Source organism: Streptomyces akebiae, assembly GCF_019599145.1.
GTDB lineage: Bacteria > Actinomycetota > Actinomycetes > Streptomycetales > Streptomycetaceae > Streptomyces > Streptomyces akebiae.
Genome location: NZ_CP080648.1, coordinates 1 through 115,343, shown reverse-complemented (window position 1 = coordinate 115,343; position 115,343 = coordinate 1). Strand labels below are relative to the sequence as shown.

Annotated in this window: 77 protein-coding genes and 15 pseudogenes (1 of these 92 running past the window's edge); 27 read left to right on the top strand and 65 right to left on the bottom strand. The window is 71.0% G+C overall.

What is annotated here, in order from left to right; genetic code table 11:
• The 6 genes from K1J60_RS44955 to K1J60_RS44880 form a co-directional block, all read right to left on the bottom strand.
• On the bottom strand, positions 1-629 hold the 5' end (the start) of the coding sequence (locus tag K1J60_RS44955; protein WP_220652062.1) for a hypothetical protein. 1,231 nt of this gene lie to the left of the window's left edge; only the first 629 of its 1,860 coding nucleotides appear in the window; it begins with the start codon at positions 627-629; its stop codon lies off the left edge, out of view.
• Positions 614-1,405, bottom strand: coding sequence for an ABC transporter ATP-binding protein (locus tag K1J60_RS44950; protein ID WP_220652089.1), 792 nt, complete (start codon positions 1,403-1,405; stop codon positions 614-616). Before K1J60_RS44950 ends, K1J60_RS44955 begins: the two co-directional genes overlap by 16 nt.
• A gap of 320 nt (positions 1,406-1,725) precedes the next feature.
• Entirely contained in the window at positions 1,726-12,498 is a 10,773-nt protein-coding gene (locus K1J60_RS44945) for a type I polyketide synthase (RefSeq protein WP_220652061.1), read from the bottom strand.
• Between the two features lie 2 nt (positions 12,499-12,500).
• Entirely contained in the window at positions 12,501-17,213 is a 4,713-nt protein-coding gene (locus tag K1J60_RS47010; protein WP_220652060.1) for a type I polyketide synthase, read from the bottom strand.
• A 20-nt stretch (positions 17,214-17,233) separates the two neighbouring features.
• Positions 17,234-33,571 carry a type I polyketide synthase gene (locus tag K1J60_RS46690; protein ID WP_450167386.1) on the bottom strand — a complete coding sequence of 5,446 codons (16,338 nt, stop codon included), beginning with the start codon at positions 33,569-33,571 and terminating at the stop codon, positions 17,234-17,236.
• Positions 33,572-33,711: 140 nt separating this feature from the next.
• The gene (locus tag K1J60_RS44880) at positions 33,712-34,956 is read right to left on the bottom strand and encodes a cytochrome P450 (protein WP_220652059.1); all 1,245 of its coding nucleotides are present in this window, start codon (positions 34,954-34,956) and stop codon (positions 33,712-33,714) included.
• A gap of 328 nt (positions 34,957-35,284) precedes the next feature.
• Between K1J60_RS44880 and K1J60_RS44875 the strand changes: the two genes are divergently transcribed.
• Both K1J60_RS44875 and rfbB read left to right on the top strand, forming a co-directional pair.
• A complete protein-coding gene (locus tag K1J60_RS44875) occupies positions 35,285-36,352 on the top strand; it encodes a glucose-1-phosphate thymidylyltransferase (RefSeq protein ID WP_220652058.1) in 1,068 nt (355 codons plus the stop codon).
• Positions 36,349-37,326: a dTDP-glucose 4,6-dehydratase gene (gene rfbB / locus K1J60_RS44870; protein ID WP_220652057.1), complete on the top strand. Its 978-nt coding sequence runs from the start codon at positions 36,349-36,351 to the stop codon at positions 37,324-37,326. Before K1J60_RS44875 ends, rfbB begins: the two co-directional genes overlap by 4 nt.
• Before the next feature lie 81 nt (positions 37,327-37,407).
• Here the strand turns inward: rfbB and K1J60_RS44865 are convergent.
• The 5 genes and pseudogenes from K1J60_RS44865 to K1J60_RS44845 form a co-directional block, all read right to left on the bottom strand.
• Positions 37,408-37,593: pseudogene (locus K1J60_RS44865) on the bottom strand (fic family toxin-antitoxin system, toxin component); the annotation flags it as partial.
• Positions 37,594-37,632: 39 nt separating this feature from the next.
• Positions 37,633-37,770, bottom strand: a complete 138-nt coding sequence (locus tag K1J60_RS46685; protein ID WP_259408405.1) for a hypothetical protein — start codon at positions 37,768-37,770, stop codon at positions 37,633-37,635.
• 219 nt (positions 37,771-37,989) lie between these two features.
• Positions 37,990-39,048: a tetratricopeptide repeat protein gene (locus K1J60_RS44855; RefSeq protein WP_220652056.1), complete on the bottom strand. Its 1,059-nt coding sequence runs from the start codon at positions 39,046-39,048 to the stop codon at positions 37,990-37,992.
• Between the two features lie 171 nt (positions 39,049-39,219).
• Positions 39,220-39,687, bottom strand: a complete 468-nt coding sequence (locus K1J60_RS44850; protein ID WP_259408404.1) for a phospholipase — start codon at positions 39,685-39,687, stop codon at positions 39,220-39,222.
• An 875-nt stretch (positions 39,688-40,562) separates the two neighbouring features.
• Positions 40,563-40,955: a hypothetical protein gene (locus tag K1J60_RS44845; RefSeq protein WP_220652054.1), complete on the bottom strand. Its 393-nt coding sequence runs from the start codon at positions 40,953-40,955 to the stop codon at positions 40,563-40,565.
• 715 nt (positions 40,956-41,670) lie between these two features.
• On the opposite strand from K1J60_RS44845, the gene K1J60_RS47375 reads away from it, so the two are divergent.
• Complete coding sequence (locus tag K1J60_RS47375; RefSeq protein WP_220652053.1) at positions 41,671-42,231, top strand: helix-turn-helix domain-containing protein; 561 nt, start codon at positions 41,671-41,673, stop codon at positions 42,229-42,231.
• Between the two features lie 204 nt (positions 42,232-42,435).
• On the opposite strand, the gene K1J60_RS44835 is transcribed toward K1J60_RS47375, so the two are convergent.
• The 12 genes and pseudogenes from K1J60_RS44835 to K1J60_RS44785 all read right to left on the bottom strand — a co-directional run bounded on the left by K1J60_RS44835 (position 42,436) and on the right by K1J60_RS44785 (position 56,914).
• Positions 42,436-43,257 (bottom strand): AfsR/SARP family transcriptional regulator, encoded by an 822-nt coding sequence (locus tag K1J60_RS44835; RefSeq protein ID WP_220652052.1) that lies wholly within the window; start codon positions 43,255-43,257, stop codon positions 42,436-42,438.
• Between the two features lie 555 nt (positions 43,258-43,812).
• Positions 43,813-47,109 carry a condensation domain-containing protein gene (locus tag K1J60_RS44830; protein WP_220652051.1) on the bottom strand — a complete coding sequence of 1,099 codons (3,297 nt, stop codon included), beginning with the start codon at positions 47,107-47,109 and terminating at the stop codon, positions 43,813-43,815.
• 252 nt (positions 47,110-47,361) lie between these two features.
• Positions 47,362-48,075 (bottom strand): 4'-phosphopantetheinyl transferase family protein, encoded by a 714-nt coding sequence (locus tag K1J60_RS44825; protein ID WP_398684420.1) that lies wholly within the window; start codon positions 48,073-48,075, stop codon positions 47,362-47,364.
• Positions 48,076-49,011: 936 nt separating this feature from the next.
• On the bottom strand, positions 49,012-49,827 hold the full coding sequence (locus K1J60_RS44820) for a 4'-phosphopantetheinyl transferase family protein (protein ID WP_220652049.1): 816 nt from the start codon (positions 49,825-49,827) through the stop codon (positions 49,012-49,014).
• Positions 49,824-51,602, bottom strand: coding sequence for a beta-ketoacyl [acyl carrier protein] synthase domain-containing protein (locus K1J60_RS44815; RefSeq protein WP_220652048.1), 1,779 nt, complete (start codon positions 51,600-51,602; stop codon positions 49,824-49,826). The genes K1J60_RS44820 and K1J60_RS44815 overlap by 4 nt, the downstream gene beginning before the upstream one ends.
• Positions 51,603-51,623: 21 nt before the next feature.
• A complete protein-coding gene (locus K1J60_RS46670) occupies positions 51,624-51,947 on the bottom strand; it encodes an acyl carrier protein (RefSeq protein ID WP_259408403.1) in 324 nt (107 codons plus the stop codon).
• Between the two features lie 142 nt (positions 51,948-52,089).
• A pseudogene (locus K1J60_RS46665) lies at positions 52,090-52,341 on the bottom strand (acyl carrier protein); the annotation flags it as partial.
• 129 nt (positions 52,342-52,470) lie between these two features.
• On the bottom strand, positions 52,471-52,836 hold the full coding sequence (locus tag K1J60_RS44805; protein ID WP_220652047.1) for a hypothetical protein: 366 nt from the start codon (positions 52,834-52,836) through the stop codon (positions 52,471-52,473).
• A gap of 349 nt (positions 52,837-53,185) precedes the next feature.
• Positions 53,186-54,022, bottom strand: coding sequence for an AfsR/SARP family transcriptional regulator (locus tag K1J60_RS44800; RefSeq protein ID WP_220652046.1), 837 nt, complete (start codon positions 54,020-54,022; stop codon positions 53,186-53,188).
• A gap of 347 nt (positions 54,023-54,369) precedes the next feature.
• Positions 54,370-54,954: a ScbR family autoregulator-binding transcription factor gene (locus tag K1J60_RS44795; RefSeq protein ID WP_259408402.1), complete on the bottom strand. Its 585-nt coding sequence runs from the start codon at positions 54,952-54,954 to the stop codon at positions 54,370-54,372.
• A gap of 70 nt (positions 54,955-55,024) precedes the next feature.
• Complete coding sequence (locus K1J60_RS44790) at positions 55,025-56,611, bottom strand: acyl-CoA carboxylase subunit beta (protein ID WP_259408401.1); 1,587 nt, start codon at positions 56,609-56,611, stop codon at positions 55,025-55,027.
• Positions 56,612-56,725: 114 nt separating this feature from the next.
• Complete coding sequence (locus K1J60_RS44785; RefSeq protein ID WP_220652045.1) at positions 56,726-56,914, bottom strand: acyl-CoA carboxylase epsilon subunit; 189 nt, start codon at positions 56,912-56,914, stop codon at positions 56,726-56,728.
• 463 nt (positions 56,915-57,377) lie between these two features.
• On the opposite strand from K1J60_RS44785, the gene K1J60_RS44780 reads away from it, so the two are divergent.
• Positions 57,378-58,265 (top strand): ScbA/BarX family gamma-butyrolactone biosynthesis protein, encoded by an 888-nt coding sequence (locus tag K1J60_RS44780; RefSeq protein WP_259408400.1) that lies wholly within the window; start codon positions 57,378-57,380, stop codon positions 58,263-58,265.
• A gap of 326 nt (positions 58,266-58,591) precedes the next feature.
• On the opposite strand, the gene K1J60_RS44775 is transcribed toward K1J60_RS44780, so the two are convergent.
• Positions 58,592-59,239 carry a ScbR family autoregulator-binding transcription factor gene (locus K1J60_RS44775; RefSeq protein ID WP_220652043.1) on the bottom strand — a complete coding sequence of 216 codons (648 nt, stop codon included), beginning with the start codon at positions 59,237-59,239 and terminating at the stop codon, positions 58,592-58,594.
• Positions 59,240-59,548: 309 nt separating this feature from the next.
• Positions 59,549-60,220, bottom strand: coding sequence for an HAD family hydrolase (locus K1J60_RS44770; RefSeq protein ID WP_259408399.1), 672 nt, complete (start codon positions 60,218-60,220; stop codon positions 59,549-59,551).
• A 215-nt stretch (positions 60,221-60,435) separates the two neighbouring features.
• On the opposite strand from K1J60_RS44770, the gene K1J60_RS44765 reads away from it, so the two are divergent.
• Positions 60,436-61,200 carry an SDR family oxidoreductase gene (locus K1J60_RS44765; protein ID WP_220652042.1) on the top strand — a complete coding sequence of 255 codons (765 nt, stop codon included), beginning with the start codon at positions 60,436-60,438 and terminating at the stop codon, positions 61,198-61,200.
• A 270-nt stretch (positions 61,201-61,470) separates the two neighbouring features.
• On the opposite strand, the gene K1J60_RS44760 is transcribed toward K1J60_RS44765, so the two are convergent.
• The 5 genes from K1J60_RS44760 to tap form a co-directional block, all read right to left on the bottom strand.
• Positions 61,471-61,872: a DUF6009 family protein gene (locus K1J60_RS44760; RefSeq protein ID WP_220652041.1), complete on the bottom strand. Its 402-nt coding sequence runs from the start codon at positions 61,870-61,872 to the stop codon at positions 61,471-61,473.
• The gene (locus tag K1J60_RS44755; protein ID WP_220652040.1) at positions 61,869-63,383 is read right to left on the bottom strand and encodes a DNA primase family protein; all 1,515 of its coding nucleotides are present in this window, start codon (positions 63,381-63,383) and stop codon (positions 61,869-61,871) included. The genes K1J60_RS44760 and K1J60_RS44755 overlap by 4 nt, the downstream gene beginning before the upstream one ends.
• Positions 63,380-64,495 (bottom strand): bifunctional DNA primase/polymerase, encoded by a 1,116-nt coding sequence (locus K1J60_RS44750; RefSeq protein ID WP_220652039.1) that lies wholly within the window; start codon positions 64,493-64,495, stop codon positions 63,380-63,382. The genes K1J60_RS44755 and K1J60_RS44750 overlap by 4 nt, the downstream gene beginning before the upstream one ends.
• Positions 64,496-65,111: 616 nt before the next feature.
• Positions 65,112-65,669, bottom strand: a complete 558-nt coding sequence (gene tpg, locus K1J60_RS44745; RefSeq protein WP_220652038.1) for a telomere-protecting terminal protein Tpg — start codon at positions 65,667-65,669, stop codon at positions 65,112-65,114.
• A gap of 12 nt (positions 65,670-65,681) precedes the next feature.
• Positions 65,682-67,979, bottom strand: coding sequence for a telomere-associated protein Tap (gene tap, locus K1J60_RS44740; protein ID WP_220652037.1), 2,298 nt, complete (start codon positions 67,977-67,979; stop codon positions 65,682-65,684).
• A 190-nt stretch (positions 67,980-68,169) separates the two neighbouring features.
• Between tap and K1J60_RS44735 the strand changes: the two genes are divergently transcribed.
• Together K1J60_RS44735 and K1J60_RS44730 are read left to right on the top strand one after the other, a co-directional pair.
• Positions 68,170-68,421, top strand: a complete 252-nt coding sequence (locus K1J60_RS44735; RefSeq protein ID WP_220652036.1) for a ribbon-helix-helix protein, CopG family — start codon at positions 68,170-68,172, stop codon at positions 68,419-68,421.
• Between the two features lie 2 nt (positions 68,422-68,423).
• Positions 68,424-68,795, top strand: coding sequence for a toxin Doc (locus K1J60_RS44730; RefSeq protein WP_398684405.1), 372 nt, complete (start codon positions 68,424-68,426; stop codon positions 68,793-68,795).
• Between the two features lie 43 nt (positions 68,796-68,838).
• Here K1J60_RS44730 and K1J60_RS44725 read toward each other — a convergent pair whose 3' ends face one another.
• The 6 genes from K1J60_RS44725 to K1J60_RS44700 all read right to left on the bottom strand — a co-directional run bounded on the left by K1J60_RS44725 (position 68,839) and on the right by K1J60_RS44700 (position 74,391).
• Positions 68,839-69,222: a DUF6009 family protein gene (locus tag K1J60_RS44725; RefSeq protein WP_220652035.1), complete on the bottom strand. Its 384-nt coding sequence runs from the start codon at positions 69,220-69,222 to the stop codon at positions 68,839-68,841.
• 202 nt (positions 69,223-69,424) lie between these two features.
• Positions 69,425-70,954: a DNA primase family protein gene (locus K1J60_RS44720; protein ID WP_220652034.1), complete on the bottom strand. Its 1,530-nt coding sequence runs from the start codon at positions 70,952-70,954 to the stop codon at positions 69,425-69,427.
• Entirely contained in the window at positions 70,951-71,991 is a 1,041-nt protein-coding gene (locus tag K1J60_RS44715; RefSeq protein ID WP_220652033.1) for a bifunctional DNA primase/polymerase, read from the bottom strand. The genes K1J60_RS44720 and K1J60_RS44715 overlap by 4 nt, the downstream gene beginning before the upstream one ends.
• 1,025 nt (positions 71,992-73,016) lie before the next feature.
• Entirely contained in the window at positions 73,017-73,361 is a 345-nt protein-coding gene (locus tag K1J60_RS44710) for a hypothetical protein (RefSeq protein WP_220652032.1), read from the bottom strand.
• Positions 73,362-73,630: 269 nt separating this feature from the next.
• Entirely contained in the window at positions 73,631-73,942 is a 312-nt protein-coding gene (locus K1J60_RS44705) for a replication initiation protein, RepL2 (RefSeq protein WP_220652031.1), read from the bottom strand.
• A complete protein-coding gene (locus K1J60_RS44700) occupies positions 73,939-74,391 on the bottom strand; it encodes a MarR family transcriptional regulator (RefSeq protein ID WP_220652030.1) in 453 nt (150 codons plus the stop codon). Before K1J60_RS44700 ends, K1J60_RS44705 begins: the two co-directional genes overlap by 4 nt.
• A 786-nt stretch (positions 74,392-75,177) precedes the next feature.
• Here K1J60_RS44700 and K1J60_RS44695 point away from each other — a divergent pair.
• The 3 genes and pseudogenes from K1J60_RS44695 (at position 75,178) to K1J60_RS44685 (ending at position 77,166) form a co-directional block, all read left to right on the top strand.
• Positions 75,178-75,855 (top strand): annotated as a pseudogene (locus K1J60_RS44695) (IS5 family transposase).
• Positions 75,856-75,909: 54 nt separating this feature from the next.
• Positions 75,910-76,410: a hypothetical protein gene (locus K1J60_RS44690; protein ID WP_220652029.1), complete on the top strand. Its 501-nt coding sequence runs from the start codon at positions 75,910-75,912 to the stop codon at positions 76,408-76,410.
• 279 nt (positions 76,411-76,689) lie between these two features.
• Positions 76,690-77,166 (top strand): GNAT family N-acetyltransferase, encoded by a 477-nt coding sequence (locus K1J60_RS44685; protein ID WP_220652028.1) that lies wholly within the window; start codon positions 76,690-76,692, stop codon positions 77,164-77,166.
• A 9-nt stretch (positions 77,167-77,175) separates the two neighbouring features.
• On the opposite strand, the gene K1J60_RS44680 is transcribed toward K1J60_RS44685, so the two are convergent.
• From K1J60_RS44680 to K1J60_RS44665, 4 genes and pseudogenes are all read right to left on the bottom strand, one after another.
• Positions 77,176-77,391 (bottom strand): hypothetical protein, encoded by a 216-nt coding sequence (locus tag K1J60_RS44680; protein WP_220652027.1) that lies wholly within the window; start codon positions 77,389-77,391, stop codon positions 77,176-77,178.
• A 194-nt stretch (positions 77,392-77,585) separates the two neighbouring features.
• Positions 77,586-78,579: pseudogene (locus tag K1J60_RS44675) on the bottom strand (SpoIIE family protein phosphatase); the annotation flags it as partial.
• 38 nt (positions 78,580-78,617) lie between these two features.
• The gene (locus tag K1J60_RS44670) at positions 78,618-79,316 is read right to left on the bottom strand and encodes a Clp protease N-terminal domain-containing protein (protein ID WP_259408398.1); all 699 of its coding nucleotides are present in this window, start codon (positions 79,314-79,316) and stop codon (positions 78,618-78,620) included.
• A 158-nt stretch (positions 79,317-79,474) separates the two neighbouring features.
• Positions 79,475-80,441, bottom strand: a pseudogene (locus K1J60_RS44665) (IS481 family transposase).
• Positions 80,442-80,560: 119 nt separating this feature from the next.
• On the opposite strand from K1J60_RS44665, the gene K1J60_RS44660 reads away from it, so the two are divergent.
• The gene (locus K1J60_RS44660; protein ID WP_220652026.1) at positions 80,561-81,214 is read left to right on the top strand and encodes a class I SAM-dependent methyltransferase; all 654 of its coding nucleotides are present in this window, start codon (positions 80,561-80,563) and stop codon (positions 81,212-81,214) included.
• 159 nt (positions 81,215-81,373) lie between these two features.
• Here the strand turns inward: K1J60_RS44660 and K1J60_RS44655 are convergent, their stop codons facing one another.
• From K1J60_RS44655 to K1J60_RS46660, 3 genes are all read right to left on the bottom strand, one after another.
• Positions 81,374-82,516: a ParB/RepB/Spo0J family partition protein gene (locus K1J60_RS44655; protein ID WP_220652025.1), complete on the bottom strand. Its 1,143-nt coding sequence runs from the start codon at positions 82,514-82,516 to the stop codon at positions 81,374-81,376.
• Positions 82,513-83,775, bottom strand: a complete 1,263-nt coding sequence (locus K1J60_RS44650; protein ID WP_220652024.1) for a ParA family protein — start codon at positions 83,773-83,775, stop codon at positions 82,513-82,515. Before K1J60_RS44650 ends, K1J60_RS44655 begins: the two co-directional genes overlap by 4 nt.
• A gap of 302 nt (positions 83,776-84,077) precedes the next feature.
• Positions 84,078-84,524: a hypothetical protein gene (locus tag K1J60_RS46660; protein ID WP_259408397.1), complete on the bottom strand. Its 447-nt coding sequence runs from the start codon at positions 84,522-84,524 to the stop codon at positions 84,078-84,080.
• A 133-nt stretch (positions 84,525-84,657) separates the two neighbouring features.
• On the opposite strand from K1J60_RS46660, the gene K1J60_RS46655 reads away from it, so the two are divergent.
• On the top strand, positions 84,658-84,936 hold the full coding sequence (locus tag K1J60_RS46655) for a hypothetical protein (RefSeq protein WP_259408396.1): 279 nt from the start codon (positions 84,658-84,660) through the stop codon (positions 84,934-84,936).
• A gap of 79 nt (positions 84,937-85,015) precedes the next feature.
• Here the strand turns inward: K1J60_RS46655 and K1J60_RS47370 are convergent.
• The 4 genes and pseudogenes from K1J60_RS47370 to K1J60_RS44625 all read right to left on the bottom strand — a co-directional run.
• Positions 85,016-85,141: pseudogene (locus K1J60_RS47370) on the bottom strand (RapZ C-terminal domain-containing protein); the annotation flags it as partial.
• Between the two features lie 670 nt (positions 85,142-85,811).
• Positions 85,812-86,000 carry a hypothetical protein gene (locus tag K1J60_RS44635; RefSeq protein ID WP_220652022.1) on the bottom strand — a complete coding sequence of 63 codons (189 nt, stop codon included), beginning with the start codon at positions 85,998-86,000 and terminating at the stop codon, positions 85,812-85,814.
• Between the two features lie 418 nt (positions 86,001-86,418).
• On the bottom strand, positions 86,419-87,075 hold the full coding sequence (locus tag K1J60_RS44630; RefSeq protein ID WP_220652021.1) for a hypothetical protein: 657 nt from the start codon (positions 87,073-87,075) through the stop codon (positions 86,419-86,421).
• A gap of 370 nt (positions 87,076-87,445) precedes the next feature.
• Positions 87,446-87,745: pseudogene (locus K1J60_RS44625) on the bottom strand (transposase); the annotation flags it as partial.
• A 95-nt stretch (positions 87,746-87,840) separates the two neighbouring features.
• On the opposite strand from K1J60_RS44625, the gene K1J60_RS44620 reads away from it, so the two are divergent.
• Complete coding sequence (locus tag K1J60_RS44620; protein ID WP_220652020.1) at positions 87,841-88,551, top strand: ThuA domain-containing protein; 711 nt, start codon at positions 87,841-87,843, stop codon at positions 88,549-88,551.
• Complete coding sequence (locus tag K1J60_RS44615) at positions 88,521-89,636, top strand: Gfo/Idh/MocA family protein (protein WP_220652019.1); 1,116 nt, start codon at positions 88,521-88,523, stop codon at positions 89,634-89,636. Before K1J60_RS44620 ends, K1J60_RS44615 begins: the two co-directional genes overlap by 31 nt.
• Before the next feature lie 137 nt (positions 89,637-89,773).
• Here K1J60_RS44615 and K1J60_RS44610 read toward each other — a convergent pair whose 3' ends face one another.
• Together K1J60_RS44610 and K1J60_RS46650 are read right to left on the bottom strand one after the other, a co-directional pair.
• Positions 89,774-89,890 (bottom strand): MOSC N-terminal beta barrel domain-containing protein, encoded by a 117-nt coding sequence (locus tag K1J60_RS44610; RefSeq protein ID WP_220652018.1) that lies wholly within the window; start codon positions 89,888-89,890, stop codon positions 89,774-89,776.
• A 456-nt stretch (positions 89,891-90,346) separates the two neighbouring features.
• Positions 90,347-90,550, bottom strand: a complete 204-nt coding sequence (locus K1J60_RS46650) for a hypothetical protein (RefSeq protein ID WP_259408395.1) — start codon at positions 90,548-90,550, stop codon at positions 90,347-90,349.
• Positions 90,551-90,663: 113 nt separating this feature from the next.
• Here K1J60_RS46650 and K1J60_RS44600 point away from each other — a divergent pair.
• A pseudogene (locus K1J60_RS44600) lies at positions 90,664-90,816 on the top strand (12-oxophytodienoate reductase); the annotation flags it as partial.
• Positions 90,817-90,828: 12 nt separating this feature from the next.
• Here the strand turns inward: K1J60_RS44600 and K1J60_RS44595 are convergent.
• The 4 genes and pseudogenes from K1J60_RS44595 to K1J60_RS46645 form a co-directional block, all read right to left on the bottom strand.
• The gene (locus K1J60_RS44595; RefSeq protein WP_220652017.1) at positions 90,829-91,173 is read right to left on the bottom strand and encodes a PIN domain-containing protein; all 345 of its coding nucleotides are present in this window, start codon (positions 91,171-91,173) and stop codon (positions 90,829-90,831) included.
• 62 nt (positions 91,174-91,235) lie between these two features.
• Positions 91,236-91,502: a hypothetical protein gene (locus K1J60_RS44590; RefSeq protein ID WP_220652016.1), complete on the bottom strand. Its 267-nt coding sequence runs from the start codon at positions 91,500-91,502 to the stop codon at positions 91,236-91,238.
• A gap of 24 nt (positions 91,503-91,526) precedes the next feature.
• Positions 91,527-92,894 (bottom strand): S8 family peptidase, encoded by a 1,368-nt coding sequence (locus K1J60_RS44585; RefSeq protein WP_220652015.1) that lies wholly within the window; start codon positions 92,892-92,894, stop codon positions 91,527-91,529.
• Positions 92,895-93,821: 927 nt separating this feature from the next.
• Positions 93,822-94,334, bottom strand: a pseudogene (locus K1J60_RS46645) (transposase); the annotation flags it as partial.
• A gap of 96 nt (positions 94,335-94,430) precedes the next feature.
• Between K1J60_RS46645 and K1J60_RS44580 the strand changes: the two are divergent.
• Positions 94,431-94,817, top strand: a complete 387-nt coding sequence (locus tag K1J60_RS44580) for a hypothetical protein (protein WP_259408394.1) — start codon at positions 94,431-94,433, stop codon at positions 94,815-94,817.
• 21 nt (positions 94,818-94,838) lie between these two features.
• Here K1J60_RS44580 and istB read toward each other — a convergent pair whose 3' ends face one another.
• Together istB and K1J60_RS44570 are read right to left on the bottom strand one after the other, a co-directional pair.
• Entirely contained in the window at positions 94,839-95,609 is a 771-nt protein-coding gene (gene istB / locus K1J60_RS44575) for an IS21-like element helper ATPase IstB (RefSeq protein ID WP_220652014.1), read from the bottom strand.
• Positions 95,606-96,181 (bottom strand): Mu transposase domain-containing protein, encoded by a 576-nt coding sequence (locus K1J60_RS44570; RefSeq protein ID WP_317619762.1) that lies wholly within the window; start codon positions 96,179-96,181, stop codon positions 95,606-95,608. Before K1J60_RS44570 ends, istB begins: the two co-directional genes overlap by 4 nt.
• Before the next feature lie 42 nt (positions 96,182-96,223).
• Between K1J60_RS44570 and K1J60_RS44565 the strand changes: the two are divergent.
• From K1J60_RS44565 to K1J60_RS44555, 3 genes and pseudogenes are all read left to right on the top strand, one after another.
• Positions 96,224-96,439, top strand: a pseudogene (locus K1J60_RS44565) (YciI family protein); the annotation flags it as partial.
• A 73-nt stretch (positions 96,440-96,512) separates the two neighbouring features.
• On the top strand, positions 96,513-97,652 hold the full coding sequence (locus K1J60_RS44560; protein ID WP_220652081.1) for a GDSL-type esterase/lipase family protein: 1,140 nt from the start codon (positions 96,513-96,515) through the stop codon (positions 97,650-97,652).
• A gap of 602 nt (positions 97,653-98,254) precedes the next feature.
• Positions 98,255-99,076, top strand: a complete 822-nt coding sequence (locus K1J60_RS44555; RefSeq protein WP_220652013.1) for an IS5 family transposase — start codon at positions 98,255-98,257, stop codon at positions 99,074-99,076.
• Here K1J60_RS44555 and K1J60_RS44550 read toward each other — a convergent pair.
• The gene (locus K1J60_RS44550; protein ID WP_220649035.1) at positions 99,006-99,554 is read right to left on the bottom strand and encodes a hypothetical protein; all 549 of its coding nucleotides are present in this window, start codon (positions 99,552-99,554) and stop codon (positions 99,006-99,008) included. The two genes, K1J60_RS44555 and K1J60_RS44550, sit on opposite strands and share 71 nt — an antisense overlap.
• 714 nt (positions 99,555-100,268) lie before the next feature.
• On the opposite strand from K1J60_RS44550, the pseudogene K1J60_RS44545 reads away from it, so the two are divergent.
• Positions 100,269-100,715, top strand: a pseudogene (locus K1J60_RS44545) (IS6 family transposase); the annotation flags it as partial.
• 78 nt (positions 100,716-100,793) lie between these two features.
• Here K1J60_RS44545 and K1J60_RS44540 read toward each other — a convergent pair.
• Positions 100,794-101,111, bottom strand: a pseudogene (locus K1J60_RS44540) (IS6 family transposase); the annotation flags it as partial.
• A 152-nt stretch (positions 101,112-101,263) separates the two neighbouring features.
• Entirely contained in the window at positions 101,264-101,767 is a 504-nt protein-coding gene (locus K1J60_RS44535; protein WP_220652012.1) for a hypothetical protein, read from the bottom strand.
• 108 nt (positions 101,768-101,875) lie between these two features.
• On the opposite strand from K1J60_RS44535, the gene K1J60_RS44530 reads away from it, so the two are divergent.
• The 4 genes and pseudogenes from K1J60_RS44530 to K1J60_RS46630 all read left to right on the top strand — a co-directional run bounded on the left by K1J60_RS44530 (position 101,876) and on the right by K1J60_RS46630 (position 107,649).
• Complete coding sequence (locus tag K1J60_RS44530; protein ID WP_220652011.1) at positions 101,876-102,526, top strand: hypothetical protein; 651 nt, start codon at positions 101,876-101,878, stop codon at positions 102,524-102,526.
• 396 nt (positions 102,527-102,922) lie between these two features.
• Positions 102,923-104,098, top strand: coding sequence for an ATP-binding protein (locus tag K1J60_RS44525; protein ID WP_220644298.1), 1,176 nt, complete (start codon positions 102,923-102,925; stop codon positions 104,096-104,098).
• 98 nt (positions 104,099-104,196) lie between these two features.
• A pseudogene (locus K1J60_RS47365) lies at positions 104,197-105,787 on the top strand (transposase).
• On the top strand, positions 105,784-107,649 hold the full coding sequence (locus K1J60_RS46630) for an ATP-binding protein (protein WP_259408391.1): 1,866 nt from the start codon (positions 105,784-105,786) through the stop codon (positions 107,647-107,649). Before K1J60_RS47365 ends, K1J60_RS46630 begins: the two are co-directional and overlap by 4 nt.
• Before the next feature lie 19 nt (positions 107,650-107,668).
• Here K1J60_RS46630 and tpg (K1J60_RS47360) read toward each other — a convergent pair whose 3' ends face one another.
• Positions 107,669-108,223, bottom strand: a complete 555-nt coding sequence (gene tpg, locus K1J60_RS47360; RefSeq protein WP_220644296.1) for a telomere-protecting terminal protein Tpg — start codon at positions 108,221-108,223, stop codon at positions 107,669-107,671.
• Between the two features lie 273 nt (positions 108,224-108,496).
• Between tpg (K1J60_RS47360) and K1J60_RS44500 the strand changes: the two genes are divergently transcribed.
• The 3 genes and pseudogenes from K1J60_RS44500 to K1J60_RS46620 all read left to right on the top strand — a co-directional run bounded on the left by K1J60_RS44500 (position 108,497) and on the right by K1J60_RS46620 (position 110,129).
• Positions 108,497-108,853, top strand: coding sequence for a hypothetical protein (locus K1J60_RS44500; protein WP_220644295.1), 357 nt, complete (start codon positions 108,497-108,499; stop codon positions 108,851-108,853).
• Between the two features lie 35 nt (positions 108,854-108,888).
• Positions 108,889-109,872: pseudogene (locus K1J60_RS44495) on the top strand (telomere-associated protein Tap); the annotation flags it as partial.
• A 128-nt stretch (positions 109,873-110,000) separates the two neighbouring features.
• Positions 110,001-110,129 (top strand): hypothetical protein, encoded by a 129-nt coding sequence (locus K1J60_RS46620; RefSeq protein ID WP_259407470.1) that lies wholly within the window; start codon positions 110,001-110,003, stop codon positions 110,127-110,129.
• 65 nt (positions 110,130-110,194) lie between these two features.
• On the opposite strand, the gene K1J60_RS44490 is transcribed toward K1J60_RS46620, so the two are convergent.
• From K1J60_RS44490 to K1J60_RS44465, 6 genes and pseudogenes are all read right to left on the bottom strand, one after another.
• Entirely contained in the window at positions 110,195-110,680 is a 486-nt protein-coding gene (locus K1J60_RS44490) for a hypothetical protein (RefSeq protein WP_220644294.1), read from the bottom strand.
• A gap of 155 nt (positions 110,681-110,835) precedes the next feature.
• A complete protein-coding gene (locus K1J60_RS44485; protein WP_220644293.1) occupies positions 110,836-111,150 on the bottom strand; it encodes a hypothetical protein in 315 nt (104 codons plus the stop codon).
• Between the two features lie 78 nt (positions 111,151-111,228).
• Positions 111,229-111,759, bottom strand: a complete 531-nt coding sequence (locus K1J60_RS44480; protein ID WP_220644292.1) for an RNA polymerase sigma factor — start codon at positions 111,757-111,759, stop codon at positions 111,229-111,231.
• A gap of 315 nt (positions 111,760-112,074) precedes the next feature.
• Positions 112,075-112,281: a hypothetical protein gene (locus K1J60_RS44475; protein WP_220644291.1), complete on the bottom strand. Its 207-nt coding sequence runs from the start codon at positions 112,279-112,281 to the stop codon at positions 112,075-112,077.
• Positions 112,278-113,123, bottom strand: coding sequence for an RNA polymerase sigma factor (locus K1J60_RS44470; protein WP_220644290.1), 846 nt, complete (start codon positions 113,121-113,123; stop codon positions 112,278-112,280). Before K1J60_RS44470 ends, K1J60_RS44475 begins: the two co-directional genes overlap by 4 nt.
• Positions 113,124-113,413: 290 nt before the next feature.
• Positions 113,414-115,343, bottom strand: a pseudogene (locus K1J60_RS44465) (Helicase associated domain protein); the annotation flags it as partial.

Below are 115,343 nucleotides of genomic sequence, written 5' to 3'. Positions count from 1 at the left end.
GGCAGTGCCCGCACCACGGTGGAGAAGGTGGGCGGGAAGCCGTACTCGAGCAGCAGGTAGATCCCGATCATCAGGACCCAGGAGAAGGAGCACAGTGAGACGATCGCGGCGGTGACGGTCGCGGTGATGGCACCGCCGATACGGGAGCGGGCCAGTGCGCGGAAGAGCAGGGTGACCACCCGGGACAGCAGCACCACGAGCAGCAGGAGCAGGACCACCGCGGGGACCGACACCACGACGGCCTGCCAGCTCAGCCGGGCGGCGAAGGCGATCATGGCGCCGAACGCCAGCACGGTGATCGCGGTGGTGACGGCGACCAGCGCGGCGGCGAGCAGGCCCATGGCCAGGGTGCGGCGCGGGATCGGCTGGCGGTGGAAGTGCTCGCCGTTGAGGGGTGGTTCGCCCGCGAAGATCGGGCCGACGATCCAGCCCAGCGCCCACAGCGCGAAGGTGACCGCGAGGACGTCCATCAGCATCCGCGGCTGGGAGAAGTCGAGGAACGCCAGGATGACGGTGGTGACGGCGAGGCAGATCCCGGCGGCCCAGCCGAGTCCGCTCAGGGCCATCTTGGAGTCGGACGTGCTGTGGCGCAGCACGGCCAGTTTCATACGGATCAGGACGCCAACCACGACAGTCCCTCCCCGCCGCCGATCGTCACGCCGACCAGGTCGACGAAGGTCTCCTCGAGCGTGCGGCCGCCGCGCACGTCGTCCAGCGGCCCCTCCGCGACGACGCGGCCCCGGGCCATCACGCCGACGGTGTCGCACAGCTCTTCGACGAGTGCCATGACGTGGCTGGAGATCAGCACCGAACCGCCGCGGTCGACGAACCGCCGCAGGATCTGCTTGATGGTGGCGGCGGAGACCGGGTCGACCGCCTCGAAGGGCTCGTCGAGCACCAGCATCCGGGGGGCGTGCAGCAGGGCCGTGGCCAGTCCGACCTTCTTGCGCATACCGGTGGAGTAGTCCACCACCAGGGTGCGTTCGGCGGAACCGTCGAGCTCCATGACAGCGAGCAGCTCGTCGGCGCGGCGGTCCACCTCGCCGGCGTCGAGTCCGTGTAACTGGCCGAGGTAGGTGAGCAGTTCACGGCCGGTGAGCCGCTCGGGCATGGCCAGCCCGTCGGGCAGGACACCCAGCAAGCGGCGCGCCTTCAGCGGCTCCTCCCAGATGTCGACGCCGTGGACCTTGGCCGTGCCCGCGTCGGGCCGGAGGAGGCCGACGGCCATCGAGAGGGTGGTGGTCTTGCCCGCTCCGTTCGGTCCGACAAGTCCGTAGAAGGAGCCGGGCCGCACGGTGAGATCCACGTGATCCGCCGCCGTGTAGTCCCCGAACACCTTGTGCAGGCCCTCGAGGCGGAACGCGGGTTCCTCTCTCGCCGAGTCCCTACCGGTCGTGTCCGTCATGGTCGTGTGCTGAGTTACGTCGTCCACCGCGTTCCTTCTACGTGAGACACAGGGCGGCCCAGCGGAGTGCGGGGCCTCTCGGTCCTGCTGGCCATCCTGCCAACGATCCTGTCCCGCTCGCGAGTTGGCTCACAGGACAGGCCGGAATGCGGCGGTCTGACGTCCGCGCGCGTACCGAGTGGGGGGTGCTGAGGGGGCTCAGCTCGGCCGGCTCCTCCGATGGTCCCCGCAGCGGTCCACGGTCAACACCCCCTAATTCCTCGAACGCGCCCCTATAGGGGTGTCGTTCCGATCGCAAGTGCGATCTCTTCGCCTGAGCGTCACGGGATCTCCAGTTCGTTGTCGATGAGGGCGAAGATCTCCTCCTCGGTGGCGGCCCGCAGATCGGCGTCCTGGCCCTCGTCCTCGTCCGGGGCCTGGCCGCCGCCCTGATCGTCCGACCACCGCGCGAGGAGCGCGCTCAGCCGGACCCGCAGCCGGGACCGGTCGCCCGCGGACAGCTCGTGGGGCGATGCCTCCAGCTCGTCGAGGCCGGCCATCAGCGTGTCTGCCGCTCCCGGCGCGGGTGGCACCAGTTCGGTGCCGAGCCGCTCGGCGAGCGCCTCGGGGGTGGGGTGGTCGAAGACCAGGGTGGCGGGCAACCGGACACCGGTGACCGCACCGAGCCGGTTGCGCAGTTCCACCGCGGTGAGCGAGTCGAAACCGAGCTCCTTGAAGGGGCGGTCCCGCTCCACGGCCTCTGCCGCGGCGAACCCGAGCACGGCGGCCGCCTCCGCCCGCACCCGCTCCAGCAGCACCCGTGCCTGCTCGTCCGCCGGCAGGGCGCGCAGCCGGTCGGCGAAGCCGGTCTCCCCGGCCGGGGAGACCGCGGTACGCCGCGGACCCCGCACCAGGCCGCGCAGCAGGTGCGGCACCTCCGTCCGGCCGGTGAACCCGGCGATGTCCACGGCGCCCGGCAGCACGGCGGGGTCGGCCCCGGACAGCGCCGCGTCGAGCAGGGCCGTTCCGTCCTCGGCCGTGGTCAACGGGAGACCGGAACGAGCGGCGCGCTCCCGGTCGCCGTCGGTGAGGGTGCCGGTCATGCCGGCACCCACGTCCCACGGCCCCCAGGCGAGGGAGAGCGCGGGCAGTCCACGGACGTGCCGGTGGCGGGCGAGCGCGTCCAGGTAGGCGTTGGCCGCGGCGTAGTTGCCCTGCCCGGGGGTGCCCAGCGCCGCGGACACGGACGAGTAGAGAACGAACTCCTCGGCGTCAGGGAGCAGTTCGTGCAGATGGCGGGCCGCGGTGACCTTGGCCGCGAGCACGGGGGCGACGCGGTCGGGGGTGAGGGCGGTGGCCACGCCGTCGTCCAGGACGCCTGCGACGTGGAACACGGAGGAGATCTGCCGGCCACGCACCGCGTCGGCCAGGGCCACGGGGTCGGTGATGTCGCAGGCCACGATCTCGGCGTCGGCTCCGGCCGCCCGCAGGTCCGTCAGCAGCTCGGCGGCGCCGGGGGCGCCGGGACCGCTGCGGCTCAGCAGAAGGAGCGAACGGCTGCCGCGTGCGGCCAGGTGGCGGGCGGTGAGTGCGCCCAGCGCCCCCGTGCCACCCGTGACCAGGACCGTACCCGCCGGATCCCACTCCCGCGCCACCGACAGCACGACCTTGCCCACATGACGCGCCTGACCCACGAAACGGAACGCATCCGCAGCCCGCCGCACATCGAACACCCGCACCGGCGGCAACACGAACACACCCTCGGCGAACAACCGCAAAACCTCACGCAGGATCTCCCCGATCCGCTCCGGCCCCGCCTCACCCAGATCGAACGCCCGATAAACACACCCACCCATGGACCCCGGATCACGCACATCCGCCTTGCCCATCTCCACAAACCGCCCACCCGGAACCAACAACCGGGCCGACGCATCCACGAACTCACCAGCCAACGCGTTGAGAACCACATCCACCCCACGCCCACCGGTCCGCTCCCGGAACACCCCCTCGAACGACACATCCCGCGACGACGCCAGACACTCCGCCCCCAGACCCGTCACCCACCACTTGCCAGGCGAAGCCGTCCCGAACACCTCCGCCCCCAGATGACGAGCAACCTGCACCGCCGCCATCCCCACACCACCGGCAACCGCATGCACCAACACCCGCTCACCAGCACACAACCCCGCCAGATCCACCAACGCGTAATACGCCGTCGCAAAAGCGATCGGCACCGCCGCCGCCTCCACAAACGACCAACCCGCCGGAACCGGAGCCACCAACCGCTCATCCGTCACCGCCAACGGACCCATCGCCCCACCGAAGAACCCCAACACCCGGTCCCCCACCACACACCGGGAAACCCCCGGCCCCACCTCCACCACCACACCAGCGGCCTCACCACCCACCGCCACCTCACCCGGATACATCCCCAGCACATTCAGCACATCACGGAAATTCACCCCCGCCGCACGCACCGCAACCCGCACCTCACCCACACCCAACGGCTCCACCACATCCGGCGCCGCCACCAAAGCCACGTTCTCCACCGCACCCCGCACCGACACCCCCACCCGCCACGCCCCTTCAGGAGCCTGGAGGGTGCGGTCGGTGACAGGTGCCAGGCGTGCCGCGTACAACCGGCCGCCGCGCACGGCGAGTTCCGGTTCGTCCGCGCCGGGCACGGCCGCAAGCGCCGTCCACGGGTCGGCATCGACGTCCACCAGCAGCACGCGCCCGGGGTGCTCCGACTGCACGCTGCGCAGCAGCCCTCGTACGGCGGCACCCGACACGTCGGGCAGGTCGTCGCCCGGCTCGGCCGCGACGGCTCCCCGGGTGAGCAGTACGAGGGTGGCGTCGACGTCGGCGCGGGCCAGGAACTCCTGGACGGTGGCGAGCGTCGCGCACACCCGCGCGTCGGTGTCGTCCAGGCCGCCGGCCCCGTCGGCGGGCGCCGAGGTGACCAGGAGCACGTCGGCCGAGGCCGACGTGGTGTCGGCAGCCCGTACGCAGTCGGTCCCGAGAGCGGTGAGCGCGTCGGCCGCGCCGTACGGGTCGGGTCCCACGACGGCCCAGGTGGCCCGGGCGGGCGCCGGTTCGGGGAGCGGGACCCAGTCCACGCGGTGCACCGGCCGGGCCACCGCGGCGCCCGCCGGTGCGTCCGCGGCGAGGGGCCGCAGCACGACACTCCCGACGGAGAGGACCGTCCGGCCTCCGGGGTCGAGGGCCAGCAGCTGCACCGCGTCGTCGCCGCGCGGCGAGAGCCGCACGCGGAGCGTGGTGGCGCCGGAGGCCGCCAGGGTGACCTGCGACCAGGAGAACGGGAGTCCGGGCGGTCCCGCGGGCCCGTCCGCCTCGACCACACGGACGGCGAGCGCGTGCAGCGCCGCGTCGAGCAGGGCCGGGTGCAGCCCGAAGCGGCCGGCGTCCCTGTGCGCCTGTTCCGGCAGGACGACCTCGGCCCAGAGGTCCTCGCCCGCGCGCCAGACCCCGCGCAGCCCCTGGAACACCGGGCCGTACTCCAGCCCGGCACCGGCCAGCGCCGGGTACAGCTCGTCGAGCGTCACGGCGTGGCCGCCGTCCGGGGGCCAGGACGACGCCGAGGCGGCCACGGGGGCCGCGGTACGCAGGGTGCCGGAGGCGTGCCGCGTCCATGGCTGCCCGTACCAGCCGGTGCCGTCGGAGAGGCGCGAGTGGACGGTGAGCTCACGCGCCCCGTCCTCGTCCGGAGCACCGACCAGGACCTGGAGCTGGACGGACTCCTCCTCCGTGAGCACCAGGGGGGTGTGCAGGACCAGCTCGTCCAGGACGTCGCAGCCCGCCTGGTCGCCGGCGCGCACCGCGAGATCGACGAACGCCGTGCCGGGAACCACGATCCGGCCGTGCACCCGGTGCTGGGCGAGCCAGGGGTGCGTGCGGACGGAGAGCCGCCCGGCGAACACCAGGCCTCCGTCGTCGGCGAGTTCCACACCTGCGGCGAGGACGGGATGCCCGGTCTCCCCCAGTCCGGCGGACACCATGTCGCCGGGGAGCGCAGAGACCGACGGCCAATAACGCTCGGGCGCGAAGGCATAGGTGGGCAGCTCGACCCGCCGGCCGCCGGCTGGCGCGAGCAGAGCGACCCAGTCCACGGGCACCCCGTGCACGTGCAGGCCGGCCAGGGCGCGCAGCAGGGCCGCATCCTCGCCGTGCCCCGAGCGCAGGGCGGGCACGGTGGTCGCGTCCTCGCGGATGTGCGGGACGAGGGCGGAGAGGGTGCCGTCGGGCCCGAGTTCGAGGAAGACCCGCACGTCGGTGAGGGAGGCGATCGCGTCGGCGAAGCGGACGGGCTCGCGGATCTGGCCGACCCAGTAGTCCGGCGTCGCCAGGTCTCCGGGCGCCGTGGTGACGACGGAGATCGTCGGGGGGTTGTACGTCAACGATTCCGCGACGGCGGCGAACTCGGCCTGCATCGGCTCCATCAGACGCGAGTGGAACGCGTGCGAGACGGTCAGCCGCTTCACCCGTACGTTCTCAGCCCGGAGCCGCTCCTCCAGCACCGCGATCGCATCGACGTCACCGGAAACGGTCACCGACATGGGCCCGTTCACGGCCGCCAGATCCACCCCTTCGGGCAGCTCCAGCCCGTCCTCGGCCACCTCCACGGCCAGCATCGCACCGCCCGACGGCAACGCGTCCATCAGCCGACCACGCGCCGAGACCAGGACACACGCGTCGTCCAGCGACAGCACCCCGGCCACATGCGCGGCGGCCAGCTCACCGATCGAATGACCCACCAGCACATCCGGGGTCACACCCCAGGACTCCACCAGCCGGAACAACGCCACCTCGACCGCGAACAGCGCAGGCTGCGCATACACCGTCCGGGCCAGCAGCTCCGCATCCTCCCCGAACACCACCTCACGCAAAGGCAGTTCGAGATCCACCCGCGCACACACCGCGTCGAACGCGTCCGCGAACACCGGGAAGGCGTCGTACAGCTCACGCCCCATACCGACCCGCTGCGCACCCTGACCCGAGAACAGCAACGCCAGGCGCGGTACGTCGGGTGCGGCCCGTCCGGCCACGGCGTTGCCGAGGTCCCGCAGCGCGGTCGTCGCGCTCCCGCCGTCCGCCGCGAGGACCACCGCGCGGTGCTCCAGCATGCCCCTGGTGGTCGCCAGTGAGTACGCGACGTCGGCGAGCCGCTTCCCGGCCAGGGCTTCGCGCAGCCGCTCGGCCTGCGCGGGCAGCGCATCCGCCGTACGGGCGGAGAGCAGCAGCGGCAGCAGCGGCGCATCCTCCGGCGGCGTTCCGTCCGTCGCCTCCGGCTCCGCCGGCTCGTCGGCCGGCGCCGCCTCCAGGACGACGTGGGCGTTGGTGCCGCTCACCCCGAACGAGGAGACACCGGCCCGGCGCGGCCGGCCCGTCTCCGGCCAGGGACGCGCCTCGGTCAACAGCTCGACCGCACCCGCAGACCAGTCGGCCTCGGGGGTCGGCGCGTCGACGTGCAGGGTCGCGGGCAGCGTGCCGTGCCGCATCGCCTGCACCATCTTGATCACCCCGGCGACGCCCGAAGCCGCCTGCGTGTGCCCGATGTTGGACTTCAGCGAGCCCAGCCACAGCGGTTCCGCACGGTCCTGGCCGTACGTGGCGAGCAGCGCCTGCGCCTCGATCGGGTCGCCGAGCTTCGTGCCCGTACCGTGCGCCTCCACCGCGTCCACATCCGACGGCCTCAGGTCGGCGTCGGCGAGCGCCCGGCGGATCACACGTCGCTGCGCGGGTCCGCTGGGGGCGCTCAGGCCGTTGGACGCGCCGTCCTGGTTGACGGCCGAGCCGCGCACCACGGCCAGCACCTGGTGCCCGTTGCGACGGGCGTCGGACAGCCGCTCCACCAGCAGTACGCCGACACCCTCGCCCCAGCCCGTGCCGTCGGCCGCGGCGGCGAAGGACTTGCAGCGGCCGTCGGCGGCCAGCCCGAGCTGCCGGCTGAACTCCACGAAGGCGGTCGGCGTGGACATGACGGTCACGCCGCCGGCGAGGGCCATCGAGCATTCCCCGGCCCGCAGCGCCCGCACCGCCAGGTGGAGCGCCACCAGCGACGACGAGCACGCGGTGTCCACCGTGAGGGTGGGACCCTCGAAGCCGAAGCTGTAGGCCACCCGGCCGGAGAGCACGGCCGCGGCGTTGCCGGCGCCCTGGTGTCCCTCGCTGACCTCGGGGTCGCCGGCGAGCAGCACCGGATAGTCCTGGCCGTTGGTGCCCGCGAACACCCCGGTGTCGGTGCCGCGCAGCGCCTCCGGGTCGATGCCCGCCTGCTCGAACACCTCCCACGCGGTCTGGAGCATGAGCCGCTGTTGCGGATCCATGGCGAGCGCCTCGCGCGGCGAGAGGCCGAAGAAGCGGGCGTCGAACTCGGCGACGTCGCGGAGGAATCCGCCCTCGCGGACGTACGAGGCACCCGCGCCGCCCTCGGGGTCGTACAGCCGCTCGGTGTCCCAGCCCCGGTCGCCGGGGAACCCGGAGATGCCGTCGCGGCCCTCGGCGACCAGGCGCCACAGCCCGTCCGGCGAGCTGATGTCACCGGGGAAGCGACAGGCCATGCCGACGATCGCGATGGGCTCGGCGTCGGAGACCGCGGCCCTGGTCGCCGTGTCGGCCTCGTCGCCGTCGGTACCTCGCACGAGGTCGTCGAGGTGGCCGGCCAGCGCGTCCGGGGTGGGGTGGTCGAAGACGACGGTGGCGGGCAGGACGAGGCCGGTGGCCTCGGCCAGCCGGTCGCGCAGCTCGACGGCTGTCAGGGAGTCGAACCCCAGGTCGGTGAAGGCCCGGCGGGGACCGACGGCTTCGGTGTCGCGGTGGCCGAGCACGGCGGCGACGTGCCCGCGGACCAGTTCGGCCAGCTCGCGCCGCCGCTCCTTGGGGGCGAGTGCGGCGAGGCGGGCCACCGTCGCGGAAACCGCACCGGGGTTCCGCTCGGTCGCCGGTCCGGCCGCTTCACCCCGCGGCAGGGTGACGGTGAGGCGGTCGAAGAGCCGCTGGGGCCGTACGGAGGTGACGGCCGGCACGAAGCGGGCCCAGTCCATGTCGGCCACGGCCACGCACACGTCCCCGCCGTCCACGGCCGCGCCCAGCGCTTCGAGCGCCTGCGCCGGGTCCATGGCGCGCAGGCCGCGCCGCCGCAGGTAGTCGGCGGTGTCCGCGGCACCCGCCATGCCGCTGCCGGCCCACGGTCCCCACGCCACCGAGGTGGCGGGCAGTCCGCCTGCGGCGCGCCGCAGGGCGATCGCGTCCAGGGCGGCGTTCGCCGCCGCGTAGGCTCCCTGGCCGCCGCTGCCCCAGACGCCGGAGACCGAGGAGAACAGGACGAAGGCGTCGAGGTCGGCGGTCCGCAGCGCGTCGTCGAGGTGCAGGGCGCCGGTGACCTTGGCGGCCAGCACCTGGGCGATGTCCTTCTCCGAGACGTCGGAGAGCGTGCCGAACTCGCCGCTTCCGGCGGCGTGCACCACGGCGTTCGGCGGGTGCTCGGCCAGCAGGGCGTCGAGAGCGGCACGGTCGCCGACGTCGCAGGCGGCGACGGTGACCTCGGTCCCGGCCGCGGTGAGTTCGGCGGTCAGTTCGGCCATGCCCGGCGCTTCGGCGCCGCGCCGGCCGGCCAGTACCAGGTGCGGTGCGCCGCGGCCCGCGAGCCAGCGGGCGACGTGTGCGCCGAGCGCCCCGGTGCCGCCGGTGACGAGCACGGTGCCCCGTGGCCGCCAGGGCGTGGCGGGGCGCGGGAGCGCCGGCGCGAGCCGTCGGGCGAGGGCGCCGCTCGCTCGCACGGCCACCTGGTCCTCGCCCCGGTGCGTGCCGGCGAGCACGGCGGCCATGTGGTGCGCGGCGTCCTCGCCGGGGTCCTCCGGCAGATCGAGCGCGCCGCCCCAGCGGTGCGGCCGTTCCAGCGCGGCCACCCGGCCCATCGCCCACAGCTGTGCCGCGCCCGGGTCGGCGGGCTCGCCGTCGCCGGCCGCCACCGCCCCCTGGGTGAGCGCCCAGACGGGGGCGCCGTCCCCGCGTACCACGCCGGGCAGCGCGGCCAGCCCCCGCGACAGCTCCGGGTGCACGGGATGCGGGCGGGGGTCGTACGGGAGGACCAGACCGTCGGCGGACGGATCGGGTACGGCGCCGAAGGTGACGGTCGCCCCGTGTGCGCGCAGTGCCTCGGCGCACCAGGTGACCAGTCGGCGGAAGGCCGCGTCGGCGCCGGGCCCGTCACCGGCGTCGGGCCCGTCACCGGCGTCGGCTTCGACGTCCGCTGCGACGTCGGCCAGGATCTGCCAAGTGCCGTGCAGCGCGGGCGTCTCGGCCTCCGGCAGCGGCTCCCAGGTGTCGGCGTACCGCCAGCTCGCCGGACCACCGGTCTCGGGGGCGGGCGGCACGGACCAGTAGTGCTCGCGCCGGAAGGCGTACGTCGGCAGGTCGACGACCCGGCCGCCCCAGTCTGCTGTGATCGCCTGCCAGTCGAGCGCCGCCCCCGCGGCGTGTGCGGCGGCGATGCCGCGCCACCACGCGCCGACCGGCTCGCGACCGGCGCGCTGCAGGGCGATGCATGTCACGTCGTCGTCCGCGTCCGGGCAGGAGCGGGCCGCGGCGGTGAGCACCCCGTCCGGGCCCACCTCCACGAAGCGGGTGACTCCCTTGTCCCGCAGCGTCCGTACGGCGTCGGCGAACCGGACGGGCTCACGGATCTGTCCGACCCAGTACTCCGGCGTCGCCAGATCGCCCGGCGCCGTGGCGACGACCGGGATCGTCGGGGCGTTGTACGTCAACGACTTCGCGACGGCGGCGAACTCGTCGAGCATCGGCTCCATCAGGTGCGAGTGGAACGCGTGCGAGACGGCCAGCCGCTTCACCCGTACGCCCTCGGAGCGCAGCCGCTCCTCCAGCACCGCGATCGCCTCCGCGTCACCGGAAACCGTCACCGAGGTGGGCCCGTTCACGGCCGCGAGGTCCACGCCCTCGGGCAGCTCCAGCTCACCCTCGGCCGCCTCCACGGCCAGCATCGCGCCGCCCGACGGCAGCGCGTCCATCAACCGCGCCCGCGCGGCGACGAGTGTGCCGGCGTCCTCCAGCGACAACACGCCGGCGCAGTGCGCGGCGGCAAGCTCGCCGACGGAGTGCCCGACCAGGTGACGTGGTATCAGACCCCAGGACTCGGCGAGCCGGAACAGCGCCACTTCCAGCGCGAACAGCGCGCGCTGGGTGGTACCGGTCCGTTCCAGCGCCGGACCGTCGCTGAACGCCCCGGAATCAAGACCTGCCGCACGGCATGCCGCCGCGAAGGCGTCCGCGAAGACCGGGAAGGTGTCCAGTCCCCGCCCCATTCCGGCCCATTGGGAGCCCTGCCCCGAGAAGAGGAAGGCCGTTCGGCCCGCTCGCGCAGTGTCCGTGACGGCCTGGGGCGCGGTTCCGGAGGCGGCCAGCGCGTGCAGCCCGTCCAGCAGCTCACCGCGGTCGGCACCGAGGACGACGGCGCGGTGGTCCAGGGCGGACCGGGTGGTGGCGAGCGAGACGGCGAGATCGGCGGCGGCGAGTTCGGGCCGGGCGGCGACGTGGGCGTGCAGCCGCTCCGCCTGGGCGCGCAGCGAATCCGCGTCGCGCCCGGAAAGCACCCAGGGCACGACGGACGGCACAGCGGCCGGCACGACGGACGGCACGGCGCCCCGCTCCTGCCCCGGGCCGGTCTCCGCCTCCGCCGCCTCCTCCTCGGCCGGCGCGCCCTCCAGGATCACGTGCGCGTTGGTGCCGCTCACCCCGAACGAGGAGACGCCCGCCCTCGGCGGCCGCCCGGTGTCGGGCCACGGCCGGTTCTCGGTGAGCAGTTCCACCGCACCCGCCGACCAGTCCACGTGCGGACTGGGCGCGTCCACGTGCAGCGTGCGGGGCAGCACGCCGTGCCGCATCGCCTGCACCATCTTGATGACCCCGGCGACGCCGGAAGCGGCCTGCGTGTGCCCGATGTTGGACTTCAGCGAGCCCAGCCACAGGGGCTCTTCGCGGTCGCGGTCCTTGCCGTACGTGGCCAGCAGCGCCTTGGCCTCGATCGGGTCGCCGAGGGTGGTGCCGGTGCCGTGGCCCTCCACCGCGTCCACCTCGGCGGCCGAGAGGCGGGCGGCGGCCAGCGCGTCCAGGACGACGCGTCGCTGAGCAGGGCCGTTGGGGGCGGTGAGACCGTTGGAGGCACCGTCCGAGTTGACCGCCGAGCCGCGCAGCACGGCCAGCACCCGGTGGCCGGCGCGGCGCGCGTCGGACAGCTTCTCCAGCAGCACCATTCCGGCGCCCTCGCTCCAGCCGGTGCCGTCCGCCGCGGCCGCGAACGCCTTGCAACGGCCGTCGCGGGCCAGCCCGCGCTGCCTGCTGAACTCGACGAACGCGGCCGGGGTCGCGATCACGGTCACCCCGCCCGCGAGCGCCATGGTGCATTCGCCCCGGCGCAGCGCCTGCATCGCCAGGTGCAGCGCCACCAGGGACGACGAGCACGCGGTGTCCACCGTGACCGCGGGCCCTTCCAGGCCGAGGCTGTAGGCGATCCGGCCGGACAGCACGCTGGTCGCCGTACCGGTCAGCGCATAGCCCGCCGCCTCCTCGGCGACGGGCACACCGGTGCCGTAGCCGGAGGACGCGGCCCCGACGTACACGCCGACCGGCGTGCCCCTGACCCCCTGGGGGGCGATCCCGGCCCGCTCGATGGCCTCCCAGGAGGCCTCCAGGACCAGGCGCTGCTGCGGGTCCATCGCCTGGGCCTCGCGCGGGGAGATGCCGAAGAAGTCCGCGTCGAAGCAGCCCGCGTCGTGGACGAAGCCGCCCTGGCGGGAGTAGGAGGTACCTTCTCCGCGCGAGTCCGGGTCGTAGAGGGCGCCCAGGTCCCAGCCGCGGTCGGCGGGGAAGTCGCTGATCCCGTCACCGCCCGCGGACACCAGGTCCCACAGCGCCTCGGGCGAGTCGATGCCGCCGGGGAGGCGGCAGGCCATCCCGACGATGGCGACCGGTTCGTGCCCGGCGACGGCCAGTTCGCGGTTGCGGGTCTTGAGCCGGTCGTTCTCCTTGACCAGCGTGCGCAGGGCTTCGACGTAGCGTCCGTCGGCGGGCGCGGTCATGGTCAGTACTCCCCGTCGTCGGCGGCGACGAGACTCAGCAGGGCCTCGCCGTCCAGTTCGTCCACCGGATGCGCTGTCGCTGTGCTCGCGTCGTCCGGTTCCTCCCCCGCCATGCGCAGCAGGGGTTCGAGCAGCCCGGCCTCCCGGAGCCGGGACAGCGGCACCCGGGCCAGCGCGGCGCGGATGCGCTGCTCGGCGGAGCCCGTGTCCGTGCCCTCCGTACCGGCCGTGTCCGTGCCGGAGTCCGATGCCATGCCGCACTCCTCCAGGAGATGTGCGGCGAGTTCGGCGGGCGTCGGGTAGTCGAAGACCACGGTGGCGGTCAGCGGCAGGCCGGTGGCGGCGTTGAGGCGGTTGCGCATCTCCACCGCGGTGAGCGAGTCGAAGCCGAGGTCCCGGAAGGCCCGGCCTGGTTCCACCTCCCCGCTGTCCGCGTGGCCCAGCACGAGTGCGGCCTGCGCCCGTACGAGGTCCACGGCGGTGTCGAGCCTGTCGTACGACGGCAGAGCCAGCAGCCTCTCCCGCAGGTCGCCGGCCTCCTCGGGCGTCTCGGTCCCGGCGGAGTCGTCGCCGCCCGCCAGGCCGGCCAGCAGGGGGCTGGGCCGGGCGGAGGAGAAGGCCCGGGCGAAGGCGGGCCAGTCGACGCCGGCCACGGTCACGGTGGGCGCGGTGTCCGCCACCGCATCGGCGAGAGCGTGCAGCGCCACGTCCGGGTCCATGGCGAGGACGCCCCGGCGCGCGAGTTCGCTCTCCGCTCCCCCGGCCATGCCCGCTCCGCGCCAGGCGCCCCAGGCGACACAGGTCGCGGACGCGCCCCGGGCGGCCCGCCGCAGCGCCAGCGCGTCGAGGCGGGCGTTGGCGGCGGCGTAGGCGGCCTGTCCGGCACCGCCCCAGGTGGCGGCCACCGAGCCGAAGAGCACGAAGGCGTCGAGGTCGCCGCAGAGCTCGTCCAGGTGCTCGGCGCCATCGGCCTTGCCCGCCCGTGCCGCCGTCAGGTCGTCCTCGGTCAGCTCCGGCAGTACGCCCAGTCCTCCGACGCCCGCGGCGTGCACGACCGCGTTCGGCGGGTGCTCGGCCAACAGCGCGGCGACCGCGTCCCGGTCGGCGAGATCGCAGGCGACCACGGAGGTCGGCGCCCCCAGTTCCGCCAGCTCAGCGACGAGTTCAGAGGCGCCGGGCGCGTCGGGTCCGCGCCGGCCGGCCAGGACCAGCCGCTCGGCGCCGTTGCGCGCCGCCCACCGGGCGACGTGCGCCCCGAGCGCGCCGGTCCCGCCGGTGATGAGCACGGTGCCCCTCGGGCGCCAGGGTGCGGCGGTGACCGGGGGCGCGGGGGCCAGCCGCCGCACGAGCGGGGTGTCCCGGAGGGCGACCTGGTCCTCACCCGTGATCCCGGTGAGAACGGCGGCCAGCGCGGTCCCCGACACTCCGGCCGGGGGCAGGTCGATCAGGCCGCCCCACAGCGGCGAGTGTTCCAGCGCGGCCACCCGGCCCAGCGCCCACAGCGCGTGGCCGCCCGGGCCCGGGGGCTCCTCGCCGGGGAGCGCGGCGGCGCCACGGGTGACACACCACAGCCGCGTCCCGGTGCCGGAAAGCGCCTGGACGAGGGCGAGTCCGTCGGCCACAGCGGTCTCGTCGTCCAGGCCGAGCAGCGACAGCACACCCGTCCAGGGCTGTTCGGCCTCGGCCGCCTCACGCAGACCCGCCGCCGTATCGGCCGGGTCGAGCACCTTCAGATGCGGAGTACCGCCGCAGCGCCGGATCGCCTCGGCGCACTCGGCCGCGGTCTCCTCGTGCCCGGGGCGGGCCAGCACCAGCCAGCCGCCCAGCAGGACCGGGTCGGCGGGGACGGCGATGGGGCACCACTCCGCGCGGTACCGCAGGTCCCGGGCGCGCGACCGGCCGTGCCAGCCCGCGAGCACCGGCAGTACATCGCCGAGCCGCTCGCGGTCCTCGTCGCCGTCGACGCCGAGGAGCCCGGCCAGGGCTTCCGCGTCACCGCGACGGACGGTGGACCAGAAGGCGTCGTCGACGACCGCCTCGCCGGTCCCGCCCCACCCGCCCGGTGCGGGCAGCGGCCAGTACTTCTGGTGCTGGAAGGCGTACGTCGGCAGGTCCACGGCACGCCCGCCGAGGCAGCCGAAGACGGCCCGCCAGTCGACGTCCGCTCCATGCGCGTGCGCCCCGGCAACGGCGGCGAGCAGCGCCCGTACGCCGTCACTCCCCGCACGCTGTGCGGGGAGGGTGGTCGCGTCCTCGACGACGTGCGGGACGAGGGCGGACAGGGTGCCGTCCGGGCCGAGTTCGAGGAAGGCCCGCACATCGGCGAGCGAGGACACCGCGTCGGCGAAGCGGACGGGCTCGCGGATCTGGGCGACCCAGTAGTCCGGGGTCGTCATGTCGCCGGGCGCCGTGGCGAGGACCGGGATGGTCGGGGGGTTGTACGTCAGCGACTTCGCGACGGTGGCGAACTCGTCGAGCATCGGCTCCATCAGGTGCGAGTGGAACGCGTGCGAGACGGTCAGCCGCTTGACCCGTACGCCCTGTGCCCGGAGCCGCTCCTCCAGCACCGCGATCGCATCGGCGTCACCGGAAACGGTCACCGACATGGGCCCGTTCACGGCCGCCAGGTCCACCCCTTCGGGCAGCTCCAGCCCGTCCTCGGCCGCCTCCACGGCCAGCATCGCACCGCCCGACGGCAACGCGTCCATCAGCCGGCCACGCGCGGAGACGAGAGCACACGCGTCGTCCAGGGACAGCACCCCGGCGCAGTGCGCGGCAGCCAGCTCACCGATCGAATGACCCACCAGCACATCCGGGGTCACACCCCAGGACTCCACCAGCCGGAACAACGCCACCTCGACCGCGAACAGCGCAGGCTGCGCATACACCGTCCGGGCCAGCAGCTCCGCATCCTCCCCGAACACCACCTCCCGCAAAGGCCGTTCGAGATCCACCCGCGCACACACCGCGTCGAACGCGTCCGCGAACACCGGGAACGCCTCGTACAGCTCACGCCCCATCCCCACCCGCTGCGCACCCTGACCCGAGAACAGGAAAGCCGTCTTCCCACCGCGCACCACTCCGGAGACGACCTGCGCAGAGGACTCCCCCGCAGCCAGCGCACGCAGTCCGGCCAGCAGCTCCTCACGGTCGCCACCCACGACGACCGCCCGATGCTCCAACGCCGCCCGCCCCGTCGCCAGCGAGTAGGCCAGGTCCGCCGGTTCGTGTACGCCTGCCGGTTCGAGCAGGCGGGCGGCCTGCGCGCACAGCGCGGCGGCCGAACGGCCCGACAGCAGGAAGGGCCGGGCCCCGGGCAGGACGGGCGGCGGTTCCGTCGGCTCGTCGGCCGGCGCCGCCTCCAGGACGACGTGGGCGTTGGTGCCGCTCACCCCGAACGAGGAGACACCGGCCCGGCGCGGCCGGCCCGTCTCCGGCCAGGGACGCGCCTCGGTCAACAGCTCGACCGCACCCGCAGACCAGTCCACCTGCCGGGTCGGCTCGTCCACGTGCAGCGTCACCGGGAGCACTCCCCGGCGGATCGCCTGCACCATCTTGATGACTCCGGCGACACCGGCGGCGGCCTGGGAGTGCCCGATGTTGGACTTCACCGACCCGAGCCACAGTGGCCGTTCCGGGTCCCGGTCCTGGCCGTACGTGGCGAGCAGCGCCTGCGCCTCGATCGGGTCGCCCAGTGTCGTGCCCGTACCGTGCGCCTCGACCACGTCCACGTCGGAGGGCGTCAGCCCGGCCGACGCCAGCGCGGCCCGGATCACCCGCTGCTGCGCGGGACCGTTCGGCGCGGTCAAGCCGCTGGACGCACCGTCCTGGTTGACGGCCGAGCCGCGCACCACGGCCAGCACCTGGTGCCCGTTGCGACGGGCGTCGGACAGCCGCTCCACCAGCAGTACGCCGACACCCTCGCCCCAGCCCGTGCCGTCGGCCGCGGCGGCGAAGGACTTGCAGCGGCCGTCGGCGGCACTGCCCTCCTCGAAGCCGAAGCCCGAGAACATCGTGGGCGCGGACATCACGGTGACCCCGCCGGCCAGGGCGAGGTCGCACTCGCCGGCGCGTAGTGCCTGTGCCGCCAGGTGCAGGGCGACCAGCGACGACGAGCACGCGGTGTCGACCGTGACCGCCGGGCCCTGCAGCCCGAAGGTGTAGGAGACGCGGCCGGAGAGGACGCTGCCGGCGTTGGCCGTACCCATGTAGCCCTCGAGCGCCGCGGGGTCGATCACCGACGGATAGTCGTGGTACATCGTGCCGGCGAAGACGCCGGTCCGTCCGCCGCGCAGGGTGCGGATGTCGATGCCGGCCCGTTCGACCGCCTCCCACGAGGCCTCCAGGAGCAGCCGCTGCTGCGGGTCGGTGGCGGCGGCCTCCCGGGGGCTGATGCCGAACAGGGCGGCGTCGAACTCGCCCGCGTCGTAGACGAATCCGCCGCGTGACGCGGCGGCGGACGCCTCCGGCGTGCCCCAGCCGCGGTCCGTGGGCAGCGGGCCGAGTGCGTCCGTGCCGGACGCGACGAGCTCCCAGAGGTCTTCCGGGGAGCGCACGCCGCCGGGGTACCGGCAGGCCATGCCGATCACCGCGACCGGCTCGGCCGCGCGCTCCTCCAGGTCGCGCACGCGGCGATTCGCGTCGCGCAGCTCCGCCGTGGCGCGCTTCAGGTAGGCCAGCAGCTTCTCCTGCTGGTCCGGGTTCGTGTCGGCCATGATCTGCTGTCCGCGTCCTCTCACGACGTCTCGAACTCGTTGTCCAGCAACGCGAAGACCTCGTCCGCCGAGGCGGCGTCCAGGTCCTTCTCCTGTTCGTCCCGGGCGTCCTGCCCGCCGCTCCACCGGCCGGCCAGCGCCCGCAGCCGGGCCGCCACCCGGGCCCGGTCCTCGTCGTCGGCCTCGACCTGTTCCAGCCCTGCCTCCAGGCGGGCGAGTTCGGCCAGCAGGCCGTCCACCGCCCGCCCCGGTTCGGGAGCCAGCTCGGTGCGGAGGTGGCGGGCGACGTCGGCGGCCGTCGGGTGGTCGAAGACCAGCGTGGCGGGCAGCCGAAGCCCGGTGGCGGCGGAGAGCCTGTTGCGCAGCTCGACCCCGGTGAGGGAGTCCAGGCCCATCTCCAGGAAGCCCCGGTCGGCGTCCACGGCGCCCGGCGAGGCGAAGCCGAGGGCGGCGGCCAGCTGGCCGCGTACCAGGTCGAGCAGGATGCGCCGCTGTTCGGCCTCCGGGGCTCCGGAGAGCCGGGTCCGCAGCGCGGCCGGGTCGCCGGACCCTGCGGCGGCCCGCTGCTCCTGGCGAGGCGCCAGGACACGCAGCAGCGGGTGCACCGGGGTGCGACCACGCAGCGCCGCGGGCTGGAGCGCCACCGGCACCACCAGTGCCCGGCCGGCCGCGCAGCCCGCCGAGAAGGCGGCCATGCCGTCCTCCGTCGTGAGGGCGCCCATGCCGGATCGCGCGACCCGGCGTACGTCGGCCTCGGTGAGCGTCTCGGTCAGTCCGGTGCGTTCGGCCCACGGCCCCCAGGACAGCGACACGGCGGGCAGCCCGAGCCGGCGGCGGTGCGCGGCGAAGGCGTCGAGGAAGACGTTGGCCGCCGCGTAGTTGCCCTGCCCCGCGCCGCCCAGCACACCTGCGGCGGAGGAGAAGAGCGCGAACGCCGAGAGCTCGCTGTCCAGGGTGAGTTCGTGGAGGTTGACGGCGCCCCGCACCTTGGGCGCGAGCACGCGGGCGACGCTCTCCTCCGTCATGGCGGTGAGCACACCGTCGTCCAGGACGGCGGCGGTGTGCACCACGGCGGTCAGCGGGTGCGCGTCGGGGATCTCCGCGAGGATGCGGGCCAGTGCCTCGCGGTCTGCGATGTCGCAGGCGGCCACGGTGGCCTCGGCGCCCAGCTCCGACAGTTCGGCGACCAGTTCACCCGCCCCGGGCGCGTCCGGACCGCTCCGGCTGAGCAGCAGCAGGTGGCGTACGCCGTGGTGCTGGGCCAGGTGCCGGGCGAGGGCGCGGCCGAGGGTGCCGGTGGCGCCGGTGACGAGCACCGTGCCGTCGGGCGTGTCCAGGCCGGTGGGTTCCGTCGCTTCGGGGACGGGCATCCGGACCAGCCGGGGCGCGAGGACCCGGCCGTCCCGTACGGCGACCTCGGTCTCGCCCCCGTCCCGTGCGGCGGTGACGGCGGCGCGCAGCACGGCGGGGTCGGTGCCGGCCTCGGGCCCGGCGGCCGGGTCCAGGTCGACGAGCAGGAACCGGCCGGGATGCTCGGCCTGGGCGGAGCGGATCAGGCCCCGTACGGGTGCGTTGACCAGGTCCGTGAGGTCGTCGTCGCCGGTGGCGACGGCTCCGCGGGTGACCACGGCCAGGGGCTGTGCGGCGTGCTGCTCGTCGGCCAGCCGGTCGCGGACCAGGGCGAGGGCCCGGGTGACGGCCGCTTCGACCGCGGCGGCCGGGTCCGCGCCCGGGACACCGTCGGTGAACGAGGCGACGGCATACCCGTCGTCGCCGGTCGCGGCGGCCGGGAGGGCGAGCTCGGTCGCCCACTCCACCTGGAACAGGGTGGTGGCCAGGCCGCGCCGGGCGGCGGACAGTTCTGTGCCGACCGGGCGGGCCACCAGGGCGCCCACGCCGCCGGCCGGTGCGCCGGTGTCGTCGTGGAGCGCGAGGCCGACGCCGTCGCCGGACTCGGTGAGACGCACCCTGAGCACCCTGGAGGCGGTGGCGGGCAGGGACACCTCGCGCCACATGAAGGGGAGTTCGGCGGGTCGGTCGGTCCTGTCCCCGTCCCCTTCGCGCATGCCTCGCAGCAGCCCGATGCCGTGCAGGGCGGCGTCGAGCAGTGCCGGGTGGAGCGCGAAGCCGTCGGAGGACACGCCGTCGGGGAGCTGTACCTCGGCGAAGAGTTCGCCGTCGCGGTGCCAGGCTCCGGTCAGTCCCCGGAAGGCGGGGCCGTAGCTGTATCCGGCATCGGCGATTCCCTCGTAGAACCCGTCGAGCGCGAGCGGCTCGGCGCCCGGCGGGGGCCAGGCGGAGAGTGCGGTGGCGGGCCGCGCGGTCTGCGCGGCGGGTGCCAGGGTGCCGCTGGCGTGCCGGACCCACGGGGCGTCCGGCAGGTCGGCGTCGCGTGCGTGGACGGACACCTCGCGGCGGCCTGCCTCGCCGGGGGCGCCGACCGTGAGCTGCACCGCGACGGAGTCGTGCTCGCCGAGCACCAGCGGTGCGCCCAGGGCCAGTTCCTCCAGCACCGGGCAGCCGGCCTGCGCGCCGGCGTGGAGGGCCATCTCCACGAACGCGGTGCCCGGCAGCAGCACGGTGCCGAGGACGGCGTGGTCGGCCAGCCAGGGGTGGGTACGCAGCGAGAGCCGGCCGGTGAACACGGTGCTCGCGCCGTCGGCGAGTGTCAGTGCGGCGGTCAGCAGCGGGTGTCCCGTACTGCCCAGGCCCGCCGCGCCGAGATCGCCGGTGCCTGCGGGCGCGGGCTCCAGCCAGTAGCGCTCGCGCTGGAAGGGGTACGGCGGCAGGGCGACGGTCCGTACCGGCAGCCCGGCGAGCGGCGCGGTGAGGTCGGCGGCGCCGCCGTGCACGTGGAGTTCGGCGACGGACAGGAGGAAGCGCTCCATGCCGCCCTCGTCGCGGCGCAGGGTGCCGAGCACGGTGACCTCGCCCGGGTCGAGGCCGGGGATGTCGTCGAGGATCTCGCCGAGCGCGGGGGCGAGGACCGGGTGCGGGCCGACCTCCACGAGGAACCGGGCGCCCTGCTCCACCAGTCCGCGCACGCCCCGGTCCAGGTCGACGGGGGTGGCGAGGTTGCGCTGCCAGTAGGTGGCGTCGAGGAGCGTGCCGTCGGTCCGTTCCCCGGTGACGGTGGAGTGGAACGGCACGGTGCCCGTGCGGGGTTCGAGGTCGGCGACGAGGCGTGCCAGCTCCTCGGCCATCGGCTCCACCTGGGCGCAGTGCGAGCTGAAGTCCACACGGACCCGTCGGACCCGGACGCCGTCCCTCTGGCAGGCCTCGAGGAAGTCGTCGAGCGCCTGGCGTTCCCCGGCGACGACGGACGACGCGGGGCCGTTGATCCCGGCGAGGGAGAGCCGTGCGCCCCACGGTTCCAGCAGCTCGCGGGTCCTGTCGGGGGACAGGGCCACGGATGCCATGCCGCCCAGGCCGGCCACCGGGAGAAGTACGGTGCCGCGCAGGGCGACGATCCGGGCCGCCTCCGCGCGGGTGAGCGCGCCGGAGACGTAGGCGGCGGCGATCTCGCCCTGCGAGTGGCCGAGAACCATGTCGGGTTCGACGCCGTGCGCCCGCCAGAGGGCGACGAGCGCCGCCGTCACGGCGAACAGCACGGCCGGTGTCACGTCGACCCGGTCGAGCGGCGGGGCGCCCGCGGCGCCGCGCAGTACGTCGATCGGCGACCAGTCCACGTGGCGGGCGAGTTCCTCGGCGCACGCGTACAGCTCGGCGGCGAAGACCTCGGAGCTGTCCATCAGTTCGGCCGCCATGCCCGCCCACTGGCCACCCTGCCCGGGGAAGACGAAGGCGACCTTTCCGGGCCGTGCGGCGCCGCGGACCAGATGCGGAGCGGCCTCGCCGCGGGCCAGGGCGGCCAGCGCGGCGCGACGGTCGGTGTCGTCGGTCGCGACGATGGCGGCTCGGTGTTCGAGCAGGGCGCGTCCCGCGGTCAGCGAGTGGGCGAGGTCGGCGGGATGGGCGGGGGCGGTGTCCAGGTGCTCCAGGAGCCGGCGGGCCTGGGCGCGCAGTGCCTCCGCGCCGCGGGCGGACAGGATCCAGGGCGCCACCACGTCGTCGAGTTCGGGGACGACGCCGGCCACGGACGTGCCGCCGGCCAGGGGGGCGCCCTCGGACGCCGGGGCGTCCACGGATGCCGGGGCGTCCACGGATGCCGGGTCGCTGCCGGGCTCGCTGACGCGCTCCGGGTCCTGGCCGGCCGCGGGCTCCGCCACGTACTGCTCAAGGACCAGGTGGGCGTTGGTACCGCTGCCGCCGAAGGAGGACACGGCGGCCCGCCGGGGGCGGCCGCCGGTGTCCGGCCAGGGGGTGGTCTCCGTCAGCAGCTCGACCGCGCCCGTGGACCACTCGACGTGCGGGGTCGGCTCGTCGATGTGCAGCGTCTTGGGCAGGATGCCCTCGCGCAGCGACATGACCGTCTTGATGACGCCCCCGACGCCTGCGGCCGACTGGGTGTGCCCGATGTTGGACTTCACCGAGCCGAGCCACAGCGGCCGGTCCTCGGGACGGTTCACGCCGTACGTCGCCAGGATCGACTGCGCCTCGATGGGGTCCCCGAGGGTGGTGCCCGTGCCGTGCGCCTCGACGGTGTCGATGTCGTCGGTGTCCAGGCCGGCGTTGGCCAGCGCCTGGCGGATGACCTTCTGCTGGGCGCGACCGCTGGGGGCGGTCAGGCCGTTGGACGCGCCGTCCTGGTTGACGGCGGTGCCACGGATCAGCGCGAGGACCGGGTGCCCCTTGCGCAGCGCGTCCGAGAGGCGTTCGACCAGGATCACGCCGACCCCCTCACCCCAGCCGGTGCCGTCGGCCGCGGCGGCGAACGGCTTGCACCGTCCGTCGGGCGCGAGGCCGCGCTGGCGGCTGAACTCCGTGAAGGAGGCGGGGGTGGCCAGGACGGCTGCGCCACCCGCGACCGCCATGTCGCACTCGTTCTGCCGCAGTGCCTGGCAGGCGAGGTGGATGGCCACGGCGGAGGACGAGCAGGCCGTGTCGACGGTGGCGGCGGGTCCTTCGAGGCCGAAGGTGTAGGAGATGCGGCCGGACGCGGCGGCGGTGCCGGTACCGGCGAGGAAGAAGCCCTCGGCCTCGCTGCCCGCCTGCTGGGCCCCGATGCCGTAGCCGACGAACGACGTGCCGACGAAGACGCCGGTCGCGCTGCCCCGCAGGGACGACGGGTCGATCGTGGCGCGTTCCATCGCCTCCCAGGTCGCCTCGAGGAGCAGCCGCTGCTGCGGGTCGGTGGCGACGGCCTCGCGGGGGCTGATGCCGAAGAGGGCCGCGTCGAAGTGGGAGGCGTCCGTGAGGAATCCGCCCTCCTTTACGTAGGAGGTGCCGGGGCGGTCCGGATCGGGGTCGTAGAGGTTGTCCAGGTCCCAGCCGCGGTCCTGCGGGAAGGGCCCGACGGCGTCGACGCCGTCCAGCACCAGCCGCCACAGGTCCTCGGGCGAGTCGGCGCCGGCGTAGCGGCAGCTCATTCCGATCACGGCCAGCGGCTCGTCCTCGGCGGTGCCGGTGGCGCGGGCCGCGGTGACCTCGGCCGACGCCTGCTCGCCGAGCACCTCGGCAAGGAGGTGGGCGGCCAGGTCGGTGGGGGTGGGGTGGTCGAACACCAGGGTGGGCGGCAGCTTGCGGCCGGTGGCGGTCTGCAGGCGGTTGCGCACGTCGACGGCCATCAGCGAGTCGAAGCCCAGGTCACGGAAGGCGCGGTCGGCCTCGATCTTGGCGGAGTCGGTGTAGCCGAGCGCGGCGGCGGCGTGCCCGCGTACGAGATCCAGCAGGTGCTGGGTCCGCTGCGGCCCGCTCAGTGCGAGGAGCGCGTCGCGCAGGGCGTCGACCTCGCCGGGTCCGTCGGCCTGGCCGGCGGGCGCCGCGAGCGCCGCCTCGGCCTCCGGGATGTCCATGATCAGCGGCCGGGCGCGGGCCGCCGTGTAGCCGGGCGTGAAGCGTGCCCAGTCGATGTCGGCGACGGTCAGGCAGGTCTCGTCGGCGTCCAGCGCCTGGTCGAGCGCCTCGAGGGCGAGGCGCGGTTCCATGGCGTGCAGCCCGCGCCGTCCGAGTTCGGCGGCGGCGTGCCCGTCGTCGGCCATGCCGCCCTCGGCCCAGCCGCCCCAGGCGACGGCGGTGGCGGACAGGCCACGGGCCCGCCGGTTCAGGGCGAGTGCGTCGAGCACGGCGTTGCCCGCCGCGTAGGCGGCCTGACCCGCGCCGCCCCAGACTCCCGCGCCGGAGGAGAAGAGTACGAACGTGCCGACGTCACCGGCCAGTTCGTCCAGATGCCGGGCGCCCTCGGTCTTGGCGGCGGCCACTGCGGCGAACTCGGCCTCGTCGCAGTCGGCGAGGGCGGTCGCCTGCGGCACGCCGGCGGCGTGGATCACCGCGTCGGCGGGGTGCTCGGCGAGGAGCGCGGCGACCTGGTCCCGGTCGGTGACGTCGCAGGCGGCGACGATCGTCTCGACGCCCCGGTCGGTCAGTTCGGCGGCCAGTTCCCGGGCGCCGGGGGCGTCCGGGCCGCGGCGGCCGGTGAGGACGAGCTTGCGTGCGCCCCGGTCGGCCATGTGGTGCGCGAGATGGCGTCCGACGCCGCCGGTGCCACCGGTGATCAGCACGGTGGAGCCGGGCTGCCAGGACCGCACCGGCGTGCTCCGCGGTGCCCGGACCATGCGGCGGACGAAGACCCCGGCGGGGCGGAGCGCCAGCTGGTCCTCCGTACCGGAGCCGTCGGACTCCCCAGGGCTCGCGGACTGCCGCGCGAGCAGCCGCAGCAACCGGTTCAGGACCCGGTCGTCCGGTTGTTCGGGCAGGTCGACGAGGCCGCCCCAGCTCTCGGGCCGTTCCAGTCCGGCCACCAGGCCCAGCCCCCAGGTGGCGGCCTGCGCGGTGTCCCGTACCGGGTCCACGCGGCCGACGGAGACGGCGCCGCTGGTGATCAGGAAGTGCGGCACCGGGGCGGGGCGGGTGGCCGCGGTGCGCAGCAGGGCGAGGTTCTGTGCGGCTCCAGTGCTGATGCCCGTGTGGTCGGGGTGCGGGCGGGAGTCGAGGGCGAGCAGTGAGATCACCCCGGACAGCGGCTGTTCCTCGGGCGGTCCGGCGGGCGGGGTCACGTGGGCCTCACCGCCGGCCTGGGCCACCAGTGCGGCGAGCCGGCCGCCCAGTTCCTCCTGTACCGGACCGGCGACGATCGCCCAGGTGCCGGTCAGCTCGGGCCGTGCGGGGGTGAGGGGCAGCGGCTTCCACTCGACCCGGTAGCGCCAGCCGTCCACCGTGGACCGGTCATGGGAACGCCGCCGCCATGCCGCGAGCGCGGGCAGTACGGGGGCGAGGGCATCGGTGCCCAGGGACTCGGCGAGCGCCTCGGTGTCGCCGCCCTCCACGGCGGCCCAGAACCGGCCTTCCTCGGCCGTGCCGCTCCCGGCGGGGGCGGTCGTCTCCTCGGGGGCGGGCTCCCACCAGTAGCGGTCCCGCTGGAAGGGGTAGGTGGGCAGGTCCACAGCGGCGCCGTGGGACGGCCAGGCGGGCTCGACGCCGCGGGTGAACGCCTCGGCGAGCGAGACGGAGAACCGTTCGAGCCCGTGCTCCTCGCGGCGCAGCGAGGTCAGCAGCACGGGGTCGGGTGCGCCGGCGTCCTCGGCGGTCTCCTGGACGGACCCGCCGAGCGCCGGGTGGGGGCTGCACTCGACGAAGACACCGAACTCGTCGGCGAGCAGGGCGCGCGTGGCCGGGGCGAACTGCACGGTCTGCCGCATGTTGCGGTACCAGTACTCCGCGTCCAGCGTCGTGGTGTCGAGCAGGCCGCCGGTGACCGTGGAGTAGAAGGGTATGCGGGAGGCGCGCGGCTGTACGGGCGCCAGGACCTCGAGGGCCTCCTCGCGCAGCGGTTCGACGACGACCGAGTGCGCCGCGCCCTTGATGCGGAGCTTGCGGCAGCGGACGCCGTCGGCCTCCAACGCGGCGAGGAACTCGTCCAGCGGTGCCTCGTCGCCGGCGACGGAGACGGACGACACCCCGTTGACGGCGGCGATGCTGAGCGCGCCGGCCCAGCGTTCCAGCCGCGCCTCGGCCTCGTGCGCGGGCAGCGAGACGGAGGCGATCGCGCCCCGGCCGACCACCCGGGAGAGCAGGCGGCTGCGGTGGGCGACGATCCGCGCGGCGTCCTCCAGGGTGAGGGCTCCGGCGAGGTGGGCGGCGGCGATCTCGCCCTGCGAGTGGCCGACCACGGCCTCCGGTTCGACGCCGTGTTCGCGCCAGAGCCCGGCGAGCGCCACCATCATCGCGAACAGCACGGGCTGGATGACCTCGACCCGGCCGAGGTCCGCGGCCCCGGGCCGGCCGCGCAGCGTGTCCTCGACGGACCAGTCGAGGTGTTCCTCCAGCGCCTGGGCGCAGGTGCGCAACGTGTCCCGGAAGGACGCCGACTCGTCCAGCAGCCGATCGGCCATGCCGGGCCACTGCGAGCCCTGGCCGGGCAGGACGAACGCGACCCGGCCGGTCCGCGCCGCCGTCCCCGTCACCAGTCCCGGCGCGGGTACGCCGTCGGCGAGGGCGGTCAACCGCTCGCGGTGGCCGGGGCCGAGGAGGACGGCGCGGTGCTCGAAGCGGGAGCGGGTGGCGGCCAGGGAGTGGGCCACGTCGCGGTCGGAGAGCGCGGGGTGGGCGTCGAGGTGGTCGGCGAGCCGTCGGGCCTGGGCGCACAGGGCGTCGGGGGTCCGAGCGGAGAGCAGCCAAGGCAGGTCGACCCGCGAATCCGAGTCGGTCCCCGGCTCGGAGTCGGGCACGGTGTCGGGTACGTCCGTGACCGGCACCGGCTCCGGAAGGGCCTGCTCCAGGATGGTGTGGGCGTTGGTCCCGCTCATGCCGAACGACGAGACGGCCGCTCGGCGCGGACGTCCCGCGTCCGGCCACTCCAGGCTCCCGGTCAGCAGCCGGACGCCGCTGCCGTCCCAGTCCACGTGCCGGCTGGGCTCGGTGATGTGCAGGGAGCGCGGCAGCACGCCGTGGCGCAGGGCCATGACCATCTTGATGATCCCGGCGACGCCGGCGGCCGACTGGGTGTGCCCGATGTTGGACTTCACCGACCCCAGCCAGAGCGGCTGTTCCTCGTCGCGTCCGCGCCCGTACGTCGCCATCAGGGCCTGGGCCTCGATGGGGTCGCCGAGTTCCGTCCCGGTGCCGTGCGCCTCGACCGCGTCCACGTCGGCGGTGTCGAGGCCCGCGTCGGCGAGCGCCGCCCGGATGACGCGCTGCTGGGCGGGTCCGTTGGGCGCGGTGAGGCCGTTGGACGCGCCGTCCTGGTTGACCGCGCTGCCGCGCACCAGGGCGAGGACCGGGTGCCCGTTACGCCGTGCGTCGGAGAGCCGTTCGACCAGGAGCATCCCGACGCCCTCGCCCCAGCCGGTGCCCTCGGCGTCGGAGGAGAAGGCCTTGCAGCGGCCGCCGGGCGCGAGCGCGCCGCCCTGCGCGGCGTCGGCGAACATGCTCGGCGTCGTCATGATGGTGGCGCCGCCCGCCAGGGCCATCGTGCACTCGCCGCGGCGCAGCGCGCCGATGGCCAGGTGCAGCGCCACGAGCGACGACGAGCACGCGGTGTCCACGGTCACCGCCGGTCCTTCGAGCCCGAACGTGTAGGCCAGCCGGCCGGAGATGACGCTCGTCGCGGTGCCGGTGAGGATGTGCGGGCGGGAGCCCTCGGGTACGTCGAACCGGCCGATGCCGTACCCGGAGGTGGCCGTGCCGATGTACACGCCGGTGGAACTGGCGCGCAGCCGCGCCGGATCGACGCCGGCTCGTTCGACGGCCTCCCACGAGGTCTCGAGGAGGAGCCGCTGCTGCGGGTCCATGGCCAGCGCCTCGCGCGGAGAGATGCCGAAGAAGGCCGGGTCGAATCCGGCGGCCTCGTAGAGGAAGCCGCCCTCGAAGGTCCGCCGGTCGCCGGGCTCCTCGGTCTCGCCGTAGAGGGTGGCCAGGTCCCAGGACCGGTCGGTGGGGAAGTCGCCGATGGCGTCGGTCTCGTCGGCGACGATCCGCCACAGCGCCTCGGGGGTGTCGGCCCCGCCGGGGAAGCGGCAGGCCATACCGACGATCGCGATGGGGTCGTCGTCCGCCGCTCCTGGGGTCGCGACGGGCGCGGCCGGCACCGGGGCGGCGGAGTCGCCGAGGATCTCCGTCACGAGATGGGCGGCGAGTGCCTCGGGGGTCGGGTGGTCGAACACCAGCGTGGCGGGCAGCCTGCGGTCGGCCGCCTGGCCGATCCGGTTGCGCAGCTCCACCGAGGTCAGCGAGTCGAAGCCGAGGTCCTTGAACGGCCGCGACGGGTCCACGGCCTCCGGCGAGGCGAAGCCGAGCACCGCCGCGACCTGGCCGCGGACGAGTTCGAGCGCGGTACGGGCCCGCTCCTCCTCGGGCAGTCGGCGCAGTCGTTCGGCGAGCCCGCCCGTGGCGGCGGAGCGGTCGGCGACCCGCCGGGCGGGGCGGGCCAGGCCGTGCAGCAGCGGCGGCAGCGCCGCCGGGGAGGCGGTGAGCCGGGCGGTGTCCAGCACGGCGGGGAGCAGCGCCGGGCCGGGCAGGGCCAAGGCGGTCTCCAGCAGACCGAGGCCGCGCTCGGGGCTCAGCGGCGGGAACGCGGAGCGGCTGATGCGGGCGGCTTCGGACTCGGTGAGGGTGTCGGCCATGCCGCCGACGCCGGTCCAGGCGCCCCAGGCGAGGGAGAGCGCGGGCAGTCCACGGGCGTGCCGGTGGTGGGCGAGCGCGTCCAGGTAGGCGTTGGCCGCGGCGTAGTTGGCCTGCCCGGGGCTGCCGAGGGTGCCGGATATGGAGGAGTACGTGACGAAGGCGGCCAGGTCGGCACCGGCGGTCGCCTCGTGCAGGACGGCGGCCGCGGTCTTGGGCGCGAGGACGGCCGCGAGCCGGTCCTCGGTGAGCGACTCGACCAGGCCGTCCTCGAGGACGCCGGCCGCGTGCACGACGGCGGTGAGCGGGTGCTGTTCCGGGATGCCGGCGAGCAGGGTCGCGACGGCTTCGGGGTCGGAGACGTCGCAGGCCGCGACAGTGACTTCGGCGCCCAGGGCGTGCAGTTCGGCGGTCAGCGCTTCCACGCCGTCGGCTTCGGCGCCGCGCCTCCCGGTCAGCAGCAGGTGACGCGCGCCGTGTTCGAGAACCAGGTGGCGGGCGGTGAGTGCGCCCAGCGCCCCCGTACCACCCGTGACCAGGACCGTACCCGCCGGATCCCACTCCCGCGCCACCGACAGCACGACCTTGCCCACATGACGCGCCTGACCCACGAAACGGAACGCATCCGCAGCCCGCCGCACATCGAACACCCGCACCGGCGGCAACACGAACACACCCTCGGCGAACAACCGCAAAACCTCACGCAGGATCTCCCCGATCCGCTCCGGCCCCGCCTCACCCAGATCGAACGCCCGATAAACACACCCACCCATGGACCCCGGATCACGCACATCCGCCTTGCCCATCTCCACAAACCGCCCACCCGGAACCAACAACCGGGCCGACGCATCCACGAACTCACCAGCCAACGCGTTGAGAACCACATCCACCCCACGCCCACCGGTCCGCTCCCGGAACACCCCCTCGAACGACACATCCCGCGACGACGCCAGACACTCCGCCCCCAGACCCGTCACCCACCACTTGCCAGGCGAAGCCGTCCCGAACACCTCCGCCCCCAGATGACGAGCAACCTGCACCGCCGCCATCCCCACACCACCGGCAACCGCATGCACCAACACCCGCTCACCAGCACACAACCCCGCCAGATCCACCAACGCGTAATACGCCGTCGCAAAAGCGATCGGCACCGCCGCCGCCTCCACAAACGACCAACCCGCCGGAACCGGAGCCACCAACCGCTCATCCGTCACCGCCAACGGACCCATCGCCCCACCGAAGAACCCCAACACCCGGTCCCCCACCACACACCGGGAAACCCCCGGCCCCACCTCCACCACCACACCAGCGGCCTCACCACCCACCGCCACCTCACCCGGATACATCCCCAGCACATTCAGCACATCACGGAAATTCACCCCCGCCGCACGCACCGCAACCCGCACCTCACCCACACCCAACGGCTCCACCACATCCGGCGCCGCCACCAAAGCCACGTTCTCCACCGCACCCCGCACCGACACCCCCACCCGCCACGCCCCTTCGGCGGGCGGTACGAGGCCGGGCCGGGCCCTCATCAGCCGTGCCGCGAGCACGGTGGTGCCGCGTACGGCGGTCTGCGGTTCGCCGGAGGCGACGGCGCGGGCGAGCGCCCGGTCGTCGTCGCCTCCGGCCGTGTCGAGGTCGACCAGCACGATCCGGTCGGGGTGCTCCGACTGCGCCGAGCGCACAAGGCCCCATACGGCGGCCCCCGCCACGTCGGGCAGGGTGTCGGCGGGTTCCGCCTGCACGGCGCCACGGGTGGCCACGACCAAGGTGGTGCCGGCGTACCGCTCGTCGGCGAGCCAGGAGCGCAGCCGTCCGAGCGCCTCGGAGGTCCGCTCGAGTACGGCCTGCGCGTCGGTGCGGGCAGGCGTGTCCGGGCAGGCGGACAGCACCAGATGGGTGGGCGTCCGGTCGCTGTCTGCGAGGTCGTCGAGCGTGCCCGCCCTGGGGACGAGCGGTTCCCCGCCCCCGAACTGGGCGAGTTCACCGGGCTCGGTCCCGGCCGCCGGGACCGGCGTCCAGTCCAGCTGGTAGAGGTCGTCGTGCCGCAGCGGCTCGTCGCCGAGGGCGGGTGCGGGCCGGGTGACCACCCGGTCCACGGTGACGACCGGGCTGCCGGCGGGGTCGACGGCCAGGATGCGGAGGCCGTCCCCGCCGTCCGCGGGCGAGATCCTGGCCCGCAGGCCCCTCGCCCCGGACGCCCAGAGCACCACCCCGGTCCAGGAGAAGGGCAGGCCCGCCTCGCCGTCGTCACCGCGTACGGCGGCCGACTGGAGCGCGGCGTCGAGAAGGGCGGGATGCAGCCCGAAGCCGGTGGCGGCGCTTTCGGGCAGGGCGAGTTCGGCGAAGACGTCATCGCCACGCGTCCACGCGGCGATGACGCCGCGGAACAGCTCGCCGTACTGGAGACCGGCGGCCCCGAGCCGCTCGTAGAGCGCGGCCGGGTCGGCGGGAACGGCGTCCTCGGGCGGCCACTCACCTGCGAGTTCGCGGTCCTCGGCGACGACCCGGGGGCGGGGCGCGAGGACGCCGACGGCGTGCCGGGTCCAGGGGCGGTCGGGCCAGCCGTCGCCGGCGGCGCCGTCCTCGCGCCGCGAGTGGACGGTGAGGGTCCGCCTGCCTTCGTCGTCGGCCGCGCCCACCGCGAGCTGCACCTGCACGCCGCCGTCCTCAGGCACGGTCAGCGGCGCCTCCAGGACCAGCTCGTCCAGCTGCTCGGTGCCCGCCTGTTCACCGGCCCGCACCGCCAGGTCCACGAACGCCGTGCCGGGCAGCACGATGCGGCCGTGCACGCGGTGCTCCGCGAGCCAGGGCTGGGCGACCGGGGAGAGCCTGGCCGTGAAGAGGTACCCGTCGTCCTCCGCGAGCGCGATGCCCGCGCCCAGCAGCGGGTGATGGGTGACACCGAGACCGGCGGAGGTGACATCGCCCGCCCAGGAGACCCCGGACGGCCAGTAGCGGTCGGCGGCGAAGGCGTAGGTGGGCAGCGCGATCCGCCGGCCGCCACCGCGCGCGAACACGGCGGACCGGTCGAGGTCCGCGCCGCGCGCGTGGACACCCGCGAGGGCCCGCAGCAGCGTGGCGTGCTCGCCCTGCGCGGAGCGCAGGGCGGGGACGGCGGTGGCGTCCTCGGCGACGTGCGGGACGAGGCCCGAGAGGGTGCCGTCGGGGCCGAGTTCGAGGAAGCGGGTGGCGCCGGCGTCGTGGGCCTGGCGTACGGCGTCGGCGAAGCGGACGGGCTCGCGGATCTGGCCGACCCAGTAGTCCGGGGTCGCCAGGTCGCCGGGCGCCGTGGTGACGACCGGGACGGTCGGGGGGTTGTACGTCAACGATTCCGCGACGGTGGCGAACTCGTCGAGTATCGGCTCCATCAGGTGCGAGTGGAACGCGTGGGAGACGGTCAGCCGCTTGACCCGTACGCCCTGTGCCCGGAGCCGCTCCTCCAGCACCGCGATCGCATCGGCGTCACCGGAAACGGTCACCGACATGGGCCCGTTCACGGCCGCCAGGTCCACCCCGTCGGGCAGCTCCAGCCCGTCCTCGGCCGCCTCCACGGCCAGCATCGCACCGCCCGACGGCAACGCGTCCATCAGCCGGCCACGCGCGGAGACGAGAGCACACGCGTCGTCCAGCGACAGCACCCCGGCGCAGTGCGCGGCAGCCAGCTCGCCGATCGAATGACCCACCAGCACGTCCGGGGTCACACCCCAGGACTCCACCAGCCGGAACAACGCCACCTCGACCGCGAACAGCGCAGGCTGCGCATACACCGTCCGGGCCAGCAGCTCCGCATCCTCCCCGAACACCACCTCCCGCAAAGGCCGTTCGAGATCCACCCGCGCACACACCGCGTCGAACGCGTCCGCGAACACCGGGAACGCCTCGTACAGCTCACGCCCCATCCCCACCCGCTGCGCACCCTGACCCGAGAACAGGAACGCCGTCTTCCCACCGCGCACCACTCCGGAGACGACCTGCGCAGAGGACTCCCCCGCAGCCAGCGCACGCAATGCGGCCAGCAGCTCCTCACGGTCGCCACCCACGACGACCGCCCGATGCTCCAACGCCGCCCGCCCCGTCGCCAGCGAGTAGGCCAGGTCCGCCGGGTCCGCCTGGGCGGCCACCGGCAGGAGCCGGGTCGCCTGTCGGCGCAGCGCGTCGGCTGAGCGGCCCGACAGCGGCCACGCCACCGGCCCGGCATCGGCCTCCGCGCCGGTCGGCTCCTCACCGGCAGGGGGCGCGGGGGCCTCCTCGATGATGGTGTGGACGTTGGTGCCGCTGACGCCGAAGGAGGAGACGCCCGCCCGGCGCGGCCGCTCACCGCGGGGCCAGGCTCGCGCTTCGGTCAGCAGTTCCACCTCGCCTGCCGACCAGTCCACCTGCGCGGACGGCTCGTCCACGTGAAGCGTGCGGGGCAGTTGCTCGTTTCGGAGCGCCTGCACCATCTTGATGACGCCGGCGACGCCCGCCGCGGCCTGCGCGTGCCCGATGTTGGACTTGACCGAGCCGAGCAGCATCGGGCGTCCCTCGGGCCGGTCCTGGCCGTAGGCGGCGAGCAGGGCCTGCGCCTCGATCGGGTCGCCGAGCTTCGTACCCGTGCCGTGCGCCTCGACCACGTCCACGTCGGACGGGGAGAGGCGGGCGCCGACGAGCGCCTGGAGGATGACGCGCTGCTGGGAGGGGCCGTTGGGGGCGGTGAGCCCGTTGGAGGCGCCGTCCTGGTTGACGGCCGAGCCGCGCACCAGGGCCAGGACCTCGTGGCCGTTGCGTTCGGCGTCGGAGAGCCGTTCCAGCAGGAGGACACCGACGCCCTCGGACCAGCCCGTGCCGTCGGCAGCGGAGGCGAAGGACTTGCAGCGGCCGTCGGCCGCGAGCCCGCGCTGCCGGCTGAACTCGGTGAAGACGCCGGGGGTGGCCATGACGGTGACGCCACCGGCCAGCGCGAGGGTGCTCTCACCGTTGCGCAGCGACTGGCAGGCCAGGTGCAGGGCGACGAGCGACGACGAGCACGCGGTGTCCACAGTCACCGCGGGCCCCTCAAGGCCCATGGTGTAGGAGACCCGGCCGGAGATCACGGCGGTCGCGCCACCGGTCAACTGGTGTCCCGCGGTTCCCGGTTCGCCCGCCAGCAGGCGCAGATAGCTCTGGTCGTTGCTGCCCGCGAAGACCCCGGCGCGGGTGCCGCGGACCGACTGGGGGTCGATGCCGGCGTCCTCGAACGCCTCCCAGGCCGCCCGCAGCAGCAGGCGCTGCTGCGGGTCCATGGCCAGGGCCTCGCGCGGGGAGACACCGAAGAAGTCGGCGTCGAACGCGGTCGCGTCGTGGACGAATCCGCCCTCACACGCACAGCTGTGGCCCTCGCCGTCGGGGTCGCCGTCGAAGAGCCTGGCGAGGTCCCATCCGCGGTCCGTGGGGAAGCCGGAGATCGCGTCCCGTCCCTCGGCCACCAGCCGCCACAGGTCCTCGGGCGTGTTGACGTCGCCCGGGTAGCGGCAGCTCATGCCGATGATCGCGATCGGCTCCTGGTCGGCGGCCTCCCGGTCGCGCAGTTTCTGCTTGGTCCTGCGCAGGTCGAGCGTGACCAGCTTGAGATAATCCCGGAGCGTCTCGTCTTCTGCCATTTTCCCGGTACCTCCCAGGCTGCCGCTCGGCCACGGTCCACCCGGAGCCGCCATGCCGCGGGTGCCGTATTCAGGACATCCGCGTCCGCGACGCTATGGACGGCCCGCGAAGGCGGGCAACCCCTACCCGGCGTGACCGCCCCTTATCTCGGGCGCTCACCCGCGCACGGGGCCGCCACCGCGGCCCGCGGTGCTCAGCGCAGACCGACGGGGAACTGGAGCATCCCGCGAATGATGAAGGACCCGCGTCTGCGCACCGGTCCGGCCCGGTGGATCCCCGGCACCCGGGTGGCGAGCGCGGCGAGCGCGGTCTCCGCCTCCATCCGGGCGAGCGCGGCGCCGAGGCAGAAGTGGATGCCCGCCGAGAAGGCCAGGTTCTCCGGCCCGGGGTCCCGGGTGATGTCGAACCGTCCCGGGTCGGGATAGACCTCGGGGTCCCGGTTGGTCCCGCCCGCGCAGATCGCCACCTCCTCGCCGGCGGCGATCAGCTCGCCCTCCAGCTCGAGGTCGGTGTGCGCGATCCTGCGGTACTGCTGCACCGGCGGGTCGTGGCGCAGGGTCTCACGTACGACAGCGGGTGCCAGTGACGGATCGGCGACCAGCATGTCCCACTGCTCGGGGTTCTCCAGGAGGGCGAGCAGTCCGTTGCCGATCAGGTTGACGGTGGTCTCGGTACCGGCCAGCGGAAGGAACATGCACAGCGGGACCATCTCGTCCATGGTCAGCCGTCCGTCCTCGACCGCCGGGAGCAGATCGCTGATCAGGTCCTCGCGGGGGTCGGCCTTCCGTTCGTCGATGATGTCGTGGAACATCACCGTCATCTCCTCGATGGCCGCCGCCGCGCCCCGCGCGGCCTGGACGGTGGCCACGCCGTCGAGCAGATAGGCCATGCGGCGGCTGAGCCGGAAGAACAACTGCCGGTGGCGGGGCGGGATGCCGACCAGATCGCCGATCACCCGCAACGGGAGCTGCTGGGCGAAGGCCCTCATGAAGTTGACCTGGTCGCGACCCGCCAGCATCTCGTCGACCAGTTCGCCGGTGAACCGCTCGACGTGCGGCTGCCAATGGGCGAGCCTGCGCGGGTTGAGCGAGGGGGTGGCGAGCCGGCGCAGCCGGGTGTGGTCCGGCGGGTCGAGTCCGAGCATGGAGTTGTCGAACGGCATGAACTCGGGGGGCTTGGCCCCGTCCGCCGTACGGACTCCGAAGCGCCGGTCCCGCAGGATCCGGTTGGCGACACGGTGACTGGCGGTCGTCCAGGCGCCCACCGCGCTGCGGTGGAGCGCCCCGCGCTCGCGGAGCTGCTCGTAGAGCGGGTAGGGACTGTCGGGTACCAGCAGGATGGCGGCGTACGGATCGCCCTCCTCGGCCGTCCTGCGCAGGTACTCCTGCACCACGGTCGCCTGGTAACGCGCTCTGCGCTCCGCTTCGAGTTCGGACATCCGTCACCCCACCGCGCGTGGGACGGCCCGTCCGCCCCGACCGTCACGCTACGGCGAGACGCACCCCTAGCCTCAACCCCTACGTCCGCGGGATGCGCTGCGGGAGAGCCCGGAGACCCGGCGAGACGCGAAGGGTAGGGGTTTCCGCCGGTGGTCGTCCCTGCGTAGCTTCCGGTGAGGCTCAGTGTTCCGCGCCTGCACCAAGCGTTCCGCGCCGACGCCACATGAGCCCGTCAAGGCGCCGGGTCGTGTCAGTCCCCCGTCACGGCCCGGTTTTTTTCCGCCCGTTTGCTCCGTGGGGGTCGAGGCAGCGCAAGGACGATACGTCATGAAGGCACTCGTACTCGCGGGCGGCTACGGAACCAGGCTGCGCCCGCTCACCCACACTGGCGCCAAACAACTCGTCCCGGTGGCCAACAAACCCGTGCTCCACTACTGCATCGAGACGCTCGTGGACGCCTCCATCACCGACATCGGTGTGATCGTGGGCGACACCGCCGAGGAGATCAGAACCGCGCTCGGAGACGGCAGCGCCTTCGGTGCCAAGATCACCTACATTCCGCAGGACGAGCCGCTCGGTCTGGCGCACGCGGTTCTGGTGGCCCGCGACTACCTCGCCGAGGACGACTTCGTCATGTACCTGGGCGACAACTTCATCATCGGCGGCATCCACGACCTGGTCCGCGACTTCGAAGCCGAGAGGCCCGACGTCGGCATCATGCTGGCCCGCGTGGAGGACCCCACCGTCTACGGCGTGGCGGACGTCGCCCCCGACGGACAGGTGCTCCGGCTGGAGGAGAAGCCCCGGGACCCGGCCAGCGACCTCGCCGTCGTCGGCATCTACCTCTTCACCCCCGCGGTGCACGAGGCCGTACGGTCCATCGATCCGTCGGCGCGCGGCGAACTGGAGATCAGCGACGCCATCCAGTGGCTCCTCGACGAGGGCCGCACCGTGCGCTCCAGCATGATCAGCAACTACTGGAAGGACACCGGCGGCATCACCGAGCTGCTGGAGGCCAACCGGGCGGTGCTGGATCTGCTGGAGCCCTCCATGGATGGAGACGTGGACGCGGAGAGCGAGATCATCGGCAGGGTCCGGATCGAGCCGGGTGCCGTGGTCTCGCGGTCGCGGATCGTCGGTCCGGCCGTGATCGGCGCCGGCACGGAGGTGACCGCCTCGTACATCGGACCCTCGACGTCCGTGGCGGGGAACTGTGTGATCGACGCCAGTGAGATCGAGTTCTCTATCGTGCTGGAGAGTTCGTCGATCAGGGGTGTCGGCCGGATCGAGTCCTCGGTGATCGGCAGGGAAGCCCAGGTGACGCGCGCGGAGAACCTCCCGCGCAGCCACCGTCTCGTCCTCGGCGACCACAGCAAGGTACAGATCACGCCATGAGAATCCTCGTCACCGGTGGTGCCGGTTTCATCGGTTCGTGCTTCGTCCGGATGGCGCTCGGTCCGGAGGCACCCGCCCCGGTCTCGTCCGTCACCGTGCTCGACGCCCTCACCTACGCCGGCAACAGCGAGAACCTCGCTCCGCTGGCCGAGGACCGGCGTCTCGAGTTCGTCCACGGCGACATCCGGGACGCGACGCTCGTGGCCAAGCTCGTGCCCGGTCACGACGCCGTGGTGCACTTCGCCGCCGAGTCCCACGTGGACCGCTCCATCGCGGGCGCCGGCGAGTTCGTCAGCACCAACGTGCTGGGCACGCAGACGCTGCTGGACGCGGCGCTCCAGGAACGCCCGACCTTCCTGCACGTGTCCACCGACGAGGTGTACGGCTCGGTGGCCGAGGGATCGTGGACGGAGGAGGAGCCGCTGCGTCCCACCTCCCCGTACGCCGCTTCGAAGGCGTCCTCCGATCTGCTGGCACTCGCCTGCCACCGCACCCACGGGCTCGACGTGCGGGTCAGCCGGTGCTCGAACAACTACGGCCCCTACCAGTTCCCCGAGAAGGTCATCCCGCTGTTCACCACGTCCCTGCTGGACGGCGGCACCGTCCCGCTCTACGGAGACGGGCTCAACGTCCGAGACTGGTTGCACGTCGAGGACCACTGCCGCGCGCTCTTCGCGATCCTGCGGGACGGGCGGGCCGGCGAGGTCTACAACATCGGCGGCGGGCAGGAGCTTTCCAACCGGCAACTGACGGAACGACTGCTCAGCGCGTGCGGGGCGGACTGGAGCAGCGTGCTGGCGATCCCCGACCGCAAGGGACACGACCTGCGGTACTCGGTGGACTCGGGCAAGATCCGCGCAGAGTTGGGCTGGACCCCGCTCCACCGGTTCGAGGACGGACTCGACCGTACGATCGCCTGGTACCGGAACAACCGGGCCTGGTGGGAATCTCCGGCAAGTCACCTGGCTGAGTGAGGGCAGGGCGGCGCGTAGCCTGCCCGGGCGGGTCCAGGCAGGTACGGGAAGCCGTCCGCCGCGGCTGCTGGGGGGTGCCGGTCAGGTGGCCGTCGGCCAGGAACGCAGCAGGGCCGCGATTCCCGCGGTGGTGCAGGTGGGGTCGCGGAGGAGGTCACGCAGGGCGATCGCGTCCTCTCGGCTGGGTTTGAGGGGAATGCCGGACGCCTCGAGGTACAGGACGCCGGTTGCGGCCGCGACGGCCATGCTGGAGCGCTCCAACCAGCGGCGGACGTCGATGCGCAGGTCCATTACGCGGCGTGGGTCCTAGGTGGTCCGCTCTGCGTCCTCCGCCTCATCGAAGAGTGCCCGGTGTTCGTCGAGGAAGCGCGGGGCGGCGTCCAGGCCGCGTACGCGCAGGCCGTCGGCGTCTTCCCGGACGAGCCGGGCGATGCAGTCGCCCACGTTCAGTCCACGGTCCCTGGCTCGGGCCCCGGCGAGTTCCGCGACCTCGTCTTCGACTCGCGCACCCGACTGTGTCTTTGCCGTACGAGCACGGCAACAGCTGTTACCACCCGGCGGCCACCGTTGTGCGGGATGCCGGCCACGCTCTCCTCGCGTACGCCGCCGAGGCCCGGCTCGCGAAGCCGGTGGCGGAGCGGACGAGCCGGCTTCGACGGTGCGTCAGGCGGCGGCGTGCCGGATCGGGCCGCACGGTGGCACGGTGTCGCAGTCGGCCGCCAGGTGGGTGGACTTTCGCAGGAACGCGTCGGCGGCGGAGGATTCACCGATCACGTCCAGCGTGTGGGCGAAGTCCGCGAGGACGCGGGCGAGTTCGGGACGGTCCTCGCAGCGACGCAGTTCGGTCGCGGCACGGGCGAGGGTCCGGGTACGCAGCGCGGGCTCTTCCGTGGCGGCGAGCAGGCGCAGGGCGATGCCGTGGTACCGGGGGCCGATGGTGGGGGCCGCCGCGAGCTCCTCGACGAGCAGTGCGCGGGCCTGGTCGACGCGGCCGAGCCGGAGCAGTGTCTCGGCGACGTCGCTGCGCCAGGGCAGATGGGGCAGCCGGCCGGTGTCGTACCGGCGGGCCAGGCGGGCGATGGCCCCAAAGGCGGCGAGGGCCTCCTGGTGGCGGTGTGCGGCGAGGTGGAGACGGCCGCGGGCGCGCAGCCAGGGCAGGCTCTGCCAGGTGGGCTCGGGGCTGGACTGCTCGAGATGCGCGGCGGCTTCTTCGTACCGTCCCTGGGCCATGAGGGCTTTCGCGCGCAGCGCTGTGGGCCACAGACACAGGGGCGTGTGCTGTGAGCCGGTGGCGTTCTGTGCTGCGGCTGCTTCGTGCTCGGCGGCGGTGAGGTCGCCGAGTTGGAGCAGTGCTTCGGAGCCCAGGGCACGGAACGCGGCCGTCCAGGCGGGTGCCTGGACGGCCGGGTGGAGTTTCGCGCACCAGGCTGCCGTCCGACGGGGCCTGCCGGTGTGCAGCAGGACGCGGGCCGCGTGGAACAGGCGTGGGTACGCAGCGGGAGCCGGTGCGGTGGAGCGCAGGAGCCGTTCGGCTGTGCGGGGGTCGCGGGGGCGGGTGGCGGAGGGCGCCGCGTACCAGTGGGGTGCCGCGTACCAGTGGGGCACCGTGCCCTGCGGCCTGGTCCGGTCGCAGCGCGCGGGGTGGGTGTCGCGGGTGCCGGTTCCCGGGCTGCCGGACCGTCGTGGCGTGGTGGCCGGTTGGGCTGTCGGTGTGAGCGCCATCGTGTCAGTTAACCGGAGGCCGGAAGGATGGACCAAGGCTCTCCAACCGGTCTTGAGCGGTCCTCAGGTCGCCTGAGTGGCCGGGCCTCCGGCCGGTGCGCCGCCGCGGATCTCCGGCCGACGTCCCGTGCCCGGCACGGTCCGACAGGCCGTGCCGGGCACCGCGGACCGTCAGCCCACCACCGGGGAGCTGCCGAGGTTGACGACCGCCTGGTAGTACACCCAGGCGGTCGCGTTGCAGGAGGTCAGCTTCACACCGCTGTAGGCCGCGCAGACTCTCTTGAGGTCGGCGTGGAAGGCGTTGTCGATGCGTGCCTTGTTGGCGGGGAAGGCTCCTGCCTCCTTGTAGTTGCGGTAGCCGAAATCGTGCCGGGCGCACGACTTGTCGAACGGGAAGCCCAAGGGGTTGTCGGGGGACTTGGAGCAGAGATCGGTGGTCCAGTTGAAGGCGTAGGCGCTCCATGCGCCCTGGTTGGCGTGGGCCGCGGCCCACGCGTTGTAGCTGCTCGCGCTGGTCTGCGTCCAGGCGGCGAGCACCTGGTTCTTGTCGGCCGGGACGGCCGCCGCCGGTGTGGCGGCCAGCGCGCACAGGGCGAGGGCTGCGGACGTCACGGCGGTGGTGAACAGTCGACGGCGCACGGGTTCCTCCGGTGTGTCGTTCCTGTGGGAGACCTCAGCCTCGCGTCGGGACGGAGACACGGAGGTCGTTGCAGCGCGGCTCTGGGGCCGCTCGCTCGGGATTAGGGGGCTTCTGGGGCCACCGAGCAACCGGTGCGCGGTCGTTCGTGTCGCCCCACGGCCCTCAGGCAGGGCGGTGGCCATGGCGCGGGTACGGGTTGGTCATCGATGGCAGGCGGGGGCGAGGCCGGCGGACGGATGCCCATGGACGACGGCGGGCTGCTCCAGGACCGAGGCATGGGCTCGCACTCCGCCCTCCCTCGTACGTGCGCTGCCGGCTCCGTCCCGGGAGACAGGCTGAGCGGCCCGACCCCTGGGCCCTGCCGAGCTCGTCGTGCGTTCGCCTGTGGCCGCCCCTTCGGCAGCACACTGAGCCTGTTGTCGGCCCGGGCCGCGCCGTCCCCCGTCGCGGCCCGGGCACTTCTGCCCCGACATCGAGCGTGACTCAGGAGGAGACGGCTGCGCTGCATGGCGAGTTGGAGGCGTCCGCGGCGGAGGTTTTCGAGCCGTACGCGCGCAACGACCAACGCCGCCGACCCGGGTCACGCACGCCGGCCGGACACCCTTGGTCCACCGCTTCGTCGTGGGCGACCACAGCGAGGTTCGGATCACGCCGTGAGTCCGTGTCAGGGGCGGGCCGAAGTCACCGGCTCGTGCCTGATCCGGCCGACGATGTCCGGCGCCCGTGTTCCACCGCCTGACGGCACAGAGGCCCCCAGCCCCCGTGCGGGAGCTGGGGGCCTCTGTGCGGCCAATCCCCTGTGGGGCCTGGCATTCGTGCGGGTCGGACCGGCAGGAGCTCGCTCCGGCCGACCCGACGATGAGCCGGACCAGCCTCAGAGATTGACCGTGATCGTGCCGGTGATGGGGCCGAGCGGGGTCGGGACCGAGTAGTTGATGGTCGCCTGGGCCCCGGTGAACTTGCCACCGCTCCAGGAGCCGCTCACGCTGCCGAGGACACCCCCCTTGAGGGTGATCGTGCCCGAGCCGGTGCCGTCGGCGGCGATGGTGCCGGTGAAGGTCGCGCTGAGGGTGCCGAAGGGGGTCGAGACGGCGCAGGTACCCGAGACCTTGTTGCCCGAGACCGAGGCCGAACAGCTCGGCGCGGCGGCAGTCGTCTCGGCCACCGGAGCGGCAGCCGGAGCGGCGGCAGCGGCGGGAGCGGTGGCGACGGCGGCAGCGGCGACAGCACCGGCGCCGACCAGCATCACACGCGCAGCGAGTTTCATCAGTAACCCTCCATATTTCGGAATTGAATTCCCTTGACCACGTTGCGCGAATGACTCTCACATCGTTCCGAGTGGACGGCCACCCCTAATATGAATTCCAGCCCCCTATGGAGGGATCGAGGGAGAGCCGAACGCAAACATGAACGGATCGAAATTGGCAAGAATCCGCACGGCGTACAGCTTTCTTTATTCCCCCAGCCGAACAGGGAGTTTCCGCAAAAATCGCAGGATCAACGAGCATGTGGACAGGTTAATCAGCGGGCGGAAATGCGTCGTTCCCGCGTATCGCTGCCGCGCCGAGCCGATGGCCCTCTCGTCGGCGCGGGCAGAAGAGGCGTGCCGTACGCCGGGCTCCGTCCGGGCGATAGGGGTTCTTCCCGGCCCGAAATGTGCGCTGGGCGTCGCCCGTGGTTCGCCAGTGAATCGCGCGCCCGGTGCTTGTCAGCAGCGGTGAACGCCTTCCTGCTCGAGTCGGCCGGCGACCGTACGGAGCCGGCCCGCTCCCTGGCCGACCTGAGCGTGGCCCTCAGCAGCGCGGGCGAGCTCGACGGGGCGCGCGCGGTGTCCCGGCGCTCGGTCCAGGAGTCCACGTTCTGCCGGTCCGGCGTTCGTCCCGCTTACGCCGGGCCCGGCACGACCGGCGGACCCACCGGCGCCGACGAGCCCGGACGTCCGTGCCCCGGATGTCCGCGCCGACGAACAGCTCGGCGACGACATGTCCCTGCTCAGCGACGCGGAAGGACGGGGGGCGTTGCTCGCGGCACGCGGTTTCAGCAACCGTGACATCAGCCAGCAGTTGTTCATCACGGTGAGCACCGTCGAACAGCACCTGACCCGCGTCCACCGCAAGCTCGGTGTGAGCGGCCGACGTGCCCTGCCCGAACTGCTGCCCTCCCCCGGTTGCGGTCCGTCTGGCGGGCGGGCACGAGCGACGTCGACGGCCATCACCGCGTCCGTGCCCGGACGCGCGCTCGGCGGGTCGACTCACGGGGGACTGGCGTCGCCGGTCACCACCTCGTCCCGGCGAGCCGCCTCGTCGGCGCGACGGCGCGACGGCAGCGGTGTCACGGCGGGTCCCGGCCTGGCCGGTGCCGCGCTGTCAGCTGCCCTGTGTCAGGAAGCCAGCCGTTCCACGGCCCCGCTCGACGCCGGGCGGTCCACCGTCACGGTGAACGGCCTCCGGGTCGGCCCCCCGGTACCGGCCGGTCATGGACCTGTACGGCGAGCCGGTGCCGGCCGGCCGGGGGCCCGCCGCCCCGGTCGGGCAGCGGTATGACAACGGCCCCACCGTCGGGGCCGCGCGCGCCCGTCGGTGGGACGAGCCGGTCGTCCCGACGCGGGCTTGGGCGAAGCAGTGGCGCGTCACGGGCCGGCCGCGGGGCATGGCACGGCCTCCTTCTCGGATACACGCACCCCTGCGTACGGGTGCCAGTGGCGTCCGAACTTGGCCGGTCCCCCTGGAGAAACGCTCGACTGCCGCTCAGGCCGCGAACAAGTCGAAGGTGGAGGTTCGCTTGGGTCCCGCAGCCACGTCCAGCAAGGGGTCCACGGTGAGCATGGCCTGGTGCAGGCGCTGGAGCTGGGGCGACGGCTCGACGCCGAGCTCCTCGATCAGACGCAGCCGAAGTCTTCGGTAGGCCTCCAGTGCCGATCCCTGTCTGCCCGAGCGGTACAGCGCCACGATGGCCTGCGAGTGAAGTCCCTCGTGATGCGGGTGACGTGCAGTCAGTTCTGTCAGCTCGGCGAGGAGTTCGCAGTGCCGCCCGAGCCGCAGATCCGCGTCGATCCGCCGCTCCACCGCCACCAACCGGCTCTCCTCCATCCGCATGACCTCGATCTCGAGGATCGAGCCGAGCCGTACGTCCACCAGCGCGGGCCCGTTCCAGAGGTCCAGCGCGCGCCGGTATCGATCGGCCGACACCTCGTTGTCACCCGCCTCGAACGCCGCTCGGCCCTCCGCCACCAGGCATTCGTATGCGTGTACGTCGACGCTCTGCTCAGGTACCTGCAGCAGGTAGCCCCCGTGCCGGGTGGCGAGTACGTCCTTGGCGCCCGCCGGAGCGCTGGGCCCCATCGCCGTGCCGAGCCGCCGCCGCAGCTGGAGTATGTAGGTCTGGAGGGTGGTGAGCGCGCTATGCGGCGGCCGGGTGCCCCAGAGCTCCTCGAGGAGCGTCTGCACCGGCACCACCCGCCCCGGGTACAGCGCCAGCAGCGACAGGATCTGCCGCGGCTTACCCGCTGTCGGAACGATCGAACCCCCGTTGACCTCGGCGCCCAACGGACCCAGAACCTGAATCTTCACGTTCGCCCCCGTACTTCGTCGAGTTCCCCACAATGGTCAAGAACCTGCTCCCCTCGGCACGCTAGTCCGATCCCTCCGAAATGAGGGGTGATCTCAAGCCCGCCTCCAGCGCTCCTCCATGCCGGGTGCAGCCGCTCGGTCCCCCGAGCGCTCAAAGGCCTGTACGGCACCCTGAATCCCCCGACACCTGCGCCAGGTCAGTCCACCGCCACTCGCGCCGTTGGGCCGGCGCCCGTACGCCGTGCCGTGAGACAGCCACTCTGTCCCGCAGGTCCAAGATCGCTGGTCTTGGCACCGCTGCCGGCGTCACGCTCACCGCGAGCACTGGAACCGCCGCCCCGGGAGAAGGCGAGGGCGGCTGCACCACGCGGCCGGTCCGGGGGCCCGCCGTCGTGGAGCCGCCCGGTTCCTTCGGCGGCGCTGACGCCATGTGCCAACGAGCAGCCCCAGACCCGGAAATCATCGGGTCCTGACCTGCGGGGCAGGAGGAGCAGGGGGCAGCCGGACAGGCACGGCCCGGTGGCCGTCGACACGGGCCAGGCACATCACCGCGCCTCAAGCACCACTCCGCCGCCGGGCCGCCTCGTCCAGCAGCCGCGCGAGAGCGCGCACGGCCTCGTCGCTACCGGTGTCCGCCGTGAGCACGACAAGCGGCGGGGGGCCGCCGTCCGCCGCGACGCGGCGGGCCACCTCGTAAGCGCCGGCTCCCCCTCCCGAGAAGGCACCGAGCACCAGCAACCGCCCCTCCTCGGCCACCGGACGCACTACCTCGTACCAGGCCCGAATCCCTTCCGGAGTGGGCCGCAGCAGGATCATCGCCTCCGGTCCCGGGTACAGCCGGGACAGACGGGCGTACCAGGACCGGGGCGCACCGGGAGAGGGCACCAGACAGATCACCCCGCCCGTGCCGGGACGCAGGGTGACGAAGGCGGGTCCGGGTGTCGTGACGGCCGACAACTCGTCGAGGAACTCGGCGACGGGCCTGCACTCGTCGGCCACGTAAGGGAGTTCACGGAGCAGGCAGGCGCAGTGCGCCAACAAGCCGGTGGCGTCCGCCAGACGGGTGCGGTCGTGGTTCACGGTCAGCACCAGGCCACCCGTTTCGTCATGATGCGCGGCGAGCGTGACCGGGAAGGCGGTCGCGGCGCTTGTCGTCTCGGGAAACTCCATTCGGATGCCGTGCGCGGCGAGCGAGGGCTCCAGCCGGTCGAGCGGATTCAGCCCGGCCTCGAACACGATCAGGCTGTCGGCGGTCTCCTCCGCCTCCGCAGGCCCGTCCGGCCCGGTGCCCGTCCAGCCGTGGATCTGCCCGGCCGAGACCCACTCGTACGACGACAGCTCGATGGCCCGGTCACGCAGCGCGGCCAGAAGATCGGGCACGGTCGCGGCCGGGTCGACCTCGACCGATACGGGCAGCGGGTTACGCAGGGCGCCGGGCAGGCGCTCCACCCCGTCGAGCAGGATGCCGCGCCCGGACACCGTGACACTGAACCGCACCGGCGTCGGACCGTCGGCTCCGGCGGCCCGGTGCAGCAGCAGCGCCCAGGCGGCCTGCAGCGCCGTGCTCTCCGTGGCGCCCCACTGCGCGGCCCACGCGCTGAGGCGGGCCGCCTCGGAGGAGGCGAGCCGCACCCGGGCCCGGCCGGTGCCCGGCCCCTCGGCGGCGGGTGACGCCGTGGCATAGGCCGACACGGACGACGCGGCCCCGGGGAGGGGCGCGGCACGCAGCCAGAAGTCCCGTGCGGGAGCCAGGTCCTGGGCCGCGAGCCAGTGGGCGTGGTCGCGCACATCGGGACGCCGGTCGCCGCCCGGCAGTGTGCCGCCCGCCAGGTAGGCGCGGTAGAACTCCTCCAGGAGCAGGCGCACGCTCCAGGTGTCGAGCAGGGCATGGTGGTAGGTGAGCAGCACCCGCGTTGACGGCACGGGCACGTCGTCGTCGTGCAGGCCGTCGAACAGGGTGACCCGCAACGGCCCCGGTGTGCGCGGGTCGAGACCACGCCGCCGGTCGCCCGTCAGGACGTCGGGCCAGTGTGCGCCAGTGTGGGCCATCCGCACCACCTCGGGCACGACCCGGTCGTGGATCACGATCCCGGGCTCGGGCCCGTCGTCGAAGGCGGCCCTCAGTACGGCCTCCCGGTCGAAGACGGACTGCCAGGCCGCTGTGAACCGTGCGACGTCCAGCGGCCCGTGCCAGACCCAGCTGAGCTGCTCGATCTGCCGGCCCGTGCCGGGGTGCGCGTCGGCGTCGGCGAGGAGTTCGCGCTGCAGGGGGCTCGTCATGAGAGGGCGTGCCGTGGTGGACGGTGCGCCGGCGTCCCCCGCCAGGTCCTCCAGGACGTCCCGCAGTCCGGCCAGGAGCCGGGCGACGGACTCCTCGGTGATGCCGTCGCGGGCGGCGGGCAGCCAGTCGAGCCCGACGCTCAGCCGGCCGCCGCGCACCCGTACGTCGATGTCGAGCGCGTACGGGACGGCGCAGGCGGGCCACCGGACTCCGGAGACAGGCCCGGCTTCCCTGTCGGGAGTGAAACGCACCAGGACCGGCACGAGTTCCCGCAGAACGAGCCGGAGCGCCGGGTCGGGCGCGTGCTCGCGGCACGCGCCGAACGAGGCGCGCCCCACGTCGGCGAGGCTTCCGGCGGCCCGGCCGACGAACTCCCGCGCGTCCTCGCCCCACGCACCGTCGAGCAGCACGGGCTCGGTCTCGACGAGCGGCCCGACGGTCCGTGCGAGCGCGGGGCTGCCCTGGCGACCGTCGGTGCACACGTCGAAGGAGGCCCGCCCGGTGCCGCGCCACCGGGCGAGGGCCAGGCCGAGGGCACCGGTGAGCATCTGGGCCGGCGTGAGCCCGAACCTCCGGGGCAGGGCGCCGGTCAGCCGCCCGGTGACCGCTTTGCCCAGTGTGAAGCCGGGGTGGCGCACGGGGGTGACGTCCGGGAGGGGAGCACGAGGGCGGAACTCGGACGCGGCCGCGCGCCCTTCGGCGACGGTGCGCCAGCGGCCGGTCTCGCGGGAATCCGTGGCCACGGCCGGCAGGGAGGCGACCCAGCCCGTGTAGCGCACGGCCTCGGCGGGGAGTTCCTCGTCCGGCCGGGCCAGCGCGGCTACCAGGTCCGCCATGAGGATGCCCAACGAGACCTGGTCGACGACGAGTTCATGGGCCACCACCACGAGCCGGTGCCGCTTGCGCAGCAGCACGGCGCGCAGGGTGTGGCCGGTGGCGGGGTCCAGTCGGCGGCTCACGGCGGCGACGGCCTCGTGTTCACGGGCCCGGGGGGTGTCGTCGGCGGCCGTGCACGCGGTCTCGTATACGAGCGGGTCGGCGTGGATGCCGCCGCGGTCCTCCGTGTCGATTCGGGCGCCGAGCAGCGGGTGGGCTCTGACGAGGGCCCGCAGGACCCCGTCCACCCGCACCGGGTCGAGCGGCTCGGCCACGTCCAGCGCCGTCCAGGGGTGGACGAGGGGTGCGGCCTCGCGTCGCCGCACCAGGGCGAGCTGGGCCGGCCCGAGCGGGACGGCCGGCTTGTCGCGGGCGGTCAGGAGGTCCGCGACAAGCCCGGCGGGAAAGGCGTCGGGAGAGACGTGAACGCTCTCGGGCACGGCCGGAAAGGTCGCGGGGGCCTCCAGGTGCACCAGGTGGTGGCCGGGCCCGAGGCGCTGCAGCCGGTGGCGCCAGGGCCGGCCCCCGGGGGTGCGCGTGGCGGCGTGGTCGAGCGCCGCCGCCACACGGCCGGCGGTCAGGGGGCCGCGCACCTCCAGTACGGGCGGAGTGTCGTAGGGCGGTTGTCCGGGGTCGACGACCACGGTCGTCGCCACGTCGGCGAAGCGGGCATCGGCGTCACGGTCGTCGGTCATCGACTTCTCGGGGCGTGGCCCCTCCCCCTCTCACGTGGCGGTGCGGGCTTCCTGAGGTGCGTCACGACGGCACGTCCGGTCCGACCGCCCCGCGACGGAGCATGTGGCGCGCGCCCGACGCTGGTCGGCGCCGGGAAGTTCACCCATGACGACCTCCTCGCTCTGAAGTCCGTGACCTGCTCAGCACGGTATGGGTACGCGCGCGATGTGCCCGTTTCCTCCAGCGACCCTGGAGCGCTCCCCCAACGGCTCTCAGCCGAGGAGTTCCGCGACGCCCCCCGTGAAGCCCCCGTCGAGCGTGGGGCGCACGGCGGTGCCACGCGAGACGTCCGGTCCCCCATCGTGGCGGGCCACACTCAGCAGATAGCGGCCCAGCACCCGGTGGGTGCTGAAGGCCCACGCGCCTCGCGCGGCCGGTGTGCCGTCGGGGGCGAGCAGTCCCGAACAGTCCGCGCCGAGGTCGGACTCGCTGAATCCGAGCCGCAGCCCCTGACCGAGCGCCTTGCTGTATGCCTCCTTGACGGTCCACAGCTTCAGCAGCTCGGTCTCCCGGGCCCGTTCGGACAGCACGCTCATCGAGTGGAGCTCGGCGGGCGTGGCTATGTGGCCGCTCAGCAGCTCGAAGTCCAGTCTGCGTCCGGCGGGTTCGGCGTCGATGCCGATGCGGCCGTTGCGGCTGACGCCGACCGCGATCAGTTCCTCGGTGTGGGTGAGGCTGACGTCGATCCGGTCGAGTCCGCGCAGATACGGCCGTCCGCCGATCTTGTACGCGAGGTCCAGCTCGGTCGGGTCGGTATCCAGTGCGGCTGCGGCCGTGTACTTCGTGACGAGCCGGGACGCGACGAAGCGATGGCGGACGGCCGGGTCGCTGGTGCGCCGGTAGCGCTGCCAGTCACGGCCGAGCAGGGGACACAGCGCCGGGTCGGTGAGGGCTGCCGACAGCCATTCACCCCAGGTGGTGTGCACGACGGCGTTTCCGGTGCGAGCCATGTCGGCGCGCACCGGGTGCCAGGGTCCGCCGGGTCCGTGGACATGGACGGGCGGCGAGATACGAGCGGCGTCGTTCATGGCTCATCCTTCGAGTTCCAGCCCGTCGGCGTCGTGGAACCGTCCCGTTCGGTGTTGCCGTCGGCTCTTCCAGGACCTGGCCGACGAGCCGTCGGCGGTCGTGGCCTTCCGTGACGGTCAGCTCCCTGGTCCCGAGGTGTACGCCTGTCTCCCGCCCTTACCGACGACCCTCTCCGCGACTGCTCGTGCCCCACTGGGGATCTGCTTGAGGACCGGGTGCCGTTCCATCACCACCGGGCGCGGTGCGGAGCAGGGCGTACGGGCGTGCTCCTGAGAACCCGTCTTTGAGCCTGCCTGTACGCAACGGCGTTTGCTGTGGGTTGCCCTGGGTCTCGTGCGGCAGGAGGCTGCAGGCAGAGGCCGGGACTTGTCGCCGGCGGAGCCGGCATGGTGGCTGCACGCGCGAAGGAATGCCAGGGACTACGAGACCCGGCCCGAGCACTCCGAAGCAGTACTCACACTCGCCGCCATCACCCTCATGTTCCGGCGCCTCTGCCGTGTCCGCGATCAGGCCGTAGGCGACCCCGGCCGGCGCGGCGATCTCCCTCTCGTGCGACGTTCGGTGAACACGCTCACCCGACACCATGACAGAACTCTCCTCCGGTGTGGTTATGCGTGCGCGGGACTCGTCCACCCGGGACGTCTCAGGGGAGCCCGGGTCCGCCGTGGCCGGTGAGCCCTGCGCCTCGGCCGGGCCGCCGTACACGGTGGGCTTGGTGGCGAACGGTCACCATGGTGTCGCTCTCCAGCGGCTCGTCGGTAGGAGAGTCACCGTGAGCCGCCGCCGCTGGAGAAGTGTTGGAGGACGGCTCGACGAGTCCTGCCGGACAGGCCCTACGACACCCGGCGCAGCACCGACGGCGCCTGCGGAATCGTCAGCAGCCGGGGGGCGGACCTCCCCCAAGGAAAGCCGTGGTGCAGTTCGAGTACCAGCTCCTCCCCCTCGTCCGCCATGACGGCGACGGCCGCCAGCACCCCCGGCACCGGCTCCAGCTCCATGAACCTCCACCGCCCGGACAGGTCGTCGTCCGGCGGCCGGAAGCCCAGTACTCCGCGGTCCTCGGCCAGCCTGAAGGAGAACGTGTCGAAGGACAGCCCGAGCCCCAGGCCGCGTGCCTTCGAGTACGCCTCCTTGAGCGTCCACAGCCGCAGCACCCGTACGTCCCTGGCCCGCCCCGGTCTCGCCTGCGCGACCCACTCCCGCTCCGCGGGCGCGAAGGTCTGCACGATGGAGGCGAACCCCTGGTCACCGCGGTCGAGCCGCTCGACGTCCACGCCGATCCGGTTGCGGCGTACGACGCCCAGCAGGTTGTGCCCGCCCGCGTGGGACAGGTTGAAGTCCAGCTCGCGCCCGCCGCGCGGCAGCCCGCCCGCCGGCTTCTGCAGGAAGGGCCGGCCGCGTGAGGAGCGCCAGATGACCGCCTCGCTCTCGGGTATACCGCACTCGAGGGACAGGACACGGCGCACCAGGACGTGCGAGACGAGGTACTGGCGGCGGTCACGCTCGAACAGGAACTGCTCGGCGCTCTCCCTCTCGTGCTCGTCCAACCAGTTCGCGGCGAGAGTGGCGGCGATGCCCGGCGGGAGCTCGTCGTTCGAACAGAACCACAGCTTGACCGCCCAGGTCGCCGCCTTGACGGCAGTGGTCATCCTTCCAACTCCTGCGGTTCCGCCCGCCCCAGCCACAGCGGGCGGCGCAGGAACACCGAGGTCGGCAGCGGTGCCGCGGCGGGCCGGTCGCCGCCCTCGGCCTCCAGCCCGGCCCAGTCGACCGCGACCCCGGACAGCCACAGACGGGTCAACTGCTCGATGCGGCCGCCCCGCCACAGTGCGGCAAGGTAGTCGGCGGTCTCGGGCAGGGCTCCCAGGCCGAGCGGGTCACCACTGGCGTCACGCAGGTCGACGGCCCCCTCGTTCCGCAGGAACGCGCGCAGCTCGGACAGGAGTTGCGGGACGGTGCGCACGACCAGGGCAATGCGGCACGGCTGCGCGGAGCGGCCGACGCGCAGCCCACGGGCCAGCGCGGGCAGGTCCACGGCAGCTCGGTCGGCGTCGTCCAGCCAGGTCACCAGCCGCTGTGCCGCGGCGGCGAGATGGCGGGGGGTGGGCGCGGACAGCAGCACCGCCACGTCCCGCTCCACGCCGTCGGACACGAGGAGATCCTCCTGCGCCGTGCCGGCCGCTCCGGACGTACGGGGGACGAACTCCTCGACCACGATGCGGGCCTGGAGCCCGGCAGCCGAGTCGTCACCGGCGTCCGGGGCGAACTCGACGACCGCGCGGCGCGACTCCCGCCAGGGCTGCGCCTCGGCCCCGTCCCTCGCGGGGGCAAGCACGCTGTGCCGCAGCTGCAGGACGGCCGAGGTCAGGGCGGCGATCCCGGTGGCCGCTCCGGCGTCGCCGATCCGGCGCACGGTGGAGTCCCGCGTCTCGCGCAGGCCGATGGCCTCCGGTCCCCTGCCGGTGGCCGAGGGCGCGTGGGCGCAAGCTCCCGCGGAGGTGGCGCGGATGACGGCGTACACCTGGTCGCCGTCGGCCACCGCGTCCCGCAGCGGCCTGAGCACGACCGCGCCCACTCCCTCGCCCGAGCCCCAGCGCGCACGCGAAGGGTGCAGCAGCAGTTCGACACCGCCCGCGACGGCCGCGGCGCAATCGCCGCGGCGCAGCGCCTGCACGGCGAGGTGGACGGCGACGAGTCCGGAGGACCAGGAGGTGTCCACGGCCTGCGCGGGCCCGCGCAGGGCGAGCAGGCCGGCGAGTCGGCCGGCCAGCCCCCAGTGGCCGCTCCGGGGTGTCTCGCGGCCGCCGCGCGCCCAGGATTCTGCTCCGATCAGGGCGTAGTCGGCGGAGTCTGCGCCCACGAACACACCAACGGCGCGCGGCTGTCCGTCGGCTCCGGTCAGCGCGTCGAGCCGGGCCCCGGTGCGGCCGGCGTTCTCCAGCGCTTCCCAGGCGGTCTCCAGGAAGAGCCGTTCCTGAGGGTCCATCAGACGGCCCTCTTCCTCGGTGAGTCCGAAGAACTCGGGGTCGAACTCGTCGACCGCGTCCAGGAAGTACCCTCGCTGTCCGCTGCTCAGCAGCGGCGCGCCGGGGCGTACCGGCGGCACGTCGGTCGAGGTGTCACGCCCTTCGCGCAGGTTCTGCCAGAAGGCCGTGAGGTCGGCGGCCTGCGGGTAGCGCCCTGCCATGCCGACGACAGCGACCGTGTCCACGTCCGTGTCCGTCGCCGGCGGGTCCCCGGCGGCCACGGGCTGCGGCCCTGCCGCGACCTCCGGTGCGGGCCAGGGGTCGTGCGGCTCCGGTGGCGCCGTGAGAGCCCGGTCCCGTGTCAACGGCCGCTCGCCGACCGTGAACGAGCCGAGCAGCTGCGAAGCGCTTCCCCGGTCCAGGGAGCCCTCTTTGTACCGGACCAGTATCTCCCGCATGTCCATGATTCAGTCGTCGCTTCAGCCGCGTCGTGACAGCAGTGCGAGGGCCTGGTCGACCGTGAGCAGGTCGTCGCGTACGGCGTCCAGCAGGACCTCGACGTCCATCGGCGCGGGGCGCTGGGCCGTGAGCAGAGCGACGTGCGCGGCCAGGGCGGCCGGGTTCGGATGGGCGTAGAGGGTGGCGCTGCGTTCTCTCGTCCCGTAGATCCGGTTGACGGCCGCCACGAACTCGGCGCCGATGATGGAGTCGACGCCCAGTCGGTTGAACGGGGCGTGCACGTCGATGTCCCAGGGGCCGCAGCACAGGAGGCGCGCGAGCTCCTCCCGGAGGACGTCGAGCACCGCGCGATCGGCGCCCCGGGCGGCGGGAGCGACGAGGGCCGGCAGCCCGGGGTGAGCGGAACGGGGTGCGGTCCCCCCCCATCGGCGACGGGCCGGCGGGCGCGGGCCGGCCCGCCCGCAGCTCACGGTTCACATACCGGGCGAAAGCGAGGGGCGTGGGGTGGTCGGACAGCGCGGCGGCCTTGATCCGGGTCCCGCAGCGGGCGTTGACGCTCGCCACGAACTCCACGGCCAGCAGCGAGTCGAGACCGAGGAAGCGGAACGACTGCCGTGGGTCGATGTTGTCGGGCTTGAGCAGGAGCACCTCCCCCAGGACCGCCACGACGTCGGCCACTGGATCGGCCGGGAAGGCGGTGGGCGCCGCTACTGCGGAGGGATGACGATCACTGGACATGCGGATACTCCAAGCTGTCCGTCCCGGGCGACCGGAACAACCAAGTTGTCGTGCGGGTGCGAAGGGCGACTGCCGTCGCCGGCGGCGCCGGTGCGGCCCCTGTGGTCCCCGGGCAGAGGGAGGACGTGGTCATGCGGCGCTGGACGCGGGGCGCGCGAGCGCCGATGCGGACGGCAACCGGGGAGGGCCGGCCAGGTAGCGGGTCTCGTGCCCGGGCGGGACCAGGGCCGGCAGCAGCGTTCCCCACAACGCCCCCGCTCTGCGGCTGAGTTGACCGTGGCGAATGCCGGTCCCGAACAGGCCCTCGATGCTGCGGACAGTGGCTGCCGGCAGCGTCTCGGGGGCCTCCGCGTCCGGCTCCCCGTCCGTACGCGACTCCCCCGTCCCGCGTGCCCGGGCGAGCAGTCGCAGGGCCTCGTGGATCCACGTCCGGTGGATGCCCGTGACGGGCCGGCCGCATGCTGCCGCACTCGGCGGTGATGCGGAAGCCGCCACGGGCCACCGGGTCCTTGTGCGGCGTCCGGGCCGGCCGGTGCGTCGTGTCGATGAGCGTCTGCACGGGTGGCACGCCGCCACGCCGCAGTTCCCCGACGAACTCCTGGAGCATGGCGCGGCCGCGTTCCTGGACGGCTTCGGCGCGTCCTTCCTCGGAGGCGAGAGGGAAGTACAGCGCCCCTTTCGTCGTGCCCGCAGCCCCGGCGGTCTGGCCGAGGGCCACGTTGCCGCAGCCGTTCCGGATGAACATCTCGGCCCCGGCACCCACCAGCCTGCGGCGGGTCCGCTCCGACCTGGCCCGCATCGGCGATCCCTTTCCTTTCCCACGGACGGGTTCAGTGACGAACCGTCAGCCCACCCGGACCGCTCGTTCACCGCCGTGGGCGGACAGGGAAGCGTCCTGCGCGGGCTCAGGGCCGACCATCAGGATGGAGCGCTGCAGCCGCCGCAGCCTCACGGACGGCTCCAGGCCGAGCTCTCGGACCAGGGCGCGGCGCAGGCGCTGGTAGGCCTCCAGGGCCTCGGTGCGCCGCCCGGACCGGTGCAGCGCCAGCATGAACTGGCCGTGCAGGGTCTCGTGCGTGTGGTAGCGGCTGACCAGGACGGACAGCTCCCCCAGCAGTTCTCGGTGGCGCCCCAGCCGCAGATCGGCCTCGATGCGCTGGTCCAGGGCGCACAGCCGGGTCTCCTCGAGACGCCTCGTCTCCATCGACAGCTGTGCCCCGGTCTGTATGTCGGCGAGCGCGGCGCCGGTCCACAGTGAGAGCGCCTCACCCAGTTGCCGTGCCGCCCCTGGGAAGTCCCCTGCGTCCATGGCCCGGTAGCCGAGGCCCGCCAGCCGCTCGAACTCGCGGACGTCGCTGGCACCGCCCGAGGTGTTCAGCAGATAGCCGCCGGGCACGGTGACGAGCACGTCCTTGGCACAGCGCGGGGCGGCGTCCGCATGATCGCGCTCCAGGGCGGCGCCGATCATCTCCCGCAGCTGCAGCACGTACGTCTGCAGCGTGGCGCGCGCACTGCGCGGGGGCTCCGTGCCCCAGAGCTCCTCGGTCAGCGTCGATACGGAAACGACCTGATCAGCGTGGAGGGCGAGCATCGCCAGCACCTGCCGCGGCTTGGGCGCCGTCGGCGTGATCGAGACTCCGTTTTCCCGGACGGCCAGTCCGCCCAGTACAGAGATGTCCATGGCGTCTCCCCTATGCGTGCATGAGTGGTCGGTCGCCGAGCCCTGACAGGCTGATGACTCTCGGGCACACTCGAGTAAAAAACAGCACAGACGGTTTGTCAATCAGAAACCATCTATGCCGTTTCTAAAGGGGTGAACCACAACTCCACTACAGCATCGACAGGATCCACGGCGCCGGAGGCGCTACAGAACAAGACAAAAGGTGCGCACCTTAAGGTGCGCACCTCAGAAACCGTCCAGGACGGGGAGTAAAAACGGCACATCCGGTCTCTTAGGCCGACGCGGCAGCGCCCGCCTACGGACCGTTCAGGCTTGCCGTCCTCCGGCCCACCTTGCAGCTTCCCCGGTCAGGCCTCACCACCGGCCAGCCGAGGCAGCAGCAGCTCCCAGAAGCGGATGATCTTCTGCTCGGAGAGCCACTCCGGATCCCGGAAGCCGAGCACCTCGAACCCCACGGTGGCGGCCACGATGGCCGGCGCCGCGCTGTCCGGTGACACGCCGTCGGCAAGCAGGCCCTCCTGCTCGGCCCGCCCCAGTATGTTCTCGATCCAGTGCTGCCACTGGCGCCGCAGATCGACGCCGTCGCCCCGTGCCGGGTCACCGCAGAGCTCGAACCCGGCCCGCACGATGTTGTCGTCCGCAAGCCGGCTCATCAGGCCGTGCGTGGCGTCGACAAGCACCTGCAAGGCCCCGTCCGCGGTCTCCGCCCTGTCGGTCATCCGGGTCACGGCGGCCGCCGCCTCCATCTGGACGACGTCCGCCAGCGCCTTCTTGCTCTCGAAGTGGAAATGCAGCGCTCCGTTGCTCACCCCGGCGCGACGGCTGATCATGGAGAGCGAGGCAAGCGCGAACCCCTCCTCGGCGAACACCTCGGCAGCCGCGCGAATCAGTGCCTGCCGGGTACGGGCCGCCCGCTCCTGCTTGACCATCATGTGCCTCCTGGCTGCGGGAAGGGCGGTCAGGACAACACCGTTCGCGGCCGCCGCGCCCGCTGCTCGTTTCTTACTGGGGTGGGTTGCCGTGCTTGCGAGAGGGCAGGTGGGCGTGCTTGGTGCGCAGCATCGCCAGGGACCGTATGAGCACCACGCGGGTGTCGGCGGGGTCGATGACGTCGTCCACCAGCCCGCGCTCGGCCGCGTAGTACGGGTGCATCAGCTCGGCCTTGTACTCCTTGACCATCCGGACCCGCATCGCCTCGGGGTCCTCGGCCTCGGCGATCTGACGCCGGAAGATGACGTTGGCGGCACCTTCGGCGCCCATGACGGCGATCTCGTTGGTCGGCCACGCGTAGGTGAGGTCGGCCCCGATGGACTGGCTGTCCATGACGATGTAGGCACCTCCGTACGCCTTGCGCAGGATCAAGGAGATCCGGGGCACGGTCGCGTTGCAGTACGCGTACAGCAGCTTCGCGCCGTGGCGGATGATTCCACCGTGCTCCTGGTCGACGCCCGGGAGGAACCCGGGAACGTCCAACAGCGTCACGAGAGGGATGTTGAAAGCATCACACATCTGCACGAAGCGCGCGGCTTTCTCACTCGCCTCGATGTCCAATACCCCCGCCAGCGTCTGGGGTTGGTTGGCGACGATGCCGACCACCTGGCCGTCGAGCCGACCCAGGGCGCAGATGATGTTGCGCGCCCAGCGCTCGTGGACCTCCAGGTACTCCCCGTCGTCGACGATCTCCTCGATCACCCTCGCCATGTCGTACGGGCGGCTGCCGTCCGCCGGAACCAGGTCCAGCAGTTTCTCCGAGCGGCGGTTCGCGGGGTCGCCGGTGTTCACGCGCGGCGGTGTCTCCCGGTTGTTCTGCGGGAGCAGCGACAGTAGGTAGCGCACCTCGTGGATGCACGTCTCCTCGTCGTCGTAGGCCAAGTGGCAGACGCCGCTCGTCTCCGCGTGGACGTCCGCGCCGCCGAGGCCGTTCTGGGTGATCTCCTCACCCGTCACCGCCTTGACCACGTCGGGGCCGGTGATGAACATCTGCGAGGTCTCACGGACCATGAACACGAAGTCCGTCAGCGCCGGGGAGTACGCCGCGCCGCCCGCGCACGGGCCCAGCATCACGCTGATCTGCGGGATGACTCCGGAGGCTTTCGTGTTGCGCTGGAAAATACCGCCGTACCCGGCGAGGGCCGACACACCCTCCTGGATACGGGCGCCCGCACCGTCGTTCAGGGACACCAGCGGCGCCCCGGCCGCGATGGCCATGTCCATGATCTTGTGGATCTTCGTGGCGTGGGCCTCACCCAGCGCACCGCCGAAGATGCGGAAGTCGTGGGCGTACACGAAGACCGTACGGCCCTCCACCGTCCCCCAGCCGGTGATCACACCGTCCGTGAACGGCTTCCTGGCCTCCAGACCGAACCCGGTGGCCCGGTGCCGGCGCAACTGCTCGACCTCGTTGAACGACCCCGGATCGAGGAGCAGCTCGATACGTTCACGAGCCGTCAGCTTGCCCTTGGCGCGCTGCGCCGCGGTCGCCTTCTCACTGGGCCCGGCCACGGCCTGCGCACGGATCTCGTGAAGTTCGGCCACACGCCCGCAGGGGTCGGCCGACCCGGCCTCGCTCAGCACGGGGGCAGTCGTCATTGCCATATATGGTCCCTCCCTGGGGCAAGCCGAAGCGGCCCGCCCGGCCATGGAAATAGTAACAAACCGCATGAGCGGTTTAGTAGAGGCCGGAAGACCCCAGGGGGCGCGTCCTCAGCGCCAACTACCGGGCAGCGCATAACCCTCCGGCTGCTTCCACCAGTGGAAGCCGGCGATCGGTGGCTCCTCGCCGCCCTCTTGAGCACTCCCCCGCAGTGCTAGCAACACCGTTGCGAGAGCGGCCAGTTCCTCTTCGCTCGCATGACCGCGTTCCACGCGGAACAGGGCCTCTGCACGCTTCATCCGGCCGGTCCCCCTTCCAGAGTTTGAAGAAAGGGTCAACCAAGACACTCGAGAACGGCTGCAGACCCGCTCGAGACCACACCCGCCCGCACCCCGGGACCGCCGCACGGCCGAAAACGCGCGCCACACAACGGCACAGGCGACCCCGGCACCTCCCACATTCCAGAAAGGCCCCAGGTCAGCCCGTCGCCCTGCGATCAGAGGGGCGGGAGCGCCTCCCATGGGGAACAAGCCCTTCGGCATGCCACATAGCCGGAATGGCTCGTACCGCTAGAAACTAAACCGGGTGGTATGTATCTTCGCAGCCTGAGCGACCACCACATCGACGTCACGCCTATGCGGCTCAGGGGGAATAGCCATGTCTGCGAGCACGTTCCGGGTCCCACACCCGATACCCGGCGCACGCCCTACCGAGGAGGACAGCACGACATCGGCGCGCGTCGTCGTGACGCGTTTTCCGTCCTTGACCACCACCGTTCCCAAGGAACTGGTCCACCGTGCCGGCGTCGCAGAGGTGATGCTCACCGACTGGGAGCGCATGGACAGCACTCACTTCACCGTGGCCGCCCAACTGCCCCGCCGGCATGGTTTCTTCGCCACCATCGACGGCTGCCACGACCCGCTTCTCATAGCGGAAACGATCCGTCAGTCCGGAATCCTGCTGGCGCACGCGGAGTTCGGCGTCCCGCTCGACCACCAGTTCCTGATGTGGGACCTCGAGGTCGGCGTCGCGCCCGAGCACCTGCTCGTCGGGGCCACGCCGGCCTCCCTCGACATCGCGATCGCCTGCATGGACATCAAGCGCCGGGGCTCGAGCCTTTCGGGGTTCCACTACAAGGCCGTGATCCGCCGCGACGGGGAGGTGGCCGCGACCGGAGCCGCCACCTTCACCTGCACTTCCCCGGCCGTCTACCGGCGCCTGCGGGCCGCCCGGATCGGAGACGGTGTCCCCGTTCCGCTTCCGCTGACGAGCCCGACAGCACCGCAGGCCGTCGGCCGGCTCTCTCCCACGGATGTCGTCCTGTCCCCCGCGCCGGAGCCGGACTGCTGGCAGCTGAGGGTGGACACCCGACACCCCGTGCTCTTCGACCATCCCGTCGACCACATGCCGGGCATGGCGCTGTTGGAGGCCGCCCGCCAGGCCACGTCCGCGTTCCTGGGGCGCGCCTGCCTGCCGGTCGGCGTCAACAGCGAGTTCACCCGTTACGCGGAGCTCGACACTCCCTGCCTGATCGAGGTCTGTTCCCTGCCACGGCACACGAACGGCGGAGAACGCGTGCTCGTGACCGGCCGCCAGGACGGCAGCCTTGTCTTCACCTCCGCCGTGACCGCGGCGCCGGTCTCGGCCTGAGCGGGTCGTTCGGGGAGGCACCGACGCCCTGGACCGGACGAGTCCTGGTACTGGAACCCCGAGGGTCACCCGGCGCCCGTGTGCGGCGGGACCCACACGGCGCCGGTGCCGGGACGGGCGGAGGCGCACGCACGGACTGCGACCGGGCGAACGCGAGTCGTCGTGCGGGACGCGGGACGACAGAGGGACCGCGGGTCTCTGTCCGAACCCGAGTCGCTTCAGTCGCTTTCCGCACCGTGCGCTTGCGCGAAGTCCTGACCTGACCTGGGGCTCTGTTCAGCGACCGAGAGCGACCCGGAAGGAGGGAAGGGTCGCTGGGTTGCGCGTCAGACCGCCATGGGTACGGGGGCGCTCATCTCACGGATGAGGCGCTCTCCGCGGTCCGGGGCCACATCCAGGCGCATCAGAACCGCGGGCGAGGCGATGGAGGGCAGCAGGTGCTGCAGGAGAACCGAGACCCGGTGCTCGACGTCCTCCAGGTTGGTCTCCAACTGGGCGTAGAGCTGTACTCCGTTGAACGCGCTGACCACCAGTTCGGCGACCTCGTGCGGCACCACGTGCGACAGGGTCTCGCCGCGCTGGTGGGCTTGGGACACGATCTCCGCCAGCATGCCGACCCACAGCGGCCAGGCGCTTCCGTAGTGCCTGCGGCCGATGGGGTCCGCGGAGAGCCGGGCACCGGCCCGCAGAATGGAGTCGTGCCTCAGCCGGTGGGCCACCGTCATGGCGACGTCCACCATCTCCTGGAGCTTGATCTCCTGTTCGGGCAGCCGCCGGTCCGCCTGAACTTCCAGGACACCCCGGGCCAGCGCTTCCTTCGAGTCGAAGTGGAAGTAGAGCGCGCCCTTGGTCACTCCGGCGGTCTTGAGGATGTCAGCGACCGTCGCCGCCGTGTAGCCGTGTTCCGCGAAGACTGTCGCGGCAGCCTCCAGCACGGCACGGCGGGTCTTGACCGCTCGCTCTTGCTGGGCCACTGGCTCTCCCCTTCCGTCAACCGTACTTCGCTGCCGCGCACAAAGCAGCGAAGAAAAAACCGTCTAGAAGGTACTGTACGCATCAGTCAAGGGCTTCACCAGTGGTTCCGGCGGTACTCTCCCTGTTCCCGTTCCGGGGCCCAGGACGCGCGCACCCTCCCGGTGGCAGCGGAACCGCGCTGGTCAAGCGAGCCGAAGGGGCGCCTGCCGGAGCACGGCGCACGGTCTGCTTTCCGGAGAACCTCGAAGCGCGCGAAAACGTCCGGAGTGCTGGTTTCCGTACCCGGTCGGCAAGCGGTTCCCGCTGTGTCACGCCATCGCGGGGACACGCTCGTCGGCACGTTCGGCACCCGAGGGCCACAGTCGGCCGTCGGCGGCCTCGACGTCGACGGCCCGCAGCAGCCACTCGTCTATCCCGTCGAGAGACCCGACCATGTGCCGTACCCCGGCCTCGTGCATCAACTGCCGCTGGAAGCTGTGGGAGTAGGCGGTCGGATGCCCGATGAAAGCCGCACCCAACGTCTGCGCGACCTCGGCCACACGGGCCACATCGTCGATGAAGAGCGCCTGGTCGCAACGGAGCCCGAAGACGTCCTCGGCGATTTCCCGCACCCCTGGACGGAATCCGTCGGTGCACACGTACCCGGGCCCGTCGAAGTACGCGGCGAACGGCGCCAGATGCCGGTCGAAGTGGGCTCGCCCCAGGCCGCCGTAGCACACCAGGGACGCGCCGGTGTGGCGCAGCCGCTCGAGCAGTCCGCCGACGCCGTCGAGGACCCGCACCGGATGCGCACCGAGGTACTCCTCCCGTTCCTGGAAGTACGCCTCCACGACCTCCTCGGGCGTCGTCCCCGGCACACCCAGTGCCGCGGCGGCCCGAAGCTGCGACTGCGACAGCACAGCCCGCTCCAGTTCGGCGGTGTAGACGCCTCCGCGGCCGACCACGAACCGGTGGATGACCGGACTGAAGGTGTCGTTCAACAGAACACCGTCGATGTTCACCGCGATCAGACGCACATGCCGAAAGGCCACTGGGACCGCCTAGGGTCGAGCCGCACGGACACCGCGTGCGGAGTCTGGTGATGTCGGGTGACGAGCTGCACCGATCACGTCGGTCGCAAAGCATCACCTCACCATTATTAAACCGGTCATGCGGTTTCTTCAATACGCTGCCACAGAGAAAGACGGGGAAGACGATGGGTGCGCTGAACGGCAGAACGGCTCTGGTCACGGGTGCGGGGCGGGGCATCGGCCGGGCCATCGCCTGCCGCCTGGCCGCAGGCGGCGCGCTCGTCGCCGTGCACTACGGAAGCGACGAGACCTCGGCCCGTCGAACCATCGAACAGATCACCGACGGCGGTGGGCGTGCCTTCCCCGTGCACGCCCCGTTCGGAGTGCCCCATGACATCCGCACGCTCTACGAGCGGTTCGACGCCGGTCTTGAGGGACTGGGCGAGCCGATGGCCCTGGACATCCTGGTCAACAACGCTGGTTTCAACATCCGGGGCGGCCTGGACGACGTGACCCCGGAGGACTTCGACCAGCTCATGGCCGTCCACGCCAAGGCACCCCTGTTCCTGGTGCAGCAGGGCCTGCGGCGGCTGCGAGAGGCGGGCCGCATCATCAACATCAGCTCGGCCGCCACCCGTGTGAGCCTCCCCTCCTCCCTCGCGTACTCCATGGCCAAGAGCGCGCTCGAAGCCCTCACCCACATGCTCGCCAAGGAGTTGGGGGCCCGGCAGATCACGGTTAACTCCGTGGCACCGGGCTTCGTCAAGACGGACCTGAACAAGCAGCGCTGGTCCACGCCCGAGAACGAGGCCGCCCACGCCGCGCTCTCCGTGTTCGGCCGCATGGGAAAGCCGGCGGACATCGCGGACATCGTGGCTTTCCTCGCCTCGGACGACTCCCGTTGGGTCACGGGCCAGTGCATTGACGCGTCCGGCGGCACGGGACTGTGAGCCGTTCCCCTCCAACGCCCCGAGACCATCACCGAGCGAAACCGACTAGGCCATGAAGAACACGGCCTGAGCGCCGGGACTTTGGAGGGTCTCGTTCACCAGACGCTCCGGACCACTCGACGGCACGCGGGCGCCGCGCCCCGCGCCGACGGTGTTCCAGGCTCGCGGGCGTCAGCACGATCGGACAAGCCGTCCTTCCGCGTCGGGTCCCCGATCACCCATCGGTGCCCAATCAACTCCAGCGGCCCCAGGTGTTGCGCATGCACCTGGTCACAGGGGCAGCGTAATGCCCAGCTCCCGCATCGCCGTCGACGGCGGCCCGCCCTCGGACCGCTCCGTCTTGCGCCCCTTGATGCCGGGAGCCAGCGTGCGTGGGTCCACGGCCTCCGCGGGTGCCCCGGTCGCGTACAGGCCCTCGGGGTCGGTGTCCCGGTCGTGCGGCAGCAACCAGAAGACCCGGCGGCGGAACGTACCCGAGGAGCGCGACGGCTTGGCGTCGGGAGCCAGCAGCGCGTAGCCGACCATCCGGCCGTCCCTGTGATAGGCGGGCTTGCCCCGCCGGGTCGGCAGCCGGTCGAGGCTCTGGCGTACGTAGTCGAGTCCGTCAATGTCCTCGAGCCAGACGAAGTCGGCCTCGTGGACGATCTCGTCCTCTGCGATGAGGGCACTCATACTGCCTCCTCGTCGGCGACCAGTCCGATGCCCGGGTAGTACTTCCGCTGGTTGGACAGGATCATCTCCTTGGGCGACGCCAGTCCCACCACTTCTCGGACCCGCGCGGCGAAGGCCCGGGACGAGACCGCCGGGGCCCCCTCATTCTGGCACCACACCTTGTAGGCCGCGTAGAGGTGCGCTTGTTCCGTCCTGAGGTCCGGGTCCAGTCGGCAGGACTCGCCGAGGAAACGCCCGGTGTGGTCCTCGGTCTCCGCGTACGCCGTGGTGGCGATCCGGACACGTTCGGGCCCGGTGAGGTCCTTCTCGCCGCTGAGGTAGCGGCGGGCGCCCAGGATCAGCCAGTTGAGGATGCCGGGACCCTCTTCGGTGACGAGGACGTCCGCGAGATTGTCGATCTTGCGGTCGTCGGGGACGACGCGCTCGAACGGGATCAGGCGCATGCGCCGCCAGAACGCGAACCCGCCGGCGCCTACTTCGGGCCGGTGATTGCCCAACAGCCACAGCTTGTGGGTGGGTTCGAAACTGAAGAAGTCCTGACGCATGCGCCGGGCCTTGATGCGGTCGCCGCCGGTCAGCAGCTTGACCCTGGCCTCGTCGAACCGGTCGCCCGGCTTGACCTCGCTGCAGACGATGACGCGGCGGCCGTGCAGTTCGGCCAGGTCGGTGGGGTGACCTTCGTACGGGCGGGCCATCAGGAAACCTGGCGGAGCGGCGTCGGCGTAGTCACCGACGAGTTTCATCAGCACGTCCAGCAGCACCGACTTGCCGTTGCGGCCGGAGCCGAACAGGAACGGCATGACCTGCCCGCCGACGTCCCCGGTGATGGAGTAGCCCAGCAGCAGATGGAGAAAGTCGATCATCTCCGCGCCTTCGGGCCCGTCACCGAAGGTGTCGATGAGGAAACGGTCCCAGCGCGGGGTGGGCATCGGCTGCGGGGCTGCGGTGGTGGAGCGGGAGTGGAAGTCCTTGTTCGGGTCCGGCGTACGGATCAGTCCGGTGCGCAGGTCGACGATGCCGGCCGGGGTGCACAGCGCGTACGGGTCGGCGTCCAGCCGGGCCGCGTTGAGCACCATGCCCGGAGCGGATCTGGCCTGGGTGAGCATCGCGTTCATGCCACTGGTGCTGAGCGCGCGGCGGCGGTGCTGCTGCAGGGCGGCGGGGGTGAACACACCGCGCGGGTCGGTACTCGCGAGGGACTCCGCGAGATCTCCGGCGGCCCACATCACGGTGTCGTCCTCGTCGACCTGCCAGCGGGTGCTGTCCCAGCGGAACCAGCCGAGGCCGGGAACATGCCGGTAGTCGTCGGAGTACAGCTTGACGAACAGTTTGGCGTTGCCGCGGTCGCTGAGCGTGTCGGGCAGCAGGCCGTCGGCGGTCGCCTCCCCATCCCCCCGTGCGGCGGGGACGTCCCCACCCACCCGCCGGGGCCCCGGCACAGTGGGCTGCGCGAGGATCTGCAGGGCGACCGCCTGGGCGTCGAAGAGGGTGCCGTCGTGTTGGGAGGTCATGCCCGGCCTCCCAGGGACAGCGGACGCAGTCGGCCGGCGCCCAGACCGCTGCGGATGATGGCTCCGTAGCGTCGCTCCTGCCCGGGGCGGGCGTGCTCGGCCGCCTTCGTCAGGGCCTGTTGCGCCTCCTCCTCCAAGAGGTGCCCGGCGGCCACGAAGCCCCCGGCGGTGTAGGCGGCGCGGTTCAACTTCTCGGAGAACGCCGCTCCTTCGGGTACGGCGGCGCAGTCGGCCACTTCTGTGAGCACAGTGGCCAGGGCTCGGCTCACGGCCCCGCGGCCGCCTCCTGCGGCAATGACCGCCTGCCGGGCGCGGGGTGGCACCGGAGGCCGGGGCGCGGGCACGTGCGCAGGCGGCAGGTGGCCTGTGCGGGCCAGTTCGTGGGCGAGCCAGTCGGGCAGAGGAGCGGGCTCACGTACGGCACCCAGGGGCTCGTACACCCCGGACTCGGTCCGGGTACCCGGGGCGACGATGTATCCACCGCCCGCTCGTACGTCGACCTGCCAGGCCAGCGCTCGGCTACCGCTCGACCCTGTGGAACTTTGCCACCGATCTCGGTGGGACACCCGGTACCAGACATGCAGGCCCCCGGACGGGGTTCGCACGCGCAGGGTCCTCTCGTCGTCGGCGGGGCTGTTGACGCCCCGCAGGGCAGCCAGCAGACCGATCGTGTGGAACCCGTTGGCAAGTCCGGTCAGATCGATCCCGTCAGGGATGCCGATGCCCGGCAGCAGACGGTTCCGGTCGGGCAGCCTCCTCTCGTGGGCGTCGACGTCGATGACCACCAGTCCTGCGGGGGCGCAGGCGACTCCCACACCGAGGCGGGGGTGAGCGCCCCACCACTGCTCGATCCTGGTTGCGTCCAGCGTGGCGGCGTGGAATCCGTGACACCAACGGCCGGCGGCGGCGCAGCCGCATGCCTCGCGGGTGTGGTCGGCTTCCCGGCAGGGGGCGCAGTTGCCCGCAGGCGTCTTGCGTCCCGGGGCAAGGGGATGAACCGGCCAACCCCGGCCCGCACACCATCGAGCGGTGACCAGTGAACGAGGGACGCCTGATGCCTGGGCATCCGATCCCCCTGAGTCGCTGCATAAAAAAGGCAGCTCAGCAGCCATGCGCATCCCCCATAAGCGACTCAAGCGACTGAACGACTGGAACAGACTAGCGAAACGGAGGTGACGGAAGGAGACACGTGTAGGAACTGAGCCAGAAGACGTCGGCAAGGATGCGAGCGACTCAAGGGGCGGCCCAGCGACCGGGGTTGCTTGCGTCGCTTCCCCAACCACACTGCGTTGAAGCAGGTCACAGGCCTTGAGAGGATCCGATCAGCGACCGAAGCGACTCACGTTCCCTCTATGTCACCCCCACGCGCATACGGGCTGGTCCCACTCCCCATATATGCACAGCTCGGGTCGCTTCGGTCGCTGATCAGTGCTCGATATCGACCTGACCTGCTGCTTTACGTCACAGGCAAGAGCTACCGACGGCGCGTCCTGTCGCTGTTCTCCAGTAGCTGCCGGAGTCATGCGATCCGTGGCGGCCCACCACCTGAGCGCGCCGACGGCTCAAGCGACTCTCGAGCGAACCTTCCTGGCCGGACCTGAGCGCCAGTGAGGGCGTCGCGGAGCGGGTGCACGGAATCGCCGCCCCGGGCACTGCGCCCTGGCCAGGTGGGCATTCGGAACCGTCGGCGGTCCCGTTTGGCCGGATCGGGTCGCTGTTCGCGGGGAGCTACAGGTCGAAGTCGAGGTGGTCGATGTCGGTGAAGCGGACCTCCTCCAGCTGGCCGGCGCGGCGGCCGCCGTCCTGGAAGTACACCTCCTTGAGCCCTTCGGCGGTGATCTCCCTGAGCTGCTGGTCGGTGGCCCCGGCGGCCTGGGCGTCGAAGAGGCGGGCCGCGTACTGCGGCGGCAGGGCGACCGTCAGGTGACGGAGCCGGTCCTCGTCGGTGGAACCGATGGGCGCGGTGTAGCCGATACGGGCGCGGGTGTCGATGATGATGCCGCCGGTGGTCGCCGCCCGTTGGCGGGCCCTGGCCCGGACCTGGGGCTGCCACCGCTTCTTCACCTCCCGCTCCAGGCGGGCGGCGAGGTCGGGGCGCGGCTTTTTGATCTGGTCCTTCACGTACCGTTCGACGGTGCGTTGGGAGACCCGCAGGAGCTGGGCGACCGCCCGGGTGCCCTTGAGCTGCTTGACCAGGTACCGCATCTGCGCGGGCGCGCTCTTGGGTGCCGGGCGGGTGAACGCCTTCTGCATCGCGGCTTCCAGGCCGTCCCCGAACAGGCTCATCGTCGCCCTCTCCTACTCTCCGTTGTCGATGTCGGTGACGGTGCCGTCCTTGATGTAGCGGGCGAGGTTGAGTTCGGGGGCGTCGAACTGTTCGCGCACTCCCTCGCCCCACAGCACGCTCTGGGTGCCCTCCCACTTGACCAGGCCGGGGTTCACTCCGAGCTTGAAGCCGCCGGGCAGCGGCTTGCCGTCCCGGTAGGGCAGGAAGTCCAGCGGGGATGTGCCGTCGGTGGCGTACACGACGCAGTCGGAGAGGACCGCGATCGGGTACTGGCCGGTGAAGGCCGCGTGCTTGACGATCTTGCGGTGGAGGTTGATCCGGGTGCGGGAGATGACGGCCGCGCGGATGTCCGGCCGCCAGGTCGGGCGGGACAGGGCCCGCCACGGCTCGCCGGGCCGCCACCCTTCGCCGCGGGGCCGCTCGCGCAGCTTGCCGAGGCCGCCCTTGACCGTGGCCTTGACCGCGGAGACCACCAGCGCCAGCTGTGGGTCACGGTCGCGGTAGCCGTCCATCGCCGTCAGGAACTCCTCCGGCGCCAGGTCCGCGGTGACGCCGAGGTCGGCCATCGTGGCGAGGTAGGCGTCGCGCAGCCGCTGGTACCAGCTGTCGAGGTAGCGGCCGTTGTCGGGGCGCACCCACGCCTCGACCGGGTGCACGTCGTAGCCGAGTTCCACTGCGTATGCCACGGTCGGGGTCGCGTACCAGGCAGGGCCCTCGGGGCGTTCGCCCTTCGGTGTGAACGGGCTCGGCAGCAGGTCGCCGTCCAGCTCCACCCACTTGTCCTTGGCCACCTTCACCCGCGACAGGTCGACGTGGCTGAGGTCGACCAGCCAACTCCCCGGGAGTTTCGGGTCGAACCGCGGCCGCTCGACATGTGTCGGCGCGCCGAGTCCGACGATCAGCCCGTTGGCGCCGGCGGCGAAGGCCATGTTCACGTCGATGCCGACGAGGTTGCGGCGCATGCACTCGTCGTCGGTGAGCGGACGCGCCCAGTCGCACGCCTCCTCGAACAGCTTCTCGCCGGGGCCGCGGACGTGGAAGCGCGGCAGGTCCTTCAGCAGGGGGTGCCCGTCGGGGGCCTCGCACGGTGCGCAGTCCACCGGGTCCCTGCCGAGCGAGCCGGGGTTGTGCTCGGAGTGCCGCTTGCCGTCCTTGTCCGGCGCGGAGGCCCGGGTCGGTGGGTGGAAGGCGGTCATGAGTTCCAGGCCGGTCACGGCGGTGGAGCCGCGCGGTGTCATCACCCTGGTCGCGTAGAGGCCCAGGACCTGGGCGAGGGCGGCCGCGGGAAGCTGGGCGGCCTGGCCCCAGTGGCGGGAGTCGAGGGCGTGCCAGGACGGGATGCACAGCTGGACGCAGGCCCGCTCCGCCCCCTGGGCGGGGCGATAGATCCGCGCCCACGGTCCGAACCCGCGCTTGGTCAGCTTCCACTCCGAGCGGGCCAAATGCCTGACGACCTTGTGGTTCTCCGGGATCCGCCCGGCGCGCCGCTCCTCGTCGGTGAGAGCGACTGGCAGGCCGTAGCGCTTGAGCGCGGCCTCGGTCAGCACCAGCAGCGGGTCGGCGTCCTTGCCCGGCCCGGACAGCTTCGGCTGCCCCAGCCGGGCCTCCCGAAGCGTCCAATCGACCAAGGCCGGGATCGACTTGGCGGGCACGTCCAGGACCAGTCCGCCGACGCAGTATGCGTACACCTGGCCGTCCTGGACGTCGACGACGGCGAGCGGACCGTTCTCGAAGCGAGAGTCGTCACCGTCTGCCGTGGTGCCGGCGGGGGCGGCCTTTTGTACGGCCGGGCGCCGCGACGAGGGCGTCCCCGCCGCCGTGCCCGTCGATGTCTGTTCGGTGGTGCTGGGTGGTCGTGAGCGGGCGGGCGGCGAGGCGGTCCTGGAAGGGTGGCCGGTGTTCTGTTCGCTCGTCGCCCGCGAGGTGTGCTCCGGTGAGGGATCCGGTGCGGGCTCCGGTGAGGGAGTCCGTGTCTCCGTGGCTGTGACCGTGGCAGGCACCGGCGTCTCGGGGGTGGCCTCATCCTGCACGCGGGCGGAGGCGGGGGTGCGGACGTCGGCACCGGCTTCGGCGGGATAGAGCTCCGCGAGCTTGGCGAGCAGGCGCGCGTACGCGTCCCGTTCTGGCGGCCGCGGCTCGGTCCTGCCCGATTCCCAGCCGCCGACGGTCGCCCGCCGCACCTGCAGGGCCTGCGCGACCTCGTCCAGCGTGAAACCGTGCGCCTGACGCAGCCTCTTGCGTTCCGACGGCGGGGGTAGCGTTGCCCGGGACGCGATCAGGGCGTCGACCCGGTCGAACAACTCGGACATGTGCACCTCCTGTTTCAGACTCTAGCGTGATGCGTACGGTTCGCGTACGCATCACGTACGGATGGCGTACGACGACCTGCGGTGCGCGTGACCGCCCAAGCCGCGGCCGGGAAGACGCGACCCTCACCGTCACCATGGCCCGAGCCCCGGACCGCTGGGCCTGCTGTACACCTTGCTGTACGGTCGGAGTATGTCGAAGTCAGTGACGATCCGGGTCTCCGAGGAACTTCACGCCCAGTTGCAGGAGCGCGCCGCGGCCGAGGACACCACGGTGACCGCGCTCATCACCGAGGCCGCGCGCGACGCGCTCCGCGACCCCCGGCTGGAGAGCGCCACCGAGGTCTTCCGCGCGTTCGTCGCCGACAACGCGGGTGCGTTCGACGCGGCCTTCCCGGAGGACTCCCCCGCGCGGCTGGACGCCTCCGGTCAGGCTGCCGCCTGACCATGGAGCTCCACGTCGACATCCGCTGGCTGCTGGAGCGGCAGGCGGACGTGCTGCCCAAGCACCCGTCGGTCCATGACTTCTCCAACCTCGTGGCCGCCGTCGCACGCCACCGGGTGAACACGCCCCAGGTAGGTGTCGCTGTCGACAACGCCTGGCGCGCGGCGGCCCTCATGCACGCCGTCATCCGGCTGCGCCCCCTGCCGGCCCGTAACGCCCTCTACGGCGCGGCGCTCGTCACGGCGTACATGGACGCCGCCGGTGAGGCTGTCGACCCGCCGTACGGCGCGTTGATCAACCTGGCCCGCGACATCGACGCCGGCCTCGCCGACGGATACGACGCGGCGGACCGCATCCGTTCCTGGCGGATCTGACCGAACGAATGGGCGGGGCCCGGGTCTTGGCCGGGCCGGCTGGTCAGGAGCGCAGGCCGGTTATGGCACCGGGTCCGCTCTGCGAGCGGGGGGTCTTCTCTCCGACCTTCTTCACGTCGATGGTGCGCGGGTCCACGGCTTCGCCGGGAGCGCCCTCGCGGTACAGGCCGCCGGGGAGGCTGTCGCGGTCGTGCGGGAGGAGGAAGAAGACACGGCGTTTGTACAGGCCGCTGTCCGGGTCGGGTTCCGCCTGGTCGTCGAGGAGGGCGTAGCCGACCATGCGGCCGTCGCGCGCGTAGGGGGGTTTGGTGTTCCGGCGCCGGGTCTTGTCGAGGGCCTGGCGGACGTAGTCGAGGTTCTCGGGGTCTTCCAGCCACACGACGTGCTCCTCGTGGGTGAGATCGCCCTCGGTCAGTAGCGAGCTCATGGCTGCTGCCCCTCCTTCGTCTGCCGGGCCGGGCGGTGGTTCGCCTCGTCGTGTGGTGTGCCGCCCGCTGCCGGACGCGGTCCCGCAGTCTCATGGTAAGCCCGGCGCGCGCGGGCGGGTGAAGAACGTCGGGTGTCATGCCGGGTGTGCTGATGACCGGTGCAGAGGAGGGTCAGCTCGCCGGTCCGGCGCGGGAGTTGGCTCATGAGGGATGGTCCAGGAGCGCGAGGCCCGGGTAGTACTTGCGGCCGTTGGATTTGATCATGTCGGAGGGTGAGGCGAGGCCGACTTCCTGTCGTACGCGGGTGGCGAAGGCGCGGGTGCCCGCAGGGCGGATGCCTTCGCCGGTGCTGCACCAGGAGGCGTAGGCGGTGTAGAGCAGGCCCTGTTCGACGCGCAGGTCGGGGTGGGCCTCGAGATCGCGGGTGCAGCATTCGGTGAGGAAGCGGCCGATGTGGTCCTCGGTGTTGGCGTACGCGGTGGTGGCGATGCGTACACGGTCGGGTCCTTCGAGGTTGTCACGGGTGGACAGGTAGCGGCGGGCGCCCTCGATGAGCCACTGCAGGATGCCGGGGCCCTCGTCACGGACGAGTTCGAAGGCCAGGTTGTCGATCTTGCGGTGGTCGGGGACGGTGCGTTCGAAGGGCAGCAGGCGGATACGGCGCCAGAACGCGAAGCCGCCGGTGGATACTTCGGGGCGGTGGTTGCCGAGGAGCCAGAGGTGGTGCGTGGGAGTGAAGGAGAAGTAGTCCTGCCTCATCCGGCGCGCCTTGATCTTGTCCCCGCCGGTCAGGAGCCGGACGCGGGCTTCGTCGAACTTGTCGTTGGGCTTGAGTTCGCTGCAGACGATGAGGCGGCGCCCGTGGAGTTCGGTGAGTTCGGTGGAGTGCTCGGAGAACGAGCCGCGGTCCATGAGGAAGCCGGGCGGAGCCGCGTCGGCGTAGTCGCCCAGGATCTGGATCATGGTGTCGAGGAGGACGCTCTTGCCGTTCTTGCCGTGTCCGTGCAGGAAGGGCAGCACCTGGGCGCCGACGTCGCCGGTGATGGAGTAGCCGAGCAGCAGGTGCAGGAAGCCGATCATCTCCTGGCCTTCGGCGTCGTCGCCGAAGGTGTCGTGCAGGAAGCGGTGCCAGCGGGGGGTGGGGGTCTGTTGCGGGGCGACGCTCGTGGCGCGGGAGTGGAAGTCGCGCGTGGGGTCGGGCTTGCGCAGCAGGCCGGTGTGCAGGTCCACGACACCGGCGGGGGTGCACAGCGAGTAGGGGTCCCCGTCAAGGGTGTCGGGGTCGACGGACAGGTCCGGGGATGCCTTGGCCTGGGTGAGGAGTGCCTTCATCCCCGTGGTGGACAGGGTGCGCTTCTTGTGATGGTGGAGTTCACGGTCGCTGAACAGCCCGCGCGGGTCGCTGTCCGGCATGTCCTCGGCCATCTCGCCCGCAGCCCACAGGGCGGCCTTCTCACCCCCGCCGCGCTTCCAGCGGTAGCCGTCCCAGGAGAACCAGCCCAGGCCTTCGACGTGGCGGAACTGGTCGCGGTAGAGCTTGACGAACAGCTTGGCGTTGCCCCGGTCGGTGAGTGTGCCGGGGAGGGGGGCCGACTGCGCCCAGGAAGGAGGCGACTGCGAGGTGTTGGTCTGGGCGGGCAGGGCTGCGGGCGGGGAGGACGCCTGCTCGAGGTCCAGCATCTGCTGAGCAGCGGCACTGGCGTCGAAGCGCGGGGTTCCGGCGCTGCTCATGAACGTCCTTCGAGGTGAAGCGGGCGGGCTGCCCCGGCGGCAAGGGCGTCGTTGATGATGCGTTCGTTGCGGGCGCTCTGCCAGGGCCGCGCGGCCTCGGCGGCTTGGAGCAGGAGAGACCGGGCGGTCTGCTCATCGAGATGTCCGGCTGCCGTGAGGCCTCCGGCGGTGTAGGCGGCCTTGTTGAGCTTCTCGGTGAAGGCAGCGCCCTCACGCGTGGCCGCACACTCGGCGACCGCGTGGAGCAAGGGGTCAAGGACTCCTTGTCCGCGGGCGCCGGCCCGGGAACGTCGGGCCCGGGAGACCGCGGGCCGGGGGCGGACCTTGGGGGGCTGGATCACGTGGCCGGTCCTCACCAACTCTTCACCGAGCCATTCGGGCAGCGGCGCGGGCAACCGGGTCGCCCCTTCACGCACGTACGTGCCCTGCGGGGTACGGGTGGTGGGGGCGACGATGTAGCCGCCGTCCGCCCGTACGTCGACCTGCCAGGCCAGGGCGACCTTGGAACTCGACCCGGTCGAGCAACGGAACCGGGTGGCCGGGTGGGGATTGCGATACCAGACGTGCAGGCCCCCCGACGGGGTCCGCACTCGCAGGGTGCTGTCGTCGTCGGCGGGGCTGGGCTGTCCGCGAAGGGCCGCCAGGAGCGCGAGGGTGTCGAAGCCTGAGGCCAGCCCCCGCAGATTGACGGAGTCATGGATGGCGATGCCGGGAAGCAGGCGGTCGCGGTCGGGGACCGGCGCGGAGTGGGCGTCGACATCGATGACGATCAGGTCCGCTCCCCCACAGGCGACGCCGACGCCCCAGGACGGCGTACGGGACCACCAGGCGTCGATGCGCGTGGTGTCGGTCGTGGCGGCATGGAAACCATGGCACGGACGGCCTGCGGGGAGACAAGCACAGTTTGCTGGCTGGTGGTTCTGCCCCCTGCAGGCCGCGCAGTTGCCCGCAGGCGTCTTGCGCCCGGCCGCGAGGGGGTGCACGGGCCAGCCTTGCTCCGCGCACCACCGCGCGACGGCGTGCGGTGTGGCAGGCATGGCATGGCCTGCTGGCACTCTCGTCACGCTACGGCCGGCCACGGGTCTGTCCTTCTTCGTGGGTTCCCGTCCCTCGGCCCCTGACAGGCCAGCTGGTGCAGTGCTGGAGCGAGAGACCCAAGGGACTGGAGGGACTGTGTTTCGAAAGAGAGTCTAGGACCCAGGCGCGGCGGTGGATGGCAGCTCCCCCGCGTGGCGGCATATCAGCTGCCCGGTCCCTACAGTCCCTTGAGCCACTCCTAGGCGCAACCCATGGGAAAAATGCCCCACTCACGCCAGGGACTGAACCCGAGGGCGGGGGAGGGTCCGGGAGTAGCCGGGCACCCCACGAAGGGACGGAGGGACGGAGGGACTTACCGGACCCTTTGGTCCCTGTTGTTCAGTCCCTGGAGAAAGTGCAGGTCAGGACGGCTGTGGGCCTCCCGGAAGGGACTGAAGGGACTGAAACTCGCAATTATCAGCTAACTATGTACATGGGGAAAGATACGCGCGCGCTCGCGCATACACGCATGCGGGAATGGCTCATAATAGAGAGATTCAGTCCCTTCAGTCCCTTTCTAGGGCCTCGTAACCGTCTGAACTGCGCTTTCTCCAGGGACTGAACAACAGGGACCAAAGAAGTCTCAGTCCCGCAGCCCCTGCGTCCCTGGCTCTGCTCGCAGTTGACCGCAGACGGCTCGCCATGGACTTGAAGGTGCTCAGCGCAGATGACTACGAGTCGGTGCGCCGGGCCGCAGGAGCATCGCCGACGGCGTCGGCACGACCGGGCGGGAACTGATCCGAACCGCAGTCCTTGGTGTCGTCAAGGGAGCCGCCACCGCCGCAGGGTCCACACTGGTCCCGCTCGTCCTGTGGTGGGTTCAGCACAGCTAACACGGCCGTTGTCCGGGGACTGTTGCCCCGGGACAACGCATGTCCGCCAGATCGGCAACCGCCGCTGGCACGTCAGCCCAGAGCAGTCATGGCACCACGACGAACCCGAATACCCAGCCGCTCGACGGTGCCTCAGCAAGGCAAGCGCAGCGCTAGGCCCGCCGTGAGCCCACCGTCATCAGCGAGCAGCTGCTGCGCGCCGCCCGCGACATGCTGTCCAACCCCTGGAGAACAACCGCGACTTCACAGAACGCCTTGCTGCTGCCCAGGCCCTTCTTGCACTCCTCGAACGTCATCGTCCGCGTCGGTTCCAGCGCCGTCGCCGCCATCGGGGCGGACGACGGCTCCTCCCCCGCTTCCGCCGCCATCCCGAAGGCGCGGCGCGACAGCGGCACGTACGAGACCGCCGGCCCCACCGTCTCCGCAGTCAGTCCCACCCCCGGCTCGCTCTGCCCAGCCAGCTCCCGCGGCCGCTCCAGCCCCTGACTGCTTCGCAACTCCTCCAGGGAGCATTGATGGCGAACTTCCAGACTGGCGAGATCCCCCCCCGGCTTCGCGTTTCACCGAGAGCGGCGGGCTCATCCACTACAAGTACGGCATCGTCCTGGCCGTCCCGACCAGCCAACCAGGAAAAGGGTGACTGGGGCATCCGGTTGCTCTCGTCAGCCCGCCGCCCGGGCCGTCATGTACGTGAGGTCAATGAGAACCGACCCCGGGATCGGTTCTCATTGACCTCACGTACATGAGTTCTGGTTCTTGAAACCGTTCAGGTTGCGCGGCGCAGAGGAACGACAACGTCCTCGCCGGTGCTCTTCTCGCTGAGCCGGTAGTAGCTGATGTGTGCGAGGCGCTCGGATTCCTCGAGCCATCCGGCCTCCACGACCTGGCGCCGGGTGCGGGAGAAGACGGTCGGGGACATGCCGACGAGCTTGGCGAGGTTGGCGCCGGTCTCGATGACGGCGCCGGCGCGGTCGGTGGGATGTACCGCGTAGAGCATGACGACCAGGCGCTGGTTGGCGGTCATGCCGGCGGTGCGGTGGAGGACGTCCAGGAGCTTTCGCTTGTCGTCGTTGTTCACTGGGCCTCCTGCCACGAAGGGGACGTGTTGTCGAAGCCGGGGATGTCCGGCGGGTTGCACGTCTTGATCGCTTCCCGTTGCTCGATCCCGGTCCCGTGAAAGGCAATGTACGGGCTGATCCGGTAGAGCCTGTAGTTGCCGATCCGACCGCGCTCGATCAGGATGCGGCGCTTGAGCAGTTTCCGGTTGATCTTGCCAACGGCGTCGGCGGTCATCCCGACCTTCTTGGCGATGTCCGCGCCGGTCGCCCTCAACGGTGCCATGCCCTGCGGAGAGACCCCGATCCACCACAGCACCAGATACTTCTGGCTCGGGGTGAATTCCTTGCTCTCAGTGATCGCTGCGACTCTCGCCTTGTCGACCTGGATATGTTCGCCGGAGAAGGCATAGGGCGCATATGGGATGGCCTCGCCCGTGTCCGCATCGACGAGTCTGCGTGCTGCTCCCAACGGGCCCTCCGTAGCTGGGCATTGCGTCGACGTGCATGAGCCGCGGCCCTCAGGCCGACCAGATGAACTTAACGTACATGAGCACGGAGTCCATGAACCCTGCCCCCAGGGCGTGTCGCTCAACCTGACGCCGATCCCTCACTCATCCTCCCGGCCTGGACCGGACACCTGCTGATGGACCTGACGTCAATCTGGTCGGATCCTTCAACCGTGGTCCGAGTTCTCAAGACATGGGCACTCAGGCTCATCAAACTGTCTGCCCTGCCCTCAGAAACCGGATGCACGATGGTGTGGACTGGGTGCCAGATCACCAGGTCTGGATGGACATGGGTGTTCCTGCAGGTCAGGGTGCTCTCGATGCCTGCGCTCTCTTTAGCAGTAGCACCGGCTGTCACCTGCAGCAGTCCTCGCACACACCGTGCCCTGAAAAGCAGTCGCGCACGGCATTGCTAAACGCCTCCCTACGGGGCGCTCACATCCGTACCCACTCCCACCGGTCGGCACAATGCCTCGTCCCCTCCCCCATCCTCAGCCCACGAAAGCACGCCACGACGCGACCGCAGCCGACGAACCACCCGCCACGTGTGCCTCCGTCAGCCCCCACCGGCCCCAGCCACGTTGCCCCTTGACAACACCCAGCAAGCCGCAGCCGCCCGATCACCTCCGGCCCCGTCGGTGCATCGGAGGCCCCCCAAGGGCCGAGGATGTGCCGCCCCTTAGAACTCCTAACGAAATGATCTTCGAGGTGGTTGGATCGCTCGGAGATCGTTGATCCGGGGGTGTGAAGTGGCTCGGCCGAAGCCGTGGCATGTCGAGAACGAACTGTGGGCGGCGATTGAACCGCTGCTGCCCAAAGTCGAACGTCGCACTCGTCATCCCGGGCGAAAGCGTCATCGGGACCGACTGGTGTTCCAGGGCATCCTGTTCGTCCTGCATACCGGGATCGCTTGGAAACACCTGCCGCAGGAACTCGGCTTGGGTTCGGGCATGACGTGCTGGCGTCGCCTGGCCGAGTGGACCGAGGCCGGCGTGTGGCGCCGGCTCCACGTAGCGCTCTTGGCCAAGCTCCGCAACGCAGACGCCCTGGACTTCTCCCGGGCGGCGGTCGACGGCTCCCACATCCGGGCGCTAAAAGGGGCCCCAAGACGGGACGAAGTCCTGTTGACCGGGGCAGAAGCGGCAGCAAGCACCACCTGATCACCGACCATCCGCGCGCTCGGCACGAAGCCACTGATCGCGCGACGAGGCACCGAACACGGCTCCGGACTCGGAACCCAGCGCCGGGTTGTGGAGCGCGCCTTCGCTCATCTGCACTGGTTCCGCCGCCTGCGGATCCGCTGGGAGATCCGCGACGACATCCACGAAGCCTTCCTCACTCCGGGATGCGCACTCATCTGCTGGCGACGCCTGTCACAGCTCTCCATCGTGCACCTGCCGGAAGGCCGCCGAACGACTGCTCGGTAATGTCCGAGGCCGAGCCCGCCGTAGCCCTGAGGGCAGCCACGAGGAGGAGCAGTTATGCCGTTCGGTGACTTCGATGCATGGCGGCAAGAGCTGCTTGCCACGGGCGACCTTGTCCAGGACGGCGACACCTCCGTCTCCGACGACGAGGCCGGACGCCGCTACGACCGATACATTGCGCTTGCGGACATGGCCGACGGCACCGAGGGTCCCCACACTGTTTGCGCCCTGATCGCTTCGCTCCGTGCGGAGGAGGACTACGGCGCCCACCAAGCCGTTTACGGCGCCTTGCAGCGCTTCCCCAGCCGGGATCTTGTCAGCGGCACGGTCCTGGCAGCCGCCGATCTCCTGAGCATCCCGCGTGACCACAGTGGCCAGGTTCTCCAGCTTTTGACCCTGCTGGCCAGCGCCGACGACCTGCGGACGTTCACAGCCGCCTGCGATCACCTGGAACCTGAGCTGCGGGCAGGACTGCGTGGCCTCATCGTCGACCATGAGGCCGATGAGTGGCTCGCCGATGAACGCTCTCTCGGACGACTCCGGCTTGCGCAGGATTGACTTCTCGCACTGGCACACAGCGCCTGTCGACTTGTTGCAGAGAAGCTCGAAGTCCATCGCCCCATGCTTCCGACAGCACCTCACTACGAGGAGCCGACCTCAAAGCGTCATTCCGCTAAAAGTTCTAAGAACCGCCGCCCAGCCACCCGGCACGAGGTGGGACGTGTCCTCACCACCGGCGAGGCATACAGCCGCCCCGCACACCACAAGAAGGGAACCAAGCCCCGCCGAACCCAATGGGCGAGCACCAACCGCCCATACGCTGCCACGATGCATCCCATGGACGTCGAGAACCTCAGCGGGCTTCAAGTGGACCGCGCGGATCCATCGGACTGGGCCGCGTTAGCCAAGATCGATTCCGTCGCGGCAGCAGGCGACCACACACGCCGGGACAACATCCGGCACTGGTGCGAACAGGGCGCGGTCCTCATGGCCCGAGACTCATCCGAACCCTTGGGTTACAGCGTGCTGGAGTACACCTTCTTCGAGCAGGGCTTCGTCACCATGCTGATGGTCGCCCCCAGCGCCCGCCGACGAGGTGTGGGCGCACGTCTCCTCACGGCCGTCGAGACCGTATGCACCACCACCAAGCTGTTCACCTCAACCAACGTCTCCAACCACCCCATGCAGCAACTACTACAACGCGCCAGCTGGCTCCCGGTCGGTCTGCTCCATGGTCTGGATGAGGGAGATCCCGAACTCTTCTACCTCTGCCCGAGCACTCGACTCCGCGACGCCACAGGCACCGGAGGTTAAACAACAAGCTCAGGGGCTGCCCGACTGGGTAACACTCTGCGCGAGTTGGCCAACGACATCGAAGACGGTCTGACCGAACGCAGTCGGGGCGATCAGCACGCCGAAGACCAACACGATCACGACGGTCAGCTTCTCGTCGTTCCGGCTCCGGGCCTCCGTACGCCGCCGCAGCCGCACGACGATGATGACCGCCAGCAGAACAGCAACATTGATCGACAGAACCACCGGCCAGCCCTCCCCGTCACCGCGAAACTTCCCAGCCCACAGGTAGCTCGAACCACTCCACGCGGTGGGTTGATTACTGATCGTTGGCGGCAAAACGCTTCTGCCCGGCTGGAATCCTGGGCTTGACCGGCCCGCACAGCCTCCGCCGCCCTTATAGGTGTGGGCCACAAGCATGCTGCGTCGCCGCCACCCATTCAGCTTTCGCGTTCGCCGGAGACCGGTAGCGCCACTTCGAAGCAGACGATCTTTCCGCTGGAGAGCCGTGTCGCCCCCCATCGTTTGGCCAGGCGATTGACGATGAACAGTCCGCGTCCGTCCTCGTCCAATTCGTCGGCTCTCCGGATCCGTGGCAGTTGCGGTACGTCGTCAAAGACCTCGCATCTCAGTACCTCCGTACGCAGCAAGCGCAAGGTCACCGGTCGAGTCGCATACCGCACCGCGTTGGTCACGACCTCACTGATCAGCAGCTCAAACGCATCCGTCATCTCCTCCAGATCCCAGCCGAGCAGCGCACTTCGGGCCAGGTGCCGGGCTCGGCTCGGCGCCTGCTCCTCCGGCTCCAAGTACCAGTACACGACATCGCCGGGTGCGATCCCATCGAAGCGGGCCGCGAGCATCGCGATGTCATCGTCCCGCTCCCCCGGGGTGAGCAGATCGAGTGCCTCGTCACACAACATTTCCAGCGTCAGCGGTTGGTCCGGCCCGATCAGGTGCGCGGTCGCGGCGAGCCTCTCCCGCAGCTGGCTCTATGCCTGTCCACACGTCCCGCAGCCGGGACTCGACAAGCCCGTCCGTGTACAGCAGCAGCGTCGCCCCCGCCGGCGCGTCCAACACCACTGCCTCGAAGTCCACCCAACCGACACCTATAGGCGCGCCGGGCGGCACGCGCAGTACCTCGGCCCCCCCGCCGGGGTGTAGCAGTACGGGCGGTGGGTGACCGGCGCTCGCGATGGTGATCTGATGAGCCACAGGGTCATACACGGCGAACAGGCAGGTCGCCAGGCGGTCCGGCCCGAGCCGCTGCGCCTGCTCATCCAGGTGGTGCAGCACCTCCTGCGGAGGCAGGTCCAGACCCGCGAGGGTCTGCGCGGTGGTGCGCAGCTGTCCCATGATCGCGGCGGAGGTCATCGAGTGCCCCATGACGTCGCCCACGACGAGGGCGACGCGGGCGCCCGGCAACGGAATGGCCAGTCTGTCTGGTGGGGGTCGCCTGGGGCCGTATGGGCTCAGGCGCCAGTTGGTGTGGCGTCGATGGTCGCCGAGTCGAAGCCCGCTTCGACCAGGACGTCGGCGGCGACTCCGCGGCCCACCTGGGCGAGACCAACGAGCAGGTCGTCGCAGTCGATACGGTCGGATCCGTTCCGCTCGGCTCTGGCCTCAGCGATCGCGATCGCCTTACGGGAGTAGGGCGTCCAGGCGATCCGTTCGGCTGCCTGGGAGGCCCCCATGCTCAGCCGGGTGGCGACTGACCGGCGGACGGTTTCCGGCGGTACGTTCGCGGTCTGCAGGAGCCGGGTGGCGCTGTTGTCCTCCACGGTCAGTCCCCAAAGCAGGTGCTCGGTGCCGATGTAGTTGTTGCGGTGGTGCACCGCTGCCTGCTTGACGTGGACCATCGCCTGGCGGAGATCGTCGGTCATTGTCTCGGGGCTGTAGCGCTTGTGGGGTGCGTGGAAGCGCTGCTGGACCGCCTGTCGGGTCACGCCCAGGGCGGCGCCGATGTCGGTCCATGAGGAGCCGTGCATCCGACAGTGCTCGACGTAGTCCTCGACCAGGTCGTCCGCCAGTGCCTGAATCTGGCCTGCGAGTTGGGCGGCGACGGTCAGCAGAGCCAGCCAATCGGGCTGTTCCTGACCGCCGGGGCGGTGCGCGGTGTCGCATCGCCGGTCGACTTCCGCAATGAGATCGTCCAGATCCGGAAGAGTCATGGAGGCAAGTACGCCTTGACAATTTGGAATTGTCAAGGCGTACTTGCCTCCATGGGCAGGGCGGTTCGCATCAGCTCAGTGACGGTCACTGACTCGCCATGGTGCGAAGCGCGTTCTCCGGGACATGCCTGTCAGCTCTCTGGCCTAGGTGTACTTGGTCATGACGTTGGTGACAGTCGGCTGATCGGGGGCCGGCCGCCGAGCGCGGTGTGTCGGCGGCCGGTGTTGTAGAAGTCGAGCCAGGGTGCGAGTGCTCGGGTGCGTTGGACGTTGCTGGTGAAGACCTTTCGGTAGGCCCATTCGGTCTGCAGGGTGCGGTTGAACCGTTCGACCCTTCCGTTGGTCCACGGGCAGTGTGGGCGGGTGAACTTCTGCCGTGCGCCGAGCGCTTGGCAAGCGGCCTGGAAGTCGTGCGAGATCCGATAGTTCTTGGCGTTGTCGGTCATGACCCGCTCGATGCGGGTGATGCCGTGGGCGTGGAAGAACTGGGCCGCGCGGGTGAGGAAGCCCGCGCAGGTCGCGCCCTTCTCGTCGGGAAGGATCTCGGCGTAGGCGAGGCGCGAGGTGTCGTCGACGGCCGCGTGGACGTAGCCGTATCCCAGCCCCCGGAGCGATCCGGGCCGTTCACCGCGGCCGTGAGCGCGATGGCCGCCGCCGGCGGGGATCTTGCCGAGCTTCTTGACGTCCACGTGGATCATGTCGCCGGGCTGGGCGTGTTCGTAGCGTTGGCCGCTGGCTCTGGTCCGGATGACCTGACCGGTCAGCGGGGCGCAGGCGGCCAGTGGTGGCATCTGGTGGCGGCGGAGGATCCGGCTGACCGTCCGGGCGGCGACGCCGGTGTGCTCGGCCAGGGCGTCCGGTCCGCGTCGCAGTGTGCGGCGGGCCTTGAGCACGCGGCGCTCGACGGCTGCGGGCGTGCGGGTGGGACGGCGGTGCGGGCTGCTGCTGCGGTCCTGCAAGCCCGGACCAGCCCTCGGCGCGGTAGCGGTTCACCCAGCGGTGAGCGCACTGGCGGGATACGCCGAGTTCCTTCGCGACGTGAGCGACCGGACGCCCGTCCAGTACGACACGGCGCACCAGCAGGCATCTGCCGTGAAAGGTCAGCCGGGCATTAGCGTGAGCCACCAGGACCTCCGAGGTGAGTGAAGACGGCTGTCTCCACTACGCCCGGAGGTCCCCCCTGATCAACTACCGACGGCCATGTGCCACCAACGTGACGGCCGAGTACACCTAGGGTCGCCCGCATGGTTGAGCCTTCTTTTCTGACCGCCGTGCGCGAGTCGTACGACACGATCGCAGCTGATTACGTCGAACGCGTTCCACCTCCCGCCGAGATGGACCCGCTGTCACGCGCAATGCTGGCGGGGTTTGCCGAGCTCGTGCAGTCGGCTGGTCTGCGGCCGGTCGCGGACATGGGGTGTGGCCCCGGCCGTGTGACGGTGCACCTGGCCGGACTGGGGGTGCCCGCCTTCGGCGTCGATCTGTCACCGAAGATGATTGGGCTGGCTCGTCAGGCCTATCCGAACCTGCGGTTCACCGAGGGTTCGATGAACGCCATGGAGATGAGGGAGGACGAGCTCGGCGGCATCCTGGCCTGGTACTCCACTCACCACACACCCCCGCGGTGGCTGCCAGCGGTGTTCGCCGAGTTCCACCGCACGCTCGCGCCCGGCGGCTACCTGCTCTGGGGAGACTATGTCGGCGATGCACGGCTGCAGCCGACGCAGGCTTATGGCCGTCCCGTCTCCTACGAGTCGTACCTCCTGCCACTGGACCACATGGTCGGCCTGCTGGCGCAGGCCGGACTCGTGGTCACCGCGAGGCTGGAGCAAGAGCCCGGCGGACGGGTGAACAGGCCGCACGCCTGCCTGCTGGCTCGCAAGCCTGATAGAACCTGACAGGGCTTGTTCCCGCGGCGAGGCCGCCCGTGCCAGATCGCCGAGGTCACGGGCGCGGCGCTCATACCGCAGGGTTGAGAGGGGCGACCGCCCCAGCGGGGCCCTACTCACTACTCACTAACGAGGTGGCAGGCCCGGGAAGGGCCTGCCACCAGCTACTCAACCGGCGGTGGGGGTCTTGCTGTCCCTGTGCTTGATGAGAAGGTCGAGCATCATGTCGAACTCGTTCGGCGGCATCTTGTGGATCAGGTACAGGGCTGCCGACTGGCCGTCGTCATACGGGAATCGCTTCAGCTGTCTCCCAGCCGTCTGATCAGTTCCGGAGGGCGCCTCATTGTGAGGACGCGGTTCCGGGAGGGACTGCCGGCTCGCCTGCTCCTGGTTGCTCTGCGCGTCCTGCCCAGTCGCGGGCTCCTCACGGCGAGCTCCCCTACTGCCTGACTCCTCGGCAGAAGGTTCGGTCTGGACTCCGGCGGACGAGCCGTTCGCGACGGGCTCGTCTATTACGCCGTAATAGCCCTCGGTCGTCTTGGTGTCGTGCGCGTCAGGCTTCGCGGCTGGCTCTCGCTTCTTGGAGCGGTCTCGCTTGGCCTCCTCCTTGCGGGCCCGTTGCTGCTTCAGCTCTGCGAGTGCGGCTTCCTGCTCCGTGGCCGGCTTGTTGCCTACGGCGCGCAGCAGGTCGATGGGCTCTGTGCCGATGCGTGTCTGGAGTTCAGGGGTGAGGTTGAGGAGGGCCAGGCGTTGTGAGACCCAGCCCTGGGAGCGGTGGAGCCGCTTGGCGAGGGCGGTCTGGCTGCCGTGGATGGCGAGGAGGCGCTGAAGGGCTCGGGCTTCGTCGAGTTCTTCGAGGTCTTGGCGGTGGATGTTGGCGACGAGGGCGGATTCGAGGATTTCCTCGGAGGTGGTGCCCTGGTCGTCGCTGACCATGATCTTGATGGCCGTGAGTTGTGCTTCGCGGGCAGCCGCGAGGCGGCTGCTGCCGTCGATGACGACGTGGGTGGTGTCGGGTTCGAGGTCGGCTTCGCGTTCGGGGTTGGCCTTGATGTAGGTGTCGCGGTTCATGACCGTGATCGCCTGCTTTTGGCCGTGTGTCTTCAGGCTGCCTGCGAGGTCGGTGAGATCGCCGAGAGTGGAGCGGGGGTTGTCGGGGTTGAGGCTGATGCGGTGCGGGGGGAGTTCGGTGGGGGCGGCGGCTCCGTCGGTGGGAACTCCGGTGGCGGCGGCGACTGCCTGCCGGCGGGCGCTGATGGGTCGTACTCCCCCGCCGAATCGGCCGGCGCCGAGCTGGTCGGCCTTGCTCATGCGATCTCCCTGGCCAGTGCGCGCATGCCGATCGCCTGCTGTGACTTGGGGGCGTATGACAGCAGGGGTTGCTTCATCCGGACTGCTTCCTTCTGTTCCTTGAGGTCGCCGATGAGGCCGACGACCCGTGGATCCTTTATGTCGACCCACCCCTGCAGTGAGGAGGTGGCGATGAACCCGCGGCGGGAGTCGTAGAGGTTGACGACGATGCCGAGGTAGTCGATGTCGACCTGCAGGTCGCCGCGCAGGTCGTCGATCTGGGTGGTGAGCAGTTCGTAGGCGTCGGCGGAGCTGTCCTCTGCTTGCACGACGATCAGGGCGCCGGACTGTCCTGGCCTTTCGCCGTCGCGGCGGCGGCCGTAGTAGGCGGCGGCGTCCATGCTGAGGCCGAGGCTGGGTGGGCAGTCCACGAGGATGACGTCGTAGTCGGCTTCGAGCGGGGCGAGTGCGCGTTCCAGGGCGGCTTCGCGGGCCCGGACAGCGGACAGGCGCACGTCGAGGAGGAAGGCGTCGTTGCAGGCGGGCAGTAGGTGGAGGCGGCCGCCGAAGGGGGTGTCGCCGATGGAGACGATGAGGTCCCGGAGGTCGCCCTTGGGGTCTCCGGCCATGTGGTTGGTGAGGCTGTCGCCGTTCATCGGCAGCGGTGTGGCGCCGAGTTGGTTGGTGAGGTGGCACTGAGGGTCGAAGTCGACGAGTAGGACGCGCAGGCCGAGGCCTGGCAGGTTCTCGATGTCGAGTGGGTCGTTCGTGGGTGCGTCATCGGGGTGGGCGTCGCTGGCGCGCAGGGCCTTGGCGAGTGCCTTGGCGACGCGTACGGCGTGCAGGGCGTTGGGGTCTTCGGCGAGCGCCTCGCCGAGGCCGGCGGTGATCGCTGTCTTGCCGACGCCACCCTTCTGGTTGCACACGATGATGCGGCGGGTGACCTCGGGGCGTGCGACGTCGGGTGCGGGGTTGGCGTCGAGCCACAGCTGGACGGACTGGGCCAGGCCTTGGATGAGGGAGATACCGCGGTCTGTGACGACTTGGCGGAACTCCTCCCACTGGCCGGGTGGGAGGAAGGTGGAGAAGGAGTCGGCGCCCGCGGTGTCGACGGTTGCCGTCGCGGAGGCGAGGCTGCACCAGTCGCGGATGCCCTGTTCGACGGCGGCCTGAATCTCGATGCCGTGTTGGGCAGCTCTGATCTTGAGGTTCTGCCGGAGCCATCCCGGCAGTTTGGAGACGACCTTCTCGCGGTCGCTGGAGGTGGCTGGCGAACTCATGCAGGTCACCTTACTAACGTCGATGATCCTTTGCTGCACCGACACGTTAGTTTCCATCATCTGGTAGGGCGTCAGAGCTATTACGCCGTAATAGGCCAGCGGCTGTCGGTGCCACATGGTGGTGCTGGCTGCCGTGTAAGTGCTGGAGGCCTGGGGCGGGGCCACATCCGAGCGAGTGCACCATGTGATGCCACAGCCAGGACACGGTCGCCCGAAAAGGCATGAACGCAGGCAGGCCCGTGTCCTCCGCCCGTTTCACGGGGGAACACGGGTCTGGTGTGGTTCGCAGCCGTGTTGATGAGTCAGGGCGCCCTGGTCGCGAGCGCCGCCGTGTCATCGAGGCTGGGGATGCCAGCGGCTCCCCCACGGGGCGGAATGTCGCATGGCTGCCATCGGAACAGCAACCGGGCGGCACGCGCTGGCCCTGGACACGTACTACGCGGGGCCTCGATGCTGTCGGCCAAGAGCGCGGTTACGTCGCACTCGTACGGATCGCGGTAGGAGGCGTGGTCGCTGACGTGGAAGGGCGAGACCTTCGCGGTCACGGCGAATCCGGGGAGAACCGTGGCCGCCCGGCCGTCCTCCAGTTCGGTGTTGAGGCGGTCGGCGTCGCGGGAGGCAAGCTGGATCTGGGTGTAAGGGCCGAGGCAGAGCAGCGTGTAGCCGGTGTTGTCGCTGCGGCGGGCTTCGACGTGGACGCCGTAGTGGGCGGGGGCCATCCCGACGTCGTCGGGGAGCGGCAGGTTCACTGCGGCGTGGGTGAGGATCGCGTAGGCCAGGCCAGAGGCCGAGGATCGCTGCCGTCTCGCAGCGGAGCCAGCCCTTGCGGGTGTAGCCGAGCTTGTGGCCGTGGAGACAGGCCCCGGCGTGCGGGGTGTCGGGATGGATGAGGGAGATGGCGATCAGGTCGGGGCCGTGGTCGTCGCCGGGGCGGGGCTGGGCGCGGCCGATGAACGTGCCGACCCGGACGGCGACGTCCCGGTCGCAGCCCGGCGTCCAGGGCTGCAGATTCTTGCGGGCGTCGAGCAGTGCTCGGAAGGCGTCGAAGGCGGCCTGGTGCTCGGGGGAGAGGGCGCCGGGGGCGTTGCCGCAGCGGCGGAAGAGGCGGCGCTTCATCGGGTGGGCTCCACTCCTGCTCGGGGTTGGTGGTGGGGGTGGTGAGAACGTGTGACAGGTGGCGATGAAGGTGCTCGGCGTCGACCCTGCGGCCGCAGTCGCGCAGTGCGTGAGCAAGGAGTTCGGTGAGGCCGCATGCGCGGTGCTTGCCGCCGGCGCACCCGATGGCGATGTGGCGGGGGCCAGCGGGGAGGTCGGCGTAGTCGGCGAGATTGGCGATGAGTTCGACGGCGCCGGGGGTGCGGACGACATCCTGGACGCGGGGGTCGAGGCCGTCGACATCGAGGACTTCGCGGCCGGTTCGCGGAGCCGGTCGCGGACGTCCTCTATGCGGTCGGCTTGCGGCGGGACGGGGCGGCCTTCGGTGACGTGGGGCGAGCGGAGGTAGCCGAGCGAGGTCAGCTTGATGACGAGCTTGGGCATGTGGAGGTTCGTTTCAACGGGCCGGATTGGGGCGCCGGGGCGGCCGGACGGGAAGCCGACGGCCGCCCCGGGCGTCAGGCGGTGACGGGGGTGCTGGTGTCGGCGGCCGAGGTCTGGACGGCGCTGGCTTCGCGTTCGGTGTGACACGCTGGAAATGGTCGATACCGGTGCGGTTGGTCAGGGCCGTGGTGATCAGATCTCGCTGGTACTCAATGCCGACGAAGGCACCCGCGTGGCAGTGGTGCTGGTGCTGGGCTTCGATGAGGCGAGGCAGCCTTCCCGGGACTCGTCGTATCTCGCGATCTGCAACCCCAGCCACTACAGGCCCGGCCGACGGGGGAGTCGAGGCTCCGTGTGAACAGGTCGTCCTGCCAGGTGGGTGGCGGTTCACTGAGATAGTCGGCAAGGCAGCCGCGTCGGCTGGTAGTACTCGAACCGTGACGCCCGGAGCCTGCGCGCTCGGTGTTCGGGCGAACCCCAGGGAAAGCTCATGGGCCTCACGGGCGTAGGCGTTCCGTCTCGCGGTGCTCCATCCAGTGGCGGGTGTCGGTGCCGGCTTCTGTGGCCACGTCCAGGAGCTGGGTGGCGTGGAGGAACTCGGCGCCGAGGCTCAGCCTTCCGACGGTCATGGACTCGTGGACGAGGCCGTTCGCGTCGAGGATGCGCAGGCGGCCGCCGGGCCTCAAGCCTCAGGCCAGTTGCCTACCGCGGAGGAGGCTGAGGCAGGGAGCCGTCCAGCCCGGCTTGTGCTTCGACTTTGGAGATGACACCGCGAGGGGCTCCGGAGAGATGTCGGGGCCTGAGCGGAGGACGAGCGTTTGAACAGATCGTCACCTGCCTGATGAGGTACCTGTACGCGAGGGAATCCGCGTCGACGGCGTAGTTGGCCGGTCACCCAGCCGGCCGAAGTGAACGACAATGGCGGTGATGTCAGCAGCTATGTGGGATCAGGTCGGGGTAGGCCGGTGGGCCAGGCGGCTGGCCAACACGACGAGGGCCTATGCCCGGCAGCCGCACGGTGGCACCATGGTTGACGGTGCGTCCCCGGTAGGCCGCCCCTGCGTCAGGCCAGTTACTTCGGGCCGAAAGCCGAGGTCACGGCTGTCAGGGGAACAAATCCACTGCTGCTGCGTACGCGAGGCGGGCACCAGCGTTGGTCGTGGCGGGCTTTTCTGTGCGCTTCTCCACACGCTTCAGCTCTCGGACGGCAGCCCCCAGGTAGATGCTGAGGGCAACTTTCTGCGTGGGGGTCTCGCAGTGGGGGAGTACCTCTGCGATTTCGTCCAGCCAGTAGGTGACCTCATCGTCGTCGCTCAGGCCTGCACGGTGGTCGAGGAGGCGTTGGGCTACGGGGGCGAGCAGGCTATGTCGACGGGTGGCTTCATGCTGCGTCTGACGTTCGGCAGCAGCACGGGCAGCAAGCTTCCGCTCAGCTTCGGCGACAGCTTCCGGAGTTCGTCGCACCGGTAGCTCGCCGAGAGAGGCGTCGGTGAGAGAAGCGGCTTTCAGTCGCGATGCCTTGTTGTATGCCGCGCTGGAGGTGTTGACCGCGAGAGCGGGCGCCAGCTCCCTCCATTGGACGTCGGCCGCCCGAGCGTCAGCGATGGCCCGCGACTGATGTAGGTCAACCTGTTCCCGGAGGTACTCCCATAGCCGCACGCGTTCGATCGCCGCGGCCTTCCGGGCCGTGGTGTCCTTGAGGGCACCTGTATGCGACTCGAGATAGAGCAAAGCCCGAAACAGTTCGTCATCGTCCGGCATCCGCTCAACGTCTTTGTCCTCGGCATCTTCGTGCAGTTGGCGCAGTCGGCCGACCAGTGCCGCAGCATCGAGGTGACCGATCCGATTCGGTGTTCTGACCAGCGGTTTCGTTGGGTTGGGGGTTCTTCGGGTGGGACGTGGCATGGGGATCATCCTGTCCCGCCGGTGGGCGATTCACATAATGTGAATCGATCCGTTCGCCAGCGCGGGCCCGGCCGCCGCCGACATGTGCTCTCCGCGCGAGCGGAGGTGATCCGCACCTGCTGCGCAGCTCGGGACGGTCGAGGAGTTCTCTCCGCGGGAGCGAAGGCCGCACCTGGGGCCGCCGGGGCCACACCCGTGGTCGTGTCCCTTCTTGTGGTGTAGCCGATCATTCGGCGGTCGTGTTGGTGGTGTTGGGTAGCGCGGGGGCGCTTTCGGGGCGCTCGGAGGGGTAGAGCTGGTCCATGCTTCCCTCGGGCAGGTAGCGGCGGGGGAAGGCGATCCATTCGTCGTGCAGTTCGAAGAGCACGGTGGTGACCAGCCGCAGGAGCGCGTATTCGTCGGGGAAGACCTGGACGACGTCGGTGCTGCGCTTGACCTCGCGGTTGATTCGCTCCAGCGGGTTGGTGGACTGCATCTTCTTCCAATGTCGCTCCGGGAAGGCGGCGAAGGCGGTCAGGTCGTCCCTGTTGGACGGTCGGCGCCCGAGCCTCGTCAGCGAAATTTTCCTGAGGCCCGGCCCTCTTGCGTGAGCGCGGGCGCCCGGCGCATGGTGAGATCACGATGACGCTGAAGAAAGCCCTGGTGGTCCGCGGCGGTTGGGAAGGGCACCAGCCGGTCGAGGCGACAGAACTGTTCCTGCCCTTCCTGCGGAGCAACGGATACGCCGTCCGGGTTGAGGAGTCGACCGACGTCTACGCCGACACCGCCGAGATGGCTGGCACCGACCTGATCGTGCAGTGCGTCACGATGTCGGAGATCACGGGCGAGCAGCTCGCGGGGCTGACCTCCGCGGTCGTGGCCGGCACCGGGTTCACCGGCTGGCACGGCGGCATCGCCGACTCGTTCCGCGCCTCCTCCGACTATCTCCACCTGGTGGGTGGGCAGTTCGCCACGCACCCGGGCAGAAAACCGTGCGAGCGCCGGGGCGGGCCGGAGGACAACTTCCTGCCGCATACCATCGCCGTCACCGAAGCCGGCCGCGAGCACCCCGTCACCGCGGGCATCGAGGACTTCGAGCTGCACACCGAGCAGTACTGGGTGCTCCACGACGATCTCATCGATGTCCTGGCCACCACCACGCATCCCACCCGGCCGTGGGAGCCCTGGCACCGGCCGGTGACCTCACCGGCGGTCTGGACCCGTCGATGGGGGGCCGGGCGGATCGTGGTGACGACGCCGGGGCACAGCCTCGACGTGCTGGAGAACCCCGACGTCCGCACCATCATCGAGAGGGGCATGCTGTGGGCGACGCGCACCGCGTCGGCGTCGTAGGGCTCGGCGTCATCTCCCGCGCGTACCTTGACACGCTGACCGGTCATCCCGCCGTGCGCGTGACCGCGGTCGCCGACCTTGACCCCTCCCGGTCGGCAGCGGTCGCCGCCGGACTGCCCGGCGTCCGGGCGCTGACCGTCGAGGAGCTGCTGAGCAGCCCGAACGTGGACACGGTGCTGAACCTCACCACCCCCGGGGCGCACGCCGAAATCGCCCTCGGGGCCATCGGTCACGGCAAGAACGTCTACGGGGAGAAGCCGCTCGCCGCCACGCTCGCCGACGCCCACACCGTCATGGCGGCCGCCGCGCGGGCGGGAGTCGGAGTGGGGTGCGCGCCGGACACCGTGCTGGGCACCGGAGTGCAGACGGCGCGGGCGGCCCTGGCCGCCGGGAGCATCGGACTCCCGCTGTTCGCCTCGGCCGTGATGGTCACCCCGGGCCACGAACTCTGGCACCCGCACCCCGACTTCTACTACACCGAGGGCGGCGGCCCCCTGCTGGACATGGGGCCGTACTACCTCGCCTCCCTTGTCCATCTGCTGGGCCCGGTGCGGGCCGTCACGGGGGCGTCCAGCCGGCTGCGCGCCGAGCGGGTCATCGGTTCCGGCCCGCGCACGGGAGAGCGGATACCGGTGAAGGTGGACAGTCATGTCTCCGGTGTGCTGGAGCACGTGGCCGGAACGCTGACGACGATCACGACGAGCTTCGACGGGGTGGCCACCACGGCCTCCCCGATCGAGGTCCACGGCGAGGTGGGAACCCTCGCCGTCCCCGATCCGAACCGCTTCGACGGCGACGTTCGGCTCTTCGGACTCGGCGACACGCAGTGGCGCACGCTCCCTCCGTCCGCGGGCTACGTCGACGGCGCACGGGGAGTGGGGCTGCTCGACTTCATCGCCGCCGACGGGCAGCGGACACCGCGCGCGAGCGGCGAACTCGCCCTGCACGTACTGGAGACGATGACCGCGCTGCTGCGTTCGTCGGCCGAGGGACGGCGCATCGAGCTGACGACGTCGGTGCAGCCGCCCGCCTCCGTACCGCTGACGGCCGCCGAGGACTGGGGTGTCAGGTCAGAGGCCACTTGATGCGCATGATTCGGAAGGTGCCGTTCCTGAGCAGAAGGAGCACTTCCGGGAGCTGGTCGACCACCTCGACGGCATCCAGGGGCCGTCGACGGCTGGGGCGGTGCGCTGCCGGTCGACCCTGGCCACCCGGAGCGCCGTCAGACGGCGGACACCCGGTCTTCGCACAGCCCGCGTTCGGTGACCGCCACGCTTGTCAGAGCCTCGCCGAGCATGGACTTCACCGGGTACCGGCGTAACGCCGTCACAATTCCCATGGATCAATCATGGGCGCTGTGGGCGTGGTGAGGCCCGCCGGAGCGCGGGCAGCCGCAGACCTCGCGTGGAGAGCCGGGAGGCGCGGCGGTTCCTGCCGTCGGCGACGGCAGGAACCGGCAGAGGGGACACCTCACCCGGAGGTGGCTCGGTACCCGCCCTCACACCATGCACCCAAATCAGCCACAGCAACAGAACGCGGCTGGAAAGCGCCAACACCCGTGTCCGGGACGGCCGGAGCGGGCCCCGGCGGCCGGCTCCTGGCAGCGACAGCCCGCGGCGCGATGTGCCGTCGTGCCGCCGGCCAGTCGCGTGCCCCGGGAGCCCGGCGAGCATGGCGGGCGACGATGTCTTTGCGACGCCGCCCCTCGCCAGACCACAACACGATCCGTGCAGGCAGCGCCACATCGGCCGGAACATCCCGTGACCCCGTCAACTCTCGCAGTGCCGGCCTCTGTTCAGAAGAGAGATCCATGCTGAACTCGAGGAGCCAACCAGCGGTGTTCGTGCTGGCGGCGGGCGAGCGTGCTGAGGAGTTCGACCAGAGCGTCGGCGGCCGTGCCCAGGCCCGTCTCGGTGCCGGTGTCGGTGTCGGGCGGGGCCAGGGGTTCCCAGATGAAGTCGCTGATGTACGTCCAGGCGGCGGTGGTGAGCCAGCCCAAGTAGAGGCGGTGGTCTCGGGCCAGGCGCAGGCCTTGGCGCAGGCAGGCGATCAGCAGCAGCCGGTCCGGGCTGGTTCTGGTACTGCTCGCCCAGGGTGGCGAGGGTCGGCAACATCGGCAACCTCCTCGACCGGCTGGAGCGCGACGAGTTCGGTCTCGTCGCCGTCGGCCAGGCACTACTCCAGGACCCGCGGTGGGCGGCGAAGGTGCTGGCGGGCCGCTTCGACGAGCTGAAGCCGTACGACGCGGCTGCGGTGCGGAGCTGAGCTGAGCGACCCTCACAGCCGTTCCCTCAGGGCCGGGGCGTGGACGCGGATGTGTTCCTGGATCAGCCGGTGCGGGAAGCGGAAGCCGCTGCCGCTGCGGCGCATCAGGATGCGACGCTCGGCGTCGCCCAGGAAGTGGCCGTAGCGGTAGGGGACGGCGCGGTCCCGGGCCAGGACGAAGCGAACCGTCCAGTAGTACACGCAGGCGGCGCCGCCGAGCCGGGCCTCGATCTCGGCCACGGTGATCACGCTCAGGAAGCGGTTGGGGCGGGCGGTTGACCGGGACCAGGCCAGGACGCGCGGATCGGGCTTCGCCCGGGTCGTAGGCTCGGCAACGACCGTCGGCGTTGGCGTCATGTTCGCGAGCCCTGATCTCCGACCCGCCGTTGCGGCGGATCGGCCCCCGGCGCCGTTGGGGTTCAGTCTTCGTCGGGGCGGGCCTGGGGCGGGCCGAAGGGTTCGATCTTCGGGTTCGCGTATGGCCCCTGGGCACCGGGCATACCGTGGACGCGCTCGGCGACGGCCTCGGTGACGAGCAGGGCGTAGGTGCCGTTGTGCAGGTCGACGAGTCCGTAGTCGGTGTCGACCGCCTCGCGGCCGATGCCGAGCTTCCGCAGGGCGTCCTCGAGCGTGGCTCCCGACGGGAGCGTTACCGTGACGAGGCTGGTTGGCTTGTCGGGAGCCATCGGTCTCTCCTCCGATGTGAAGGGCTACCTGCGGGTGCCGTGCCCGTTCTTGCTGCGGCGGCGCAGTGCATCCATGATCGACGGTACGTTGATGATGCCGAACCCGTAGTCGAAGTCGAAGCCCGCGGCGCCGCGGTCGTCGGCCGTCCGCTGGAGCAGGGTGCGAAGCTCGGCCGGCTTGAGGACGTTGGTCGACCACTGCGTGCGGATGGCGGCGACCACGCCCGCGGCCACCGGGCAGGCAGCCGAGGTCCCGGAGTCCGGTGCGTCGGCCCCGAAGGCGTGCGAGCCCTCGAAGTGGGTGTACGCGCAGATGTCGGGCTTGTTGGCATCGAGCCGGCCGGGACCCTGCGAGGAGTAGCCGACCCGGTGGCCCCGGGTGTCGACACCGCCAATGGACAGCGCACGCGGGTGCGAGTTGGCGCCGACGATGGGCCGGTCGGGGAACTCGCAGCGGTTGTCAGGGCAGTCCAGGCCGCAGTTGCCCGCCGCGAACAGGACGTCGGCGCCCGCACTCTCGAGCGCGGTCACCATCAGGTTGAAGGGGTGGCCGGGGTTGTCCGAGTAGTTCCCAGGGTGGCTGGGCGCGAAGTCCCACCGAGGCGAGAAGGAACCCCAGCTGTTGCTGACGACCAGGGCCCGCTTGTCGTCGGGCATCGTCTCCAGCACGCTCCACAGGTGGGCGTAGGCCGCCACGGCGTCCGAGAGCAGCCCGCTCATGACCGTCGGGCCCTGCGCCTGCGAAAGCAGGACCGGCACGTCGATCAGCGTCGCCTTCGGTGCGGCGAGCAGGGCGTCGAAGGCGCACATGGTGCCGTGGTCGACCGGGAACTGGCCCGGCCTGCCGGGCACTCCGGGCGGGTTCCAGCTCCGTGCCGCGTCGACCGTCACGGGGTGGCCCAGTTCGTTGATCAGGTGCTGGGTGTTGATGCCGGTGTCGGTGATCGCCACCGCGACGCCGTTGCCGTCCAGGTCGTCCGCGCCGAGCTCGGCGAAGAAGTTCTTCACGTCCTGCGAGGTCCCGACCGGTCCGTCCCCGGGGCACGTGGGCGACGTCTGGATGACTGGGTCGGCGGAGATGCCGACGATCTCCGGGCGGCTGAGGGCCAGCATGGAGAGCCGGCTGGCGGCGTCGTAGTCGTGGATCTCCCCACGGACCATGACGGTGGCGTCTTCCGGCCGCATGGAGAACCGGAGCGACTGGGTCAGGGACAGCGGGTCCCCGCCACCCGTGGACGGCAACGGCCGGGGCAGCGCCACCGGTGTGAACGACTGGTCCATCTCGACGCCGGGCATCGACCCGGCGACATCCTGAGTGGTCGCGGTGAGCTGCGGGTTGGCGACGGCCTCGACGACGTCGCGTTCGGGCTTCATCTGGATGAGGACACGCATGGTTCTCCTCGATGTGGGGCGGAATCCAGCGCGGAGAGTGCGGCTGGGTGGGGAGCGCCGTCGAGAGGCGATGGGTGGCCTCTCCTGCTATCTGCCCCCGACCGGCGGATCGGCCGAGGCCGAGCATGCGGGGGCGGGGCGGATGCGGATCAGGCGCCGTTGTCCATACTCACCGCGCATGTGCGACACCGCATGTCGATGCCCCTCGAATGGCCTACAGGCGACCCGTCCCTCCACCTTTCAACTGCTGACCGGCAAGGCGCTTTCGGCGTAGGGGCGTTGATGTCGCAAAAAAAGTGCCGAGACCTGCGGAGGCCCGATCGTCCGGATTGCCATCGAGGAGGGTCGCCCCGACGTAGCCGCCCAGGCGGAGGAAGCCCGCGCCCTCAGCTGAAGTCTGGCCAGACGCCTACGGTCGCTAGTGCCGTGACCGCATTGGTTCGGAGGGGTCTTGGGTCTGGCGTTGTCAGGGGCCGGGGTGGACGCTCGCAGGATGGGACGGCGTGTTGATCCACGGGAGACAGTGCGGCGTGAGGGTAGCGATCTGTTCGCGTTCTTGATCTCGGATGGGGGTTTCGTGGGGCCCGAGGTGCTTGAGTCCGGCTTGGTTTACCAGCACCGTTCGGGGCTCCAGATCGCGATCTCTTACCTGGGACCGCGTGAACCGGAGGTGACCACAAGGATTCGTGTGTCGAGGGACGGCGGCGCCACGCGCTCAGCGTCACTTGACTGCCTCTGGGTGGCCTTCGAGTGCGGGACGCTTCATGATGTGCCCACGTCAGCTGTCAACGGCAAGACAGCGGCGAAGCGGTTGCGGCAGCAGGCGGAGGCTCTGCGTCGGCTGCTGCCGACGCTGTTGACCTCGGAGGTTGATGATGCGGTTCGTCGCTGTCAAGGGCGGTTGCTGCCCGAGGAATGAGGTGCGGTTCAGGCTGCCTGAGTGATGGGGCGGCCTCCCCATCGGATGCCTCTCTCACTGCGGACGCGGGCGCGTTCGCGGCGTTGGGCGGCGAGTACGTCGGGGTGGCGGGCGTTGGCGTTGCGCCAGCGCAGGTAGCGGTGCAGCGCGTGGGTCTGTGCAGGGTGACTGCGGTGGTGGGAGTTGGCGAGGGTGAACTGCCGCAGTGGGCCGAAGTGGGTCTCTATCGGGTTGGCCCAGGGCGTAGGTCGGGGTGAAGCACAGCTCGACCTTGTTCTTCTTGGCCCAGCGGCGGATGTCCTCGCCGGTGTGGGCGGAGAGGTTTCCAAGATGATGTAGAGCGGGGCGCCGTCAGGGCGGGCGGCGCGAATCGACTTCAGAGCGGCCAGGCTGTTGGCCGTGCCTTTGCGGCGGTGGTTGACGCCCCACAGGGTGTCGTCGCCGACGGAGCAGCAGCCGTGGAAGTAGGTGACGCCGTGGGTGCGGTGGTAGGTCGCCGGCAGGCGGTTGGGCTTGTGTCGGCGTACTCGCGAAAGTGCTCAAGTAAGTACGGATAAACGTGCTCAGCCGGATGTTCGCCTGTGGGCTTGTCAGAAGTAGCGTGCGACGATCGTGGGGTGGAGCGTCCTGATCCTTCGTTCCGTCGGCGCGTGCTGATGGAAGCGTTGACCGTGTTGGCGGCTGATGCCCAGACCCAGGTGACCTGGCTGGTCAGGCATGCGGTGATGACGGATGAGATCGCCCTGGACTTCGATCACTCCTTCCGTATGGCCGAAACCCTGGTGGCCGAGGGACAACTTGCCCGCGGAGTCATGGCTGACCTGCAGGAGATCGATGTGATCCTCAGCGGGATGAGCGGTGGCGAGAACACTGATCGGTGGACACGGGGTGCACTGTCCACCGATGAGGGATGGGCTCTGGCCCGGCGGCTGGCCCGCCAGGTTCTCGTCGCGGAACTGGGTGATTGGCAGCAGCCGCTGCCGGAGATTTCGGTTATCCGGTGACGGCTCCGTTGTTCTCGCTGGTCAGGCCACCTGGATGTCCCGCTCGATGGCGGCGAGCCGGTTCTTGAGCCGGTAGCTGGGGCCGTTGATCGAGATCACGTCGCAGTGGTGGAGAAGCCGGTCGAGGATCGCGGTGGCCAGCACTTCGTCGCCGAAACCCTGGCCCCATTCACTGAAGGTCTTGTGCGAGGTCAGGATGATCGAGCCCTTTTCGTAGCGCTTGGAGATCACCTGAAAGACGAGGTTCGCTTCCGCTCGTTCCAGGGGCTGGTAGCCGACCTCGTCCACCACCAGGACACTCGGGCGAAGGTAGGTGCCGAGCTTGCTGGTCAGACGGCCCGCGGCTTCGGCGGCTGTGAGGTTGCGGACCATGTCGTCGAGGCTGGTGAAGTAGATCGAGTAGCCGGCCCGGCAGGCAGCGACGGCGAGGGCAACGGCGATGTGGGTCTTGCCGACTCCAGGCGGGCCGAGCAGGGCGGCGTTCGCCTTGGTCTCGACGAACGACAAGGTGGCCAGGTCCTTCACCTTGCGAGGGTCGAGGTCGGGCTGGAAGGAAAAGTCGTAGTCCTCAAGTGTCTTGTGATGCGGGAGATTCGACAGTCGCAGGACCTGACGGAAGCGGCGGTCGTCGCGGACGGCCAGTTCCTCGGACAGCACCAGGTCGAGGAAGTCGAGATAGCCCATCTTGGCCTCGTCAGCCCGCTGAGCGTACTGGTTCAGGGCCTCGGCCAGGTGGGGCAGGCCGAGCTTGCCGGCCGTGGTGCGGATGCGGGTGGAGACCAGCTCGCTCAAGACGATTCCTTCTTCATGGGGGCGGTGGTGAACGGGCGGGTGCCGGTCAGCTCGTCATAGACCGACAGCGGACGGCGGCCGACCTTGATGCTGGCGGCTGCGGCCCGGGTCAGCAGGGCCTGCAGCGGCCCGGCTTCCTCGCCCAGAGGCGCCTCATGACGAGGCGAGGGCACGAGGTCGCCGGTGGTGACACGCCGGTTCCTGCCGTCGGGCAGACCGTCCCAGTGCTCTTGGTCGACGACCCGAACGCCTTTGCCGACCGCTCGCGGGTGAGCGGCCAGCAACGTCGAGCCGTCGGCATCGGCGATGGTGGAGTGCAGCATGACCTGGGACTTCGTGGCCCGGACCTCGATCAGCTGGCGGGAGCGAACCTTGTGGGCCGGCACCGAATAGAGGTTTCCGGCGAAGGCGACGAGGCAGTCCTTGCCGACCGGCCGCAGATGCCTCTGGGCGACCACATAGGGCGTCTGGGGCAGTGGCCGCAAGGCCATGTGGTCCCGCACGGCCCGCAGGCCGATGACCTCGCCGTGGGTGCGGTGGGTCCGGGCCCGCCGCAAGGGAACCCAGGCCATGAACGCAGAGTCCATCTTCTCGATGGAGGCAAAGGCCCGGCCGGCCTCGGCGTGGTCCCGGCCGCCGATCTTGCCCTGCCGCTCGAGGGGGACGAGCTGGTCGCGTACGGGCCGCTGCTGTCCGACGACGGCGACACCTGGCTGGGTACGGCGGTGCTGCTCAGGGCACCGGATCCGCAGACGGCACGAGCCGTCCTGACCGCGGACCTGTACGCGGACATCGAGGTCCACGACTGGGAGTTCGGCGGGCGTCGATGAGCCGCGACAGCACCAGGTCGATGTCATCTCCGGACCACATCGACCTGGGACAGGAGCGGTGACGGTGGCGACGCTGCGGGAGGTTCCGCTGGTGGGCGGGCCGGTGGAGTTACGGGGTGCGCTGGACCTGGAGACCACACAGGCAGGGGTGATGCCGCGCCGGTTGCCCGCCTGGACCAAGGCGCAGTATCAGGACCCGTCGGTCTACGGGGTGACCGTGATGCCTTCGGGGGTGCGGCTGGTGTTCCGCACCGATGCACACACATTGGAGTTCGAGGTACTCACCTCCACCGGCCAGCTCGACTCCGATCCCCACCCTCGCCCGACCGGGATGCTGGAGTTGGTGGTCGACGGCGCCTTGGCCGGGCGTCAGCAGGCGCCGGTGGGCAACGTGCTGCGGATGGCGGGCCCCGGGGCCGTACAGCGACTCATCCCGGGCGAACCAGGGACCGTACGGTTCGCCGGGCTTCCGGCCGGCATGAAGGACGTCGAGTTGTGGCTGCCACAGCAGACCCCGACGGAACTGGTGGCACTGCGCGCTGACGGCGACGTACTGGCACCGCTGCCGGACGGGCGGCGCCGCTGGGTGCATCACGGCAGTTCCATCAGCCACTGCATCCAGGCCGACGGCCCGACCGGGACCTGGCCGGTGGTGGCAGCTTCGCTCGGAGGGGTGGAGGTGATCAACCTCAGCCAGGCGGGCAACGCGCTGCTGGATCCCTATGTCGCCCGGACGATCCGCGATACGCCCGCCGACCTGATCAGTCTCAAGGTAGGCATCAACATCGTGAGCCTGTCCGCCTTCCGGCTGCGGACGTTCGGCCCGGCGGTCCACGGGTTCCTCGACACGATCCGGGACGGGCACCCGGACACCCCGCTGCTGTTGATTTCTCCGGTGAGCTGTCCGGCCCTGGAGGAAGCCCCCGGCCCGACCGCGACCGGCCCGGACGGGAGGCTCGCTGCCCTGGGCGACCCGGCCGATGTGGCTGGCGGGGCATTGTCGCTGGCGGTGGTCCGTGCCGAGCTGGCCCGGATCGCTGCGACACGACAGGCGTCCGATCCCCACCTGCATTATCTCGACGGACGCGAACTGCTCGGCCCGAACGAGGCAGATGACCTGGCCGACGGCCTTCACCCCACCGCCTCCGCATACCGCCGAATGGGCAAGCGCTTTGCAGCCCACGCCTTCGCGACCGACGGTCCCTTCCGCTGAGTGAGCTGGGCTCCACACCCTGCACCCCAGGTGTGGAGCTTCCGCGCTCCGGGCAGGGCAGGTTCCCCGCCCGGCTGAGGTAACCCCGAGAGCCATGAGCCAGTAGGCGGGCGGGAGAGGGAAACCAAGCGCCCGCCGCCCCCCAACGCCATCCGTACGTACTTGGCACGCACAATGAACGCTCCACGATACGGTCGGCACACACACTGCAGCAGGTCCGAGCTAGCGGCGGGGGCGGCCGGTCCTGCTCACGGTCATGTCCAGCGCATGCCGATGGCAGAGAGCTGTTCTGTCCGGGAGCGGTGTTTCTGATCAGGAGCTGGTGGTCTTAGAAGCCGTATTCCTATCGATCATGGGGGCGGTTCTGATCGAACGGGATCCCTGGCCGGGTGATCTTGGCCGGGTGGGGGCATGAAAGCAGGACCTCCGGTGCAGCACGAGGGTTGCGAAGCCAACTCGAGTGCAGGGAGGCCCTGTTGTTCCAGTCTTGCGTGATGTACCCGGTCGCGTCCAACTCCCGCGTGTCGTCGTGTGATTGTCTCGCGCACAGGTTCGGGAACGCGGCCGACCGGCCGGAGCGGGTGCGGCGGTATCCGTCGGACATGACGGACGTGCAGTGGGCCGTGGTGCGCGAGGCGATGCCGGTTCCGGCCTGGCTGGAGGGCCGGGGCGGTCAGCCGGAGGGCTATTGCCACCGCGTGATGCTGGATGCTGTCTTCTACGTCACCGACAACGGGATCAAGTGGCGCTCCATGCCGGTGGATTTTCCCGCCTGGGACCGCGTGTACGCGTTCTTCCGCAGATGGTGCGCGAACGGCCTGGTCAAGGAGCTGCACGACCGGCTGCGTGGCAAGGTCCGCGTCGCCGAGGGCCGCAAGGTGGAGCCGACCGCGGCCATCATCGACTCGCAGTCCGTCAAGGGCGCCGCCTCGGTGCCCGCCGTCTCACGCGGTTACGACGGCGGGAAGAAGATCAACGGGAGGCGCCGGCACGTCATCACGGACAGTCTCGGCCTGCTGCTGATGGTGCTGGTGACAGCCGGGAACATCACCGACCGGCAGGCCGCCCGCGGCATGCTGCCCTTGCTGCGGACCCGGTTCCCGAAGGTCGGCCTGGTGTGGGCCGACGGCGGCTACGCGGGCCGCGTGGTCACCTGGACGAAGGAGAAACTGCAGCTCACCGTGCAGATCGTCAAACGCAGCGACGACATGACCGGGTTCGTGGTACTTCCGAGACGGTGGGTAGTAGAGCGCACGCTGGGGTGGCTGATGCATTCGCGTCGTCTGGTGCGGGACTTCGAGACGCTGCCCGCGTCCAGCGAGGCGTTCATCTACTTCTCGCAGGTCATGCTCCTCAGCCGCCGCCTCGCCCGCCCGGCTCGTCACCCGGACCGGGAACGGCCAGGGTGGGCTGCCGCGGCGTGAACCGTCCCGAGGGCAACACGGTCAGCCAGCCCCGCCCGGCCAGACGCCTCGCCCGAGAGCGCACTCCCTCGATCTTCGCCGGCACCAGCGGCAGTTCCAGCCTGCCCGCGAGTTCCTTCGCCGAGATCCCTTCACCGTCGCCCGGCATGGATTCCACCAGCTCCACGATCCGCCGGTAGTCCGCAGAGAGCGCCTCCACCGTCACTCCCCGGTGCCACCGCGGCACGATCGAACCCGCGACCGGAACCTTGTCCTTCGCCACCGCCTCCTCGCGCGGGCCGGGAACGGGCACCTCGGCTGGTCCGTCCGGAGCGGCCAGGGCCTCGGCCAGCTCCGCCAGCGCAATCACCCGGCGTTCCAACACCACCTGCGCATCGCCGAGTTCGGCAAGAACCCGCTCCGCCTCCGCCTGAAGCCCCTCCACCCGCACCCGGGCAGCCGCCTCCCGCTCCTCCAAAAGCCCCATCACCGACGTCACCGGTCACCTCCGCATCGCCGAGCACGAACTGAACGCCCGAACTCTCCCGCAACGACATCGAAACCATGCCTGAACAGCGGAAACTCAACGATCACACCCGGAAAGACAACGGCTTCTTACCTGGGCTTATCGGTTTGGTGTGCTGGTCTGGTCAGGCGGTGCGGGTACTTCGGCAGGGGCCCGGGTGTGGGTGGCGGTCTTGATGTGTGCGGTCTGATCTGCGGGTTTGTCAGATAGCGGACTGGGCGATCAGCTTGTGTCTCTTATGGTGACCGGAGATCAGGTTCAGTGATCGCTGGTATGGGGCGGCCTCTTCTACGGGTGGTGGGGGCGATGTTGCAAGTGGGCAGGCCATTGGGCTGCGGGGGCCGTAGTGGTGGAGGGGTGCGGCGCACGGGTCCGATCTCCCAGAGTGGGTACCTCGACTGTGCGGCGATGGTGAGGCGTTCGCTTGGGGGCAGGCGCAGTTGGATGGGTCGGCTGGGCTGGCGCAGGTGTTCTTCGTCGACTCTGGTGACGATGAGTTCGTCCAGCGGCACTGCCCAGGTTATTGCTCGCTTGGGCGGAGGCGCTCACTGTCGAGGACCCGCAGTTCGATGCTGGCGGTCTCGCACAACGCACGGGCAAAGTCCTGAGTGGCTTGGGGAACGGTGTCGACTGCGGCCAGAAGGTGAACGTCTGCGCCGAGGCGTGCACTGAGCCGGACGTTAGAAGTACCTGTGGCGGGCCGTCGACCAGGACGGCAACGTCCTGGACATCCTCGTGCAGAACCGGCGGGACAAGGCCGCGGCCAGGCGCTTCTTCCGCAGGCTGATGAAGAAGACCGGTGCGATGCCGCGGGTGATCGTCACCGACAAGCTCCGCTCCTACGGCGCCGCCCACCGCGAGGTCATGCCCTCCGTCGAGCACCGGCAGTCGAAGTACTTCAACAACCGAGCCGAGAACAGCCACCAGCCAACGAGGCAACGCGAACGAGCGATGGAGGGCTTCCGCTCCGTGGGCGGGGCCCAGCGGTTCCTGTCCGCGTTCAGCGGTATCTCGCCCCCCTTCCGGCCCCGGCGACACCTGATGACCGCTGCCGCCCACCGAGCCGAGATGAGCATCCGCTTCGCAATCTGGGAGCAGATCACCGGCGTCGCCGGCCTCGCCAACGCTGCCTGAGCACAGCCCGGAACCGAGCTGCACCACGCCGCGACGCCATCAGACACCTACCCACCCAACAACGTGACAGCGCCGTCCCAGCACGTTCCCGTCCTGGTCGACGGCCCGCCACAGGTAGCGGCTCTGCCCGTTGATCTTGAGGAAGACTTCGTCCAGGTGCCACTTGTCACCGGGCCGGGGCTGTCGGCGGCGCAGCGCGCCTGCGTAGGCCTGGTCGAACTTCACACACCAGCGGCGGACCGTCTCATAGGAGACGACGATCCCGCGCTCGAGCATCAGCTCCTCGACCTCGCGGAAGCTGAGGGGGAAGCGGTGGTACAGCCACACGCAGTGGGAGATGACCTCGACCGGGTAAAGGTGCCCCTTGTACGACGGCGACACGGCCTCTACGAACAGCCCCCTCCAACACGATCAACCAGAAGATCATCCCATCCAGCCAAGCAACGTGACAGCGCCCTGCTTCGGCTTTCACAGTTCGAACCCAGGGCGACATCCGCCCTGGAAGCGGGATGCCAGCGCTCACAGCAGCCCTGGCATCCCGCTTCTGTTCATCGCAGGAGTGCGGCCCAGCCCACCCAGCTCACCAGTGTGAGAAGGCCGGCTATGACATCCCCGTACCAGAACGCCAGGCCACGGAGGAGGCCCCTGCTCGCTGTTCCGTTGCGCAGAACGCGACGCACGAGGGCGTGGCAGATCTGCCGGGATACGAACAGCGCGCTGGGCACGGCCGGCAGCAGGGCTGCCGATACCCGGATCCATGGTGGCGAGGTGACCGGTATGAGCAGCACGAGCGCGACTCCGAATACGGCGGTCAGCAGAAACCAGCCGAACGAGAGCATCCCCATCAAGTACAGAGCAGGGGACCAGTTCTCGTTCTCCTGTTTCCTGCGGACGCTCCCAGGACGGTCGGTCAGTACGGCGTCGATGGAACGAACACCCGTAGCCGTCTCGGCCTCGGCCTCACTCCGGTCGCCACGAGCCACGGCGAGGGATATGAGGAACAGCAGCCACCGGTCCAGAGATCCTGCGAAACCTCGTCGCCCGCTCGTCACCACAGCCACCTCCTCCAGCCACTCTGCCGATAGGTGCGATATTCACCGCAGGCACCGTAAGCAAGGGAGCCACCCTCGTACCACCTGTCGACGCGGTCGGCTCGCCGGGTGTACGGCGCCCTCGACGCCCAGCACGTCTTCGAGGACCTCGACAGGCGCCGGCCCGCCTTCCTGGCCGTCCACGACACCGTCGACGACGGCACCGCCTACCGGGCGGAGTTGTCGGCCCTCGTCGACCAGCCGGCCCTGTCCGACGACCCGGTCCTCCAGCTGCCGGACTCCTGGTGGGAGGACCTCGCCGGGACTCTGGAGAAGGTGGCGGCCGCCGACACCGACCGCGTCGCCGTACGACAGCAGTACATGGACCGGGCGATCCCCGAATTCGTGGGCATCCCGGCCCCGGCCGTGATCCGCTGGACCGCCGCCCACTCCGACCTGCACTGGGCCAACGTCACCGCGCCGCTGAGGATTCTCGACTGGGAGGGCTGGGGGGCGAGCTCCGGAAGGGTTCGACGCCGCCACGCTCTACGCCTACACGCTGCTCCAGGAGAACGTCGCCGCCCGCGTCCGCGCCGCCTTCCCCGTCCTGGGCAGCCCGGCCTGCCTCGCCGCCGAAGCGACCGTGTGCGCCCAACTGCTACAGACCGTGAGCCGCGGCGACACCTCACCCTCGTTGAGCAGGGTGGGCCCGACTCTGCCGTCGGGCCCACCTTCGACTACGTCCACTCCACGCCCAGTTTCCGCAGCGCGTCGAGCTGATCGGCCGTGAGTTTGTCGCGCCGGGTCTTGGTGTTGGAGACCCATACGCCCAGCTTGATGACTACAGGCTCCGGCTCGCCGTCGACTGCGATCTCTTCAGCGTGGCCTCGCGTGCGATCTCTCGGGTTGGTGTCGGTGTTGGTGAGAGTCGGTCGCGCTGGTCCAGGGGTGGGTGTTACGGGGCTGGTCAGCGGCTGTTTACGGGTGGGCAGGCCGCTGTCATGAGGTGAGAGATTAATGGGTGGGATCGCTGTCATGGGGCTTTATCGCATGGCAGCTGATGTTGTCTCAGGTTCGATAGTTCTTATGTGCTGAGGTTGGCCCGGTCGGTGTGATCGTGGGGTGGACCAAGAGGTAGGGGCCGGTCGTGGGCCCGTGCTGCCCAGGGGGTTGGTGGTGCGTCGTCTGCTGGAGCGGCAGCAGGCGGGGGAACTGGCCACGCGGCATGTGCGTGCGGTCGCGGAGACGGTGGGTGTCTCGGAGCGTACGGTGTGGCGCTGGCTGGAGCAGGCCAAGACGACCGGGCAGGTGGAGGCGCCGGTCCGGCAGGGGTATGCGGTGTCGGACGAGGTGTGGACGCTGCTGGGCGAGGTGGCAGGGAATGTCGCTGAGCTGAGACGCCGGCTGGCCGCGGCTGGCGGGGCGTCGGTTCCGTCGGCGTCGACACTGCACCGGGTAATCCGCAGGGACCGCCGGGCGGGCCGGGCGTTGATGGTCGAGCGGGAGCACGTGGTGGCCGGGCCACGCAGGCCCGATCCGCTCAGCGAGCTCGGCCTGAACGTCGTGGCCGGCCAAGGCACAGGCGGGCAGGTGATCCTGCGGGAGCAGAAGCATCTGGCGCAGGTTCCGGTCCTGGTGCCGGGCGCGCAGGTGGTGCACACGTCCGCTGTGCGGTCGGTGCTGCGGACGGTCGCGCACGCGGCCGCGGTGGGGGCGGTGGTGTGTCTGTACGGCGACGCCGGCCAGGGCAAGACCGTCGCGCTGCAGTACGCCCTGTCCCAGCTGCCGCACCCGGCCCGGGTCCGCCGGGTCCATGTCGGTGTGCATCCGACGGTGCCGGAACTGCGCCGGGTGCTCGCGGACGCCCTCGAGCTGGGCAGGCGGCTGCCGCGCGGGGCGGTGGAGGCCGACCTGACGCTGGTGAACGCGCTACGGCAGCCCCGCGTGCTGGTGCTGGACGAGGCACAGCGTCTTCCGGGGCCGGCGCTGGAGTTTCTGCGCGGTCTGTGGGACCACCCGGACACGGACACGGCACTCGTGCTGGCGGGCGCGGGCAGCGAACGGGCGCTGCGCCGGGTGCCCGCGCTGGCCTCTCGGGTGCTGACCTGGGAGTTGGTGCCTCGTCTTCGCCCGGGCGAGGTGGCCGCAGTGATGGCGGCCTTCCACCCGCTGTGGGAGGACGTGAGCGAGGACGATGTCGCGTGGGTGGACGAGCATGTGGGCCACGGCAATTTCCGGACCTGGGCGAAGCTCACCTCGCACCTGACCGCCGAGATCTACGGCAAGAGCCGTGCGGTAGTGGACCGCCGGATGCTGGAGCGGGCCTGCGCACGGCTCATGGGGCCGCTGTGACCGGCGCCTCCGGGATGGGAGAGGCTGGCAGCCACGAGGACGGGCACGCGCGGGGAGGTCTGCCTTCTTCCTCCCTGTCGGCGCTGCGCGGCCCTGCCGTGCGCCGGCTGCTCGCCCTGCGGCAGGACCAGAAACTGACGTCCCGCCATGTACGGCTGATGGCGGAGTCGTTGGAGGTGACCGAGCGCACGGTGTGGCGGTGGCTTGCCGCTGCCGAGCGTGACGAGTCCGCGGCTGCGGAGCCCGGGGCGCGGGCCCAGAGCAAGGGCGCTTCTCCGTCACTCCGGAGGTGCGCCGCCTGCTGGCCTTGTGGAAGGGCAACGTCGCGGCGGTCCATCGTGAGCTGACCGCTCGCGCGGCCAAGGGCGAGGGGGAGCCTCCTCCGTCGATCCCGACGCTGCACCGGGCGATCCAGCGGGATCTGACGCCGGGGGAGCGGGCGGGGCTTGCGGGAGGGGAACGTGCGGCACGCAAGCACGATGTGTTCCTGGCCCGGGCGCGCGGCTGGCGCAACCAGGTGTGGGAGACCGACCACGTCCAAGCGGCGGTGCTGGTCGACGTCGAGGGCAAGGCCCGCAGGCCGTGGATCACCTGGTTCACCGACTGCGCGACGAACGCGATCACCGGTGTCGCGGTCACGCCGGGGGATCCGTCGCGGGAGTCGGTACTGGCCGCGCTGCGCTCCGCGGTCCTGCGCGAGGACCCCTACGGCCCGATCGGCGGCCTGCCCGAGAAGGTACGGGTGGACCGCGGTAAGGACTTCCTGTCCCGGACGGTGACCGCCGCGTTCGATCTCCTCGACGTGACGGTGGAGGACCTGCCCGCCTACACCCCCACCTCAAGGGCACCGTGGAGGGCCTGAACCGGGCGGTGGAGAGTATGTTCCTGGCCGCGCTGCCCGGCTATGCCCGCCAGCCGCGCCCCGGCAAACGGGCTTCCCGCCCGAAGGACGAAGTGCTGCTCGGCTTCGAGGACTTCACCGCCCGGCTGCTGGCCTGGACGCTCTGGTGGAACACCGAGCACCGCCCGGCGCCGTTGCGGGGAAAGACTCCGCTTGAGGCGTGGCAGGGGGATCCCACTCCGCTGCGGGACGTGCCCGCGACGGATCTGTGGACGTTCACCCTGGAGGACGCCGGCACCCGCACGCTGACCACCCGCGGCATCCGCTTCAGGAAACGCGACTACGTGGGGCCGTGGATGACCGGCCAGACCGGGATCCAGGTCCGCATCCGCTTCATGCCCCACCACGACCACCGCATCGAGGTGTACCACGCGGCCACTGGCCGCTATCTGGGTCCCGCGGACCTGGCCGACCAGGCCACCGAGGAACAGGTCAGCGCCGTACGGCGAGCACGGGCCGCCCGTGCGCGCCGTCTGAAGAAGGACCTGGAGGCTTCCCAGCGCGAGCGCTACGCCGCCGCCATCCAGCCCGAGGCACCTCAGCGGCTCGGCGCGCTGACCACCGCGCAGGCCGAGGCCGAACTCGCCCAGACTGCCGGGACCGACCTCGCGCAGCTCGCAATGCCGGACCTCATCCCGCCCGCCGCGCCCCCGGCCGACTGGCGTACCCCGCCTTCCCTCGCCACCCGGACCACGCCCTGCCTGCCTGCTCCCGTCCCGTCCGAACCTGCCTCCGACGGCCCACTCGAACCCAATGCACAGACTGCTGAAGACGGAGACGCCTCGTGACCGCGGCCACCTACCAGTACGTCGACCTGCCCGATGCGTCCGTGGTCACCACCCGTGCCCTGCTCACCGCCCGGGAGAACATCTCCGACACCGTCGCCGCCCGCGCCATGATGTGCATCCACGGCGGCGCCGGCTTCGGCAAGACCCTCGCCGTCAACATCTGCCTGCGGGGACTCGAGCCTCACGAGGACGTCCGCAAGATCACTTTCCGGGCCCGTCCCACCGCCCGTGCGGTGCGCTACGAGCTGTTCACCGCGCTCGACCTGGCCGGTGAACCGCCGCGTCATCCCAGTGAGTTCGACCGCCTGCTGAAGACGGCCCTGGCTGAACGTCCCCGCACCTTCCTCGTGGACGAGGCCCAGTGGCTCAACGGGGAGGCATTCGAGTACTTCCGCTATCTGTGGGACGAACCCTCAACCCAGCTCGCGATCATCTTCGTCGGCGGGGAGGGCTGCCACACCGTGCTGCGCCGTGAACCGATGCTGTCCTCCCGCATCTTCATCTGGCAGCACTTCACCCGCCTCACCCCCAGCGAGGTCCTGGAGGCCATCCCGCTGTTTCATCCGGTCTGGGTCGACGCCGACCCCGATGACATCACGTTCGCCGACCAGCACGCCGCGCACGGCAATTTCCGCGCCTGGGCCCAGTTGACTGCCCACACCCGCACTGCCCTGGCCCGCACCGGCCGCCCCGGGTGGATCAGGAGCTGCTGCGCTGGGCCTTCAGCCGCCTCGCCTGACCACCACGTCACCATGCCGCCAGCCGTGCCACCGTCCGTCGCCGTGGTCCTCGACCCGGGCGACGACGCGGTCCACACGCACACCGCCCTGGCCGCCCACCATCCGCCGTCCGGCCGGATCACCCTGCACCCCGGCCCGGGCACCACCAGCGAAACCGGCCTCGCCCACGACCTTCTGGCCGCTCTGGGCAAACCGCCCCTGCTCCCGGGCCGTTTCCCCGCCGGCCGTCAGCCCGCCTGGGAAGCCGCCACCGCCTGGATCAACGCCCTGCCCGTGAACCGGCTGACCGTCCTGCGCGCCCACCGCCTCACCGCCCGCCGCACGATGCGCCTCCTGGAGCTGCGCGCCCTGACCGGCATTCACCTGACCCTGGTCTGCCACCGCCCTCACCTGCCCGCCGCCCTGCACCAGGCCCTGCAGACGGCCGACTTCGCCATCACCGCCGACTTCCAGGCCGCCCGCCGCCACTACTACGGCACAACCGCTCCCGTACCCCGGCCTGCGGAGGAGCCCGCCCGGCCGGCCAACCGGTGGCTCACCCTGCCCGCACTGGACCGCCTGGTCTCCTACGACAGCCCTGCCCCCTGTACCGCCCCGTGCGTACCGCCGCCGATCACCTTCCGGCACCGCCCGCCACCGACACCCCTCACCGAGCAGGCAGTACAGGAAGTCGCCCGACGCCTCTCCACCGTGACCGCCCACCCCCGCCTGGCCGCCGCCCTCGCCGCCGCCCTCTTTACCGGCGCATCCATCCAGCAGCTCGCCACCGCCCGCCCCGGCGACTACGACGCCGCCGCGGCCACCCTGGCCCTGCACGACCGGACCCGCTACACCGACGGCTGCGCCTCGCACCGGGTGCCGCCGTGGGCACGCGTCTCCCTGAAGGCCGCCGTGTCCTTCGCTCAGCTCGCGCCCGGCCAGGACCAGCATCTGCTGGCCGGCCCCCACGACCGCGTCCACCTGCTGCGCATGGCGGAGGCGGCCAGGCTCCGCCCGCCGCAGCCGCCTGTCGGTCAGCGCACCGGCCCTGTCGGCCGCATCCAGTGGGACTGGCGCGAACGAAAGGAAGCACAGTGCTACGACACGATGCTGACACGGCACCAGATGCCGCCCTCGCTCTGAGCTCGAACCCGCGTGCACGTCAGTCGATGGAGAAAACGGCGAACTCCACGTCGGTGAAGGCGATTCCGAGCCCATGGGCACGCAGGCCTCCGTCCCGGAAGTAGGCATGCCCCAAAGCACGGGCGAGGATCACCATCTGCTGCTGCTCACCCCCGCCGGCGTCCCGGGCGGCGAACAGCTCGCGGGCCACTTCTCCCGACAGGTACTGGGTGATCAGCCGTACCCGCGGATCGTCCGACGAGCCTGCCGGAGCGGCGAAACCGAACCGCGCCCTGGTGTGGAAGACAAACCCGTCGGCCTCGGCCCGGGCCCGTCGGCGGGCGCGCACCAGGGGCTGCCACCGTGCCCTGACGGCCTCATCGATCAACCCCGCATGCACAGCACTTGGACGGCGACGCATTCCCGGCCGGGTCGTGACCCACCTTTGTACCGTGCGCTGGGAGATCCCCAGGAGGACAGCCATGTTCTTCGTGGAGCCCTTCTGCGCCCTGAGCAGGAAACGCACAGCGGCGTCACCAGTAGGCACCGGACGGCTCAGCAGCGCTCGCTCAAGCCCTTTGACGATCTCTCCCATGTCCTCCCCCCGAGCCGTTCTGCCGCCGCACAGCGGCCGTCTGCTCCCTCAGGTCTTTCACACTGGCCCGTTGCCTTTGGCCAGTTCCGGCGTACGCGAGACATCCCTGCGGGTCCTCGGCTACTGACTCTGCTGTCCTATCTCGAGCCTGAGCTCGTCTCACTGAACCTGATCGCCGCTCCGTAGGGTTCGCGCGGCACCCAGCTGGTCGAGCAGCGTCCGTCTTTAAGAAAAGCTAGCTAACTTCTACTAGGTTTCTATAGTCTTCTCCTCGTGAACTCCTACAGCGAGGACCTCGCCAGCGTCGAGCGTGAACTCCGTGAAGCCGAACTCGAGCGTGACCGACTCGGAGCTCATATCGAGGGGCTCAAGGCCAAGCGGGACGCCTTCAAGAAGCTGAGTGCAGCGGTGTCCGAGCCGGGGTCGGCGGTCCAAGACCTCACCAAGGCGGATGCCATCGTCAAGATCCTCAGGGCGTCGCCTCAGCCCATGTCTCTCGGTGATATTGCGGATGCTTTGACCGCCGGGGGCAAGCAAGCCAACCGCAACGGCGTCTCCGTCTACATAGACGGTCTGCTTAAGGCCGGCCGCGTCGTCCGTGTTGCCCGGAACCAGTACCGCGACGCCTGACAACTTCACTGAGGTGCGCCCATAGTTCGGTGAGCGACACCCGGCACTGGGCCGACGCCGCCCAGCTGCCGCCGGCAGACCTCGCGCGGATGCTGGGCACCTATGCGGCCCGGGTGATGACGCCGCGCGGCTCCACCGCCGTCACGGGCCTGGAGCTGATGACCGCGCTGCATCGGCCGACCCGCGCCTCCGAGCCGGACGCGACGGGTAGGCGGCATTCCGAGCACAACCCCGGTTCGCTGGGCAAGGACCCGGTGGACTGCGCGCCGTGCGAGGCCCCCGACGGGCACCCACAGCTGAAGGATCTGCCGCGCTTCCACCGCCGCACCCGGCCGAGGTCCTGGTGGAGGAGGCGTACGACTGGGCACGGCCGCTCACCGACGCCGAATGCACCCTTCGGCACCTGGTGGGCGTCGACGTGAACATGGCCTTCGCCGCCGGCGCCAACGGCCTCACTGGTCGGCCTCGGTGCGCCGTCGTACATCAAAGCGCCGGTGTTCGACGCGAAGTTGCCCGGTGCGTGGCTGGTCGACCTTTCCCACGTCGACCTGTTGAGGGTGAAGGTCGCCAAGGACAAGTGGGCGGACCTGGACGCTGACCTGCTGCCTAGCCCGTTCACGCCGAAGGGTGAGCGCCCGACGGTGGTGGCCTGGTACGCCACGCCGGCCGTGGCGTACGCGGTGGAGCTCGGCTACGACGTCACGCCGATCGAGGCGTGGGTGCGCTACGACAACGGCCGTTACCTGGACGGCTGGTACAACCGGCTGCGCGACGCCTACCTCGCCACGATGGCCGACATCGGCGTGCACGCGGACATGCCGCCGGCCGACTTCCTCGCGGCGATGGACGGCTACCGGCAGCGTGACCCGCAGCTGGCGATCGTGGTGTCGGCGATCAAGGCGACCGTGAAGGACGGTATCGGCAAGCTGCGCGAGCGCCCTCGCGGGGAGGGCTGGAAGCCCGGGCAGCCGTGGCGGGCCCTTGCCCGGCCCACCTGGCGCCCGGACATCCGCGTCTCAGGTGCGGGAGCGGCAGCTGGACTTCGGGGACGTTGAGGTACTTGGCCATCCTCGTGGCGGTGCCCCGGGCTGCCACCGGAGCCCGGGGCACTGACCGTTACCTGCCTCGGATTGAGGTGATGAGGTTGATGAGGGCGGCCATCAAGGACGTGGTGCCGCTGATGATCGCGGCGATCTCGCTGGTGTTCATGGGGGCCTTTCGGGTGCCGGGGCCCGGCCCGGCCCGGAGCCGGGCGGGCGGTCGGCTCGGCCCATAACCAGCAGTCGCTGCCCGGCTCCATGATGCACGTCCCTTCATGAAGCCGCCTATCGCCCAGGAGGGTTATCGGCGCAGGGCCCAGGTCATGACGCGGGCGAGGCCCCAGGCGGCGCCGGCGGCGGGGAACAGCGGGAGGGCCGCGGCGAGGTTGCCGAGCAGGATCAACACGACGGCGATGCCGAAAACGATCGTGCCGATCACGGTGAAGACGTAGAAGGCGATGCGCGGCGCGACCCGGGCGGCCTTCTCCCGCAGCTGGCGGCGGCGGTGGGCGCGGCGCAGGTGGGCGACTTGGCGTACGCGTCCCCGTGCGGCCCGCACGTCGTTCTTCTTGACGTCGAGGTCGGCCTCCATCGCGGAGAGCAGCGCGGAGAACGCCTCCGTCACGTCGTGGGCGTCGAGGCCGGTGTCCACCGTGGCGAGGAGCGCGGCAATGGCGTCGGTGACCTCGTCGTCCTCCTTGGTGTCGACGGCCGTCTTCAGCGCGGCGAGCCGCATGTCGAAGCCGGTCTCGATGACCTCGATCCGGTGGGCGGGGGAGGCGCTCATGATGGTGCTCCTGTGCTCGGTTTCGTCCTACGCCCGATACGACGAAGGGCCGGGACCCGACTGTGAAGTCGCAGGTCCCGGCCCGTACGGCGATCGTCTAACGGAAGCGTCCTACCATGCGCGCTCCTCTCGACGTGGCATCAGGTCGCATGCTGCTAAGCCCTCTTGGGCTCCGACGTAACGGGTGTACGGGCGGGCTGTGACCTGCGCGGGGTAAGCCCCGCCGACTGCGGAGCCTTGAGGGTCGGGTCGTCCCACACTGCTACGGGAGTGCGGGCGGCCCGAATGCGCCTGACGATGCTGGCGATGAACGACGTCACGGCAGTGACGACGATCGAGACGATGAACAAGATGCGGTTGAGCACGGGGTTGGTCTCCTTCTCGATGGGCTTGTAATCCGTGGTCACGTTCTTGGTCGTGCTTCTGTCCTTCTTGGTCGTGGGGTTCAGGGCGATCGGCGATAGCCCCACTCGGGCCAGCCGATGAACGCGGAGGGGATCGGACCGATCCGCGCCATCCGTTGGCCCGCGAAGGGATACCCCCAGGCCCTAGTCCTGCAGGTGCTCACGCAGGCGCTGACGCACCTTTTCGTCCTTGAGGGCGGCCTGCGCCAGGGACAGGTCCTTGCGTACCGAGGTGACCTTGATGCCCAGCATCTCGGCGATCTCGGCGTTCTCGAACTTGCCGACGTGACGCAGCACGTAGGCCTCGTGCTGCCGCTCGGGCAGCACCTCACTCAGGACGGCCCGGACGCGGAGGTACCCCTCCGTCGCCTCGACGACATCCGGGTCCGTCCACTTCTCCGGCACGGCGCCGTGCTTCTCCAGCGCACGCGCCTCCGCATGAATACGGCGCAGTTCGTCCACGGCCCGCCTGGAGAGAATGGTGGCGATGAACCCGCTGGGGTTCGTGATGACCTTCGGGTACGTGGGGAGGGTTTTGACGATCTGCTCGATGCCGATCTGCAGGACGTCCTCGCCGTGGTGGTACGACACGATGCGCCTGGTGAGCGCGAGCCAGTGCGACCTGTGCGTGACGAGGAGCTCCATGACCGCCTCCTTCGCCTCCTCTGCGGTCATGGCGCGTTTCTTGGCACGGTTCTGGAACAGCTCGGGGATCACTCGCGCCCGCTTACGCGGTCGCCCTGACCCTGCGACTGACTCGGTCACGTTGTTCTTCTCCATCGATCTTCTGGTGACGCCGCCACACCGACCGAGCGCCACCGGGCCGCTACTGCCCCTACCAACCACGACGTCGTGGCTGCGGCACGAAGTGTGAACTGGCAGGTCACAGCGGGAGCTTCCGGGCACGCTGCGCACCAGCTCATGCGCCTGGACGGCCGGATACGCGTCGGCGGGCCGGGACGAAGGCCACTGGCCCGCCGCCCCCGTGTCTCACGTCAGGGCCGGGACCAGGACGGCCAGCAGCGCGATGAAGAGCGTCATGACACTGAAGAACACGAAGCTGCCGCGGCCGATGGCCGTGGAGACCGGTGCTCCTCCCTCGCGGGCGACGTTGTATCCGATCAGGCCTGCGATGGCGGAGACCGCGGCGAGGGTGACCAGTGCCAGAAGCAGGGTCAGGAGGTTCTGCGTGCTCACGCCGCACCCCGCTGGTTCTGCCGACGGGTGACGGCCTTGGTGTGCAGCTGTTCCGGGATCCAGATCCGCTTCTCCCGGGCCGCCTGGTACAGGACCGTCCGGAAGCGCGACCTGCGCTGGCGGGCGGCGGCGGGGGAGAGCTTCAACCGCTCGGCGATCTCAGCGTCGGGAAAGCCCATGACCGTCAGACGTACGACCGCCTGCGTGTGCGGCGCCTGCTCATCGAGGATGTCCTCGAAGTCCGTACTGAACACCTCCGAGTCGATCTCGTAGCTGGCGGCCTCGAGCAGTCCGCCGATGCCGGCTTCGTTCGCGGCGTCCTCGGTGAAGTCGTACACGGCATGCAGATGGGCCCAGTGGACCCGCTGCCTGGCCCATCTCACGTACGCGCGCCGGAACACCCACACGCACTGGCCGATGAAGTACGACATCAGGCTGCAGGCGCCGCGGGGTCCGTGGTGGTCGGCCTTCCAGCCCTGTCCACGCTGCAGGTCGCGATGGAACTTACGTGTCGCTTCGGTGAGGACGTCGACCATGATGATGTCCCGCTCGAGAGGGCTGCTGCGCAGCAGGCTCATGTCGTCCTCGTGGACGAAGAACTTCCAGCCCCGCTTCTTGCACTGCCTCACGGCAAGCCGGGCAAGCGTGCCCTCGCGGAGCATGCCGAGCAGGCGCGGCTCGGCCTCCCGGATCAGCTCGATCTCGAACACCTCGTAGGCCAGCCCTTCGAAGCCGCAGCTGGCCAGCTCCTCGATCCGCGCGGCGTCCTGCCCGATCCGGGCCGTGTGCTCCCCGCCCAGCACCGCGTCGATGGTCTCGAAGATCTCTACATCTACGCTCACGGCATAAACCCCCTCGTCCTGGCCTGCTTCAGACCTCCACCGGTTGCTTTAAATGCGCGCGATGAAGCTGCGAAGCAGATCGCTTGTTGTACGGGGTTGTGTGCAGGCGAAGTTGGTGAACGTGACACACCAGCTGAAAATCTTTTTTCGCGAGGCTCAAATACGAGCTTGCGGGCCCGTTATTGCTGCACGGACCCGCAACCGAAACCCACTATCCGGCCATGGGCCGGGCGCCCCTGTGTCCCCATCCTGAGGGGCCAGAGCCGCGCCTCACCTGCAGGCGGGCTCGCTCACGCCCACTGGATGCCCAGCTTGCGCAGCGCGTCCAGCTGCTCCTCCGTGAGCTTCTCCCGCCTGGCCCGGGTGTTGGAGACCCATACGCCCAGCTTCACGGTCACCGGCTCCGCCTCGCCGGCGACCGCGATCTCTTCGCTGTGGCCGCGGGGCACCGGCTTCTGGCCCTCCCGTTTGATCCACTGCGCGAGGGCTGCCATGCCTCGCTGGAACGCCTGTTGCGCCTTGCTCGGGCCCTTCGCCGCCGTACGGCCGGCCGCTGCTGCGGGGGCGGCAGTCGGTGCCACGAGCGGTGCGATGCCCAGTGTGGTGAGCCGTTCCTGTTGGTTGGTGGGTAGCTGGGCCCAGGTGCCCGGCTGCTTCTGCTGCTGGAGCCACTTGCCGATGTCGTCGCCGTCCATCAGCACGCCGGGTGCGATGTCGGGGAGTTGGCCGTCGGCGTCGACGAGGTCGGCGAGGACGCGGTAGTGGCGTTGCCAGTCCAGTGGCCACGGGCAGTCCCAGTCCGGGTCGATCTCGGTCAGCTGCGCCGCGCGCCGGGCGGCCCGCTCCGGGTCCTTGCCCAGGCCGTTCTTCGCGCCCTTGCGCCGGAGGTTGGCCATGTGCTGCCCGACGGGCACCATCGCCTCGCCTTCGCCCCACAACTGATCCTGGCGCGGGGCGAGGTGTCCGGTGGCCCGCCGGTAGGACCGGAGCGCGGCGAGCTTGTTCTCCCACGCCTCCTCGCCCGGCTCCCAGACCATCCCGGCCTCTGGCGCGTTCAGGAGGACCTTGCGCCGCTCCTCCAGCTCACCGGCCCGCAAGGCCTTGCGCTGCTGGTGCACCCACCGCCCAAGCGGAAACGCCTTCGTCGCGCCGACTTCGACCTCGACGTCGTAGGGCACGGCGTAGAGGCCGGTGATCTGATTCTCCGCCCGCCAGCGGATCAGGGCCTGGTAGCCCTCGAGCCATACCAGGGATTCGGGCCGGTAGACCCGGGTGCGCAGGAACGCCGCGATGGTCGCGGCGTCGCGCGGGCTGGAGAAGTGCAGCAGGGCCGATTCTGCCGCGGCGTCGGTTTCGTTCTGCTCTTGGTCCTCGCCGTCGCTCGCGCCGCCGGCCCCGATGATCCGCCCGTCCTCGTCGCGCTGGAGGTGGACCTGGCGCTTGCCGCTGGTGAGGGCGCGGGAGGCGAGCTGCTCGACCAGGCGTTCATCGTGGCTGCGCAGGCCCTGGAGCACGGCCACGAGCGGCTTGAAGCTGGCGGAGGCGACCATGTTGGTGGGGTCTTCGCCGGGCTCGAGGAACACCGGCACGATGATCCTGGCGACCTTGGTGCTGCCGTCTTTGTTGAGCCGGAGGGCGCGGCCGATGTTCTGCACGATCTCGACCTGGGAGCCGCGGGTGTCGGCGAAGCAGACGGCTTCGACGCCCCGTTCGCCGGTGATGTCGACGCCTTCTCCGAGCACGCGAACGCTGGCGAGGAAGGCGCGGTGGACTCGGCGCCCGGCTGCGTCGATGCCGCCTGCGAACTGCCTGATGACCTCGCGCCGCTCGGTCACGAGGTGGTCCCCGCACAGCCACGCCGACCACACCCGGTCCGGCGGCACGTGGCGGCCGGCCTCGAGTTCGTAGAACTCCGCGTTGATGGAGGACTTCGGCAGCTTGTCGGCGGCGGCCAGGTCGTCGTCGGTGGCGTCGTTCATGTACAGCTCGGCAGCCGTCGCCGGGAGCTTCTCCGCGAACGCGGCGGCCTCTTCCACCTTCTGGTGGAACGTCATGACGGTCTTGAGGTTCCACTTCGCCGCGTGTTCCAGGAGCGCGGTCTGCAGGAGCGCCAGACGCCGGCCGCGCCGGGCTTCCTCGGACTCCCCGACGACGGGGGAGGGTCGCGGATCTCCAGGACGTCGATCTCGAACCCGGCGAGGATCTCCCGCTCGATCGCCT

Bases quoted from the DNA above. Each gene is read 5' to 3' on its own strand.
- K1J60_RS44760 (WP_220652041.1), bottom strand. From the start codon at position 61,872: ATGAGTGCCCTCATCGCAGAGGACGAGATCGTCCACGAGGCCGACTTC.
- K1J60_RS44490 (WP_220644294.1), bottom strand. From the start codon at position 110,680: ATGAGCGCCTCCCCCGCCCACCGGATCGAGGTCATCGAGACCGGCTTC.
- K1J60_RS46690 (WP_450167386.1), bottom strand. From the start codon at position 33,571: ATGGCGGCTCCGGGTGGACCGTGGCCGAGCGGCAGCCTGGGAGGTACC.
- K1J60_RS44570 (WP_317619762.1), bottom strand. From the start codon at position 96,181: ATGGCCTGGGTTCCCTTGCGGCGGGCCCGGACCCACCGCACCCACGGC.
- K1J60_RS44650 (WP_220652024.1), bottom strand. From the start codon at position 83,775: ATGAGTTCGCCAGCCACCTCCAGCGACCGCGAGAAGGTCGTCTCCAAA.
- K1J60_RS44945 (WP_220652061.1), bottom strand. From the start codon at position 12,498: ATGACCGCGCCCGCCGACGGACGCTACGTCGAAGCCCTGCGCACGCTG.
- K1J60_RS44795 (WP_259408402.1), bottom strand. From the start codon at position 54,954: ATGATGGTCAAGCAGGAGCGGGCGGCCCGTACCCGGCAGGCACTGATT.
- K1J60_RS44820 (WP_220652049.1), bottom strand. From the start codon at position 49,827: ATGACCACTGCCGTCAAGGCGGCGACCTGGGCGGTCAAGCTGTGGTTC.
- K1J60_RS44855 (WP_220652056.1), bottom strand. From the start codon at position 39,048: ATGGCGCTCACACCGACAGCCCAACCGGCCACCACGCCACGACGGTCC.
- K1J60_RS44655 (WP_220652025.1), bottom strand. From the start codon at position 82,516: ATGAGCAAGGCCGACCAGCTCGGCGCCGGCCGATTCGGCGGGGGAGTA.
- K1J60_RS44720 (WP_220652034.1), bottom strand. From the start codon at position 70,954: ATGAGCAGCGCCGGAACCCCGCGCTTCGACGCCAGTGCCGCTGCTCAG.
- K1J60_RS46655 (WP_259408396.1), top strand. From the start codon at position 84,658: ATGGATGAGGGAGATGGCGATCAGGTCGGGGCCGTGGTCGTCGCCGGG.
- K1J60_RS44595 (WP_220652017.1), bottom strand. From the start codon at position 91,173: ATGACGCCAACGCCGACGGTCGTTGCCGAGCCTACGACCCGGGCGAAG.
- K1J60_RS44785 (WP_220652045.1), bottom strand. From the start codon at position 56,914: ATGAAGCGTGCAGAGGCCCTGTTCCGCGTGGAACGCGGTCATGCGAGC.
- K1J60_RS44875 (WP_220652058.1), top strand. From the start codon at position 35,285: ATGAAGGCACTCGTACTCGCGGGCGGCTACGGAACCAGGCTGCGCCCG.
- K1J60_RS44685 (WP_220652028.1), top strand. From the start codon at position 76,690: ATGGACGTCGAGAACCTCAGCGGGCTTCAAGTGGACCGCGCGGATCCA.
- tpg (WP_220644296.1), bottom strand. From the start codon at position 108,223: ATGGGAGAGATCGTCAAAGGGCTTGAGCGAGCGCTGCTGAGCCGTCCG.
- K1J60_RS44715 (WP_220652033.1), bottom strand. From the start codon at position 71,991: ATGCCTGCCACACCGCACGCCGTCGCGCGGTGGTGCGCGGAGCAAGGC.
- K1J60_RS46620 (WP_259407470.1), top strand. From the start codon at position 110,001: ATGAGGGCGGCCATCAAGGACGTGGTGCCGCTGATGATCGCGGCGATC.
- K1J60_RS44585 (WP_220652015.1), bottom strand. From the start codon at position 92,894: ATGCGTGTCCTCATCCAGATGAAGCCCGAACGCGACGTCGTCGAGGCC.
- K1J60_RS44690 (WP_220652029.1), top strand. From the start codon at position 75,910: ATGCCGTTCGGTGACTTCGATGCATGGCGGCAAGAGCTGCTTGCCACG.
- K1J60_RS44480 (WP_220644292.1), bottom strand. From the start codon at position 111,759: ATGACCGCAGAGGAGGCGAAGGAGGCGGTCATGGAGCTCCTCGTCACG.
- K1J60_RS47010 (WP_220652060.1), bottom strand. From the start codon at position 17,213: ATGGCCGACACGAACCCGGACCAGCAGGAGAAGCTGCTGGCCTACCTG.
- K1J60_RS44800 (WP_220652046.1), bottom strand. From the start codon at position 54,022: ATGGACATCTCTGTACTGGGCGGACTGGCCGTCCGGGAAAACGGAGTC.
- K1J60_RS44660 (WP_220652026.1), top strand. From the start codon at position 80,561: ATGGTTGAGCCTTCTTTTCTGACCGCCGTGCGCGAGTCGTACGACACG.
- K1J60_RS44735 (WP_220652036.1), top strand. From the start codon at position 68,170: ATGTCGAAGTCAGTGACGATCCGGGTCTCCGAGGAACTTCACGCCCAG.
- tap (WP_220652037.1), bottom strand. From the start codon at position 67,979: ATGTCCGAGTTGTTCGACCGGGTCGACGCCCTGATCGCGTCCCGGGCA.
- K1J60_RS44750 (WP_220652039.1), bottom strand. From the start codon at position 64,495: ATGGCTGCTGAGCTGCCTTTTTTATGCAGCGACTCAGGGGGATCGGAT.
- K1J60_RS44620 (WP_220652020.1), top strand. From the start codon at position 87,841: ATGACGCTGAAGAAAGCCCTGGTGGTCCGCGGCGGTTGGGAAGGGCAC.
- K1J60_RS44755 (WP_220652040.1), bottom strand. From the start codon at position 63,383: ATGACCTCCCAACACGACGGCACCCTCTTCGACGCCCAGGCGGTCGCC.
- tpg (WP_220652038.1), bottom strand. From the start codon at position 65,669: ATGAGCCTGTTCGGGGACGGCCTGGAAGCCGCGATGCAGAAGGCGTTC.
- rfbB (WP_220652057.1), top strand. From the start codon at position 36,349: ATGAGAATCCTCGTCACCGGTGGTGCCGGTTTCATCGGTTCGTGCTTC.
- K1J60_RS44830 (WP_220652051.1), bottom strand. From the start codon at position 47,109: ATGACCGACGACCGTGACGCCGATGCCCGCTTCGCCGACGTGGCGACG.
- K1J60_RS44815 (WP_220652048.1), bottom strand. From the start codon at position 51,602: ATGCGGGAGATACTGGTCCGGTACAAAGAGGGCTCCCTGGACCGGGGA.
- K1J60_RS44950 (WP_220652089.1), bottom strand. From the start codon at position 1,405: ATGACGGACACGACCGGTAGGGACTCGGCGAGAGAGGAACCCGCGTTC.
- K1J60_RS44730 (WP_398684405.1), top strand. From the start codon at position 68,424: ATGGAGCTCCACGTCGACATCCGCTGGCTGCTGGAGCGGCAGGCGGAC.
- K1J60_RS44670 (WP_259408398.1), bottom strand. From the start codon at position 79,316: ATGACTCTTCCGGATCTGGACGATCTCATTGCGGAAGTCGACCGGCGA.
- K1J60_RS47375 (WP_220652053.1), top strand. From the start codon at position 41,671: ATGTCCCTGCTCAGCGACGCGGAAGGACGGGGGGCGTTGCTCGCGGCA.
- K1J60_RS44765 (WP_220652042.1), top strand. From the start codon at position 60,436: ATGGGTGCGCTGAACGGCAGAACGGCTCTGGTCACGGGTGCGGGGCGG.
- K1J60_RS44610 (WP_220652018.1), bottom strand. From the start codon at position 89,890: ATGGGAATTGTGACGGCGTTACGCCGGTACCCGGTGAAGTCCATGCTC.
- K1J60_RS44845 (WP_220652054.1), bottom strand. From the start codon at position 40,955: ATGAAACTCGCTGCGCGTGTGATGCTGGTCGGCGCCGGTGCTGTCGCC.
- K1J60_RS44790 (WP_259408401.1), bottom strand. From the start codon at position 56,611: ATGACGACTGCCCCCGTGCTGAGCGAGGCCGGGTCGGCCGACCCCTGC.
- K1J60_RS44590 (WP_220652016.1), bottom strand. From the start codon at position 91,502: ATGGCTCCCGACAAGCCAACCAGCCTCGTCACGGTAACGCTCCCGTCG.
- K1J60_RS44880 (WP_220652059.1), bottom strand. From the start codon at position 34,956: ATGTCCGAACTCGAAGCGGAGCGCAGAGCGCGTTACCAGGCGACCGTG.
- K1J60_RS44725 (WP_220652035.1), bottom strand. From the start codon at position 69,222: ATGAGCTCGCTACTGACCGAGGGCGATCTCACCCACGAGGAGCACGTC.
- K1J60_RS44555 (WP_220652013.1), top strand. From the start codon at position 98,255: ATGACGGACGTGCAGTGGGCCGTGGTGCGCGAGGCGATGCCGGTTCCG.
- K1J60_RS44630 (WP_220652021.1), bottom strand. From the start codon at position 87,075: ATGCCGGACGATGACGAACTGTTTCGGGCTTTGCTCTATCTCGAGTCG.